105 protein-coding genes, 2 tRNA genes, 1 pseudogene and 1 riboswitch (2 of these 109 only partly in view) are annotated in these 112,644 nt (G+C 73.3%); of the genes and pseudogenes, 57 read left to right on the top strand and 51 right to left on the bottom strand.

What is annotated here, in order from left to right; translation table 11 throughout:
- The 4 genes from ACQP26_RS23340 to ACQP26_RS23325 form a co-directional block, all read left to right on the top strand.
- On the top strand, window positions 1-823 hold the 3' portion of the coding sequence (locus ACQP26_RS23340) for an ABC transporter permease (RefSeq protein ID WP_269704620.1). It extends 29 nt beyond the left edge of the window; 823 of the gene's 852 nt are visible here — the last part of the coding sequence; its start codon lies off the left edge, out of view; the stop codon is at window positions 821-823.
- Between the two features lie 10 nt (window positions 824-833).
- Window positions 834-1,079: a helix-turn-helix transcriptional regulator gene (locus ACQP26_RS23335; RefSeq protein WP_018787373.1), complete on the top strand. Its 246-nt coding sequence runs from the start codon at window positions 834-836 to the stop codon at window positions 1,077-1,079.
- 73 nt (window positions 1,080-1,152) lie between these two features.
- Window positions 1,153-3,048 carry a DNA primase gene (gene dnaG / locus ACQP26_RS23330; protein ID WP_269704621.1) on the top strand — a complete coding sequence of 632 codons (1,896 nt, stop codon included), beginning with the start codon at window positions 1,153-1,155 and terminating at the stop codon, window positions 3,046-3,048.
- Window positions 3,048-3,590: a hypothetical protein gene (locus ACQP26_RS23325; protein WP_269704622.1), complete on the top strand. Its 543-nt coding sequence runs from the start codon at window positions 3,048-3,050 to the stop codon at window positions 3,588-3,590. The genes dnaG and ACQP26_RS23325 overlap by 1 nt, the downstream gene beginning before the upstream one ends.
- A 29-nt stretch (window positions 3,591-3,619) precedes the next feature.
- On the opposite strand, the gene ACQP26_RS23320 is transcribed toward ACQP26_RS23325, so the two are convergent.
- Genes ACQP26_RS23320 through ACQP26_RS23310 form a run of 3 tightly spaced genes read right to left on the bottom strand, consistent with a single transcriptional unit; the run spans window position 3,620 to window position 5,925 of the window.
- A complete protein-coding gene (locus tag ACQP26_RS23320) occupies window positions 3,620-4,177 on the bottom strand; it encodes a TetR/AcrR family transcriptional regulator (RefSeq protein ID WP_269704623.1) in 558 nt (185 codons plus the stop codon).
- Entirely contained in the window at window positions 4,174-4,965 is a 792-nt protein-coding gene (locus tag ACQP26_RS23315) for an ABC transporter permease (RefSeq protein ID WP_269704624.1), read from the bottom strand. Before ACQP26_RS23315 ends, ACQP26_RS23320 begins: the two co-directional genes overlap by 4 nt.
- 36 nt (window positions 4,966-5,001) lie before the next feature.
- Window positions 5,002-5,925 (bottom strand): ATP-binding cassette domain-containing protein, encoded by a 924-nt coding sequence (locus ACQP26_RS23310; RefSeq protein WP_433494010.1) that lies wholly within the window; start codon window positions 5,923-5,925, stop codon window positions 5,002-5,004.
- 77 nt (window positions 5,926-6,002) lie between these two features.
- Here ACQP26_RS23310 and ACQP26_RS23305 point away from each other — a divergent pair, with 77 nt between their 5' ends.
- Window positions 6,003-6,542: a GNAT family N-acetyltransferase gene (locus tag ACQP26_RS23305; RefSeq protein WP_269704626.1), complete on the top strand. Its 540-nt coding sequence runs from the start codon at window positions 6,003-6,005 to the stop codon at window positions 6,540-6,542.
- A 48-nt stretch (window positions 6,543-6,590) separates the two neighbouring features.
- Here ACQP26_RS23305 and ACQP26_RS23300 read toward each other — a convergent pair whose 3' ends face one another.
- The 5 genes from ACQP26_RS23300 to ACQP26_RS23280 all read right to left on the bottom strand — a co-directional run bounded on the left by ACQP26_RS23300 (window position 6,591) and on the right by ACQP26_RS23280 (window position 13,602).
- Window positions 6,591-7,559: a TAXI family TRAP transporter solute-binding subunit gene (locus tag ACQP26_RS23300; protein WP_269704627.1), complete on the bottom strand. Its 969-nt coding sequence runs from the start codon at window positions 7,557-7,559 to the stop codon at window positions 6,591-6,593.
- Window positions 7,556-7,948, bottom strand: a complete 393-nt coding sequence (locus tag ACQP26_RS23295) for a roadblock/LC7 domain-containing protein (RefSeq protein ID WP_091421601.1) — start codon at window positions 7,946-7,948, stop codon at window positions 7,556-7,558. Before ACQP26_RS23295 ends, ACQP26_RS23300 begins: the two co-directional genes overlap by 4 nt.
- Complete coding sequence (locus ACQP26_RS23290) at window positions 7,945-10,296, bottom strand: nitrate- and nitrite sensing domain-containing protein (protein ID WP_433494009.1); 2,352 nt, start codon at window positions 10,294-10,296, stop codon at window positions 7,945-7,947. Before ACQP26_RS23290 ends, ACQP26_RS23295 begins: the two co-directional genes overlap by 4 nt.
- Window positions 10,297-10,360: 64 nt before the next feature.
- Window positions 10,361-11,380, bottom strand: a complete 1,020-nt coding sequence (locus ACQP26_RS23285; protein WP_433494008.1) for a TAXI family TRAP transporter solute-binding subunit — start codon at window positions 11,378-11,380, stop codon at window positions 10,361-10,363.
- Window positions 11,356-13,602, bottom strand: coding sequence for a TRAP transporter permease (locus ACQP26_RS23280; protein ID WP_433494007.1), 2,247 nt, complete (start codon window positions 13,600-13,602; stop codon window positions 11,356-11,358). The genes ACQP26_RS23285 and ACQP26_RS23280 overlap by 25 nt, the downstream gene beginning before the upstream one ends.
- Before the next feature lie 962 nt (window positions 13,603-14,564).
- Here ACQP26_RS23280 and ACQP26_RS23275 point away from each other — a divergent pair.
- From ACQP26_RS23275 to ACQP26_RS23195, 17 genes are all read left to right on the top strand, one after another.
- Window positions 14,565-15,653, top strand: coding sequence for a YihY/virulence factor BrkB family protein (locus ACQP26_RS23275; RefSeq protein WP_433494006.1), 1,089 nt, complete (start codon window positions 14,565-14,567; stop codon window positions 15,651-15,653).
- A gap of 184 nt (window positions 15,654-15,837) precedes the next feature.
- Entirely contained in the window at window positions 15,838-17,016 is a 1,179-nt protein-coding gene (locus ACQP26_RS23270; protein WP_281577042.1) for an ROK family protein, read from the top strand.
- Window positions 17,013-18,581, top strand: a complete 1,569-nt coding sequence (locus ACQP26_RS23265) for a sugar ABC transporter ATP-binding protein (RefSeq protein ID WP_269704633.1) — start codon at window positions 17,013-17,015, stop codon at window positions 18,579-18,581. The genes ACQP26_RS23270 and ACQP26_RS23265 overlap by 4 nt, the downstream gene beginning before the upstream one ends.
- The gene (locus ACQP26_RS23260) at window positions 18,578-19,666 is read left to right on the top strand and encodes an ABC transporter permease (RefSeq protein ID WP_269704634.1); all 1,089 of its coding nucleotides are present in this window, start codon (window positions 18,578-18,580) and stop codon (window positions 19,664-19,666) included. Before ACQP26_RS23265 ends, ACQP26_RS23260 begins: the two co-directional genes overlap by 4 nt.
- Before the next feature lie 92 nt (window positions 19,667-19,758).
- Window positions 19,759-20,811: a substrate-binding domain-containing protein gene (locus ACQP26_RS23255; protein WP_433494005.1), complete on the top strand. Its 1,053-nt coding sequence runs from the start codon at window positions 19,759-19,761 to the stop codon at window positions 20,809-20,811.
- Between the two features lie 53 nt (window positions 20,812-20,864).
- The gene (locus ACQP26_RS23250; RefSeq protein WP_433496187.1) at window positions 20,865-22,037 is read left to right on the top strand and encodes a Gfo/Idh/MocA family protein; all 1,173 of its coding nucleotides are present in this window, start codon (window positions 20,865-20,867) and stop codon (window positions 22,035-22,037) included.
- 207 nt (window positions 22,038-22,244) lie between these two features.
- The gene (locus ACQP26_RS23245; protein WP_433494004.1) at window positions 22,245-23,393 is read left to right on the top strand and encodes an inositol-3-phosphate synthase; all 1,149 of its coding nucleotides are present in this window, start codon (window positions 22,245-22,247) and stop codon (window positions 23,391-23,393) included.
- The gene (locus ACQP26_RS23240; protein ID WP_433494003.1) at window positions 23,390-24,289 is read left to right on the top strand and encodes an SCO3242 family prenyltransferase; all 900 of its coding nucleotides are present in this window, start codon (window positions 23,390-23,392) and stop codon (window positions 24,287-24,289) included. Before ACQP26_RS23245 ends, ACQP26_RS23240 begins: the two co-directional genes overlap by 4 nt.
- On the top strand, window positions 24,286-25,176 hold the full coding sequence (locus tag ACQP26_RS23235) for a sugar phosphate isomerase/epimerase family protein (protein WP_433494002.1): 891 nt from the start codon (window positions 24,286-24,288) through the stop codon (window positions 25,174-25,176). The genes ACQP26_RS23240 and ACQP26_RS23235 overlap by 4 nt, the downstream gene beginning before the upstream one ends.
- A 33-nt stretch (window positions 25,177-25,209) precedes the next feature.
- On the top strand, window positions 25,210-25,815 hold the full coding sequence (locus tag ACQP26_RS23230; protein ID WP_433494001.1) for an EboA domain-containing protein: 606 nt from the start codon (window positions 25,210-25,212) through the stop codon (window positions 25,813-25,815).
- Window position 25,816: 1 nt separating this feature from the next.
- Window positions 25,817-26,668 (top strand): TatD family hydrolase, encoded by an 852-nt coding sequence (locus tag ACQP26_RS23225; RefSeq protein WP_269704640.1) that lies wholly within the window; start codon window positions 25,817-25,819, stop codon window positions 26,666-26,668.
- Window positions 26,668-27,855, top strand: coding sequence for a metabolite traffic protein EboE (eboE, locus tag ACQP26_RS23220; RefSeq protein ID WP_433494000.1), 1,188 nt, complete (start codon window positions 26,668-26,670; stop codon window positions 27,853-27,855). The genes ACQP26_RS23225 and eboE overlap by 1 nt, the downstream gene beginning before the upstream one ends.
- The gene (locus ACQP26_RS23215; RefSeq protein WP_269704642.1) at window positions 27,852-29,246 is read left to right on the top strand and encodes an alkaline phosphatase family protein; all 1,395 of its coding nucleotides are present in this window, start codon (window positions 27,852-27,854) and stop codon (window positions 29,244-29,246) included. The genes eboE and ACQP26_RS23215 overlap by 4 nt, the downstream gene beginning before the upstream one ends.
- Complete coding sequence (locus tag ACQP26_RS23210) at window positions 29,243-30,310, top strand: polyprenyl synthetase family protein (protein ID WP_433493999.1); 1,068 nt, start codon at window positions 29,243-29,245, stop codon at window positions 30,308-30,310. The genes ACQP26_RS23215 and ACQP26_RS23210 overlap by 4 nt, the downstream gene beginning before the upstream one ends.
- Window positions 30,311-30,530: 220 nt before the next feature.
- Window positions 30,531-33,365 carry an RICIN domain-containing protein gene (locus tag ACQP26_RS23205; protein WP_433493998.1) on the top strand — a complete coding sequence of 945 codons (2,835 nt, stop codon included), beginning with the start codon at window positions 30,531-30,533 and terminating at the stop codon, window positions 33,363-33,365.
- Window positions 33,366-33,382: 17 nt separating this feature from the next.
- A complete protein-coding gene (locus tag ACQP26_RS23200; protein ID WP_433493997.1) occupies window positions 33,383-35,491 on the top strand; it encodes a ThuA domain-containing protein in 2,109 nt (702 codons plus the stop codon).
- Between the two features lie 174 nt (window positions 35,492-35,665).
- Window positions 35,666-36,673, top strand: coding sequence for a sugar phosphate isomerase/epimerase family protein (locus ACQP26_RS23195; RefSeq protein ID WP_043329109.1), 1,008 nt, complete (start codon window positions 35,666-35,668; stop codon window positions 36,671-36,673).
- Between the two features lie 146 nt (window positions 36,674-36,819).
- Here ACQP26_RS23195 and ACQP26_RS23190 read toward each other — a convergent pair whose 3' ends face one another.
- Window positions 36,820-38,004, bottom strand: a complete 1,185-nt coding sequence (locus ACQP26_RS23190; RefSeq protein WP_433493996.1) for an ROK family transcriptional regulator — start codon at window positions 38,002-38,004, stop codon at window positions 36,820-36,822.
- 95 nt (window positions 38,005-38,099) lie between these two features.
- Entirely contained in the window at window positions 38,100-38,486 is a 387-nt protein-coding gene (locus ACQP26_RS23185) for a hypothetical protein (protein ID WP_433493995.1), read from the bottom strand.
- A gap of 269 nt (window positions 38,487-38,755) precedes the next feature.
- On the opposite strand from ACQP26_RS23185, the gene ACQP26_RS23180 reads away from it, so the two are divergent.
- The 4 genes from ACQP26_RS23180 (at window position 38,756) to ACQP26_RS23165 (ending at window position 42,572) form a co-directional block, all read left to right on the top strand.
- Window positions 38,756-38,828, top strand: a tRNA-Asn gene (locus ACQP26_RS23180).
- A gap of 178 nt (window positions 38,829-39,006) precedes the next feature.
- Entirely contained in the window at window positions 39,007-41,142 is a 2,136-nt protein-coding gene (locus ACQP26_RS23175) for an MMPL family transporter (RefSeq protein ID WP_433493994.1), read from the top strand.
- Entirely contained in the window at window positions 41,135-42,370 is a 1,236-nt protein-coding gene (locus ACQP26_RS23170) for an NAD(P)/FAD-dependent oxidoreductase (RefSeq protein WP_433493993.1), read from the top strand. Before ACQP26_RS23175 ends, ACQP26_RS23170 begins: the two co-directional genes overlap by 8 nt.
- Window positions 42,371-42,495: 125 nt before the next feature.
- Window positions 42,496-42,572 (top strand) — tRNA-Ile (locus ACQP26_RS23165).
- Window positions 42,573-42,697: 125 nt separating this feature from the next.
- Here ACQP26_RS23165 and ACQP26_RS23160 read toward each other — a convergent pair.
- Complete coding sequence (locus ACQP26_RS23160) at window positions 42,698-43,237, bottom strand: ATP-binding protein (RefSeq protein WP_433493992.1); 540 nt, start codon at window positions 43,235-43,237, stop codon at window positions 42,698-42,700.
- A 593-nt stretch (window positions 43,238-43,830) separates the two neighbouring features.
- Here ACQP26_RS23160 and ACQP26_RS23155 point away from each other — a divergent pair.
- Window positions 43,831-44,172 carry a hypothetical protein gene (locus ACQP26_RS23155; RefSeq protein WP_433493991.1) on the top strand — a complete coding sequence of 114 codons (342 nt, stop codon included), beginning with the start codon at window positions 43,831-43,833 and terminating at the stop codon, window positions 44,170-44,172.
- A 117-nt stretch (window positions 44,173-44,289) separates the two neighbouring features.
- On the opposite strand, the gene ACQP26_RS23150 is transcribed toward ACQP26_RS23155, so the two are convergent.
- Window positions 44,290-45,105, bottom strand: a complete 816-nt coding sequence (locus tag ACQP26_RS23150) for a DUF899 family protein (protein WP_433493990.1) — start codon at window positions 45,103-45,105, stop codon at window positions 44,290-44,292.
- 136 nt (window positions 45,106-45,241) lie between these two features.
- On the opposite strand from ACQP26_RS23150, the gene ACQP26_RS23145 reads away from it, so the two are divergent.
- On the top strand, window positions 45,242-46,162 hold the full coding sequence (locus ACQP26_RS23145) for an RNA polymerase subunit sigma-70 (RefSeq protein WP_269704652.1): 921 nt from the start codon (window positions 45,242-45,244) through the stop codon (window positions 46,160-46,162).
- A 925-nt stretch (window positions 46,163-47,087) separates the two neighbouring features.
- Here the strand turns inward: ACQP26_RS23145 and ACQP26_RS23140 are convergent.
- Together ACQP26_RS23140 and ACQP26_RS23135 are read right to left on the bottom strand one after the other, a co-directional pair.
- Window positions 47,088-47,468, bottom strand: a complete 381-nt coding sequence (locus tag ACQP26_RS23140; RefSeq protein WP_269704653.1) for a hypothetical protein — start codon at window positions 47,466-47,468, stop codon at window positions 47,088-47,090.
- 555 nt (window positions 47,469-48,023) lie between these two features.
- Window positions 48,024-48,398: a DUF6896 domain-containing protein gene (locus tag ACQP26_RS23135; protein WP_433493989.1), complete on the bottom strand. Its 375-nt coding sequence runs from the start codon at window positions 48,396-48,398 to the stop codon at window positions 48,024-48,026.
- Between the two features lie 123 nt (window positions 48,399-48,521).
- On the opposite strand from ACQP26_RS23135, the gene ACQP26_RS23130 reads away from it, so the two are divergent.
- Both ACQP26_RS23130 and ACQP26_RS23125 read left to right on the top strand, forming a co-directional pair.
- Window positions 48,522-48,854 (top strand): hypothetical protein, encoded by a 333-nt coding sequence (locus ACQP26_RS23130; RefSeq protein ID WP_269704656.1) that lies wholly within the window; start codon window positions 48,522-48,524, stop codon window positions 48,852-48,854.
- Between the two features lie 9 nt (window positions 48,855-48,863).
- Window positions 48,864-49,538: an HAD family hydrolase gene (locus ACQP26_RS23125; RefSeq protein ID WP_281577058.1), complete on the top strand. Its 675-nt coding sequence runs from the start codon at window positions 48,864-48,866 to the stop codon at window positions 49,536-49,538.
- Between the two features lie 132 nt (window positions 49,539-49,670).
- Here ACQP26_RS23125 and ACQP26_RS23120 read toward each other — a convergent pair whose 3' ends face one another.
- Window positions 49,671-50,123, bottom strand: a complete 453-nt coding sequence (locus tag ACQP26_RS23120; RefSeq protein ID WP_269704658.1) for a hypothetical protein — start codon at window positions 50,121-50,123, stop codon at window positions 49,671-49,673.
- Window positions 50,124-50,197: 74 nt separating this feature from the next.
- On the opposite strand from ACQP26_RS23120, the gene ACQP26_RS23115 reads away from it, so the two are divergent.
- Complete coding sequence (locus ACQP26_RS23115; protein ID WP_269704659.1) at window positions 50,198-50,635, top strand: hypothetical protein; 438 nt, start codon at window positions 50,198-50,200, stop codon at window positions 50,633-50,635.
- A gap of 130 nt (window positions 50,636-50,765) precedes the next feature.
- Here the strand turns inward: ACQP26_RS23115 and ACQP26_RS23110 are convergent, their stop codons facing one another.
- Window positions 50,766-51,557, bottom strand: coding sequence for an aminoglycoside N(3)-acetyltransferase (locus ACQP26_RS23110; protein ID WP_433493988.1), 792 nt, complete (start codon window positions 51,555-51,557; stop codon window positions 50,766-50,768).
- A gap of 153 nt (window positions 51,558-51,710) precedes the next feature.
- Window positions 51,711-52,145, bottom strand: a complete 435-nt coding sequence (locus tag ACQP26_RS23105) for a hypothetical protein (protein WP_433493987.1) — start codon at window positions 52,143-52,145, stop codon at window positions 51,711-51,713.
- Window positions 52,146-52,245: 100 nt separating this feature from the next.
- On the opposite strand from ACQP26_RS23105, the gene ACQP26_RS23100 reads away from it, so the two are divergent.
- Window positions 52,246-52,830, top strand: a complete 585-nt coding sequence (locus ACQP26_RS23100; protein ID WP_433493986.1) for a GNAT family N-acetyltransferase — start codon at window positions 52,246-52,248, stop codon at window positions 52,828-52,830.
- Between the two features lie 6 nt (window positions 52,831-52,836).
- Here the strand turns inward: ACQP26_RS23100 and ACQP26_RS23095 are convergent, their stop codons facing one another.
- Entirely contained in the window at window positions 52,837-54,024 is a 1,188-nt protein-coding gene (locus ACQP26_RS23095) for an FUSC family protein (RefSeq protein ID WP_269704663.1), read from the bottom strand.
- Between the two features lie 50 nt (window positions 54,025-54,074).
- Complete coding sequence (locus ACQP26_RS23090) at window positions 54,075-54,542, bottom strand: SRPBCC family protein (RefSeq protein ID WP_433493985.1); 468 nt, start codon at window positions 54,540-54,542, stop codon at window positions 54,075-54,077.
- A gap of 160 nt (window positions 54,543-54,702) precedes the next feature.
- On the opposite strand from ACQP26_RS23090, the gene ACQP26_RS23085 reads away from it, so the two are divergent.
- Window positions 54,703-55,473, top strand: coding sequence for a GNAT family N-acetyltransferase (locus ACQP26_RS23085; RefSeq protein WP_433493984.1), 771 nt, complete (start codon window positions 54,703-54,705; stop codon window positions 55,471-55,473).
- A 32-nt stretch (window positions 55,474-55,505) separates the two neighbouring features.
- Here ACQP26_RS23085 and ACQP26_RS23080 read toward each other — a convergent pair whose 3' ends face one another.
- Complete coding sequence (locus ACQP26_RS23080; RefSeq protein ID WP_433493983.1) at window positions 55,506-56,198, bottom strand: hypothetical protein; 693 nt, start codon at window positions 56,196-56,198, stop codon at window positions 55,506-55,508.
- A 152-nt stretch (window positions 56,199-56,350) separates the two neighbouring features.
- Here ACQP26_RS23080 and ACQP26_RS23075 point away from each other — a divergent pair, with 152 nt between their 5' ends.
- Both ACQP26_RS23075 and ACQP26_RS23070 read left to right on the top strand, forming a co-directional pair.
- Window positions 56,351-56,734 carry a hypothetical protein gene (locus tag ACQP26_RS23075; RefSeq protein WP_269704666.1) on the top strand — a complete coding sequence of 128 codons (384 nt, stop codon included), beginning with the start codon at window positions 56,351-56,353 and terminating at the stop codon, window positions 56,732-56,734.
- A gap of 48 nt (window positions 56,735-56,782) precedes the next feature.
- Window positions 56,783-57,340, top strand: a complete 558-nt coding sequence (locus tag ACQP26_RS23070) for a Uma2 family endonuclease (RefSeq protein WP_433493982.1) — start codon at window positions 56,783-56,785, stop codon at window positions 57,338-57,340.
- 20 nt (window positions 57,341-57,360) lie between these two features.
- On the opposite strand, the gene ACQP26_RS23065 is transcribed toward ACQP26_RS23070, so the two are convergent.
- Window positions 57,361-57,882, bottom strand: a complete 522-nt coding sequence (locus ACQP26_RS23065; RefSeq protein ID WP_433493981.1) for an SRPBCC family protein — start codon at window positions 57,880-57,882, stop codon at window positions 57,361-57,363.
- A gap of 3 nt (window positions 57,883-57,885) precedes the next feature.
- Entirely contained in the window at window positions 57,886-58,194 is a 309-nt protein-coding gene (locus tag ACQP26_RS23060; RefSeq protein ID WP_433493980.1) for an ArsR/SmtB family transcription factor, read from the bottom strand.
- An 87-nt stretch (window positions 58,195-58,281) separates the two neighbouring features.
- Between ACQP26_RS23060 and ACQP26_RS23055 the strand changes: the two genes are divergently transcribed.
- Window positions 58,282-59,211, top strand: a complete 930-nt coding sequence (locus tag ACQP26_RS23055) for an LLM class F420-dependent oxidoreductase (RefSeq protein WP_433493979.1) — start codon at window positions 58,282-58,284, stop codon at window positions 59,209-59,211.
- A 293-nt stretch (window positions 59,212-59,504) separates the two neighbouring features.
- Here ACQP26_RS23055 and ACQP26_RS23050 read toward each other — a convergent pair whose 3' ends face one another.
- A complete protein-coding gene (locus ACQP26_RS23050; protein ID WP_433493978.1) occupies window positions 59,505-59,918 on the bottom strand; it encodes a hypothetical protein in 414 nt (137 codons plus the stop codon).
- Window positions 59,919-59,985: 67 nt separating this feature from the next.
- Between ACQP26_RS23050 and ACQP26_RS23045 the strand changes: the two genes are divergently transcribed.
- Window positions 59,986-61,212, top strand: a complete 1,227-nt coding sequence (locus ACQP26_RS23045; RefSeq protein ID WP_433493977.1) for an FAD-binding protein — start codon at window positions 59,986-59,988, stop codon at window positions 61,210-61,212.
- A 1-nt stretch (window position 61,213) separates the two neighbouring features.
- Here the strand turns inward: ACQP26_RS23045 and ACQP26_RS23040 are convergent, their stop codons facing one another.
- On the bottom strand, window positions 61,214-62,353 hold the full coding sequence (locus tag ACQP26_RS23040; RefSeq protein ID WP_433493976.1) for a site-2 protease family protein: 1,140 nt from the start codon (window positions 62,351-62,353) through the stop codon (window positions 61,214-61,216).
- 97 nt (window positions 62,354-62,450) lie between these two features.
- Between ACQP26_RS23040 and ACQP26_RS23035 the strand changes: the two genes are divergently transcribed.
- A complete protein-coding gene (locus tag ACQP26_RS23035; protein ID WP_433493975.1) occupies window positions 62,451-62,735 on the top strand; it encodes a hypothetical protein in 285 nt (94 codons plus the stop codon).
- Window positions 62,732-63,142, top strand: a complete 411-nt coding sequence (locus tag ACQP26_RS23030) for a PIN domain-containing protein (RefSeq protein ID WP_357388554.1) — start codon at window positions 62,732-62,734, stop codon at window positions 63,140-63,142. Before ACQP26_RS23035 ends, ACQP26_RS23030 begins: the two co-directional genes overlap by 4 nt.
- Window positions 63,143-63,149: 7 nt before the next feature.
- Here the strand turns inward: ACQP26_RS23030 and ACQP26_RS23025 are convergent, their stop codons facing one another.
- On the bottom strand, window positions 63,150-64,001 hold the full coding sequence (locus ACQP26_RS23025) for an alpha/beta hydrolase (protein ID WP_433493974.1): 852 nt from the start codon (window positions 63,999-64,001) through the stop codon (window positions 63,150-63,152).
- 137 nt (window positions 64,002-64,138) lie between these two features.
- Between ACQP26_RS23025 and ACQP26_RS23020 the strand changes: the two genes are divergently transcribed.
- A complete protein-coding gene (locus ACQP26_RS23020) occupies window positions 64,139-64,882 on the top strand; it encodes an SDR family NAD(P)-dependent oxidoreductase (RefSeq protein WP_433493973.1) in 744 nt (247 codons plus the stop codon).
- A 40-nt stretch (window positions 64,883-64,922) separates the two neighbouring features.
- Here ACQP26_RS23020 and ACQP26_RS23015 read toward each other — a convergent pair whose 3' ends face one another.
- The gene (locus ACQP26_RS23015; protein WP_433493972.1) at window positions 64,923-65,813 is read right to left on the bottom strand and encodes a L,D-transpeptidase; all 891 of its coding nucleotides are present in this window, start codon (window positions 65,811-65,813) and stop codon (window positions 64,923-64,925) included.
- A 98-nt stretch (window positions 65,814-65,911) separates the two neighbouring features.
- On the bottom strand, window positions 65,912-67,357 hold the full coding sequence (locus ACQP26_RS23010) for an alpha-amylase family glycosyl hydrolase (protein WP_433493971.1): 1,446 nt from the start codon (window positions 67,355-67,357) through the stop codon (window positions 65,912-65,914).
- A gap of 291 nt (window positions 67,358-67,648) precedes the next feature.
- Here ACQP26_RS23010 and ACQP26_RS23005 point away from each other — a divergent pair, with 291 nt between their 5' ends.
- Genes ACQP26_RS23005 through ACQP26_RS22990 form a run of 4 tightly spaced genes read left to right on the top strand, consistent with a single transcriptional unit; the run spans window position 67,649 to window position 72,287 of the window.
- Window positions 67,649-69,262 (top strand): ferric reductase-like transmembrane domain-containing protein, encoded by a 1,614-nt coding sequence (locus ACQP26_RS23005; RefSeq protein ID WP_433493970.1) that lies wholly within the window; start codon window positions 67,649-67,651, stop codon window positions 69,260-69,262.
- Complete coding sequence (locus tag ACQP26_RS23000) at window positions 69,259-70,725, top strand: NADH-quinone oxidoreductase subunit NuoF family protein (protein ID WP_269704683.1); 1,467 nt, start codon at window positions 69,259-69,261, stop codon at window positions 70,723-70,725. The genes ACQP26_RS23005 and ACQP26_RS23000 overlap by 4 nt, the downstream gene beginning before the upstream one ends.
- 15 nt (window positions 70,726-70,740) lie before the next feature.
- A complete protein-coding gene (locus ACQP26_RS22995; RefSeq protein WP_433493969.1) occupies window positions 70,741-71,322 on the top strand; it encodes a TlpA family protein disulfide reductase in 582 nt (193 codons plus the stop codon).
- Entirely contained in the window at window positions 71,319-72,287 is a 969-nt protein-coding gene (locus ACQP26_RS22990) for a cytochrome c biogenesis CcdA family protein (RefSeq protein WP_433493968.1), read from the top strand. Before ACQP26_RS22995 ends, ACQP26_RS22990 begins: the two co-directional genes overlap by 4 nt.
- Here the strand turns inward: ACQP26_RS22990 and serS are convergent.
- From serS to ACQP26_RS22965, 5 genes are all read right to left on the bottom strand, one after another.
- Window positions 72,274-73,557 carry a serine--tRNA ligase gene (serS, locus tag ACQP26_RS22985; RefSeq protein WP_120568601.1) on the bottom strand — a complete coding sequence of 428 codons (1,284 nt, stop codon included), beginning with the start codon at window positions 73,555-73,557 and terminating at the stop codon, window positions 72,274-72,276. The two genes, ACQP26_RS22990 and serS, sit on opposite strands and share 14 nt — an antisense overlap.
- 427 nt (window positions 73,558-73,984) lie before the next feature.
- Window positions 73,985-75,097, bottom strand: coding sequence for a MerR family transcriptional regulator (locus ACQP26_RS22980; protein WP_433493967.1), 1,113 nt, complete (start codon window positions 75,095-75,097; stop codon window positions 73,985-73,987).
- A gap of 31 nt (window positions 75,098-75,128) precedes the next feature.
- A complete protein-coding gene (locus ACQP26_RS22975) occupies window positions 75,129-76,304 on the bottom strand; it encodes a saccharopine dehydrogenase family protein (protein WP_433493966.1) in 1,176 nt (391 codons plus the stop codon).
- A gap of 31 nt (window positions 76,305-76,335) precedes the next feature.
- On the bottom strand, window positions 76,336-77,472 hold the full coding sequence (locus tag ACQP26_RS22970) for an alcohol dehydrogenase catalytic domain-containing protein (protein WP_433493965.1): 1,137 nt from the start codon (window positions 77,470-77,472) through the stop codon (window positions 76,336-76,338).
- The gene (locus ACQP26_RS22965) at window positions 77,469-77,912 is read right to left on the bottom strand and encodes a hypothetical protein (RefSeq protein ID WP_433493964.1); all 444 of its coding nucleotides are present in this window, start codon (window positions 77,910-77,912) and stop codon (window positions 77,469-77,471) included. Before ACQP26_RS22965 ends, ACQP26_RS22970 begins: the two co-directional genes overlap by 4 nt.
- Before the next feature lie 152 nt (window positions 77,913-78,064).
- Between ACQP26_RS22965 and ACQP26_RS22960 the strand changes: the two are divergent.
- Window positions 78,065-80,853: pseudogene (locus tag ACQP26_RS22960) on the top strand (LuxR C-terminal-related transcriptional regulator).
- Window positions 80,854-80,856: 3 nt separating this feature from the next.
- Here ACQP26_RS22960 and ACQP26_RS22955 read toward each other — a convergent pair.
- The 4 genes from ACQP26_RS22955 to ACQP26_RS22940 all read right to left on the bottom strand — a co-directional run bounded on the left by ACQP26_RS22955 (window position 80,857) and on the right by ACQP26_RS22940 (window position 83,201).
- The gene (locus tag ACQP26_RS22955) at window positions 80,857-81,411 is read right to left on the bottom strand and encodes a DsbA family protein (RefSeq protein ID WP_269704692.1); all 555 of its coding nucleotides are present in this window, start codon (window positions 81,409-81,411) and stop codon (window positions 80,857-80,859) included.
- On the bottom strand, window positions 81,408-81,905 hold the full coding sequence (locus tag ACQP26_RS22950; protein ID WP_269704693.1) for a redoxin domain-containing protein: 498 nt from the start codon (window positions 81,903-81,905) through the stop codon (window positions 81,408-81,410). The genes ACQP26_RS22955 and ACQP26_RS22950 overlap by 4 nt, the downstream gene beginning before the upstream one ends.
- Before the next feature lie 59 nt (window positions 81,906-81,964).
- Window positions 81,965-82,639 carry a BON domain-containing protein gene (locus ACQP26_RS22945; protein ID WP_269704694.1) on the bottom strand — a complete coding sequence of 225 codons (675 nt, stop codon included), beginning with the start codon at window positions 82,637-82,639 and terminating at the stop codon, window positions 81,965-81,967.
- Between the two features lie 157 nt (window positions 82,640-82,796).
- Window positions 82,797-83,201, bottom strand: a complete 405-nt coding sequence (locus ACQP26_RS22940) for a hypothetical protein (protein ID WP_269704695.1) — start codon at window positions 83,199-83,201, stop codon at window positions 82,797-82,799.
- A 420-nt stretch (window positions 83,202-83,621) separates the two neighbouring features.
- Here ACQP26_RS22940 and ACQP26_RS22935 point away from each other — a divergent pair, with 420 nt between their 5' ends.
- Both ACQP26_RS22935 and ACQP26_RS22930 read left to right on the top strand, forming a co-directional pair.
- On the top strand, window positions 83,622-83,981 hold the full coding sequence (locus tag ACQP26_RS22935; protein ID WP_013287849.1) for an STAS domain-containing protein: 360 nt from the start codon (window positions 83,622-83,624) through the stop codon (window positions 83,979-83,981).
- Between the two features lie 41 nt (window positions 83,982-84,022).
- Window positions 84,023-84,535, top strand: coding sequence for an SRPBCC family protein (locus tag ACQP26_RS22930; protein ID WP_433493963.1), 513 nt, complete (start codon window positions 84,023-84,025; stop codon window positions 84,533-84,535).
- A 24-nt stretch (window positions 84,536-84,559) separates the two neighbouring features.
- On the opposite strand, the gene ACQP26_RS22925 is transcribed toward ACQP26_RS22930, so the two are convergent.
- The 4 genes from ACQP26_RS22925 to ACQP26_RS22910 form a co-directional block, all read right to left on the bottom strand.
- Window positions 84,560-85,639: a coiled-coil domain-containing protein gene (locus ACQP26_RS22925; RefSeq protein WP_269704697.1), complete on the bottom strand. Its 1,080-nt coding sequence runs from the start codon at window positions 85,637-85,639 to the stop codon at window positions 84,560-84,562.
- 4 nt (window positions 85,640-85,643) lie between these two features.
- A riboswitch (cyclic di-AMP (ydaO/yuaA leader) is annotated at window positions 85,644-85,774 on the bottom strand.
- A gap of 143 nt (window positions 85,775-85,917) precedes the next feature.
- Window positions 85,918-86,832 carry a cation diffusion facilitator family transporter gene (locus ACQP26_RS22920; protein WP_269704698.1) on the bottom strand — a complete coding sequence of 305 codons (915 nt, stop codon included), beginning with the start codon at window positions 86,830-86,832 and terminating at the stop codon, window positions 85,918-85,920.
- Window positions 86,833-86,926: 94 nt separating this feature from the next.
- Window positions 86,927-89,044: a HelD family protein gene (locus tag ACQP26_RS22915; protein ID WP_433493962.1), complete on the bottom strand. Its 2,118-nt coding sequence runs from the start codon at window positions 89,042-89,044 to the stop codon at window positions 86,927-86,929.
- 124 nt (window positions 89,045-89,168) lie between these two features.
- The gene (locus ACQP26_RS22910) at window positions 89,169-90,083 is read right to left on the bottom strand and encodes an alpha/beta fold hydrolase (RefSeq protein ID WP_433493961.1); all 915 of its coding nucleotides are present in this window, start codon (window positions 90,081-90,083) and stop codon (window positions 89,169-89,171) included.
- A 148-nt stretch (window positions 90,084-90,231) separates the two neighbouring features.
- Between ACQP26_RS22910 and ACQP26_RS22905 the strand changes: the two genes are divergently transcribed.
- Window positions 90,232-90,855, top strand: coding sequence for a carbonic anhydrase (locus tag ACQP26_RS22905; protein ID WP_281577081.1), 624 nt, complete (start codon window positions 90,232-90,234; stop codon window positions 90,853-90,855).
- 37 nt (window positions 90,856-90,892) lie between these two features.
- Here ACQP26_RS22905 and ACQP26_RS22900 read toward each other — a convergent pair whose 3' ends face one another.
- On the bottom strand, window positions 90,893-91,222 hold the full coding sequence (locus ACQP26_RS22900; protein WP_013287842.1) for a hypothetical protein: 330 nt from the start codon (window positions 91,220-91,222) through the stop codon (window positions 90,893-90,895).
- Window positions 91,223-91,551: 329 nt separating this feature from the next.
- On the opposite strand from ACQP26_RS22900, the gene ACQP26_RS22895 reads away from it, so the two are divergent.
- From ACQP26_RS22895 to ACQP26_RS22885, 3 genes are read left to right on the top strand one after another with little or no spacing between them, the layout of a single operon-like run.
- The gene (locus ACQP26_RS22895) at window positions 91,552-92,043 is read left to right on the top strand and encodes a DUF3145 domain-containing protein (RefSeq protein WP_030503630.1); all 492 of its coding nucleotides are present in this window, start codon (window positions 91,552-91,554) and stop codon (window positions 92,041-92,043) included.
- Window positions 92,044-92,076: 33 nt separating this feature from the next.
- Window positions 92,077-93,801 carry a glycoside hydrolase family 3 protein gene (locus tag ACQP26_RS22890; protein WP_433493960.1) on the top strand — a complete coding sequence of 575 codons (1,725 nt, stop codon included), beginning with the start codon at window positions 92,077-92,079 and terminating at the stop codon, window positions 93,799-93,801.
- A 53-nt stretch (window positions 93,802-93,854) separates the two neighbouring features.
- Window positions 93,855-94,076 (top strand): hypothetical protein, encoded by a 222-nt coding sequence (locus ACQP26_RS22885; protein WP_269704703.1) that lies wholly within the window; start codon window positions 93,855-93,857, stop codon window positions 94,074-94,076.
- 88 nt (window positions 94,077-94,164) lie between these two features.
- Here ACQP26_RS22885 and fabF read toward each other — a convergent pair whose 3' ends face one another.
- The 5 genes from fabF to ACQP26_RS22860 all read right to left on the bottom strand — a co-directional run bounded on the left by fabF (window position 94,165) and on the right by ACQP26_RS22860 (window position 99,203).
- Window positions 94,165-95,391: a beta-ketoacyl-ACP synthase II gene (fabF, locus tag ACQP26_RS22880; RefSeq protein ID WP_269704704.1), complete on the bottom strand. Its 1,227-nt coding sequence runs from the start codon at window positions 95,389-95,391 to the stop codon at window positions 94,165-94,167.
- A 2-nt stretch (window positions 95,392-95,393) separates the two neighbouring features.
- Window positions 95,394-95,633 carry an acyl carrier protein gene (locus tag ACQP26_RS22875; protein WP_433493959.1) on the bottom strand — a complete coding sequence of 80 codons (240 nt, stop codon included), beginning with the start codon at window positions 95,631-95,633 and terminating at the stop codon, window positions 95,394-95,396.
- 83 nt (window positions 95,634-95,716) lie between these two features.
- Entirely contained in the window at window positions 95,717-96,661 is a 945-nt protein-coding gene (locus ACQP26_RS22870; protein WP_120568620.1) for a beta-ketoacyl-ACP synthase III, read from the bottom strand.
- Window positions 96,662-97,831 carry an acyltransferase domain-containing protein gene (locus ACQP26_RS22865; RefSeq protein WP_433493958.1) on the bottom strand — a complete coding sequence of 390 codons (1,170 nt, stop codon included), beginning with the start codon at window positions 97,829-97,831 and terminating at the stop codon, window positions 96,662-96,664. It abuts the gene before it with no gap.
- A 97-nt stretch (window positions 97,832-97,928) separates the two neighbouring features.
- Entirely contained in the window at window positions 97,929-99,203 is a 1,275-nt protein-coding gene (locus ACQP26_RS22860) for a PucR family transcriptional regulator (protein WP_433493957.1), read from the bottom strand.
- Between the two features lie 103 nt (window positions 99,204-99,306).
- On the opposite strand from ACQP26_RS22860, the gene ACQP26_RS22855 reads away from it, so the two are divergent.
- Window positions 99,307-99,636: a hypothetical protein gene (locus tag ACQP26_RS22855; protein WP_269704707.1), complete on the top strand. Its 330-nt coding sequence runs from the start codon at window positions 99,307-99,309 to the stop codon at window positions 99,634-99,636.
- A 59-nt stretch (window positions 99,637-99,695) separates the two neighbouring features.
- Here the strand turns inward: ACQP26_RS22855 and ACQP26_RS22850 are convergent, their stop codons facing one another.
- Window positions 99,696-100,361, bottom strand: a complete 666-nt coding sequence (locus ACQP26_RS22850; RefSeq protein ID WP_433493956.1) for a hypothetical protein — start codon at window positions 100,359-100,361, stop codon at window positions 99,696-99,698.
- 192 nt (window positions 100,362-100,553) lie between these two features.
- Between ACQP26_RS22850 and ACQP26_RS22845 the strand changes: the two genes are divergently transcribed.
- Window positions 100,554-101,156 carry a copper resistance CopC family protein gene (locus tag ACQP26_RS22845; RefSeq protein ID WP_433493955.1) on the top strand — a complete coding sequence of 201 codons (603 nt, stop codon included), beginning with the start codon at window positions 100,554-100,556 and terminating at the stop codon, window positions 101,154-101,156.
- Window positions 101,157-101,336: 180 nt separating this feature from the next.
- Here the strand turns inward: ACQP26_RS22845 and gltX are convergent, their stop codons facing one another.
- From gltX to ACQP26_RS22830, 3 genes are all read right to left on the bottom strand, one after another.
- On the bottom strand, window positions 101,337-102,707 hold the full coding sequence (gltX, locus tag ACQP26_RS22840; RefSeq protein WP_433496186.1) for a glutamate--tRNA ligase: 1,371 nt from the start codon (window positions 102,705-102,707) through the stop codon (window positions 101,337-101,339).
- An 88-nt stretch (window positions 102,708-102,795) separates the two neighbouring features.
- The gene (locus tag ACQP26_RS22835) at window positions 102,796-104,073 is read right to left on the bottom strand and encodes an MFS transporter (RefSeq protein WP_433493954.1); all 1,278 of its coding nucleotides are present in this window, start codon (window positions 104,071-104,073) and stop codon (window positions 102,796-102,798) included.
- Window positions 104,070-105,383 (bottom strand): GH1 family beta-glucosidase, encoded by a 1,314-nt coding sequence (locus ACQP26_RS22830; RefSeq protein ID WP_433496185.1) that lies wholly within the window; start codon window positions 105,381-105,383, stop codon window positions 104,070-104,072. Before ACQP26_RS22830 ends, ACQP26_RS22835 begins: the two co-directional genes overlap by 4 nt.
- 202 nt (window positions 105,384-105,585) lie before the next feature.
- On the opposite strand from ACQP26_RS22830, the gene ACQP26_RS22825 reads away from it, so the two are divergent.
- On the top strand, window positions 105,586-106,032 hold the full coding sequence (locus ACQP26_RS22825) for an SRPBCC family protein (RefSeq protein WP_269704712.1): 447 nt from the start codon (window positions 105,586-105,588) through the stop codon (window positions 106,030-106,032).
- 132 nt (window positions 106,033-106,164) lie between these two features.
- Here ACQP26_RS22825 and aceE read toward each other — a convergent pair whose 3' ends face one another.
- The gene (gene aceE / locus ACQP26_RS22820; RefSeq protein WP_332367313.1) at window positions 106,165-108,909 is read right to left on the bottom strand and encodes a pyruvate dehydrogenase (acetyl-transferring), homodimeric type; all 2,745 of its coding nucleotides are present in this window, start codon (window positions 108,907-108,909) and stop codon (window positions 106,165-106,167) included.
- A 189-nt stretch (window positions 108,910-109,098) separates the two neighbouring features.
- Between aceE and ACQP26_RS22815 the strand changes: the two genes are divergently transcribed.
- The 3 genes from ACQP26_RS22815 to ACQP26_RS22805 all read left to right on the top strand — a co-directional run.
- Entirely contained in the window at window positions 109,099-109,503 is a 405-nt protein-coding gene (locus ACQP26_RS22815) for a secondary thiamine-phosphate synthase enzyme YjbQ (protein WP_433493953.1), read from the top strand.
- Between the two features lie 117 nt (window positions 109,504-109,620).
- Window positions 109,621-110,091 carry a MarR family winged helix-turn-helix transcriptional regulator gene (locus ACQP26_RS22810; protein ID WP_433493952.1) on the top strand — a complete coding sequence of 157 codons (471 nt, stop codon included), beginning with the start codon at window positions 109,621-109,623 and terminating at the stop codon, window positions 110,089-110,091.
- Between the two features lie 63 nt (window positions 110,092-110,154).
- Window positions 110,155-112,644, top strand: partial view of a transketolase C-terminal domain-containing protein gene (locus ACQP26_RS22805; RefSeq protein ID WP_433493951.1) — the 5' portion only. Its footprint extends 459 nt past the window's final position; the window shows 2,490 of its 2,949 coding nt (coding positions 1-2,490); the start codon lies at window positions 110,155-110,157; its stop codon lies beyond the right edge, outside the window.

Here is a 112,644-nt window from a genome sequence, read left to right as displayed (position 1 = left end):
CGGGCTGCGGCGCGGCGCGATCGAGCTGCGCGCCACGTTCACCAACGGCCAGGATCTCTGGACCTACTTCTTCCCCACAGTGGTGCTGCTGGTCGCCGTGTTCTGGATGCGCGGCTCGACGGTGCCCGGCACCGACTTCTCGCTCGGCGCCCGTACGCTGCCCAGCGCGCTCGGCATGGGCCTGCTCTTCGGCGGCCTGCTCGGGCTGGCCAACCAGCTCGTCATCGACCGGGAGGACGGCACGCTGCTGCGCGCCAAGGCGATCCCGGACGGCATGCTCGGCTACCTGGTCGGCAAGATCGTGCTGGTCTCGGCGGTCGCGCTGATCGGCGTGGTCATCCAGCTCACGCCCGGCCTGTTCTTCCTGGACGGGCTGCGGCTCGGCGACCCGGGCGCCTGGCTCACGCTGGCCTGGGTGGTGCCGCTCGGGCTGGTGGCGACGCTGCCGCTGGGCGCGGTGATCGGCTCGCTGATCGAGAACCCGCGCAACATGGGCCTGGTGGTGATGCCGATCTTCGGTCTGATCGCGCTGTCCGGCATCTTCTATCCGATCAACGGCCTGCCCGGCTGGCTCCAGGGCGTCGCCCAGGTCTTCCCGCTCTACTGGCTAGGCTTGGGCATGCGCTCGGCGCTGCTCCCCGGCGACCTCGCGGCCGTCGAACTCGGCGGCTCCTGGCGGCACCTGGAGACGGTCGGCGTGCTCGGCGCCTGGGCGGTGCTCGGGCTCGTGCTGGCCCCGGTGGTGCTGCGCCGGATGGCCCGCCGGGAGTCCGGCTCGCGGGTCGCGGCCCGGCGGGAGCGGGCCATGCAGCGGGTCGGATGAGAGGGCGTCGATGAGCGAGACCGTGCACAACCGCATCGCGGTGCTGCGCGCCGAACGGGGCATCTCCCGCCGGCAACTGGCCGACGCGCTCGGTGTGCACTACCAGACCGTCGGTTACCTGGAGCGCGGCGAGTTCCGGCCCAGCCTGCACCTGGCGTTGCGCATCGCCGCGTACTTCGAGGTGCCGGTCGAAGTGGTCTTCTCCATCGAGCCGTTCCCGCGCATCGGCGACCCCGCGACGGCCCGCTCGGCCTGAGCCGGCGGGGGCGGGCGTGGCCGGCCACACGCCCGTCCCCCCGGCCGCCGCAACGTCGGTCCGGCAGGGCAGGATGTACGCCGAGGGGGTGGCGGTCATGGCGGGGCGGATCCGGGACGAGGACATCGCGCTGGTCCGCGAGCGCACCGCCATCGCGGACGTCATCTCCGAGGTGGTGACGCTCAAGTCGGCCGGGGGCGGCAACCTCAAGGGGCTGTGCCCGTTCCACGACGAGAAGAGCCCGTCGTTCAACGTCTCGCCCGCCCGCAACGTGTTCTACTGCTTCGGCTGCGGGGTCGGCGGCGACGCGATCAAGTTCCTGATGGACGCGGAGCACCTCAGCTTCGTCGAGTCGGTCGAGCGGCTGGCCGCCCGCGCCGGCATCCAGTTGCGCTACGTCGAGGACGACAGGTCCGCGCCGCGTGCCCGCCCGCAGCAGGGGCAGCGGCAGCGCCTGGTGGCCGCGCACGCCGCCGCCGTCGAGTTCTACCGCGCCCAGCTCAGCACCGCCGGCGCCCGCCCGGCCCGCGAGTTCCTCGCCGGGCGCGGCTTCGACCGGGCCGCCGCCGAGCGGTACGGCTGCGGCTTCGCCCCCGACGGGTGGGACCTGCTCACCAAGCACCTGCGCCAGCAGGGCTTCACCCACGACGAGCTGGTCACCGCCGGCCTGTCCCGCCCGGCCCGCTCCGGTTCGCTGATCGACCGGTTCCGCCGCCGCCTGATGTGGCCGATCCGGGACATCACCGGCGACGTGATCGGCTTCGGCGCCCGCAAGCTCTTCGACGACGACGACGGCCCCAAATACCTGAACACCCCCGAGACGCCGATCTACAAGAAGTCGCACGTGCTCTACGGCATCGACCAGGCCAAGCGGGAGATCGCCAAGCAGGGCAAGGTGGTGGTGGTCGAGGGCTACACCGACGTGATGGCCTGCCACCTGGCCGACGTGCCGACGGCGGTGGCGACCTGCGGCACGGCGTTCGGCGGCGACCACATCTCGGTGCTGCGCCGGGTGCTGTTCGACAGCGACGAACGGGCCGGCGAGATCATCTTCACCTTCGACGGCGACGCGGCCGGTCAGAAGGCCGCGCTGCGCGCGTTCGAGGACGACCAACGCTTCGTCGGGCGTACCTTCATCGCGGTCAGCCCCGACAACATGGACCCGTGCGAGCTGCGGCTGGCCAAGGGCGACCTGGCCGTACGCGACCTGGTGGCCCGCCGCGAGCCGCTGGTCGACTTCGCCCTCCGGCACGTGATCAGCCGGTTCGACCTGGACACCGTCGACGGCCGGGTCGAGGCCATGCGCCGCGCCGCGCCTCTCGTGGCGAAGATCAAGGACCGGGAGAAGCGCCCGGAGTACGTCCGCAAGCTCGCCGGTGACCTCGGCATGGAGATCGAGCCGGTGCAGCGCGCGGTGCTCGGCGCGGCGAACGGGCAACCCGCGCCCGGTGCTCCCGCCGCACCCGCGCGCCCCGGCCGGCCCGCGCCCAGCGTGGACAGCCCTCGGTCCATGGTGGAGCGGGAGGCGCTGAAGCTGGCGTTGCAGGAGCCGGTCCTGGCCGGCCCGATGTTCGACGCGGTCGAGGTGACCGACTACCAGCACCCGGTGCACGTCTCGGTACGCGCCGCGGTGGCCGCGGCCGGCGGCGCGTCCGCCGCCACCGGCGGCGCGGTCTGGATCGAGCGGGTCCGCGACGCGTGCGACGACCTGGCCGGGCAGGCGCTGATCGGTGAGCTGGCGGTGGAGCCGCTGCGCATCGACGGCGAGCCGGACCCGAGGTACGTCTCGATCACCATGGCGCGGCTGCAGTGGAGTTCGGTCACCGGCCGCATCCGTGACCTGAAGTCGAAGATCCAGCGGATCAACCCGGTGAGCAACAAGGACGAGTACTTCGCCCTGTTCGGGGAACTGCTCTCGCTGGAACAGCACGCACGGGCACTGCGCGAGCAGGCCGCCGGAGGTTTGTGATGGGTCTGTTCAACCGCCGGCCGAAACTCCCGTCGGCCGACCGGCCGCCGCTGGCCGCCGACGAGCGGGTGCTCGCCTGGGCCGCCGCCGGCACCGGCGAGGGCGGCAACGACGGCGTGCTGGTCGCCAGCAACCGCGGGCTCTGGCTGCCCGGCCGGGTGGACCGCCTCGGCTGGCACGACATCCTCAAGGCGGTCTGGTCCGGCCGGGAACTCACTGTCACGCCGGCCGAGCCGGTCGCCGAGCGCGACGGCTACCTGGTGGTCGCGGACGGCCTCCCCGGGACGTACCTGCTCGTCGACCCGGGTGACCTGCCGCACCAGGTCCGGGCCCGGGTCACCGGCTCGGTGGCGTACACCTCGCACCACGAGGTGCCCGGCGGCTCCGGCCGGATCGCGGCCCGGCGGGTGCCCGGGGTCGACGGTCTGACCTGGACGGTCCGCTACGACCCGGGGACGCCGGCCGACGACGAGGCGGTGACCGACGAGACCGCCCGGCTGGTCGCGGCGGCGCGGGCCGCCACCGCCCCCGCCGACGCCTGAGGCCGCGCCACGCCCGGAGTCACACGGGGTCAGGCACGTGGGCGGGCGCCGTCGAGGAAGAGCGCGACGACCCGGGCGGGTCCGGTCTCGTCGGTGAGGTCGGCCGCGCGGGCCAGGTGCAGGAACGCGTTCATCAGGAACTCCGGTTCGCCGGTGACGGCGCCCTCGGCCCGGGCGTCGGCGAAGAACCGGGTCACCGGCGCCAGCATCAGGGCGACGTAGAGGCCCGAGACGTGCTCGCTGGTCTCGGCGGAGACGAGCGGCAGGGTGTCGTAGATGCGCTGCTCGAACGTGACCGCGTCGCCGTGCTGACCGGCGGCGACGGTGGCGAGCGCGAGCAGCCGCTGCGGCACGTCGCCGGGGCCGGCCAGCGCCGCCGCGATCCGACCACCGACGTCCCGGATGTACCGTTCCGCCACCGCGATGTAGAGATCCTCCTTCCCGCCGGGGAAGTGGTGGTAGATGGACGGCTTCTGGATGCCGACGCTGCGGCCCACGCCGACCAGGGAGATGCCCTGGTAGCCGGTCGCGCGGAGCTGCTCGGCGAAGGCGTCCATGATCTGGGTGCGGGTGTCGGCTGGGCTCATCGGTTCTTCCTCGCGTGGTGGAGGGCGAGGGCGCAGGCCGCGGTCCCGGCGACGGCGAGGGTGACGATCGCCGCGACGCCGATCGGGGCCGCGGTGAGCGCCGCGTCGCCGCCGAGCTGGCGGGCGGTGTCGACGATATAGGTGAGCGGGTTGGCGACGGCGATCACCCGCATCCAGCCGGCGAGTTCGTCGACCGGCGCGAACACGCCGGTGAAGAACGACAGGCCGAACACGACGAGCGTGACCAGGTTGGTGGCCGACGCCGAGCCCGACCGGAGCGCGAGCGCCATGCTCAGCAGCGCGACGCCGAGGCCCAGGGCCAGCATCAGCAGCAGCATCCCGGCGACGCCGGACCAGCTCGCCGGCCGGTAGCCGATCGCGGTGGCCCCGGCCACTGTGACCGCCATCTGGAGGACGACGGCGATCAGCGCGGCGACGGCCGGGCCGACGAGGAACGGTGTCGTGGTGCCGTGGGCGAGCCGGAGGCGGTCGAGGTATCCGCTGGTGAGGTCGCCCAGCACCAGCGTGCCGGCGGCGCCCGCGCCGGTGGCGACGCCGGTGAGCAGGATCAGCGGCAGCAGGAACGCGATGAAGCTCGTCCCGTCCAGGTAGGTGCTGCCGACGGAGTCGAGCTGCCCGGCGTAGACGAGCAGGAAGAACAGGGACTGGGCGACCGGGGCGACCAGCAGCGCGGGCGTCCGGAGCACGGCGCGCGTGGAGCGTCTGATCGCCGCGAGGACGACGGGGGCCGGTGAGCGGCGGGGCGGGGTGACTGCGAGCGGGAGCACGGATCCGGGCCTTTCGGGGTGCGGTGGGGTCACGCCTCAGCGGGCGGCGAGGGCGACGAAGACGTCGTCGAGGGAGGGCTCGGCGAGGTGCAGCCGGGTGATGTCGGCGGCGGCGTCGCCGGCCTCGGTCAGGGCCTTCGCCAGGGCACGCGGGTCGTCGGGCACGCTGAGGCGTACCCGGTCCGGCCGGTCGGGATCGGCGCGGAATCCGGCCTCGGACGCGGCGGCGAACGCGGTGGCGGCGGCGGCGCCGGAGAGGTCGAGCGTGAGCGTACGGGCGCCGACGCGTTGCTTGAGCGCCGCCGGTGGGCCCTGGGCGACCACCCGGCCGTCCCGGAGCACCGCGATCTCGGTGGCGAGCACGTCCGCCTCGTGCAGGTCCTGGGTCGAGAGGAGCAGCGACGTGCCGGCCTGGTTGAGGCGGGTCAGCTCGGTCCAGAAGTCGATGCGCGCGAGCGGGTCCAGGCCGGTGGTCGGCTCGTCCAGGATCACCACGGCGGGCTCGGCGACGAGCGCCACGGCCAGGTCGAGCTTGCGGCGGGTGCCCCCGGAGAGCTTGGCCACCCGGGTCGAGCGGTGCTCGCCCAGGCCGAACAGGTCGACGAGTTCCCGGGTGCGGCGCGCCCGCTCACGGCGGCCGAGCCCGAGCGCCACGGCGTGGAAGTCGAGCACCTCCGTCGGGGAGGCCAGCGGGTCCAGGGCGTTCGACTGCGGCGCGAGGCCGATCAGGCGCCGGGCCTCCCGGGCCTGCGTGACGGTGTCGAACCCGCCGACGCGTACCGAGCCGGACGTCGGGGTGCGCAGCGTCGCGACGATCTCCAGCAGCGTGGACTTGCCGGCGCCGTTGTGGCCGAGCACGACGAACCGGCTGCCGGGCGCGACGGTGAGGTCGAGCGCGCGCAGGGCGTCCCGGGTCCCGTAGGTCTTGGTCAGGGCGGAGGCGAGCACGAGCGGGGTCATGCCGTCACCCTACCGACCGGTCGGTAGGGGAGCCAAATCCGATTGTCGACCCACCCGCCCGCCGCTAGCGTCACGGCATGTTCGCCACCGAGCGCGTCCGTCTGCGCCCGCCCACCCCCGACGACGCGCCGGACCTGTTCCGGCTGAACGCCGATCCGGAACTGCATCTGGTCACCGACGACGGGCCGTTCCTGCCGCACCACGTCGGCCACGTCCGGGCCCGGCTGGAGAAACGCGCCGCCGAGCAGCCGGCGCTCGACGCCGCGGTGTCGCTGCTGGCCGAGACCGTCGCCGACGGCACGTTCCTCGGCACCGGCGTGCTGTGGGGCATCAACACCTTCAACGGGTACGCCCACCTCGGCATCACCCTGCTGCCGGAGGCGCGCGGTCAGGGCTACGGCACCGAGGTGATCCGGCTGCTCTGCCGGTACGGCTTCCGCAACCGCAACCTGCGGCGCCTGGAGATCGAGACGCTCGCCGGCAACACGGCCATGCGGCGTACCGCCGAGAGATGCGGGTTCGTCCACGAGGGCACCCAGCGGGACCGCGAGTACGACGGCGACGGCTACACCGACCTGGTGCTCTACGGCCTGCTGCGGCGCGACTGGACGCCGTAGCCGCAGTGGTGCCGCCCCGGCGCTGGCCGAGGCGGCACGGTCCTGCGCTCAGCCGGTGCGGTAGAACCGTTGCGCGCCCGGGTGCAACGGGATCGGGCGGGTCGCCGCGGCGCTGGACCGGTTGAAGTTCGCCGCCTCCGGGTGCACCTGGATCAGCTCCCCCTGCCAGGTGAACAGCACCCGGGTCAGGTCGTACGCGAGTTGCTCCGGCATGTCCGCCGCCACCAGGATCACGTTCGCCACCGTGATGGTCGGCGTCGGCGCGGGGGTGCCGTAGACCTCCTTCGGCAGCGTCGCGGTCGTGTAGACCGCGCCGAAGCGGGCGCTCAGCGGCTCGATCAGTTCGTCGATCGGCAGCAGCCGGAACGTGCCGGGCGCGGAGGACAGCAGGTCCTTGACGCCAGGTGTGGGCAGACCGCCGGAGAAGAACATGGCGTCCAGGCCCTTGGCCCGCATCTGCTTCACCGTTTCCGGCAGCGACAGGTTGAGCCGTTGGATGTCCCGGTTCGGGTCGATGCCGGCGGCGGTGAGCAGGCGCCCCGCGATGATGTCGGTGCCGGACTTCGGCGAACCGGTGGAGATGCGCTTGCCGCGCAGGTCGGCGAAGCTGCGGATCTTGCCGTCGGCGCGGACGATCACGTGCGTGTAGTTGCTGTAGACCCGCGCCAGCGCGCGCACCGCCTGCGGCTGCTTGTCGAACGCCCCACGCCCGTCCACCGCGTCCGCCGCCGTGTCGGCCAGGCTGAACGCGATCTCCATGTCCCCGCTCGCCACCCGGGTGATGTTCTCCACCGAGGCGCCGGTCGGCTCCGCCCGCGCCTCGTACCCGGGCAGGTGACGGGTGATCAGGTCGGCGTATCCGCCACCGAGCTGGTAGTAGACGCCTGTGGTGTTGCCGGTGGCCAGGAAGATCCGCCCACCGTGCCACGCCTCCGGGGCCGGGTCCTCGGCCGCGCAGCCGGCCACCAGCACCGCCGTCATCAGCGCGGCGGTCAGCCGCACCGCACGGCCGGTCACCGGCGGACCGCCGGTTCCAGCGCCTCCGCCACCCGCTGCACCAGCGTCGCCGTCTCGTAACCGATCTGGCCCAGGTCGCAGCCGGGCGCGGCGAGCACGCCGAGCAGCGCCCGTTCACCCACCGCCATCACCAGCATCACCCCGCCGTCCATGTCGACGATCTGCTGGCGCACCCGGCCGGCGGACATCAACCGGGCCGCGCCCACGGTCAGGCTCGCCAGCCCGCTGATCACCGCCGAGAGCTGGTCGACCTGGTCCGGGGCGAGGTCCGGCGAAGACGCCAGCCGCAGCCCGTCCTCGGAGACCGCGAGCGCGTGCGAGACGTCCGGCACCTGCTCGGCGAAGTTCGCCAGCAGCCAGTCCAGGCCGGCGGAGGACGGTGAGGTCATGGTCTTCTCCCGGTGGGTGTGGTGTTCGGGGCACGGCGGGTCGCGCTGGCCACCCCCTCGGCGAGGGCGGACAGCCGGGCACGTACCACTTCGGGGTCGAGCAGGTCGACGGCCGGCGGCGGTGCGGTGGCGTCCGGCATCGGCTCGGGCAGGTGGCCGCCCACCTGCCGCCGGGGCAGCCCGGCGGCGGTGGTCGGGACGGGCGTCGGCGGCCCGCTCACCGGCCGGATCCGGGCCGTGCTCGGCGCCAGCAACGCGCCTCCCGGCGTGCGGACGGCGGCGACGCCGCGCACCGGGCCGACGGGCGTGGCGCTGGTGACGAGGCTGCGGCTGCCGGCCGCCGACCGCGCCGCGGGCCCGGACTTGAACCATGCCGCGGCGCGCGGTCGCCGCTCGACCATCGGCCGCGACGCCACCGACTCGACCCGGGTCAGCGCCGACTCCGGTACGTCGACCTGCGCCACCGTTCCGGTGCCGGGGTTGTGCAACTGCACCCGGATGCCGTGCCGGGCAGCCAGGTGGGCCACCACGTGCAGGCCCATGCTGCCCGCCGCGGCGCTGGAGAGCGTGGCCGGCGCGGCCAGCCGCTCGTTGATCTCGGCCAGCCGGCCCTCGCTGACACCGATGCCCTGGTCGTGGACGCGCAGCACCAGCCCGTCAACGGTGCGCCGGCCGTCGACGAGTACCCGGGCCGCGGGCGGCGAGTAGACGGTGGCGTTCTCCAGCAGCTCGGCCAGGAGGTGCACCAGGTTGCCGGCCGCCGCGCCGTGCACTGCGGCGGTCGGCACGTCGATCTCCACCCGCGGGTAGTCCTCGATCTCGGAGGCCGCCGCCCGTACCACGTCCTCCAGCAGCAACGCGCCCTCGTGCCCCCGGCCGGGCTCACCACCGGCGAGCACCAGCAGGTTCTCCCCGTTGCGACGCAACCGGGCGGCGAGGTGGTCCAGCGCGAACAGCCGGGCCAGCGCGTCCGGGTCGGTCTCCTCGCGCTCGAAGTCGTCGAGCAGCCGCAGCTGCCGGGTGATGAGCGTCCGGATGCGCCGGGCCAGCGCCTCCGCCATCCGGGTCACGTCCAGCCGCAACTCGGCCTGCTGGCCGGCCAGCCGCAACGCGGCCCGGTTCACCGTGTCGAACGCCTCGGCGACCTGCGCCACCTCGTCCCGGCCCCGCCTGATCCCGTCGGTCATCCGGGTCGCCGCACCCTCCGCCGGGGTGCCCTCGCCCGCCGCGATCGCGGTGATCCGTTCCGGCAGCTCCCGGTTCGCCATGGTGAGCGCGGCCACCCGCAGCCGGCGCAACCGGCGGCTGGTGCGGACCGCCAGCAACACGGCGGTGACCAGCGATCCGAGCGCGACGGTGCTCGTCGCACCGGCGGTCAGCACCGCGCGCAGCCGGGCCGCCGCGGCCAGGTCCGCCGCGTCCCGGTCCAGCCCGTCGGACAGGTCCCGGCCGAGCAGGTTGTACCGGCGGATCGCGCCGCTCTGCGCCACGTACCAGGCGTCGCCGTCGATCTCCACCGTGCCCGGCGCGCCGTCGAGGTCGAGGACGGCGTCCCGCATCCGGCGGGCCGTGGTCACGTCGGCGCCATCGACCAAGCGGTACCAGGCGGTTCTCGACGAGTCGGAGGCGATCCGCAGGAACTCGGCCTGCCGCTGCTCCCGGGCACCCCGCAGCCGGCCCAGCCGGGCCAGTTCGCCACTTTGCAGTCCACCGCGGACGAACACCGCCCGTAGCAGGTCGCGCTCCAGCGAGGACAGATGCTCCTGGGCGGCCACCGCTGCCACCTCACGGGCCTGGTTGGCCAGGTCGGCGTCGCGGAGCTGGCTCGGCAGCGCGTCCGCGACCGCGAGCAGGGACTCCACGAGCGACACGTACGCCGGGTCGGCGTCCTCGCCAGCCACCGCCTGCTCCCGGGTGGGGGCGAGCTTGTCCAGGCGCCGGCTGGCGTCGTTGAGCACGGGTGCCAGGTCGGGGGCGGCCCGGCGCGCGTCACCCTGCGCCGCGCGGTAGCGCTCCACAGCCGTGTCCACCCGGCGACGCTGCGCGTCCACGAGCGGGCGGCCCGACGTACCACCGCGCTGGCGCAACGCGGCCGTCTCGCCCAGTTCGCGTTCCAGCTCGTGCACCAGACGTACGGTCGCGGTGGCGGTGCCGGCGAGCACGCGGGCCCGGTCGGCGTCGGTGGACGCGTCGAGCGCGGCGTCGGTCTGCGCCGCGCCCAGCACGACCAGGCCGGCGGTGGCCACCAGGATCGGGGCCAGCAGTTGGACGCGGACCGAGCGGAGGCGTCCGGTGCGGTCCGCGGAGCGGTGATGCCGGCGTACGCGAGCCGGGTGGGGCAGCGGCACGGGGGTCTCCGGGTCGGGTCGGTGGGCCGGGCCCGGACGCGCGTCCGGGCCCGGCCCGTTCGGGTCAGCTCGCGCCGAGGTCGCTCAGCGCCCGCTCCGCGCCGCGGTGCAGCGGCACCGGGTCGGTCTTGCGGGCGTTGCCCAGCTCGATGCCCTTCGCCGCCGGGTTCGCCTGGGCCAGAGCGTCCTTCTTCTCGAAGACCGTCCGGGTGATCGCGCAGGCCACGTCGGCGTCCAGGTTGTCCCGCACCAGCAGCACGTTCGGCACCACGATGGTGGGCACGTCGGCCGGGGTCCGGTAGATGTCCTTGCCGATGGTGCCCGCCTGGTAGGCCGGGTTCAGCTCCGCCATCTTCGGCAGCAGCGGGCTGATGTCGACGAACTTCACCTTGTCGCCGGACGTGGTGAACAGGTCGGTCACCCCGCCGGTCGGCACGCCGCCGGACCAGAAGAAGCCGTCGATGCTGCCGTCCTTCATGCCGTCGACGGTCTTGGTGAGGTCCAGCCGCTGCGCCTGGATGTCCTTGGCCGGGTCCAGCCCGGCGGCGGTGAGCAGCCGGTTGGCGATGACCTCGGTGCCGGACTTGGGCGAGCCGGTGGAGATCTTCTTGCCCTTCATGTCGGCCACCGACGTGATCCCCGCGTCGGCGCGGACCACCACCTGCGTGTAGTTGTCGTAGATCCGGGCCAGTGCCTTGACCGGCTGCGGCGCGGTGAAGCTCCCCTTGCCCTGCACCGCGTTGACGGCGGTGTCGAACAGCGAGAACGCCACGTCGTACTGGCCGGCGACGAGCTGCTCGACGTTCTGCACCGAGGCGCCGGTCTCGGCGGCCGTCCCGGTGAGCTTGCCGTCGGTCGTCTTGCTCAGCTCACCGGCGAGCGCGTTGCCGACCACGTAGTAGACGCCGGTGGCGTTGCCGGTGGCGATACCGACCCGGGTGTCCTTGGTGACCTTGCAGCTGACCTCGCGGGCGGCGTCGTCCTTCTCCGCGCCGTCCTGACGGCCCCCGCAGCCGGCGGCACCGGCGGCGACCAGGACAAGTGCCCCGACGCCCGCCCCTATCCTCGCGTCGATCCGTCCCACTCTCTCTCCTCCCCAAGGTCCACGGATTCTTCGACCGCCGGGCGGCCGGGGTGTCCGGCGGCGCCACGTCGGACGTACACGCCCACGACCGCGAGCGCGGCGAGCGCCGCGCCGATCGCCATGGGCAGCGGTTCCAGCCAGAGCAGCACCAGTCCGGCGATCGCGCCGACGATCCGCTCCGGCACGCCGGCCGGGCCCACACCCGGGAGCCAGCCGCCGGCCGCGACCGCCAGCACGGCCACGCCCAACGCCGACACCAGGCCGGCCGTCACGATCCGCCCGGCGCCGCCGATGCCGAGCAGGCCGAGGCCGGTCGGCGTGATCACGAAGGCCAGCGGGATCAGGTACGCCGGCAGCGCGTACCGCAGGGTCTGCCACATGGTCGGCACCAACCGGCCGCCGGTGACCGCGGCGGCGGCGACAGCTGCGAGCGCGGTCGGCGGCGAGACCTCGGACAGCACCGCGAAGTAGAAGACGAACATGGCCGCGGCGGGCGCCTCGACGCCCAGGTTCAGCAGCGCCGGACCGATGATCACCCAGCCGATGACGAAGGAGGCGGTGACCGGCACCGCGAGGCCGAGCAGGCTGAGCGCGACCGCGGCGAGCACGGCGGTCAGCGCCAGCACCACCGCCGGCTCCGAGCTGACCGCCTGCGCGCCGTCGATCAGCAGCGCGGCGGCCTGCGGCCCGAGGCCGGTCTTCGTGGTGGTGGCGGTGATGATGCCGGCCGCGGCGCAGACGGCGGTCACCGCGAGCACCCCGCGTACGCCGTCGCGCAGCGCCTCCACCAGCCGGGCCGGGGTGAGCCGGTGCCGCCGGTCCAGGAAGGACAGGACCGCGGCGAGCGCGGTGGCGATGACCACCGCCCGCATCGCGGACGCGCCGAGCGCCAGCACCAGGATGATCACGAGAAGCGAGAGGAAGTGGTAGCCGAAGCGGCCCAGCAGGCGCCAGGCCGAGCCGGTGTCGATGACCACCGGCCGGACCCCGGAGCGCCGGGCGTCGATCTCGACGGAGAGCAGGATGCCCAGGTAGTAGAGGATCGTCGGCACCGTCGCCCAGCCGAGCACCTGGAGGTAGGACACGCCCAGGTACTCGGCGATGATGAACGCGGCGGCGCCGAGCGTCGGCGGGGACAGGATCGCTCCCACACCGGCGGCGGCGAGCATGCCGCCCGCGCGTTCGGCCGGGTAGCCGGCGCGCCGCAGGATCGGCCAGGTCACCGCGCCGATGCTGACGGTGGTGGCGGCGCCGGAGCCGGAGACCGTGCCGAGCAGGAAGCCCGAGGCGACGGCGGTGCGGCCGGCGGCCGTACCGGAACGGCGGAACGCGGCGGCGGACAGCTCCACGAAGAACCGGCCCGCCCCGGAGAGGTTGAGCACCGCGCCGTAGATGGTGAACAGGACGATGTAGGAGGCGGCCACGTCGAGCGGGGTGCCGTAGAAGCCACTGTCGGAGTTGTAGAACGCGTCTACGAGCTGCCCGAAGTCGAGCCCCGCGTGCGCCACCGGCCAGGCTTGCGGCAGCAGGCCGCCGTAGTAGCCGTACCCGAGGAACAGCACGCACACCGCGGGCAGGATCCATCCGGTGGTGCGCCGGCACGCCTCGAGCAGCAGGAACAGCAGCCCGGTGCCGAACGCCACGTCCAGCGGATCCAGCAGCCCCTGCCGGTCGAGGAAGGCGTCGTACCCGCCGCCGGCGGCGCCGATCGTGACCGGCAGTACCGGGTAGAGGCAGACGACGAGCGCCGTGACGGCCAGCAGCCAGTCCACCGGCGTCGGTCCGTGCCGGTCGTCAGTGTCGGCTGCGGTCCGCCGCAGCCGCACCCCCGAGGGGTACGCGAGGAACACCATCGGCAGGACGCCGGCCAGGAAGAAGATGAGGTAGTACTTGCTGCCCTGGGCCAGCGGGAAGAACACCTGCCAGGGCGTCAGCAGACCGACCGCGACGGTGACGCCGGTGAAGAGGAGGCCGACCGGTCCGGCGAGCACCCGGCCCGGCTTCTCGTCCTCGAACCGGGCGGCGAGTTCGCGGGTGTCCGGGTGCGATCCGTCCGGGGCGTGCTCCGGGCTCTCGTCCGCGGTGTCGCGGTCCGCGTCGCCGCGGGTGTGGTGGTGTCCGGCGTGGCTGTGGTGGTGCGTCTCGCCCGGCCCGTCGTCGGCCCATTCGGGGCCGCCGACGTTGCCCTCGTCCGGCGGCAGTGACACCACCTCGGCGTCCACGTCGGACCCCGATCGTCCGCCGGACGGCGGCCGGGGTTTCGGGGGAGTGGCGTCGGAGGGGCGAACGGGCGGCACGATCGGGCACGATACGCGAATAGCGCGCACGGTGGGAACATTGCCGATCATGATTGCAATGAGTGACGGAATGGAGCGTCGCTCACTCGTGGCACGTATTTCTTGAAACAGTTTCGCAATGCCGGGAGGGGGTCTCTCGCGGCCTACTTCCCGCAAGGTTTACAACGATGAAGAATGGGCGTGTCCCGGGATGCTTGCCGTCACGCAACGTGTCCACTGAGGTGGGTGTGTCGTCCGCGTTGACGCGCGCGGACAACGTCTGTCGCAGCGGGGCGCGCCGGTTCGCGCGCGCTCGCGCCCGGCGTACCCGCCCGGACGGGAAATGCGCGGAGTGCGTCTTCTCCGCTCCGCGTTTCCGCGAGCGCCGTCCTTTCTGCCGAGGTGGCGGCATCGGAAGACAGATCACGCGCCCCGTCGGTGCCCCCCGACCGCGCCGCCCCGTACGCCGCGCCCCATTGGCGCGCCGGCCGGCGGACGGACGGTGACCGACCCTTCGTGGGTGGAACGCCATGGGTGCTTCCGGCCCCGTTTCACACCCGTGACGTTCCACTCGTCGTGACCGTCGTCGAGATGGCGGCGACGGGTGGTCGCGGCGGAGCGACGGCTCGCCGAGATCTCGGGCGGGGTGCGGTGGGGCGCCGGTGAGAGGGTGCCTCCCGCCGCCTTTGCTCTGCATCCATCGGCGCACACGGTGACGGAGCGTGTCCGCCGCGCGGGTGGCTGCAGAGCAAAGGCGGCGAGGGAGTGAAAGCGCCGACGGGGAAGAGGGCGGCGGAGAGCGGGCAGGCGGCGGCCGGGTGGCCGGGTGGCCGGTTTGCGGGTGCGGTGGTTACCGCTGCCCTCGTCAGGGCATGTCGTGCGGGACGACATGACGACGAGGAGGTGCCATGGCCGCCCGCGACGACGCCCACGACGTCCACGACGACGCCCGCGACGCGCGCGACGTCCCCGCTGCGCGCGACGACGCCCGCGCCGGGCAGGACCGGTCCGGCGGGCGCGAGCACGTGGGGCCGGTGGGGCCGGACGACGGACCGGACAGCCCGGCCGACCTGTCGGCGACGGGCTGGATGGCGACCCTCAAGCGGACCGTCCGGGAGTTCCAGGACGACAGCCTCACCGACTGGGCCGCCGCGCTCACCTACTACGGCGTGCTCTCCATCTTCCCGGGCGTCCTGGTGCTGATCTCGCTGCTCGGCCTGCTCGGCGACCGGGCCACCGAGGGGGTACGGGACACCGTCGGGCAGGCGGTGCCGGAGGAGAACATCCGCCGCGTCATCGAGACCGCGATCGACCAGGCCGGCCAGTCCGGCGGCCTGGCGAGCATCGCGGCGATCGTCGGTCTGGCGGCGGCGTTCTGGTCGGCCTCCGGCTACATCGCCGCGTTCATGCGCGCCTCGAACAGCATCTACGACGTGCCGGAGGGACGGCCGATCTGGAAGACGCTGCCGGTACGCCTCGGCGTGACCGCGGTGATCGGCGTGATGCTGCTGATCAGCGCCGTGATCGTGGTGTTCACCGGCGGGCTGGCCGAGCAGGCCGGAAACGCGATCGGGCTCGGCGGGACCGCCGTGACGGTCTGGAACATCGCCAAGTGGCCGGTGCTGCTGGTGCTGGTGAGCCTGATGTTCGCGATCCTCTACTGGGCCTCGCCGAACGCCCGGCACGGCGGCTTCCGCTGGGTCAGCCCCGGTGGCGTGCTCGCGGTGGTGCTCTGGCTGGTGGTGTCCGGGCTGTTCGCGCTCTACGTCAGCAACTTCGGCTCGTACAACAAGACGTACGGCGCGGTGGCCGGCGTGATCATCTTCCTGGTGTGGCTCTGGCTGAGCAATGTGGCGATCCTGCTCGGCGCGGAGTTCGACGCCGAGTTGGAGCGCAGCCGCGCCATCGCGGCCGGGCACTCGGTCGACGAGGAGCCCTACGTCGAGCTGCGCGACGACCGCAAGCTGCGCAAGAAGGGCCGCGCGCCCTCCCGGTGACCCGACATCGCGCCGCCCCGCCCGGAAGTGACCCGGGCGGGGCGGCGCGTTTTCATGATCCGGATCTTGCTTTTGTTCGTATGGACAAAAGTTTGCATCGGACGTGCCGAAGCTATGGACATGCGGCCCGGAAGGCTCCTACTGTGTCGGACACAACACCCATCCGATGCGGAGGTGACTGCCGGTGCGGACGGCCGACCCCCTGCACGTACGGCTCCTGCGGCTGCTCCGGGACGAGGGCGCGGTGTCCCGCGCCGAACTCGGCGACCGGCTCCAGATGCCCCGCCCGCGCCTGCTCGCCGAGCTGGAACGCCTCGTCTCCCTCGGATACGTGGCGGAGGCCGGGCTGGCCGCCTCCCGGGGCGGGCGGCGCTCCACCCTCGTCGAGCTGAGCCCGCACCTGCGGTTCGCCGCCGTCGACCTGGGCGCCAGCTCGATCGACGTGGAGGTGGTGAACGGCCGGCTGGAGACGGTGGCCGCCTACACCGAGGCCGCCGACATCCGCTCCGGGCCGAAGGTGACCCTCCAGCGGGTGAACGAGCTGCTGCACAAGGCCAAGGTGGACGGCGCGTACGAGCGGCTCGACGCGGTCGGCATCGGCGTACCGGGCCCGGTGAGCTTCCGCGACGGCGTGCCGGTCTCCCCGCCGATCATGCCCGGGTGGGACCGGTTCCCGGTCCGCGAGCTGCTCACCCGCGAACACGGCTGCCCGGCGGTGGTCGACAACGATGTCAACATCATGGCGATCGGGGAACGGCACGGCGGCGTGGCCCACTCGGTCGACGACTTCCTGTTCATCAAGATCGGTACCGGCATCGGCTGCGGCATCTACCTGCACGGCGAGGTCTACCGGGGCACCGACGGCTGCGCCGGGGACATCGGCCACATCCAGGTCGACCCGAACGGTCCGATGTGTTCCTGCGGCAACCTCGGCTGCCTGGAAGCGGTGTTCAGCGGCGCCGCGCTGGCCCGCGAGGCGACTGTGGCGGCCCGCACCGAGGTGTCCCCGGCGCTGGCCGAGCGGCTGGCCGCCCGGGGCGTGGTGACCGCGCTGGACGTGGCGCAGGGGGCGATCGAGGGGGACGTCACCTGCATCCAGCTCATCCGCGACGGCGGCCGGCGGGTCGGCAGTGTCCTGGCCGGGCTGGTCAGCTTCACCAACCCGTCGATGATCGTCATCGGCGGCGGGCTCGCCCAGCTCGGCCACATCCTGCTCGCCGAGATCCGCAGCGTGGTCTACCGCCGCTCGCTGCCGCTGGCCACCGGCAACCTGCCCGTCGTCCTGTCCGAGCTGGGCCCGCGCGCCGGCGTCGCCGGCGCGGCGGTGCTGGCCAGCGACCTCGCGTTCGGAGAAGCAGCATGAGCGACACCGGCACGCCACTGGTCGAGGCGCCCGCCGACGCCGTCGCGGGCGAGGTGGTCCTGCGCCTCACCGACGTGGTCAAGACGTTCCCGGGGGTACGCGCGCTCGACGGCGTCCAGCTGGAGGTACGGGCCGGTGAGGTGCACTGCCTGCTGGGACAGAACGGCGCCGGCAAGTCCACCCTGATCAAGGTGCTGGCCGGGGTGCACCGCCCGGACTCCGGCGAGGTCCTGTGGCGGGGCGAGCCGGCGTCGTTCGCCAACCCGCAGGCCGCCATGCGCGCCGGCATCGCCACCATCTACCAGGAACTCGACCTGGTCGACGACCTGTCGGTGGCGGAGAACGCGTTCCTCGGCCACGAGCCGCGCCGGTTCGGCTTCGTCCGGCGGGGGCACATGGCCCGGCGTACCCGGCAGATCCTGGCCCGGCTCGGCCACCCGGAGATCCCGCCCGGCCGTCTGGTGCGGCACCTGCCCGCCGCGGGCAAGCAGATCGTCAGCATGGCCCGGGCGCTGTCCCACGAGGCCCGGCTGATCATCATGGACGAACCGAGCGCGGTGCTGGCCCACGACGAGGTGGCGAACCTGTTCCGGATCATCCGGGAACTCACCGCGCAGGGCATCGCGGTCATCTACATCTCGCACCGGCTGGAGGAGATCCGCGAGATCGGCGACCGGGTCACCGTACTCAAGGACGGCCGGACCACGGCGGCGAGCCTGCCGGCCCGCGAGACGCCGACCCGCGATCTGGTCGCCCGGATGACCGGGCGGACCATCGAGTACGTCTTCCCGCAGCGTCCGGCCGACCACGGGGGCGGTGCGGAACTGCTGCGGGTGGACGGGCTGACCCGGCACGGCGAGTTCGCCGACGTCTCGCTCGGGGTCCGGGCCGGCGAGATCGTCGGCATCGCCGGGCTGGTCGGTTCCGGCCGTTCGGAGCTGCTGGAGACCATCTTCGGCGCGCGCCGGGCGCAGGCCGGGACGGTCCGGGTCGACGGCCGCGTGTTGCGTCCGGGCAGCGTGGGCGCCGCGGTACGGGCCGGGATGGGCATGGCGCCGGAGGAGCGCAAGAGTCAGGCGCTGCTGCTCGGCGAACCGATCTACCGCAACGTCACGCTCGCCACGTTCAGCAGGTACGCCCGCCTCGGGTTCACCGACGCCGGACGGGAACGCGCCGAGGCCGACCGGATCGCGGCGTCGCTGGAGTTGCGGCCCCGGGACGTACGCCGGCCGGTGCGCACGCTCTCCGGCGGCAACCAGCAGAAGGTGGTGGTCGGGCGGTGGCTGCTCGGGGACACCCGGCTGCTGTTGCTCGACGAGCCGACCCGGGGCGTGGACGTGGGCGCTCGGGCCGAGCTGTACCAGGTGATCCGCGACCTGGCCGCCCGCGGCGTCGGGGTGCTGCTGGTCTCCAGCGAGGTGCCCGAGGTGCTGGGCCTGGCCGACCGGGTGCTGGTGATGCGGGAGGGCCGGGTGGTCCGCGAGGCCCCGGCCGGCGAACTGGACGAGAACACCGTGCTCGACCTCGTCATGGCGGGGTCTCTCATGGAAGGCGCACCGGCATGAGCGAAGCCACTGACACCTCGCTGCCCGCACAGTCGCCGCCGGTGGAACGGGCGGAGACCGCCAAGGTCGACGCGCCGGCGCGGCTCTCCTGGTGGCGTGGCGACGGCGGGGAAGGCGTCAAGCGCAACCTCGGCCTGCTCGCCACGCTCGTCGTCCTGGTGGTCATCGGCATCCTGACCCGCCCCGACCTCTACGGTGACGCGAACTGGGTGTGGGGCAACACGCTCACCATCCTCAAGCTCGCCTCGGTGGTCGGCGTGGTCACCGTCGGGATGACCTTCGTGATCATCGGCGGCGGCATCGACCTGTCGGTCGGCGCGATCGTGGCGCTGGCGGGGGTCTGGTGCACCACAGTGGCCACGCAGAGCTACGGCGCGGGCGGCATGATCTTCACCGCGCTCACCGTCGGGCTCGCCGTCGGCGTGGTGAACGGGCTGCTCGTCTCGTACGGACGGCTGGTGCCGTTCATCGCCACGCTCGCCATGCTCGTCGCCGCCCGGGGGCTGGCGGCGGAGATCTCCGACAAGCAGACCCAGGTGTCCGGCAACACGTTCATCAACGGCATCGCCAGCACGAACGTGCTCGGTATCCCGCTGCTCGTCTACATCCTGGTGGCGGTGGTGGCGGCCGGCTGGGTGCTGTTGAACCGCACCACGTTCGGCCGCCGTACGGTGGCGGTCGGCGGCAACCCCGAGGCGGCCCGGCTCGCCGGCATCAACGTACGCCGGCACACGGTGCTCCTCTACGCGCTCTCCGGCCTGTGCTGCGGCATCGCCGCGGTCATGCTGACCGCGCAGGCCACCTCCGCGCAGGCGGCGATGGCCAACCTCTACGAGCTGGACGCGATCGCCGCCGCGATCATCGGCGGCACGCTGCTCAGCGGCGGGCGGGGCACGATCATCGGTTCCCTGCTCGGGGTGATCATCTTCTCCACGATCACCAACCTGTTCGCCATCAACAACCTGTCCGCCGAGGCCCAGAACATGGTCAAGGGCGGCATCATCGTCGCCGCCGTCCTCGTCCAGCAGGTGCAGTTCGGCAGCCTGACCCAGTTCCTCGCCCGCAACCGGGCCACCACCACCTGATCCCATTCGCACACCCCCGGCCGCCGTCGCACCGACAGTGGTCCGGCCCGCCACACCCGAAACCACCCCACCACCTCATCCCAGGAGGCGTCATGAGAACACCGCGCCATGACCTGTCCCGCCGCCGGCTGCTCTTCGGCGGGGCCGCCGTCTCCGCCGGGGTGCTGCTCGCCGGCTGCACCAGCAACGAGCAGAGCCCGACCGAGGCGCAGACCAAGGCGGCCGGTTCCGGCGCCAACATTGAGCCGGGAAAGAAGGTGACCATCGGCTTCTCCGCCCCGGCTGCCGACCACGGCTGGATCGCCGCCATCACCAACAACGCCAAGGCGCAGGCCGGGGCGTACCAGGACGTGGAGCTGAAGTCGGTCGAGGCCGGCGCGGACGCGGCGGCCCAGCGGGCGGCGCTGTCCACGCTGATCTCGCAGAAGCCCGACGTGATCGTGCTGCTGCCGCACGACGGCAAGGAACTCAACGCGTTCGGCCTGGAGGCGATGAAGGCCGGCATCCCGGTGGTGAACCTGGACCGCGCCTTCCCGGACGCGCGCGCCTACCGGTGCCAGATCAAGGGCGACAACTACGGCATGGGGGTGGCCGCCGCCACCTACATCGCCGAGCAGCTCAAGGCCAAGGGCGTGAGCAACCCGGTGATCGGCGAGATCCCCGGCATCGAGTCGCTGGAGCTGACCCAGGAACGCTCGAAGGGGTTCGCCGACACGCTCGCCTCGTACGGGTTCAAGGTCGCCAACCGGCGGCCGGCGGAGTTCACCGTCGACTCCGGCCAGCAGGCCGCGACCGGCCTGTTCCAGGCGCTGCCGAAGATCGACGCGGTCTGGAACCACGACGACGACCAGGGCATCGGCGTGCTCGCGGCGGTCAACCAGGCCAACCGCAAGGAATTCATCATGGTCGGCGGCGCCGGCTCCAAGAAGGCCATGGAGGACATCGCCGCCGACAACACGGTCCTCAAGGCCACAGTCACCTACAGCCCGTCGATGGCCTCCTCGGCCATCTCCCTGGCCCGCCTGATCGGCCAGGGCAAGGGCATGTCCGACCTGGTCGAACTCCAGGTACCGAAGGAGATCGTCCTCGCCTCCGAGACGATCACCAAGGAGAACGCGAGCGACTACCTGAAGCTCGGGTTCTGACACACGGGGGGAGACCCACCTTGTCCAGTCACGACAGCATCCTGCGGGTCGGCATGGTCGGCTACGCGTTCATGGGCGCCGCGCACTCCCAGGCGTGGCGCACCGTGAACCGGGTGTTCGACCTGCCGGCGCGGGTGCGGATGACGCTCGTCTGCGGCCGCGACGAACCGAAGGTGGCCGAGGCCGCCGACCGGCTCGGCTGGGACGGCTACACCACCGACTGGCGGCGGCTCGTCGAGTCCGACGAGATCGACGTGGTCGACATCTGCACGCCGGGGGACAGCCACCGCGAGATAGCCCTCGCCGCGCTCGCCGCGGGCAAGCACGTGCTGTGCGAGAAGCCGCTGGCGAACAGCGTCGCCGAGGCCCGGGAGATGACCGAGGCCGCGGCCCGGGCCCGGGCGTCCGGGGTACGCGCGATGTGCGGCTTCAACTACCGGCGGGTGCCCGCTGTCGCCCTGATGCGTCAGCTGGTGGCCGAGGGGCGGATCGGCGAGATCCGGCACGTGCGGGCGACCTACCTCCAGGACTGGATCGTCGACCCGCAGTTCCCGCTGGTGTGGCGGTTGCAGAAGGACAGGGCGGGCTCCGGCGCGCTCGGTGACATCGGCGCGCACATCATCGACCTGACCCAGTACGTCGCCGGCCAGCTCATCACCGGGGTCAGCGCGCTGACGGAGACGTTCGTGCGCCAGCGGCCACTGGTTGCCGGGTCGAGCGGCCTGGCCGCGCAGGCCGACGGCAACGGCAGCGCCATGGGGGAGGTGACGGTGGACGACGCGGCGGTGTTCGTGGCCCGGCTCGACGGGGGAGCGCTGGCCACGTACGAGGCGACCCGCTTCGCCACCGGCCGCAAGAACGCCCTGCGGGTCGAGATCAACGGCTCGCGCGGCAGTGTCGTGTTCGACCTGGAACGCCTCAACGAGCTGGAGTTCCTGGACGCCACCCGGCCCGCCGCCGAACAGGGCTTCAGCCGGATCCTGGTGACCGAGCCGGACCACCCGTACCTGGGTGCGTGGTGGCCGCCCGGCCACATCATCGGCTACGAGCACTCCTTCACCCACCAGGCGCGCGACTTCGTGGAGGCGGTCGCCACCGGCGCCGACCCGGCCCCGTCGTTCGCCGACGCGTTGCAGGTCCAGCTCGTGCTCGACGCGGTGACCCGCTCGGCCGAGCGGGCCGCCTGGACGGAGGTGGAGCCAGCGCTGGCCGAAGCTTCCGCCTGACCCGAGGCGGGCCAGGCCCGCCCGACACTCACCGGCGCCGGCCGGCGAGGGCCCGCCCGCGGTTGCGCCCCGCGGCGGGGACGAGGCCGGCTCCGGGGAGCGTGCCGCCGGTGTCCGCCGGCACGACCAGCACGGCCCTCCGGTGCGGCCGGACCGGGATTCCCCGGCCGCACCGGTGGACCGGCCTTACCTGGGGAGGTAGCGCGAATGCGTACGGGTGTCTGGCTGGTGGGTGCGCGCGGCTCGGTCGCCACCACCGCCGTGGTCGGCGGGCTGGCCCTGCGGGCCGGGCTCACCGCGCCGACCGGCTGCGTGACCGAGCTGCCCGCCCTGCGCGGGCCCGCCCTGCCGGGCTTCGCCGATCTCGTCTGCGGCGGCCACGACGTGGTCGCCGCCCCGCTTACCAAACGCGCCGAGGCGCTCGCCGCCGCCGGGGTGCTGCCCGCCCGGCTGGCCGACGCCGTGGCGCCCGACCTGGCCGCCGTCGAGGCGTCGCTGCGGCCCGCACCCACCGACGGCGACCAGGGCGAGCGGATCGCCGCCGTGGTACGCGACCTGACTGAGTTCCGCACCCGGCACGGGCTGAACCGGGTGGTGATGGTCAACGTCGCCGCCACCGAACCGGCGACCGCCCCGCATCCGGCCCACAGCGACCCGGCCGCGCTGCGGGACGCGCTGACCGGCCCGGCCGACGTGCTGCCGCCCAGCTCCGCGTACGCGTACGCGGCGTTCACCGCGGGCTGCCCGTACGTGGACTTCACCCCGTCGACTGGTGCCCGGCTGCCGGCCCTGGCCGCGCTGGCCGCCGAACGCGGACTGCCGTACGCCGGGCACGACGGCAAGACCGGCGAGACACTGCTCAAGTCGGTGCTCGCGCCGATGTTCGCGATGCGCCACCTGGCCGTGCGCTCCTGGTCCGGCACGAACCTGCTCGGCGGCGGCGACGGCGCCACGCTCGCCGACCCGGCCGCCAACGCCGCGAAGGTGGGCAGCAAACAGCGGGTGCTCGCCGAGACGCTCGGCTACCTGCCGCAGGGCCACACCCGGATCGAGTACGTCGAGGAACTCGGCGACTTCAAGACCGCCTGGGACCTGGTCACGTTCGCCGGTTTTCTCGGCACCGGCATGCGGATGGAGTTCACCTGGCACGGCTGCGACTCCGCGCTGGCCGCGCCGCTCGTGCTGGACCTGGCCCGGCTCACCGCCGCCGCCCACGCGGCCGGGCGCGAGGGCCCGCTGACCGAGCTGGCGTTCTTCTTCAAGGATCCGCTCGGCACGACCGGCCACGCCCTCGGCGACCAGTGGACGGTGCTGCGGGACTTCGTCGCCGGCCTGCACGCCCGGGTGACGCCGTGACCCGCCTGGCCGACCTGGCCGAACTGGTCCGTGCGCCCGCCGCGCTCTCCGTACCGGGGGATGTGCTCTCCGGCGCGGCGGCCGCCGGTGCGCTCGGCCCGCGCACACCGGCCCTGGCCGGCGCGTCGGTGCTGCTCTACTGGGCCGGGATGGCCGCCAACGACTGGGCGGACCGGCGGCTGGACGCGGTCGAGCGGCCGGAGCGGCCGATCCCGTCCGGCCGGGTGCGCCCGTCCGTCGCGCTCGGCGTCGCGTCCGGCCTGACCGCCGCCGGGCTCGCCGTCGCCACCGCCGCCGGGGGCCGCCGGGCGGCCGCCGTCGCGCTCCCGCTCGCCGCCACGATCTGGGGGTACGACCTGCGCGCGAAGAACACCGCCGCCGGGCCCGCGGTGATGGCCGCCTGCCGAGGGCTGGACGTGCTGCTCGGCGCGTCCGGCGGCCGGGTGGTCCGGGCGCTGCCGGCCGCGCTCACCGTCGCGGCGCACACCTGGACCGTGACCGCGCTGTCCCGCCGCGAGGTGACCGGCGCGGACCGGCGGCTGCCCGGCCTCACGCTGGCCGGCACCGCGCTGATCGCGCTCGCCACCCCGGCCCGGCCCACCCCGTCCGCCACCGGCTCCGGCCGCAGCGGTGCCGGCCGCGCCGCCCGGCTCGGTGAGTTCGTGCCTGCCGTCCTCGCGGCCGGATACGTCGCCCGTTACGGCCGGGCCCAGGCGCGGGTGCTCGCCGACCCGTCACCGGGCCGGGTGCGCGCCGCCGTCGGCGCCGGGATCACCGGGCTGCCCGCGTTGCAGGGCGCGCTGACCGCCCGCGCCGGGGCGCGGCTGCTCGGCCTCGCTGTGGCCGGGGCCGCTCCGCTCGGCCGCCGACTGGCCCGACTGATCTCGCCGACATGACCGCTCTCCCCGACGTGACTGCCGAACCGCTGCCCGGGCCGCGCGCGCTGCGCTTCGGGTACGGCACCAACGGCTTCGCCAACCACCGGCTCGGTGACGCGTTGGCGGTCCTCGCCGACCTCGGGTACGTGGGCGTCGCGCTCACCCTCGACCACGACCACCTGGACCCGTTCGCCCTCGGGCTGATCCGCCGGGTCGCCGCCGTGCGCCGCCGGCTGGACGCGCTCGGGCTCGCTGTGGTGATCGAGACCGGCGCCCGCTACCTGCTGGACCCGTGGCACAAGCACGCGCCGACGCTGCTGCACGACGACCCCGCGCGCCGGGTGGAGTTCCTGCGCCGGGCCGTGCGGATCGGCGCCGACCTGGGCGCGGAGGCGGTCTCCTTCTGGGCCGGCGTACGCCCGCCCGGCGTACCACCAGACGTCGCCGCCGACCGCCTGGTCGCGGGCTGCGCGACCGTCTGCGACGAGGCGGCGGAGGTGGACGTGCCGCTGGGCTTCGAGCCGGAGCCGGGCATGCTCGTCGAGGACATCGCCGGGTGGCGGCGCCTGCGCGCGGCGCTCGGCGAACCGCCCGGCTTCGGCATCACGCTCGACATCGGACACTGCCGTTGCCTGGAGCCGCTGCCGGTGCCGCGGTGCGTGGCGGCAGTCGCCGAGCACCTGGTCAACGTGCAGATCGACGACATGCGCCGGGGCGTGCACGAGCACCTCGAGTTCGGCACCGGCGAGATCGACTTCCCGCCGGTGCTGCGCGCCCTGGCCGACGCCGGCTACCGCGGCCTGGTGGCGGTGGAGCTGCCCCGCCACTCGCACGCCGCGCCGGCCGTCGCCGCCCGCTCACTGGACTTCCTGCGCGCCGCCGCCTCGCGCGGCGAGGGGCGGTGACCCACCACCTTCCACCCGTAGAGGGGAGACGGCATGACACCCGATCGACTGCGCGCCGCGCTGCGGGGCGTACCCGATTCGCAGTGGCTGGACGCGGCGCTGCGCCGCGTCGCCACCGAGCCCACGGCCGTCGGGCGGTTCTTCGCCACCGCGGCCCGGCGGTGCGGTCGCGGGCCGCTGCCCGACCCACCGGGCTGGACGGCCGACGAGGCGGCCCGGGCGCTGCTGCTGACCGCGCTGCCGCACGGCCACGCCGCCGCCGCGGAGACGCTCTACCGGCAGGGCGACGCCGCCGAGAAGCGGGCGGTGCTGCGCGCGCTGCCGCTGCTGCCGATCGGCGCGGAGTGCGTGCCGCTGCTGCACGACGCGATCCGCACCAACGACACCCGGCTGGTAGCCGCCGCGCTCGGCCCGTACTCCCGCCACCTGGAACAGGCGACCTGGCGGCAGGCGGTGCTCAAGTGCGTGTTCACCGGCGTGCCGCTCGCCGTGGTCGACGGCCTGCCGGAGCGGGCCGACGGCGAGCTGGCCCGGATGCTCGCCGCGTACGCCGCCGAGCGCCAGGCCGCCGGCCGGACCATGCCCGCCGACGCGACCGACCTGCTGCGCCGGCTGACCATCCCCACCACGGAGGCGTGACATGCGCATCTTCGACCCGCACATCCACATGACGTCCCGCACCACCGACGACTACGAGCGGATGGCCGCCGCCGGGGTCCGCGCGGTGGTCGAGCCGGCGTTCTGGCTGGGCCAGCCGCGCACGAGCGTGGACAGCTTTGTGGACTACTTCGACTCGCTGATCGGGTGGGAGCCGTTCCGGGCTGGCCAGTTCGGGGTCCGGCACCACGCCACTGTGGCGCTGAACCCGAAGGAGGCGAACGACCCGCGCTGCCGGCCGGTGCTCGACCTGCTGCCCCGCTACCTGGACAAGGACGGCGTGGTGGCGGTCGGCGAGATCGGCTACGACGCGATGACGCCGGCCGAGGACGCCGCGCTGGCCGGTCAGCTCGCCCTGGCGGTCGCGCACGACCTGCCGGCGCTGGTGCACACACCGCACCGGGACAAGGCGCGCGGCGTGGAGCGCACCCTCGCCGTGGTCGCCGAGTCCGGCATCGCGCCCGGCCGGGTGCTGATCGACCACCTCAACGAGGTCACAGTCGAGCTGGTCCGGGACACCGGCTGCTGGCTGGGCTTCTCCATCTACCCGGAGACGAAGATGTCGCCGCCGCGCATGGTGGAGCTGCTGAAGCGGTACGGCACCGAGCGGATGCTGGTGAACTCGGCGGCCGACTGGGGCCGCTCGGATCCGCTGCTGACCCGGGCCACCGGGGAGGCGATGCTGCTGGCCGGGTTCGACGCCGACGACGTGGACCGGGTGCTGTGGCGCAACCCGGTCGAGTTCTACGGCCAGTCCGGCCGGCTCGACCTGACCGACCTGGAGGCCGCCGCGCCCACCTTCGCCGGCAACTCGATCGCGCGTGGGGGGCAGTGATGCGGCTGCGACACACCGACGGCACCACCGTCCACCTCGGCTACTGCACGAACGTGCACCCGGCCGAGGACCTCCCCGGCATCGTCGCGCAACTCGACACGTACGCGGTGGCGGTGCGCCGGGCACTCGACGCCGACCGGCTCGGGCTCGGCCTCTGGCTGGCCGCGCCGGTGGCCGCCGCGCTCGCCGCCGACCCGTCGGCCCGCCGCCGGCTGCGGCACGAGCTGACCGTACGCGGGCTGGAGGTGGTCACGCTCAACGGTTTCCCGTACGCCGCGTTCCAGGCCCCGGTGGTCAAGGGTGCGGTGTACCACCCGGACTGGACCACGCCGCAGCGGTCGGCGTACACGCTGGACCTGGCCCGGGTGCTGGCCGACCTGCTGCCCGACGACGCCGCCCGCGGTTCGGTCTCGACGCTGCCGCTGGCCTGGCGCACCCCGTGGGACGCCGGGCGGACGGCCACCGCCCGGCGCCGGCTGGACGCGCTGGCCGACGGACTGGCCGCAGTGCAGCGGGAGACCGGCCGGGTGATCCGGGTCGGCTTCGAGCCGGAACCCGGCTGCCTGGTCGAGTCGACGGGACAAGCATGTGAGGTATTCTCAGACATGGATACCGACCGGCTCGGGATCTGCCTGGACCTCGCACACCTGGCGTGCGCCTGGGAGCAGCCGGCCGATGCCCTGGCCGGGCTGCGTGCCGCCGGTCTCCCCGTGGTCAAGGTCCAGGTGTCCGCCGCCGTCGAGGCGCCGGACCCGGCGGGCGCGAGCGCGGCGCTGCGCCGGTTCGTCGAACCGAGGTTCCTGCACCAGACCCGGGCGGCCGGGTGCGCCGGCGCCACCGACCCGGCCGACCCGGCGTACGCGGCCGACGACCTCGACGCCGCGCTCGACGCGCGGCTACCAGGGGCGTGGCGGGTGCACTACCACGTGCCGTTGCACGCCCCGCCCGAGCCGCCACTGCGCTCCACGGTGCCGGTGCTGCGTGAGGCGCTCGCCGCGTTGTTCGCCGGCCCGGTCGCCGGCTGCGACCACCTCGACGTCGAGACGTACACCTGGGGGGTGCTGCCGGAGGCGCGGCGGCCGCGCGGCGACGCGGAGCTGGCCGCCGGCATCGCCGCCGAGCTGGCGTTCGCCCGCGACGAGCTGACCGCGCTCGGGCTGGCGCCGACAGCGGTGGTCTCCTCGTGAGCCGGCGGCTGGTGGTGCTCGACGTGGTCGGGCTGACGCCGCGGCTGCTGGCGCACATGCCCCGGCTGCGCGCGGTGGCCGACGCCGGGTTCGCCGCCGAACTGGGCACCGTGCTGCCAGCGGTGACCTGCTCGGCGCAGTCCACGTTCCTCACCGGCGAGCTGCCCTCCGGGCACGGCGTGGTGGGCAACGGCTGGTACTTCCGCGACCTGGGCGAGGTGCTGCTCTGGCGGCAGCACCACGCGCTCGTGGGCGGCGAGAAGGTGTGGCAGGCGGCCCGCCGCGTCGAGCCGGGCTACCGGGTCGCCAACGTCTGCTGGTGGTACGCGATGGGCGCGGACGTGGACTGGACGGTCACGCCACGGCCGGTCTACCACGCCGACGGCCGCAAGGAGCCGGACTGCTGGACCGACCCGCCCGAGCTGCGGGACACGCTCACCGACGCGCTCGGCACGTTCCCGCTGTTCAGCTACTGGGGGCCGGGCGCCGGGCTGCCGTCCTCGGCCTGGATCAGCCGGGCGGCGCAGCGCATCCTCGCCGACCACGCCCCCGACCTGACCCTGGTCTACCTGCCGCACCTCGACTACGACCTGCAACGCTTCGGCCCGTCCGACCCGCGGGCCGCCGCCGCGGCGGCCGAACTGGACACCGTGCTCGCTCCGCTGCTGGACGCCGCGGCCGAGCAGCGAGCTACGGTGGTGGCGTTGTCCGAGTACGGCATCACCGACGTGTCCCGCCCGGTGGACGTGAACCGGATGCTGCGCGCCGAAGGGCTGTTGCGGGTCTACACCCAGGCCGGGATGGAGTACCTCGACCCGTGGACGTCACGGGCGTTCGCGGTGGCCGACCACCAGGTGGCGCACGTCTACGTCAAGGATCCGGCGGACGTGCCGGCGGTGGCGAAGCTCTGCGCGTCGCTGCCGGGCGTGGCCGAGGTGCTCGACGCCGCCGGGCAGGCCGGGTACGGGCTGGATCACCCCCGCTCGGGCGAGCTGGTGCTGGTGGCCGAGCCGGACGCCTGGTTCACGTACTACTACTGGCTCGACGACGCGCGGGCGCCCGACTTCGCCCGGCTGGTGGAGATCCACCGCAAGCCCGGCTACGACCCGGCGGAGCTGTTCTTCGACCCGGCCGCGCCGGGTGCGGCGAAGCGCCGCGCGGCGGTGGCGCTGGCCCGCAAGAAGCTCGGGCTGCGCTACCTGATGTCCGTGGTGGGGCTGGACGCGGGCGCGCGGGCGGTACGTGGTTCCCACGGGCGCCTGCCCGCCGACCCGGCGGACGGCCCGGTGCTGATCTGCTCCGACCGGGCCGCGATCCGGCCCCGGGTGGAGGCCACCGATGTGAAGGCGTTGCTGCTCGAACTCGCCGGGCTGGCCAGGGAGGCACCATGACCGTAACCGTCGCACCGACCGATCCGGCCCTGCTGCGGGGCCGCTTCGACGCCGCGCTAGCCGCGTTCCTGGACGCGAGAGAGCCGGATCGGCCGGACGACGGTACGGGGGCCGTCCATACCGCTGTGCGCTGGTTCGTCCTGGCCGGCGGTAAGCGGATGCGGCCGTTGTTCTGTTACTGGGGCTGGCGGGGGTTCGGTGGCCCGGACGGCTCGCCGATCGTGACCGCCGCCGCCTCGCTGGAGCTGTTCCACGCGTTCGCGCTGATCCACGACGACATCGTGGACCGCAGCGACCGCCGCCGGGGCGCGCCGACGCTGCACCGGTTCTTCGCAGACCTGCACACCCGCTCCGGCCGGCCGGGCGACGCCACGGCGTACGGGCGGCAGGCGGCGCTGCTCTGCGGTGACCTCTGTGCCACCTGGTCGGCGCAGATGTTCCACGGGTGCGGGCTGCCGCCCGAGCGGCTGCACCGGGGGCACGTGCTGCTGGCCCGGATGCGTTCGGAGGTGATCGCGGGGGAGTACCTGGACGTGGTCGGGGCGGCCGGGGACGGCTCGGTGGCGGGCGCACTCACCGTGGTACGGCTGAAGACGGCCCGCTACACCGTGACCCGTCCGGTGCAGATCGGCGCCGCGCTCGCCGGCGCGGCGCCGGAGGAGGTGGCGGCGCTGGCCGGGTTCGGCGATCCGCTCGGGGACGCGTTCCAGCTCCGTGACGACCTGCTCGGCGTCTTCGGCGACCCGGCGGTGACCGGCAAGTCCAACCTGGACGACCTGCGGGAGGGCAAGCCGACGGTGCTGCTGGCGCTGGCCCGGGCGTCCGCCTCCCCGGCCGGCGCGGCCCGGCTGGAGAAGCTGGTCGGCGATCGTGAACTCGATCAGGCGGGTGCCGCCGAGGTGCGGGGCATCGTCGAGGAGTCCGGCGCCCGGGATGCGGTGGAGCGGATGATCCGTACCCGGGCCGAGGCGTCGGTGCTCGCGCTGGAGGCGCTGCCGCTGGCGGAGCCGGCGCGGCGGGTGCTGGCCGGGCTCGTGGAGCGGGCGGTCGACCGCCACGAGTGACACCTACTTTTGTCGCTGAGCGCCGAAAGTGAAAGCCGATCGATCAGAAGCTATGGACACGCTGATCGAAAGGTCTTAATGTCGTGCACAGCACAACGCTGTTTCGTCGAGGTGACCGCCCCCGCACCGCCCGCCTCGGCGAGGCGCAGCATCCCCCGCTCGGCATCCGGCGCGACGCGCGCCCGGTCCTGGCTGCGCGCGTCAGGAAGGACAGCACAGCATGTCCAGCCACCACCACCCCCGTGCCCGACGACCGTTCGCCGCTGCCGCAGCGCTGCTGCTCGCGGCCACCGCCAGCGCCGTCACCGCGGCCGCGGCGCCCGTCCCGGCGTCCGCCCACCCGATCCCGGCGAGCGACTTCCAGCAGGTCGAACTCGCCCGCGGTGTCGCCGAGACCGGCGAACCGATGTCGCTCGCGGTGCTGCCGGACCGGTCGGTCCTGCACACCGCCCGCAACGGCACGCTGCGCCGCACCGACGCGGCCGGCGCCACCACTGTCATCGGCACGCTGCCGGTCTACACCCACGACGAGGAAGGGCTCCAGGGCGTCGGCGTCGACCCCGGCTTCGCCTCGAACCGGCACATCTACCTCTACTACGCGCCGCCGCTGTCCACCCCGGCCGGGGACGCGCCCGCCACCGGCACCGACTTCTCCGCCTGGCAGGGCGTCAACCGGCTCTCCCGGTTCACGCTCAACGCCGACTTCACGCTCAACCAGGCCAGCAAGGTCGACGTGCTCGACGTACCGGCCGACCGGGGGCTGTGCTGCCACGTCGGCGGCGACATCGACTTCGACGCGGCCGGCAACCTCTACCTGTCCACCGGTGACGACACCAACCCGTTCGACTCCGCCGGTTACGCGCCGATCGACGAGCGCACCAACCGCAACCCCGGGTACGACGCGCAGCGCAGCGCCGGCAACACCAACGACCTGCGGGGCAAGATCCTGCGGATCAAGGTGAACGCCAACGGCACGTACTCCATCCCGGCCGGCAACCTCTTCGCGCCCGGCACCGCGCGGACCCGCCCGGAGATCTACGCGATGGGTTTCCGCAACCCGTTCCGGATCAGCGTCGACAAGGCCACCGGCGTCGTCTACGTGGGCGACTACGGGCCGGACGCCGGCACCACCACGGCCCGCGGCCCGTCCGGGCAGGTCGAGTTCAACCGGGTCACCGGGCCCGGCAACTACGGCTGGCCGTACTGCACCGGCACCAACACGGCGGCCGAGACGTACGCCGAATGGGACTTCGCCACCGGCACCGCCGGCGCGAAGTACAACTGCACCGGCGGTCCGACGAACAACTCCTTCCGCAACACCGGCCTGGCCACGCTGCCGGCGGCGAAGCCGTCCTGGATCCGCTACGCCGGTGACGCCGGCAGCCCGCCCGAGTTCGGCGGCGGCTCCGAGTCGCCGATGGGCGGCCCGGTCTACCGGTACGACGCGGCGAACCCGTCCACCACGAAGTTCCCGCAGTCCTTCGACGGGCAGTTCTTCGCCACCGAGTTCGGCCGGGGCTGGATCAAGCCGATCCACGTCAACGCCGACGGCTCACCCGGCACCATCGACACGTTCGGCTGGACGGGCAAGCAGGTGATGGACTCCGCGTTCGGCCCGGACGGCGCCTACTACGTGCTCGACTACGGCACCGGCTACTTCAACGGCGACGCCAACTCGGCGCTGTACCGCTTCGACTACCTCGGCGGCGCCAACCGCGCCCCGGTGGCCCGCGCCGCCGCCGACCGGACCTCCGGCGCCGCGCCGCTCGCTGTGGCGTTCTCCTCGGCCGGCTCGTCCGACCCCGAGGGCGGCGCGCTCACGTACGCCTGGACGTTCGGCGACGGCGGCACCTCCACCGCGGCGAACCCCTCGCACACCTACACCGCGAACGGCAGGTACACCGCCACGCTCACCGTCCGCGACCCGCAGGGCGCCACCGGCACCGCGAGCGTGACTGTCACCGTCGGCAACACCGCGCCGACAGTGGTCATCGAGACGCCCGGCAACGGCAAGCTGTTCTCCTTCGGCGACACCGTGCCGTTCCGGATCACCGTCACCGACCCGGAGGACGCCACGATCGACTGCACGAAGGTCAAGATGACCTACGTGCTCGGCCACGACCAGCACGGCCACCAGATCACCTCGGCGACCGGCTGCACCGGCTCGATCGCCGTACCCGTCGACGGTGAGCACGACGACGCGGCGAACATCTTCGCCGTCTTCGACGCCGAGTACACCGACTCCGGCGGCCTCACCACGCACACCCAGCACACGCTCCAGCCCCGGCACCGGCAGGCCGAGCACTTCAGGACCTCGTCCGGGATCAACACGTTCGACAAGGCCACCGCCGAGGGCGGCAAGACCGTCGGCGACATCCAGAACGGCGACTGGATCGCGTTCCAGCCGTACCTGCTCGCCGACGCCACCGGGTTCACCGCGCGGGTCTCGTCCGCCGGGGCCGGCGGCACGCTGCAGGTGCGGGCCGGTTCGGCCACCGGCACCGTGCTCGGCTCGGCCACCGTCCCGGTCACCGGCGCCTGGGACACGTTCACCACAGTCACCGGCACGATCGCCAATCCGCCGGCCGGCACCACCACGCTCTACCTGACGTTCGCCGGGGGCAGCGGGGCGCTCTACGACCTGGACGCGTTCACGCTCACCACCTCGGCCGTCCGGACCGGCCCGGTCAAGGGCCTGGCCGGCAAGTGCCTGGACGTGCGCAACGCGGCGACCGCGGACGGCACCCAGATCCAGCTCTACACCTGCAACGGCACGACGGCGCAGTCGTGGACCGTGACCCCGAACGCCATGGTGAAGGCGCTCGGCAAGTGCCTGGACGTCTCCGGCGGGGCCACCGCCGACGGCACGAAGATCCAGCTGTACGCCTGCAACGGCACGGGTGCGCAGAACTGGTCGGCGCAGGCCGACGGGACGCTGCGCAACCCTCAGTCCGGCAAGTGCCTGGACGTGTCCGGCAACAACTCGGCCGACGGCACGGCGGTGCACCTGTGGACCTGCACGGGTGCCGCGAACCAGCGCTGGACCCTGCCCTGAGGATGAAGGAGAACCAGATGAAACTCCTGCGTACCGCACTGGGGGCGGTGACCGCCGTCCTGGCCACCATCGCCTGCACGGCGCCCGCGGGTCCGGCCACCGCGGCCGACGCCCCCTACGACGTGCTCGTCTTCTCCAAGACCGCCGGTTTCCGCCACGACTCCATCGCCACCGGCGTGCAGGCGGTACGGGAACTGGGCGCGGCGAACAGCTTCACCGTCACCGCGACCGAGGACGCCGCCCAGTTCACCACCGCCAACCTGGCCCGTTTCGAGGCGGTGATCTTCCTCAACACCACGGGCGACGTCCTCAACGCCAGCCAGCAGTCGGCGTTCGAGGCGTACATCGGCGCCGGCGGCGGGTACGTCGGCGTGCACTCCGCCGCCGACACCGAGTACGACTGGCCGTTCTACGGCAACCTGGTCGGCGCCTGGTTCGCCTCCCACCCGGCCATCCAGCCGGCCACCGTCAAGGTGGAGGACCGGGCGCACGCCGCGACCGCGCACCTGCCCCAGCAGTGGAACCGCACCGACGAGTGGTACGACTACCGCACCAACGCCCGCTCCACCGCGCACGTGCTCGCCAGCCTCGACGAGTCCTCGTACTCCGGGGGTTCGATGGGCGGCGACCACCCGCACGCCTGGTGCAAGACGTACAGCGGCGGCCGGTCCTTCTACACCGGCGGCGGCCACACCCAGGCGTCGTACGCCGACGCGGCGTTCCGCAACCACCTGCTCGGCGGCATCCGCTACGCGGCCGGGCGCACGAAGGCCGACTGCCGGCCGGAGACCGGCTACACCGCGCTCTACAACGGCGGCACCACCGGCTGGTCCCAGGCCGGGCCGGGCAGCTTCACCAACGCCGACGCCACGCTCACCTCGGTCGGCGGCATGGGCCTGTACTGGTACAGCGCGAAGCAGTTCACCAACTACTCGCTGAAGCTGGACTGGCGGCTGGCCGGTGACGACAACTCGGGCGTGTTCGTCGGATTCCCGCCGTCGAGCGACCCGAACTCGGCGGTCGACAACGGCTACGAGGTGCAGATCGACCCCACCGACGCAGCCGACCGGACCACCGGCGCGATCTACGGCTTCAAGTCCGCCGACCTGGCGGCCCGGGACGCGGCGCTCAACCCGGCGGGGGAGTGGAACACCTACGAGATCCTGGTCGAGTCCGAACGGCTCCAGGTCTTCCTCAACGGCGTCCGGATCAACGACTTCACCAACACCGACCCGGCCCGGTCGCTCGCCGGGCACGTCGGCATCCAGAATCACGGCACCGGCGACGACGTGTCGTTCCGCAACATCCGGATCAAGGAACTCGGCGGCACGCCGCCGCCGACCGGCAACACCACCGTCCAGGCCGAGGCGTTCGGTTCGGCGAGCGGCGTCAGCGCGTACCCCAAGGCCGGCGCCAACGGCGGCCAGACCCTGGGGTACGTGGACCCGGGCGACTGGGCCGCGTACCCGGGGCTGGACCTGACCGGTGTGACGTCGCTGCGCGCCCGGGTGGTCTCCGGCGGCCCGGGCGGCACGCTCCAGGTGCGGACCGGCTCGCCGACCGGGCCGGTGCTCGGCCAGGTGGCGGTGCCGAACACCGGCAGCTGGACCACGTTCGCCGACGTGAGCACCGCGCTCACCGGCGTGCCGTCCGGTACGCAGACCGTGCACCTGACGTTCGCCGGCAGCGGCTCCGGGCTGTTCGACGTCGACGACTTCACACTGGTCCGCGGCACCGCGAGCGGCGGCACCGGCCCGATCCGGGGCCTGGCCGGCAAGTGCCTGGACGTGCGCAACGGATCGTCGGCCGACGGCACGCAGATCCAGCTCTACACCTGCAACGGCTCGACGGCGCAGGCGTGGACGGTGACGCCGAACGGGCCGGTGAAGGCACTGGGCAAGTGCCTTGACGTGTCGGGCGGCGGCAACGCCAACGGCACGAAGATCCAGCTGTACGCGTGCAACGGCACGGGTGCGCAGAACTGGTCGGCGCAGGCGGACGGGACGGTACGCAACCCGCAGTCCGGCAAGTGCCTGGACGTGTCCGGCAACAACTCGGCCGACGGCACGGCGGTGCACCTGTGGACCTGCACGGGTGCGGCGAACCAGCGCTGGACCCTGCCCTGACGGAGGCCATAGAGTGGAGGCGGCGACCGCGAGGTGGCCGGTGACCCGGCGGGAGGCGCAACCTGTCCGGGAGCAGACGCTCCGGCGTCCACCGGTGCCCACGCGACCGCCGCCTCCGGTCGTCCTCGCCCCGGTCCGTGACGGAATCCCCCATCACCACAGGGGAGAAGGACAATGGCGCGACCCATCACGCTCTTCACCGGCCAGTGGGCCGATCTGCCGTTCGACGAGGTCTGCCGGCTCGCCGCCGAGTGGGGCTACGACGGGCTGGAGATCGCCTGCTGGGGCGACCACTTCGAGGTGGACAAGGCGCTCGCCGACGACTCGTACGTGGAGCGCAAGCGGGCCACTCTGGCCAAGCACAACCTCCAGGTGTTCGCCATCTCCAACCACCTGGTCGGCCAGGCGGTCTGCGACCACCCCATCGACGAGCGCCACCAGGACATCCTGCCGGCCCGGATCTGGGGCGACGGCGAGCCGGAGGGGGTGCGGCAGCGGGCCGCCGAGGAGATCAAGGACACCGCACGGGCGGCGGCGAAGCTCGGCGTCCGTACCGTCGTCGGCTTCACCGGTTCGTCGATCTGGCACACGGTGGCCATGTTCCCGCCGGTGCCGCCGGCCATGATCGAGCGCGGCTACCAGGACTTCGCCGACAGGTGGAACCCGATCCTGGACGTCTTCGACGAGGTGGGCGTGCGGTTCGCGCACGAGGTGCACCCCAGCGAGATCGCGTACGACTACTGGACCACCAAGCGCACGCTGGAGGCGATCGGGCACCGGGAGGCGTTCGGGCTCAACTGGGACCCGTCGCACTTCGTCTGGCAGGAGCTGGACCCGGTGAACTTCATCTTCGACTTCGCCGACCGGATCTACCACGTGGACTGCAAGGACGCGAAGGTTCGTACCGGGGACGGGCGGCGCGGCCGGCTCTCCTCCCACCTGCCGTGGGCCGACCTGCGGCGCGGCTGGGACTTCGTCTCCACCGGCCACGGCGACGTGCCGTGGGAGGACTGCTTCCGGGCGCTGAACGCGATCGGCTACGACGGCCCGATCTCGGTCGAGTGGGAGGACGCCGGCATGGACCGCCTGGTCGGCGCGCCGGAGGCACTCCAGTTCGTCCGCCGCCTGGCCTTCGACGCCCCGTCAGCCGCCTTCGACGCCGCCTTCAGCAGCCGCGACTGACCCCTCACGTTCCCCGCCCCCGCCCTCCTCGCCCCCGCGATCTTGCAGTTGCGGCCCTGCCAAAACGGGTGTAACCCACATCCCGTGGGCCGCAAGTGCAAGATCGACGGCGTGGAGGGTGGGGTGGGGCGGCGCGGGGGTGGGGGCTAGCGGGCGGCGTAGGTCTGGGTGCTTACCAGGTGGGCCGCGCCTATCAGGCCTGCGGTGTCGCCCAGGTCGGACAGGACGATCGGCATGCTGCCGGTGGCCAGCGGCGTGGAGCGCCGGTAGACCACGCCCCGGATCTCCGCGAGCAGCACCGGCCCGATCCCGGCCGGCGCACCGCCGATGATCACGATGGCCGGGTTGACGAAGCTGACCAGCCCGACCAGCACCCGCCCGAGCCGGCGGGCGGCGTCGCGCACGAGCGTCTGCGCCGCCGGGTCGCCCTCGGTGGCCGCCGCCGCCACGTCGGCCACCGACAGCGGACCGGCCGCCGCCAGCCGGTCCGCCAGCGCCGTCGAACGCCCGGCCCGCGCGGCGGTCACCGCCTCCCGCACCAGTGCGACATCCCCGCAGTACGCCTCGACGCACCCGTTGTTGCCACAGCCGCAGAGCGGCCCGTCCTCGGTGAGCTGGAAATGGCCGATGTCGCCCGCCCCGCTGGCCGCGCCCCGGTACAGCGCGCCGGCGAGCACCAGCCCGCAGCCGATCGCCTCACCCAGCTTGACGTAGAGGAAGTCGTCGAACGGGCGGCCGGTGCCCGCGTGCCGCTCGCCGAGGGCCATCGCGTTGGCGTCGTTGTCCACCTGCACCGGGCAGCCCAGTTCGGCGGCGAGCGTGTCGCGTACCGGGTAGCGGTGCCAGCCGGGCAGGGCCGGCGCGGAGACCGGCGTGCCGTCGCGGACCTCGACCGGCGCGGGCAGCGCGACGCCGACGCCGGTGAGCGACGCCAGTCCCGCCTCGACGCGCAGCTTGCCGAGCAGTTCGACGACGCGGCCGACCACCACGTCCGGGCCGAGCCGGACGTCCACCGGCTCGTCGTGGCGGGCGAGCGGGTTCAGCTCGCCGTCGGTGAGCGCGACCCGCAGCACGCCGTCGCCGACGAGCACCGCGCCGAACCGGACCTGCGCGCCGATGCGCAGCAGCGACGAGCGGCGTCCGCCCCGCGACGCGGCCGGACCGGCGGTCTCCACCAGGCCGAGCGCGGTCAGCCGGTCCACCTCGGCGGCGAACCGGGCCCGGGGCAGGCCGAGGAGATCGGCCAGTTCGACCCGGGAGCGTGGGCCGTCGTCGCGCAGCAGGCGCAGCAGCCGCGCCTGATCCGCCGTCTCCGGTCCGACCATCGGCATGTGGTCACCTCCCACCGAGAATGTGCCACATCGCCGCCCGCGCACACGGGAGCGGGCCGGTCACCCGGAGGTGACCGGCCCGCTGTCCGCTTGCGTCAGAGCGTGTTGCCGGTGCTGGACGGCTTGGTGCTCGTGCCGGTGCTGGTCGAGCCGGACGCGCTGGTCGAGCCCGTGCCGTTGGCGCTGCGGCTGCCGACCGCGGCCGGCGTGCCGGCGAACGGCTTGTCGGCGTCGGTCATGCCCGGCTTGCCGCCGTTGGTGGCGAGCTTCTCACCGAGCTTGGTCTGCCCCAGCTTGTCCTTGCCCTCCGAGTAGAGCCGGTTCGCCTGGGCCTGCGCGACCCCGGCCGCCTCCTGGACGGTCGGGTGGTCGAGCACCTTGCGCCCGCGGACCACCAGCTCCTCGTACTTCTCCCGGCCGGCACGGGCGCCCAGGACGAATCCCGCAGCCAGCCCGCCAAGAAACATGATCTTTCCGCGCATGGCGGCTCCTTCCGTACCTGACGCTCTCGCCGGTTTCCCGCCAGCTTGGCGGAACGACCGTCTCGCGCCTGCGTTCTCTGTCGACGGCTAACTACCCATCCTGCTCTCCGCTCATGCCTCCCTGTGCCGAGATGACGATTTGTCCGGAATCCTGGCGCGTCCGCCGGTCGGGTCCGGTCCCGGCAACCCCCTGGCGCACCACCCCCCGATGTCCTGTACTCTTGTCCCCGTCGCACGGAGCGGAGAGATCCGAACCGAGCGGTGCACGGTCCCCTGTAGCTCAATTGGCAGAGCAGCCGGCTGTTAACCGGCAGGTTATTGGTTCGAGTCCAATCGGGGGAGCTTCGCTCCACGTCACGCCCGTCGGTAGATCCGGCGGGCGTTCGTCGTTCCTGCCTCCCTTCGCGCGTGCCCGGCTGCCCGGTTTCCGCCCGCGAGTCCCCGTTCGCCCGGCAGGATGGTCGGCGTCGACTTAGACTCCCGCTGCGTCGATTGATGCGTCGATTCGAGGACGGTGGAGATGGCCGCAGGACGCAGCCGCTGGACCGCGACGCTGATCGCGGTGGCGGTGGTGCTCGGCTGGCTGATCGTCGGCGGCATCGCCGGCCCGTACTCCGGCAAGCTCGGCGAGGTCTCCACCAACGACAACGCCTCCTTCCTGCCGGCCGACGCCGAGGCCACCCGGGCACAGGACCTCGCCGCCGGATTCGTCGACCGGGAGACCACCCCGGCCCTCGTGGTCTACGAACGCCCCGGCGGCCTCACCCCGGCCGACCAGCAGCGCATCCAGGCCGACGCGACCCGCTTCGCCGAGGTGCCGGGCGTGGTCGGCCCGCTGCCGCCGCCGATCGTCAGCCAGGACAAGCAGGCCGCCCAGGTGATCGTGCCGATCGACAGCGCCGAGGGCGAACAGATCCGGTCCGTTGTGGAACGCCTGCGCGACATCGCCGGCCCGGACCGCGACGGGCTCACCGTCGACGTGGCCGGACCCGCCGGGCTGCTCGGCGACCTGATCGAGGTGTTCAGCGCGATCGACGGGCCGCTGCTGCTGGTCACGCTCACAGTGCTGCTCGTCATCCTGCTCGTCGTCTACCGCAGCCCGGTGCTGTGGATCTTCCCGCTGCTGGCCGCCGGGATGTCGTACTCGCTCGCCGCCGTCTTCGTCTACCTGCTCGCCGACCACGACATCGTCAAGCTCAACGGGCAGGCGCAGGGCATCCTCACCGTGCTCGTCTTCGGCGCCGGCACCGACTACGCGCTGCTGCTCATCGCCCGCTACCGGGAGGAACTGCACCGGCACGAGCGGCCCTGGGACGCGATGCGGACCGCCTGGAAGGGCGCCGCCCCGGCCATCGTCGCCTCGGGCGCCACAGTCATCGTCAGCCTGCTCTGCCTGCTGCTGTCCAGCCTCAACTCCAACCGCGCGCTCGGCCCGGTCAGCGCCGTCGGCATCGCCGCCACGCTGCTGGTGATGCTCACGTTCCTGCCCGCGCTGCTGGTCCTCGGCGGCCGCTGGGCGTTCTGGCCCCGGCGACCCCGGTACGACCAGGCCGACCCGCGCGCCGAGCACGGCATCTGGGCGCGGATCGCCGGTTTCGTGGCGCGCCGCGCGCGTACCGTCTGGGTCGTCACCGCCGTCGCGCTCGCCGCCCTCGCGATCGGGGTGACCCAGCTCGGCGCCACCACCCTCGGTCAGTCCCAGCTGTTCACCCAGCGCACCGACTCGGTGGCCGGGCAGGAGGTCATCGACAGGCACTTCCCGGCCAGCACCGGCAGCCCCGCCACCGTCTTCACCACCCAGGACACCGCGCGGCAGGTCGCCCAGGTGGCGCAGGGCGTACCGGGAGTCGCCTCGGTGCTGCCGCTCGGCGAGCGGGGCGAGAACGCGCCGCCCGACCCGGACGCGCCCCCGAAGGTGGTCGACGGGCGGGTGCAGCTCAACGTCACGCTCGCCGACGCGCCGGACAGCAACGGCGCCGAACGCACCATCCGCGAACTGCGCGAGGCGGTGCACCGGGTACCCGGCGCCGACGCCGTGGTCGGCGGGTTCACCGCGATCAACGTCGACACCGCCGACGCCTCGGTACGCGACCGCGACGTCATCATCCCGGTGGTGCTGCTCGTCATCGCGGTCATCCTGGCCCTGCTGCTGCGCGCCCTCGTCGCCCCGGTGCTGCTGATCGCCACGGTGGTGCTGTCGTTCCTGGCCACGCTGGGCCTGTGCGCGCTGCTGTTCCGGTACGTCTTCGACTTCCCCGGCGTCGACCAGTCCTTCCCGCTGTTCGCGTTCGTCTTCCTGGTCGCGCTCGGCATCGACTACAACATCTTCCTGATGAGCCGGGTCCGCGAGGAGTCGGTACGCCGCGGCACCCGCGCCGGTGTGCTCGCCGGACTGGCCGTCACCGGCGGCGTGATCACCTCCGCCGGCATCGTGCTCGCCGCCACGTTCTCCGCGCTCGCCGTCCTGCCGCTCGTGGTGCTCGTCGAGCTGGGCGTGGCGGTAGCCGTCGGCGTCCTCCTCGACACCATCGTGGTCCGCTCGCTGCTGGTGCCCGCGCTCGCGTACGACATCGGGCCGAAGGTCTGGTGGCCGGGCCGCTTGTCGCGGTCGCACCGCGAGGGCGACCGAGCCGGGGCGGGGGTGGACCGTGCCTGACACGGACGTGGTGGTCGTCGGCGGCGGCCTGGCCGGTCTCGCCGCCGCCCGGCGGCTGCACCGCGCCGGCGTGCCCTGGCGGCTGCTGGAGGCGGGCGACCGGCTCGGCGGGCGGGTCGCCACCGACCGGGTCGACGGGTTCCTGCTGGACCGGGGCTTCCAGGTGCTCAACGCCGCGTACCCGCGACTCACCGGCCTGGTCGACGTCGGCGCGCTCGGGATGGGCTGGTTCACGCCCGGCGTGCTGGTACGCCGTGGCGACCGGCTGGAACGCCTGGTCAACCCGCTGCGCGAACCGACCGGCGCGCCCGGCACGCTCACCGCCGGCATCGGATCACTGACCGACCGGTTGCGGTTCGCCGCGCTCGCCGCCGGCTACGCGACAGTGCCGGTCGGGCGGCTGCTCGGCACACCCGAGACCACCGCCGAGACGGCGCTGCGAAGGGCCGGGCTCTCCGACGCGATCATCGAGGAACTGCTCCGGCCGTTCCTGTCCGGCGTGCTGCTCGACCGCGAGCTGGCCACCTCCAGCCACGTCCTCGCGGTCATCATGCGCTCCTTCGCCCGGGGCCGGATCGGCCTGCCGGCGGACGGCATGGCGGCGCTGCCCCGGGCGCTCGCCGCGCCGCTGCCCGCCGAGCTGATCGAGCTGAACAGCCCGGTCACCGAGGTCGCGCCCGGCCGGGTCCGCACCCCGTCCGGCGAGATCACCGCCCGCGCCGTCGTGGTCGCCGTCGACCCGCCGGCGGCGGCCACGCTGCTGCCAGGGCTGCCGCGGGTACGCATGCACGCGTACACCACCTACTACCACCGCTCCGGCACGGCGCCACTGGACGAGCCGATCCTGCTGCTCGACGGCGACCGGCGCGAACTCGTCGCCAACACGGTGGTGGTGAGCCGCGCCGCGCCCACGTACGCCCCCGACGGCCAGCACCTCGTCGCCACCTCGGTGGTCGGCCCGCAGGCACCGCCCGAACCGGTGATCCGGCGCGAGCTGGACCGCCTCTACGGCCGCTCCACCGCCGACTGGACCCACCTCACCACCGTCACCGTGCCGGAGGCGCTCCCGGCCGCACCGCCACCACAGGGCCGGCTGCGCAAACCGGTGGTGCTCGGCGACGGCCTGTACGTAGCAGGCGACCACCGGGACAGCCCGTCCATCCAGGGGGCGCTCGCCAGCGGGTGGCGTACGGCCGGCGCGGTCCTCGCGCAGTTGCGGCGCGCGTGAGCGATTGGTCGACGGGTTGCGCGTTGTTATCCTCGCGTAGCCCATCGTGCTGTCGCGGCCGTTGTTTCCGCCCGGTAGGTGGTGGTCCGCGCAGCGATCGGCGGGTTACGATCCGGCGCGGTCACGGGGCGGTAGCTCAGCCGGTTAGAGCAGGGGACTCATAATCCCTCGGTCGCGGGTTCGAACCCCGCCCGCCCCACCACATGTTTTCCCTGGTTAGCCACTTCGTCCTCGAACAGGTGCGCTTACACGTCCAACGTCATGGCCGCCGAAGCGTGCCCGAGCATCGGTATCTGCCGACGGGTGGCGGGCTTGGGAATCCTTGTGTCAGGGGACCGATGGAGGCCAGCGATGCCTGCGCCAGTCCTCCCAAGTCGCGAATCCTGCCGGCGGGCAATCGACAGGTTCACTGCCGTCGAGTTCCCCTTCGGTCGGGATGCTGATGACGGCAGCCCACCCGGCGAGTTCCTCGTCGGACATGTGCCACGTCGTGTGCGGCTCTTCGGCTTGGCGCCGGTCAAGTCGTCTCCGCTGCTCGGCCGGTGGGAGTTCGAAGTAGCGCATCTCCACCGCCGCGCCGAGGTCGGCAGCTGCCTGCCGTAGCGCGGAGCGCTCATCTCGACCCCAGAGGCCGAAGTCGATGACGACGTTGATGCCGAGCTCGAGAGCGCGCAGCCCGATCTCGATGAGCCGTCCTTCGATCACGTCCGAGGCCGACGGCGGGTTCGCGAGGCCGTACAGGGCCTTTACCCACTCGTCCTTCGTGAGGCGAAGAGCCTGCTCCTCGGCTTCTATGCGCCGCGCTTCTGTGGTCTTCCCGGTGCCTGGCAGTCCTACCGTCAGGAACAGAGTCGGTCGTGTCGTCATCGTTTCCCCATCTGAACGGCTGCGCCATCATCGCTGACGTTCGCTCATGCCGCGACCAGCGCGTAGGTGTCGCCGATCAGTTGGCGGACGGGTGTCGCGCATCAGCCGACGGAAGACAAGAGTTCTATACCGCGAACTGCCGAATTGGCCTCTTTAGGATCAAGGCGGCCTGCTGGCGGCGCAAGCGCCGGCATCGGCCGGGCCGGCCGGCCACGCTGACGGGGCCTACCAAGGGCTTGAAGGGCTGTGAGGCGGGACGATCGGCGTAGGCGTCGCTCCCAGTTGAGGTTGGGGCGATCGGCTGCCGCGCAGCGGAGCTGCTTGCCCCCGGCCTCTCGTAGGTCGCCGAATGCGGTTTGACGACGATGAGGACCAGGGCGTGAACCGTCCCCGGGTGCCCGATCCTCTACGGCACCCGCCCGGCGTCAAGGGCGCTGCGCGTCGGCATGCCGATGGCCTACAGCCATCCTTGACCCCAACCGGGCACGGCAGTTCTTGGCACCTATCCGGGGGACGGGGGCAGACTGGCGGCTATCCGTCGAGGATCTGGACGGTCTGCGACGGCATCTTGATCCAGAGGGGCAGCCTTGGATGTGAACCGCGACGAATCAACGGTGACCGTCCCACTTGACCGGGCGATCGAGGTAGCTCGCTTCCTTGAGTGCCTCACCCGCTCGATTGACCGGATCGGTTCAAGGATGGCAGGCGGCCTTGCAGACGCCGGGACCGTCGACCGCTTCATCGACGAGTGGCTGATCGGCCCTCAAGCGTCTCGGGCGCGAAGGGTCCTATGGGATGCCATCAGTCAGGTGATCGGTGAGGAGGCGGTGGAGGGAATCGCTGAAGCAGTGCCCAGATTCCCGGACGCCCCACCTGATGAGGTGGGACGGCTTCGACAGGAGCTGTCGGCGTGGCAGAAGGCGCTCGATGGGTAGCCGCCTCTTGCGGGACGAGAGGCTTGCGGGCAGTTCGCACCCAGTCCGCAAGAGGCCGACCGCCGCTGGGGGAGTGGTGAGAGATATCGAAAGGTGTTTCCGCTGGTGAGAGCCCATTCAGGCAGGTCGCTGGGTCGCCCATCTTGATCTCATGATTCCTCGGTGGCGGGGGCGAACCCCCGCCCGACCCACCAGCCGTTTTCCCAGCTCAACCACGATCAGGACGTCATCGCGGTGCGACGCGGGGCGCGACCACTGCGCGGTGGGGCGGCCGTCGAGACGCCACGGGTGCCCGTTGACCCGCGGCCAGCCTTCAGGCGAGTTCTCCCAGTTCTCCTGCCGGCCGTACACCGTGAGGTCCAGGGCGTGGTAGGTGGTCATCAACGCCTCAACGCCCCGCCCGGTGGTCCAGTAGGTCTCGTAGACGTTGTCGCCGTCGCGCAGGTAGCACGCGATGAACCCGAAGTGACGACCGTCGGCCAGAGCCGGGTCGGAGTCTTTCGCCGAATACCAGGGGAACCGGTAGCCCATGAACTCGGCGAACGGGGCACTTTCGTCGTAGGGGCCCTCGCAGAACACGGCATAGGTGACGTCCCGAGCGTGCAGGTAGTCCAGCGTCTGCATGTGACAGGTCGAGAAGGTGCACCCCTCACACTGATGCTCGTACGGATTGCCGTCGTGCCACATGTGGAAGTAGGCGATGAGCATCCGGCGGCCCTCGAACACTTCCACCAGCGGGATGTCCCCGCCAGGGCCCCGCACTGTCACCGCCGGCATCAAGGTCATCGGCAGCTGACGACGAGCGGCTGCGATCGCGTCTCCTTCGCGGGTATGGGCCTTCTCCCGTACGAGCAGTTCGTCGCGCTTGCGCAGCCAGGTCTCCCGGTCGACGACCGGGGGCGCGGCGGCGTCGGACGTGGGGGTTGTCGTCATGGCTGTCTCCTTCGTGGAGGGGGATCGGTCACAGGTACAGACGACCGAGTCGGCGATTGTCATCGGTGACCGATGACGGATGGGGTCCGCGGTCGTCAGTACGGTTGTGAGCACCACTCAGTCCCGGGGAAATCACATGTCCGACTCGCCTGACGAGCAGGCAGTCTGGCTGCAGCGCGCCTTCGACGAGCACCGGCGTGAACTGCACGTCCACTGCTACCGCCTCGCCGGGAACGTCACCGACGCGGACGACCTGGTGCAGGAGACCTTCCTGCGTGCCTGGCGGGCTCGCGACCGCTTCGAGGGTCGGGCGTCAGCGCGCACCTGGTTCTACCGGATCGCCACGAACATCTTCCTGGACAGCCGCAAGGCGGCCGGTCACCGGACGGTTCCCTACGGTGATGCGCTGGAGTGGTCCACCGAGCTCGGTCCCTATCCCGACGCCCTGCTGGCCGACGATCCACAGACCGGCCTCGCCGCCCGGGAGACCGTCGAGCTGGCCGTGATCGCCGCGCTCATGTACCTGCCGCCGCGGCAGCGGGCGGCCTTCGTGCTGCGCGACGTCTACGGCTGGACGCCGCAGGAGATCGCGACCTCGCTCGGCACCCCCGTAGCGGCCGTAAACAGCCTCCTCCAGCGGGCCCGCCACACCCTCCGGCGGCGCGCTCCGTCGGACCCGAAGGACTGGCGCCGCCCGCAGCTCACCAGGGAGGACGAAGCGATCCTGCGCCGCTACGCCAGCGCGAAGGACCCGGAGACGATCCGGGCACTGCTCGCCGAGGACGTACGGATCACGATGCCGCCCGAGCCGCCGGTCGTCGGGATCGACGCGGCCGCGGAGTTCCTCGGCCGACCGCTCGACTGGCGTACGTTTCCCACCTCGGCCAACGGGCGCCCGGCGCTGATCAACTATCTCCGCCGGCCCGGCAGCCCGCACTACGAGGCGTTGGTCGTCGACGTACTCCGGATCGAGAACGGAAAGATCGTCGAGAGCAACGCCTTCATCGGTGCCCGTCACGTCACCGCTTTCAGCATGCCCGCCACGCTCGAGCCCTAGGTGAGTAAGCCTCAAGCCATGTTGCCGAGGGAGGGATATCGAGCGGCGTTTCCTCTGGCGAGCGTTCCTAGGAACTCGGCGGGTCGGTTCCGTCGCAAGGGACACCGATGCCCAGCTGCACCTGCGCCGTCTGCCCCCGCGACCGAATGGTGAGCGGTAGGCAGGTTGGCCGCGCAACCCAGGTGCCGCCGACGAAGGCCAGCCACCGAGGTTGGTCATCGACAGGTGCGCAGGCGCGCACATGGGCGCTCACGGCCGGCACCACTGACGAGCCCCATCCGAGGCGCGCCCTGTCCTCCCAGCCGGAAGCCACCCGAAGGTCAACCACCGCGCCGCCGCGTACGACCAGCCCCCATTTGGCGAACAGCCGGGCTGCCGGATCCGACTGCCCCGATTCCTCTGCTTGAAGCACCGGCCGGGCGGGCACCGCAACGTCCTCTCCCACGAGCCGATAAGCCGCCGGCGGTTCCTTGATCACATCGACAGACACGGTACACGGCTCCTGCCTGGCGCTCACGTCAAGCGACGGGGACGCGCTGAGGTCAGTGCCCGGAGACGCAGTTGGCGCGGGTGGGCCGGCCTCGCCCCGGGAGGAGTCGCTTGAGGACGTGCAGGCTGCCGACGTCACCATCAGGCAGACGCTGAGCGGCCACCACACCATACGGCTGGTCCTGTGCACGCGCGTCACCTCCTGAACGGTGAGGCCATCGACGGTAAGGGCGCGACTCGTGAAGTGTCACCGTATCGAAAGGCGGGACGCCTTCGATGCCGTCATCGGTGATCTGTCTGCACTCATGGTCGGCAGCGGTCCGCGTCCGGTCCGCAGGAGGTCGGCGGGCGGGCGGGGAGTGGTGGGAGACGTCGAGAGGCGTTTCCACTGCCAGGAGCCCGCCGCCCACCACGCGAAACGCGCTACTCAGCCGAGCTACCAGTACCTGCCGCAGGTCGGCTCGAGCTTGTCGACCGCGCTCTCCAGGTCGCCGGTGTCGCTCGCGACCTTCACGAGCCCTTCCGCATTCGAGAGCTTGGGCTTGATCGAGCGGACCTGGACGTCCTTCAGGCCGGCGGCCACGGCGAGCGCCCTGAAGTTGCTCCGCAGGGTGCGATCCGCCTGTTCGCCGGCCACCCGGTTCGCCACCGCACCGAGGTTGATCAGCCGGGTGGACGCCTCCGCCCGGGCATTGACGAGCTCGGCCTCTACCGTCGAACTCGCGGCGACCCCGCCCAGGGTGATCAGACCGGCGATGGCCTTCTCCAACGAGCCCTTGACGGCGGTGCAGGCCGCCTTGTTGCTGGTGGCGGCCACTTGCGTGGTCTTCCTGGTCGTGGGCGCCGCCGCGGGGGCTCCCGAGGACCGGGGAGTTCCGGAGGGCCGCGCGGTCCCCGAGGGCCGGGCGGTCGGGGAGGACTCGGGTGTGCGGCTCGGCGTGGCCGTCGGCGCCGTGGGCGTTGCGATGGGTGGCTCCGTAGCGGTACTCGCCGCCACGGCAGTGGGCGTGCTCGGCATCTCGTCGGCGCGGCCACACGCCGAGGCGGTGAGCAGCGTCGCAGCAACCGCCACGCAGAGCCCGAACCGTCGTACCGTCACGTCGTATCCCATCTCGCGGATCTTGCGGAAGCGTGACGATACATGTCAGACGCACTGTCGACCATCGTCGACCGCCTCGGACTGCCGCTGATGGTGAAGCGGGCGGTGCGGGGGATGCCGAGACCCTCGATCGATTCACCACCGATCGGCTGATCGGACCTCGAGCGTCTCGGGCGCGAAGGGTCCTGTGGGATGCCTGTCAGCTCGGCAGAAGGTGCGCGGTGGGTCGAATCAGTGATCGGGCAGGGCGTACCAGCGGCCGGCCTGCACCTCTCACAGCTCGCCCAGCTCGACCAGGTTGACACATGCCGTACGCAACTCCTCGACCGAGGGGCGTGCTCCCGAACTCCGGTCCAGGAAGCGCGTGATCCGCCAGACGTCGAATGCCTCAACACCGCCGACCTGGTCGATGTCGACCTCCTGGTCGTGCTGATCGGTCATCCGGCAGCCGGCGCCATGAACCGAGTACTCGATACCAGTGCTCGCCATGCCCTCCCGAGGCATCCTTCGTGAATGCCTCACTGCCGCCATCAGATCCGAGACGCATCCGAGATCCGCGTAGGCGTCGAACAAACGCGACCGAATGTACGTCAGGGCGGCGGCGTAGCCTCGAACTGCTTCGATCGCTGACTCGGCGCGCTCGTCCACCTGATGAGTATCCCCGTCTGCGAGGTCGCAGCCAGCGAGCGGGCACGGGCGCGGGGGCTCTGGGCGCCACGCCCGGCGGGCGCGCATCTTCCTCACTCACGCTTGCTTCGGCATGCTTACCGGGTGGAAAATCCGCACGCCTCGACACCGCTTCCTCTGCACCTGTACTGCAGGCTCGACGTCCTGGTCACCGACATCGAGGCACTAACCGATCGCGCAGTCGCCGAGCTGCGAGATGCGGATGTGGACTGGCAGACGGAAGACGACGACCTCGAATCGGCGGTCGCAGAGCTGCACGGCAGCATCTCCGCGTCGCTCGGGGCTGTGGTGGACATCAGCCGCCTGATCGACGGCGTCCCCGGAGTCGAGTTCCGAGGCGGCTGGTGCCGGGCCGAACCTGGCTCGCCACGAGACATAGCCGCTCCAGAAAGCCCGGTAATCTTCGTGTTGATCTAGGGTGATGCGGTGACCGCCAAGCCCGTGACGACAGTGCTGTTCGACTTCGCCTGGACTCTGTTCGCCAGGAACTCGGAGCGCTGGGTGGGCAACGCGGCGGCATCGATCGACCGGGCATTGGCTGCCGGCGAGGCGCACCGTATTGCCGGCGACTTCGCGGAACTGTTGCGGGAGACGGCCACGGATCCGGCCCACATCGCCCGAGATCTGGATCCGCGAGTCTGGGATCGGGCGATCCTCGCCGTGCTGAAACAGATTCCCGGGGTGGACCAGGCGCTGGCATCGATGTTGCACGAAACACACGCCGAGGCGATCGAGCCGTACGCCGACACCGTCGCCACCCTGTCCGCATTGCGTGACAGCGGTGTTCGCATCGGTGTCGTCAGCAACGTCGGCTGGGACATCCGCACATGCTTCGCGCGGCACGGACTCGACGGCTGTGTCGATGCGTTCGTACTGTCCTACGAGGTCGGCTTCGTCAAACCGGACCCTCGGATCTGGGGTGCCGCCCTCGAAGCCCTCCATGCCGCACCGGGCCAGACCCTGATGGTCGGTGATCATCCTGCCGGTGACGGCGGATCGGTTTCTGCCGGTATACCAGCGCTGATCCTGCCGATGGTGGATTCGCCCGCGCGGAAACGCGGCTTCGAACACGTGCTCAGGCTTGCCCAGGTTCCGTCCTGACCGGTCGCCGGCAATCACGGGAAGCTCCTTCGATCACCGTCGTCGTCCATTGTCATCTCGGTAGGGGCTTTCGCTGCGCGTCGCTTCGCGCCAACCCGAGGGTGGGTGCAGTCGATGACGCTTTTTCGGCGCTCATTGCGTGGCCGCGACCTGGACGACGCTGCTGCCGCTGGACGTGGCGTTGCCCCCGTCGATCACTGAGGTGACCAGGTCGTAGAAGCCCGGCTCGGCGTCGGGGCCGATCACGATCGTGCTGACGGGGCGTTCGCCGGGAGCGCCCGCCGGCCGGACCGCCGCGGCCGTGAAGGTGACCAGCCCTGGGACTGCCGAGGCGGCCTTGAGGTCGTCCACGGTGCCGTACGGGCCCGTCAGATGTGCGGTCAACTCGACCTGCGACGAGGTGGAGCCCGGCTCGACCGTCCACCGCACGGTCAGGGTCTGGCCCGGGTGGTAGGGCTTGTCGACGTCCAGGTCCGCACAGCAGGTGTATGCCGGCGGCGGCACCGTCTCGGACGGTTCGGCGCCGCAGGCAGCCAGCAACGGCACGACGAGGCAGCTGAGGAGGCGCCGGCGTGGCGAGTTCATGCGCAGGATCGTAGGCGGGGTCCACCGCTGTCAGGGGGGCGGCGGACAGATGTACCGCGGCCTATGGTGGCCGCGTGAACAGACGCCTGTGGGTGGTGTCGGCGCTGGCCGGGACCGCGCTGCTCGCCGTACCGGTGACCGTTGTCGGCGTCCACGTGACCCACCCTCGGAACGAGGACGGCTACCTGGCGCACCTCAAGCAGTACGGCGACCGGCAGAACGACAGGCCGCTGGCGGTGTTGCCGCCGACTGCGGACCTGGTCGCCGAGGGCGACGCGGCGTGCGACTGGTTGCGCGAACAACCGTACGCGCTGTGGCGGCACGATCCGGAGTACCGCGAGCTTGTCGTCTACGAGCGCTACGTCCGGCAGGTCGAGAGCCACCTGCCGGCCTGGGGCGACGAGCTGCCCGACCGGCGATCGGTGACGGGAGCCGCGTGGACCCACCTGTGCCCGGCCGAGTGGGAACTGCGCCAGCCCCGCCGCAACCCCTTCGCCCCCAAGCCGGACTGAACGCGCGTCCCGTCGTACCCGGTGCCCTCGCAGCATCGATCTTGGAGTTGTGGCACCTTGCAAAAGCCGCGTGCGGGACATCCGAGGCGCCACAACTCCAAGATCGACGGAAAGCCCGCGAGGCGGGAGGTCAACGCCCGCGGTTAGCGGCCATCCAGGCGGTGGCGAAGTCGACCAGTGTGCGCTGGCGCATCAGCCGGGCCGTTGCGGTGCCGACCCGGCCGGTTGTCGTGGCGCCTGTCGCCTCGAAGTCGGCGCCCAACTGGTCGAAGTCGTCCTCGTCGGTGACGACGTCGGTCCACGTGGTCCACCGGCTCGTGCCGTCCGGCAGCCGTACCGCCGAGCCCGTCACCGCCCGTGGCGCCGCCGCCTGCCGCCATTCCGCCAGGTGCAGCGAGGTGTTGGAGCTGTGGCCGCAGCCGAGCAGCAGCACCTTGCCGTCGAGCCGGTACACCGCACCCAGCGGGGAGTGCTCGCCCAGCGCGTCGTCGAGGCGGTGTCCGTCCACGACGTCGGGGGCGTGCGCGCCGAGCGCGGCGAAGGACACCTGCGGATGATCGCTGCGGCGGCCGCCGGGCCAGGTGCGTACCGTCTCGGCGACGGCGCCCATCCACCGGCTCGGCGTGCGCGCCGGGTCGAAGCCGGGCGTCTGCTCGCGGATGACCGGCCACCACGCCTCGGGTACGGGCGGATCCCGCCACCCGGCCGGGTCCGTGTTGTCCGGGGTGTGCGTCGGCACGACGAGGGTGCCTTCCGGTCCGAGCGCCTCGAGCAGCGCCCACACCACCGCCTCGGTGCCGCCGGCGACGAATCCAAGACTTCGGTACGACGAGTGCAGCAGCAGGACGTCACCCGGGACGATGCCGAGCGCGCGCAGGTCGTACGCGAGCGAGTTGACGGTGTGCGGTGCGGCCTGGTCCACGCGGCGCAGTGTAGGCAGGGCTGAGCCTGGACCGGGGACGGTGCCGGGCCCGCCCCGACGGCGGCGGGCCCGGCCCGCCCCGCGCGTTCGTCGGCGGGCAGTTCACATGGGTACGCCCGACCGATCAGAGCCCGGCCCTACCGGAATCCGGCGTCACGTCCACGGCGGGGGATGCCGGCTCACGTAGTCGCGGGCGCGGGGGAGCGGATCGTCCCAGTACTCGTGCGGCATGCGGTGATGCTGGGCCCGGCAGAAGGTGGCGAGGTCGTCGACGATCGCGATCCGGTCCAGTGGACGCCGTTCGAACTCCCGGTTGGCCGCGAGCAGATCCGCCTCCGGGTTCCAGCCGGCGTGGTCGAACGCCCAGCCCGCCCAGGTCGCGTACACGTGGAAGACCTGGCGCCGGCCCGCGAGCCGCAACCCCGCGAGACCGATCGGCCGGTCGGGGTAGGTGTCCCGGCACGTCCAGGCCAGGATGTGGCAGGCCCCGGCGGCGAAGAACGGCTGGTCGGCGCGTTCCCAGGCGAGTCGCTGGTCGGCCCGTTCCTGCGGCGTACGCCGGAAGACGCCCGCTGCCGTCACTGCCACCGGCGCACGCTAGCCGAGCGGCCATGCGACGCGTGGACCCGCGCATGTGCCGATCCGAACCGGATTGACACGCGGGGTGGTCCGCGGGGGAGAGTCGGGCATGCGCTTCCCGGTGTCCACACCGCCCGCCGTTCCCGCCGGCACGCTCACCACCGGCCCGCAGCCGACGTTGCCCGCCGAGGGCGGCCTGGTCCTGCGCCCCTGGGCGGACGGGGACGCGCCCGCCGTCCTGGCCGCGTACCAGGATCCGGAGATCCGCCGCTGGCACACCCGCCGGCCGTCGTCGCCGGAGCAGGTCCTGCAGTGGATCGCCCACCTCCGTCGTTCGTGGCAGGAGGAGACGGGCGCGGGCTGGGCGGTGACCCGGGGCGACGAGGTGGTGGGCCGCATGGCGCTGGGCGGCTTCAACCTCGACGACGGCGAGGCCGGCTGCGCGTACTGGGTGGTTCCGGCCGCGCGTGGCGCGGGCGTGGCCTCCCGCGCGTTGCGGGCGGTGAGCGCGTGGGCGCTCGGCGAAGGGCGGCTGCACAGGCTCTGGCTCGACCACTCGACCGGCAACGTCGCGTCGTGCCGGGTGGCGGTCAAGGCCGGGTTCCGGCTGGAGGGCACCAAGCGCAGCGCGGCGGTGCACGACGACGGGCGGCACGACATGCACCTGCACGCCCGCGTCCGCGGGGACGCCTGACCGGCCTCACGACTGGGCGGCGGCCACCTCCCGGATGCGCCGCAGCGCCTCCTCCCGGTCCATTCCGGTCGCCTGGAGGATGTCGCTGGCCGCGGTCCGGACCTGCCCCACGATCACCGTGCCGGACAGCCCGGTCCCGGCCAGCTCCGCGCGCGTCGCCGCCGCCACCGCACGCAACGCGTGGCGGCGGGCGTCCTCCGGGCCCTGGTCCGCGAGAACCTCCTCCTGTACGGCGTGCACCGCCGCGCCGAGTGCCTCCACCGCGTCCGGCAGGCTCTCCGGTATCGGCTCCCCGTCCTCGATCAGCACGACGGCCCGGCGGGCCAGTACGCGGGTGTTCCAGACCGCCTGGTCCACGTCCGGCGCGCTGAGCTGGTAGTGCCGGACCGAGCGCCGCCTCGGCCAGCGCGCCGGGGCCAGGTCGACTGTTTCCTTCGCGCCGCCGAAGACGTCCCAGAACCGGCCCAGGTCCGCGCCGATCGCCTGCGACCGGCTCAGCGACCGGTCGGCCAGGTCGTGGTCGCGTCGCCGTAGCGCGGCGGCGGTCGCGGCGAGCTGGTCGGCGAGTTGCCGCAGCGTCGGCGCGGCCACCCGCCGCACGACCCGCAGCGGGTTGATCGGCACCAGCAGCAGCGTCACCACCAGTCCCACGCCGCCGCCGATCAGCGCGTCGACGAAGCGGGGGAACTCCAGTGTGTGCCGGGAGGAGGAGAGCGCGCCGAGCAGCACCGCCGTACCGCTGGCGTTGCCCACGATCCCGCCCCGCGTACTCAGTGCCAGCGCGACCAGGACGGACGCCGCGACGATCACGCCGGTCTGCCACACCCCGGCGCCGACGGCGCCGATCAGCAGGTCCGACACGACGATGCCGAGCGTCACCCCGGCGAGCAGTTCGACGGTGTTGGAGAGGCGCCGTCCGAAGGACGACGTGATCACCGCGACCGCGGCCGCCGGGGCGAAGATCGGGCTCGGCATGCCGGTGAGCCAGCGCGCGACGGCCCAGGCCAGCGCCGCCGCCAGTCCGGCCTGCACGGCGAGTACGGACTTGATCCGCAGCTGCTGCATCCGGTCCCGCCCGGCGGCCCGGCCGCGCTCGGTCACGCGCTCCCATGCCTCGTCGAACCGTTCCGCGTCCAGGCCGGCGCGCCGCGACGACCCCCGCCGGCCGCCGCGCCCCTCCCGCTGCCCGGTCACCGCCGGCGGCTACCCGCAAAAACCGCCGCCAATCCCGGCGTCCGCCGAGCTCAGCCGCCCGGTTCGAGGTACGCGGCCAGGTGCGCCAGCGAGGACGCGATGCCCTCCTCGTGCACCGCCTGGTCGATGCCCGGAGGTACGCCGGTGGCGGTGACTGTCACCTCGGTGCCGTCGCCGGCCGCCGCGAGGTGCCAGGTCATGGTCATGGTGCCCGCGTACGCCGGGTCGTCGGCCTGGAACACGGCGGTCTGCACCACCCGGTGCGCCGGTACGAGTTCGGCGAACCCGACGTCGACCACGTCGGTGGCGTCCGAGGTCTTGCCCGGGTTGTCGGTCGCGTCGAGGTAGGTGAGCACCATCCGGAACCCGCCGCCCGGACGCGGATCCCAGCGCTCGATTCGCCCGCGCATCCCGTCCGGCGGCAGCCACGCCTCCAGGGCCGCCCGGTCCACGAGCGCGTCGTAGACGGCCGCCGGCGCGGCGGCGATCGTCCTGCTGCCCCGATCGACCCTGCTCACCCCCCAACCCTAAGCGCCTCCCACCGCTCGCCGGTCCCGCCCGACGCCGATCTTGGAGTTGTGGCGGTTGACAAATGCCACTGAGTTGGGCGATTCAGGCACCACAACTCCAAGATCGGCGGGGGAGCGGGGCCGGGGCGTGGCCGGTACGCTGCCGCGAATGCCGGTACTGCCGCACCCCGACGCCCCTGCCGACTCGCTGCTGGTCGGTGACGACGACACTCCGCTGGCCCGGATGCGGCTGCGGGACGACGACGGCACGGCGGTCGCGGCCGACGTCCGGCCGCTGCCCGGGGCGCCGCTGACCCGGCTCGTCGGGCAGGTGCGGCGCGACCTGGCCGGGCACCGGCTGGAGACGCCGGACGAGGCGCTCGCGTCGGCACTGGTGGCCGACGGGCTGACGCTGGACCGGGCCGCCACGGACATGCGGCACGACCTGACCGACGTACCCGAAGCGGTGACCCTGCCGGACGGCTGGTCGCTCGGTGCCCCCGGCTGGGACGACGACCTCGCCGCGGGGCTGGACGCGGCGTACGGCCCGGACCATCCGGACGGCCGCTGGCAGCCCAGCGACACCGACGAGGTACGGGCGATGTTCGACACCGGCGAGCCGGTGCCGCCGCTGGTGCCCGCCTCGGCCCGGCTGATCGACCCGGACGGCCGCAGCGCCGGGCACGTGCTGTGCGCCGGACCGGTGCCGTGGACCGACGACGACTGCGTCTGGATCCTCAACCTGGGCGTCGCACCCCGCGCGCAGCGGCGCGGGTTCGGCCGGGCGCTGCTGGTGCACGCGTTGCGCGGCGCGCGCGAGGCAGGACTGCCGTCGGTCGGCCTGTCGGTGGTCGACGGCAACCCGGCCCGCCGGATGTACGACGCCGCCGGCTTCCGCGTCCGCACCCGGGTGCTCACGGTCCGGATCCCCGACGCTTAGAACCCTTGCCGGCGGCGGCGCGCGGCCGACCTTCAGGCGCCGGTGAGCAGGGGGCGGTGCTCGGACCAGAGCCAGCGCAGGTAGTCGCGCAGCCGTTCCGGGGTGGCGATCCACCCCTGGCCGGGATAGCGGAGCAGCCGGCTGACCTCGCCGGCCACCAGGTCGTACCCGGCCGCGCCGGTCTCCGGCACCGGGGCGTCCGGTGCGACAGCCACGGGCAGCGGAACCATCGGGATCCGCAGGCCGGCGTCGTCGCAGGCCCGCAGCACGGTGAGGTAGACCCGGACCAGGTGGTACGGCGAGACGACGAGCGCGACGCTGCCGATGCCCAGCGCCCGTACCTGCTCCACGACCCAGGTGGCCTGCCGGCCGGTGCCGGTGACCGGCTCGGCCTGGAGCACGACCCCCTCGGTCCGGCGCAGACCGAGCCCGCGCAACCGGTCCAGCGTGAGCGGGCGATACGTTCGCTCGGCCGAGTCGGTGTTCGCCACCAGCAGGTGCCGCAGCGCCGGGCCGGGCTCCCAGGCGCGGATCGCGTCGGTGAGGCGCCAGTCCTCGCCCTGGCCGGTGGGCACCACGAGCGCGTCCACCCGTTCGGCGGCGCGGTGGGGGAGCGTGAGGACCATCGTGACCGCCTCCAGCACCGCCAGGAGCCGCTCGGCCGGGACGTCCGCGAACGCCTCCGCCGCCACGAGCCGTGGCAGGGGGCGGGACACACTCGTCACGCCCGCGATCTTGCCACGGCGCGGCGGGCGGGGGATGGAGAGTGGCGCGGTGCGGACGGGGATTGTCAGGTCGCACACCGCCGTGTGCGCGGCGGCGAAATCGAGTACGCGTGCTCATTCGGCCGCCCCGCCGGCCGGGCAGGATCGAAGGCGTGACAACGAGACGTACGCTGCTCGGCGGCCTGATCCTGGCGCTGGCCACGGCCGGCGCCTGGGTGGCCTGGCTGAGCTGGGAGTCCGGCTGGACCGTGGACCCGCGGACCGGCGACATGAGCGGGCCGTACGCGGTCTGGCAGGTCGCCGCCGCGGTGCTGACCCTGGGCGCGCTGGCCGCCGTCGCCGGCTGGTGGCTGAACATCTGGCTGGTGGCAACGGTGATGACAGTGGCGTTCACCGTCCCGTGGGCGGTGCACGCCGCCTCGACCGACGACACCGGCCTGTGGGCGGTCGGTGCGGCGCTGGTGGCGATCGGCACCACCATCGGAACGACGCTGGTCGGCGGCGCCGCCGGCTGGCTCCGCCGCCGGACCGGGTGACGGGGTTGGATGCCGCGGCTACGCGGCCTGCTGCCATAGGATGGCGTCATGAGCGCTGAGGCAGTCGGCATGCACATGCCCGCCGTCGTGACGCTCGACGACGTGGCGGCGATGAATGCCGCGGACCCGAACGGTCACCGCTACGAGACCAGCCCCGAGGGGGTTCTGTCGGTCATGCCGCCGACCGACTCCGAGCACGCCATCATCGCGAGCCGGATCTTCGCCTGGCTGCTCATGGCGGGCTGGCCCGCTGAGCAGGTGCTTCAGGCCGTCGGTGTGCGGGTGCCGGGGCCCAGCGGCGACGGTGGCCGGATCCCCGACATCACGGTGTGGCGGAAGCCGCCCAGCCGTCGCGTCTGGTCCGCCGTCACGGACCTGGTGCTGGTGGTCGAGATCGTCTCGCCCGGTTCGGAGACCATGGACTCGGTGACGAAGGCCCGGGAGTACGCCTCGGCCGGCATCCCGCGTTACTGGGTCGTGGAGCGGGACGGCGCGCAGACCGTCACGCTGCACGAGCTCGCCGGCGACGGCCGGTACGCCGAGCACGCCCGGATGCCGCTCGCCTGGCTGCTGCAGACCGCGCCCGCCGACCATCTCGACGGGTAGGGCGGCCGTACCGGCAGTCGTCAGTCGCGGTTCAGGCGTTCGGCGTACGCGTCGCGCAGCTCCGCCCAGCCGAAGTCCTTCGCCTCCGCGCCCCGGATCGGGCCGACCGGGTCGCCGTCGAGCAGATGCGCGGCGACGTCGAGGCAGATGTGCCAGCCGGCGGCAGTCATCGCGGCGAGGTCGGGACCGCCGACCCGGTGCCGCAGCGTGAGCGTGGTGCCGTCGCCGTTCGTGGTCAGCTCCCAGCGGAGCAGGTCGTCGCCCCAGGTGTACTCCAGCAGGTGCGGCCGGTCGGCGCGCAGCACCCGGGCCGACGCCGGGTATCTCTGGTCGCCGTCGACGGTGCTGAGTACTGCGTCGCCAGGGCGGCCCAGGTCACGGTCGGCCAGGAACGGCGCCCACCCGGCGAGCTGATCCGGGTCGGTGAGCGCGGCCCACACCTTCTCCGGCGGGTGCCGCAGGCCGCGGACGAAGACCAGTTCGTTGTCGGGTGCCAGCTTGACCCGGGCGAGCGGGCCGGGACGGAACGTGTCGCGGTCCATTTGTCACTCCTGACTGTCGAGATGGCGTTCCAGGGCGTCGAGGTGCGCGGTCCACATCGACCGGTACGGCCCGAGCCAGTCGTCGACGCCTCGTAGCGGCGTGGTGTCGACCCGGTAGATGCGCCGCTGCGCGGCCGTACGGGAGGTGACCAGTCCGGCCTCGCGTAGCACCCGCAGGTGCTTGGAGACCGCCGGCTGGCTCATGCCCAGCGCGTCCACCAGTTCGCCGACGCTGCTCTCCGCCCGGCGCAGCCGGTCCAGGATGCGGCGCCGGGAGGGCTCGGCCAGGACGGTGAAGGCGTCGACGCTCACCGCTTCAATATGCCTCATCGGTTATATGCCTGGCAAGGAATGACAGGTCGCGCTGCCCCGGCCCGGGCGGCTCCATATGCTCGGGGGATGGAACTGCGGATCTTCACCGAGCCCCAGCAGGGCGCCACATACGACCAGCTCCTCGCCGTGGCCCGCCGCGCGGAGGAGACCGGCTTCGCCGCGTTCTTCCGCTCCGACCACTACCTGAAGATGGGTTCGGTGAGCGGCGATCCCGGCCCGACCGACGCCTGGACCACGCTCGCCGGGCTGGCCCGCGACACCACCCGGATCCGGCTCGGCACGCTGATGACCGCCGCCACGTTCCGGCTACCCGGCCCGCTGGCGATCACCGTGGCGCAGGTCGACCAGATGAGCGGCGGACGGGTCGAGCTGGGCATCGGCACCGGCTGGTACGCCGAGGAGCACTCCGCGTACGGCATCCCGTTCCCGCCGCTGGGGGAGCGGTTCGACCGGCTGGAGGAACAGCTCGCCGTCATCACCGGGCTCTGGTCCACCCCGGAGGGCGCCACGTTCGACTACCCCGGCACGTACTATCCGGTCAGCGACTCGCCCGCGCTGCCCAAGCCGGTGCAGCGCCCCCGCCCGCCGATCCTGCTCGGCGGCATGGGCCCGAAGCGCACGCCCCGCCTGGCCGCCCGGTACGCCGACGAGTTCAACCTGCCGTTCGTCTCGGTCGAGGACACCGTCACGCAGTTCGGGCGGGTACGCGACGCCTGCGCCGCGATCGACCGCGATCCGTCCACGATGACCTGGTCCAACGCGCTCGTGCTCTGCTGCGGCCGCAACGAGGCCGAGGTGACCCGGCGTGCCGAGGCGATCGGACGCGACCCGGACGAGCTGCGCGCCAACGGCGCCGCCGGCACGCCCGCCGAGGTGGTCGAGACGCTCGGCCGGTACGCCGAGGCGGGCAGCTCCCGGGCCTACCTCCAGGTGCTCGACCTGACCGACCTGGACCACCTGGAGCTGGTAGCCGCCGAGGTGATGCCCCAGCTCTGACCCGGCCCCTGCCCGCCGCCCGTCCCGCCTCCCGGCTCCCGTCGAGATCTTGGTACGAAACGGCCCCCATAGGGGCCCATTCCTACCAAGATCTCCACCGATCCCACCTTGCGGAACGGCAATCTGGCGTTACGGGAGACCCTCCCGCAGCACCCCACAAACCCGCGATCTTGCAGTTGCGGCCCTTTCGGTGCCGGATTTACGGCTCTTGTCGGGGCAGTAACTGCATGATCAACGGTGTGGGGCTCCAGAACCACAAGATCGTCGCCGAGTCGCGTGAGGCGGCGGACGGGTCAGCGTGGGGTTGCGCGGCGGACCGTGTCCAGGCGGCCGTCGCGGTCGCTGTCCAGGAGCGTCACGTCGGGCACGCCGTCGCCGTCCAGGTCGACCTGCACCACGTCGGCCACGCCGTCGCCGTCGAGGTCGGTCACCACCTCGACGGAACCGTCCAGGTGCCGGGTCACGATCGACCTGGCCGTCCCCTGGCGCGGCGGCGGCCCCGGGTGGGGCACCGGAGCCGGCTCGGGCTCGGGCGTGGGCCCCGGCACCGGCGCGGTCGCCACGGGCGCCACCCGCACAGCGGCGGGCGCCACCTCCACAGCGGCAGGCGGCATCTCCGCAGCGTCGGGGTCCACGCCGGTCGGGTCGATTTCCTCCTCCGACGGGTACACGTCGCCGCGGAGGCTCGGGTCGCGGTAGCTGCTCATCCCGCCAGGATTCCCGCCGAGTGGCCGGGGCAACCCTGCCGGCGCATGATGGCGGATGATGCAGCGCATGACGGACACCAACTGGGCCGGAAACGTCAGCTGGTCGGCGCGTACCCGATCGCGGCCGACCTCGACCGACGACCTGCGGCGGCTGGTCGCGGAGGCCGACCTGGTCCGGGCCATCGGCACCGGCCACTCGTTCAACCGGCTCGGCGACACCACTGGTACCCAGGTCGCGCTCGACGGCCTGCCGCCCGCCGTCGCGCTCGACCCGGACCGCGGCGCCGTCACCGTCGCGGCCGGCGTCCGCTACGGCGACCTGGCCACCGCGCTGCAGGCTCAGGGGTACGCGCTGGCGAACCTCGCGTCGCTGCCGCACATCTCGGTGGCCGGCTCGGTCGCCACCGCCACCCACGGATCCGGCGCGCGGAACCGCAACCTCGCTGCCGCCGTCGCCGGGCTGGAACTGGTCACGGCCGACGGCGACCTGATCACCGTCGACCGAAGCGACCCGCGCTTCGCCGGGCTGGTGGTCAACCTGGGCGCGCTGGGCGTGGTCACCCGGCTGACGCTCGACGTGGTGCCCACGTACGCGGTGCGCCAGCACGTGCGCCTCGGCCTGCCCCGCGCCGCGCTGGACGAGGCGCTCGACGCCGCGTACAGCGTCAGCGTCTTCACCTCGTGGCGCTCGGAGCGCTTCGACCAGGTGTGGGTGAAGCAGGACGCCGACCAAGCCCCGCCGCCCGCCGACTGGCTGGACACGGTGGCCGCCGACTCGCCCCGACACCCGGTGCCCGGCATGTCGCCGGAGCACTGCACCGCTCAGCTCGGTGAGCCGGGGCCGTGGCACGAGCGGCTGCCGCACTTCCGGCTCGGCTTCACCCCCAGTAGCGGCGACGAGCTGCAGTCGGAGTGGCACGTGGCCCGCAGCGACGCGTCGGCGGCGCTCGCCGCGCTCGATCCGGTCGCCGACCGGATCGCCGCCGTGCTCCAGATCTGCGAGCTGCGGACGATCGCCGCCGACGAGCTGTGGTTGAGCCCGAACTTCCGGCGCGACTCGCTGGCGCTGCACTTCACATGGATCGGTGACCCGGTGGCTGTCGCGCCGGTGCTGGCCGAGGTGGAGGAGCGGCTCGCCCCGTTCGCGCCGCGCCCGCACTGGGGCAAGCTGTTCGAGCGCGACCCCGCTGCCGCGTACCCCCGGCACGCCGACTTCGCCGCGCTGCTGCGCGAGTTCGACCCGAAGGGGAAGTTCCGCACCGCCGAGATGGACCGCTACTTCCCCCGGGATTGATTTACCGTCCGGCCGGCACCTGCTGGCGCAGGCTGCCGCGCTGCACCGCCCTACTGATGTCGCTGGGCGAGACGATGCCGACCAGCTGGTCGCCGACCACCACGAGCGCCCGGCCGTCGGTGCACTCGTTGAGCCGTGGGAGCAGGTCGGTGAGCTGCTCCTCGGGGCGGGCGAGCACCAGTTCGTCGGCCCGGCAGGACACCTCAGCCAGCGTGGTTGCCGCGCGGCGGTCCGCCGCGATGCCGCGTACCCGATCGAGCGTGACCAGACCGACCGGCCTGCCGTCGACGGTCAGTGGGAGCGCCGAGTGCCGGTACGCGAAGAGGTAGTGGTCGACGAAGTCGGCCACGGTGAGGTCGCCGGACGCGGTCTGCGGCTGGGGCGTCATCACGTCGCCGACCCGGACGCCGCGCAGCGCGTCGCCCATCCGGGCGGCGCGTTCCTCCTGGCCGGCGGCGCCGAGCAGGAACCAGCCGATCAGCGCCAGCCAGAGCCCGCCGAACCCGGCGCCGGTGAAGAACCGCCACAGCCCCAGCCCGATCAGCACCACGCCGAGCACCCAGCCCGCGCGGGCCGCCACCACCGACGCCTTGGTCCGGTCGCCGGTGAACTTCCAGACCGCCGCGCGCAGCAGCCGCCCGCCGTCCAGCGGGGCGGCCGGCAGCACGTTGAAGATCGCCAGCAGCACGTTGATGCCCGCGAGCCAGGCCAGCGCGCCGAGCAGCAGCCCGTGCCCGCCCGCGGTGGCGACGGCCACCGCGATCGCCGCGAACACCACGCCGATGATCAGGCTGACCAGCGGCCCGACCCCGGCGATCCGCAGTTCGGCGCCCGGGTCCTTCGCCTCGCCCTTCAGCTCGGCGACACCGCCGAACAGCCAGAGCGTGATGCCCTCGACCTCGATGCCGTTGCGTTTGGCGACCACCGCGTGCGCGACCTCGTGGGCGAGCAGGCCGAGGAAGAAGACCACGGCGGCGGCCAGGCCGGCCGCGACGTAGGCGACGGGCGAGTGACCGGGGTACGAGGCGGGGAACAGGCTCGCCGACAGCGCCCACGCGATCAGCACGAAGATGACCAGGACACTCCAGTTGACGCCGACCGGTACGCCCGCGATCCGGCCCAGACGGAAACTCGCCCTCATGTTTCCGTCATACCCGGCGGACCCACCCGCACACCAGGGCCGGACGACGCCCGTATGTCGTACCGGAAACGGAGTATGCACGAGCTATGGTGAGAGTATGACGCGGCGCATCACGATCAGCCTGCCCGACGACGTGGCCGAGTATGTCGAGCGGTCGCAGGGCACGACGTCCGGATTCATCGCCGATGTGCTCCGGCGGAAGATGCGGGCGGACGGCCTGCGGGCCCGTTGGGCCGAGCACGGCTACGTGGTGACCGACGAGGACGTCGAGCGGGCCCGCCGGAGGCTGGCACAACAGCCGCCGATCACCGACGAGCAGCACGACCGGAACATGGAGTGGCTGCGCCAGTTTGGGGACGGCGAGGGGGCGGCCGCCGCGTGAACGGGCTCGTCCTTGACACGTCCGCGCTGCTCGCGTACGCCGCTGGGGACAGTGTCGAGCCGGGTGCGCTGCTGACACTCGCGCAGGAGGATCCCGAGCAGGAGGTGTGGATCCCGGCGCTCTGCCTGGGGCAGGCGCAGCTTCAGGTCGCGGGCACTCCGGCCGCCGATCTGCTCGACCTGCTCCTCGACACCGATCGGGACATCCGGATCGCGGTCTACGACGGCCCGACCAGCCGTCGGGTGGCCCGGATCGCGGCGAGCCGCAAGGTGCCGCTCGACGTGGCCCACGCGGTCGCCACCGCCGTGCTCTACCGCTGCTACCTGGTGACGCGGGACGCCGAGACGGTGGCGGCTGCGGCCCCGCCCGACCTCGAGGTTCTCGACATCTCCGACTCGTGGGAGTAGGCCGGGGTCAGCGCCGTCGAGGGGCCTCGGCGACCACCGTCGGGGAGAACTCGTTCGCCGCCTCCACCGCCCACTCCAGCGCGTAGTCCGCCTCCTCCTCCCAGCCCGGTTCGCCGCCGACGAAGTGCGACCGGCCGGGGAACTCCCGGTAGCCGGTGAGCGCCGTCGAACTCCGGTAGAGGTTGGCGATCGAGCTGGCAAGCGACGCGGGCACCACGTGGTCCTCGCCGCCCGCGGTGATGAGCAGCGGAGCGCGGTCGCTGCGCTTCTTGTCGATCTCGGTGGCCGAGTTCGGATCCAGGTTGGCGAACGCCGCCTCGAACAGCACGTGCCCGGCGCCCGGTACGGCGTACCGCTCCCAGGCGGCGTCGGACTGCTCCTGGCTGATGGTGTTGCCGAAGGCGTACCGGAAGTCCTCCGGGGTGAACGGCACCGCGCGGTGCCGGTTGGCCGGGTTGTGCAGGATCGAGTACCCGGAACGCAGCGTGGCGGGCGGCAGCTTGAGCACGCCCCGTACCGGTGCGGGGTGCACGGCGACCACCGCGGCGCCGAGGCGGCGGTCCGCCAGCAGCTGGGCGATCAGGCCGCCGAACGAGTGGCCCATGATGATCGGCGGGCGCGGCAGGTCCCGGACGATCGCCTCGTAGTGGTCGGCGATGTCGGCGATGCGCTGCGCGGCGATCGGCGTCGGGTCGGCCCGCAGGTCCTCCACCTCGCGGTCCATGCCGGGCCAGGCGGGCGTGAGCACCTGGAAACCGCGCGCGGCGTACCGCTGCGCCCAGTGCTCCCAGCTCCGCGAGGTCATCCAGAGCCCGTGGATGAGCACTATCGTGTCGACCCGTCCCGTCGGTGCGCTCATGTCCGCCTCCCCGTTTCGCCGCTGGACGGCCCGCGCGTACCCGGACTGGGCGCCGGCAACCCTGTCTGATCGAACGGACAGGAAACGGACGGTGACCCGGATGATCGCTGTCCTGAGTCGACTGTCAGGATGACGACATGACCGTCAGACTTGCCGACAGGGTCGCCCTGGTGACGGGTGGGAGCCGGGGGATCGGCGCCGCCGTCGCGCGCCGGCTGGCCGAGGACGGCATCCACGTCGCGTTCACCTACCGCACCGCGGAGGACAGCGCAAAGTCCGTCGTGGCCCAGATCGAGGCGTACGGCCGGACCGGCCTGGCGATCAATGCGGACAGCACCGACGCGACGGCAGTGGTGGGTGCCGTGGAGCGGACCGTCGCCGAGTTGGGGCGGTTGGACATCCTGGTCAACAACGCCGGGGTGTTCGCGGGTGGGCCGATCGAGTCGGTCAGCCTGGACGCCCTGGACCGGGCGATCGCGGTGAACGTGCGCGGGGTCTACCTCGCCACCCAGGCGGCGGTACGCCACATGGGCGCGGGTGGGCGGATCGTCAACATCGGCAGCAGCTTCGCCAGCCGTGTCCCGGCTCCCGGGGTGAGCGCGTACGCGATGACCAAGAGCGCCGTGAACGGGCTGACCCGGGCGCTCGCCCGCGAACTCGGTCCGCGTGGGATCACCGTCAACCTGATCCTGCCCGGCTCGACCGACACCGACATGAACCCGGCGGACAGCGCGGGCGCGGACGGGCAGCGGTCGCACATCGCCCTCGGCCGGTACGCGACCCCGGACGACGTGGCGGCGACTGTCAGTCACCTGGTGGGCCCCGGCGGACGGCACATCACCGGCGCGTCGATCGCGGTCGACGGCGGCGCGACGGCCTGAGCGGATCGGGTCCGACGGCTGGCTGCTGGGCTGAGCCCGGTCAGGGCAGGCGGTCGACCACCACGAAGGCGGTGCCCGGCTCGACCTCGGTCAGCAGCTGGCGCTGGGCGCTGCGGGTCAGCCGGATGCAGCCGTTCGTGACGTTCTTGCCGAGCGTGTCGTCGTTGTACCAGCTGTGCAGTCCGATGTGGGCGCCGCGCAGCCCGGTCGGCACCGCGTCCGGGTCGTCGGGGATCGCGCCGAGGGCGAAGATGTCGACACCGCCGTAGACGGCCTGCGGGGGTGGGGTGCGGCCCAGCACGAACGTGCGGCCCAGCGGGGTGAGCTGCCCGGACATGCCGAGGCTGACCGGCCAGGTGCGCATCGCGCGCCCGTCCCGGCTCCAGGTGAGGCGGTGGGTGCGCCGTTCCACCACGATCTGGTCGCGCAGCACCACTGTGGTCCAGCCGCCGGACGGCAGCCAGGCGATGGTGCGGTTGGCAGACGGCAGCAGCACCGCCGTCCAGCCGGAGCGACGGTCGACGATCGGCACGGTGAGCCGTACGCCGCTGATGGTCGGCGCGAGGAACGCCAGCGGGCGGCCGCCCGGCGCGTCGTACGCGGCCACGTTCCGGTTCGGGCGCAGCCCTTCGCTCAGCGGGCGCGTGTCGGCCGGGTCCGGGTCGGGCGGGAAGCCACGCGGTGCCGGGTCGTAGGTGACCACGGGCAGGTCGTCCGGTGCCGGCGCGGCGGGCGGCACCGACTCCTGCGGCGACGGACTCGGCGCGGCGGTCGTAGCAGGGGGAGCGGCGGCGGGTGGCGCCGCCTGGCGCACGGGCGTGACGGTGAGCGCGCGGCCGACCAGCAGCGCGGTGACGAGCAGCAGCGGTACGGCGAGCGCGGCGATCAGCCAGCCGGGAGGCCGGCGCATGGCGAACCGGTCGAACAGCACGAAAACGACTGTAACCGACCGGAAGCCCTCGTACCCGGTACTACGGGTACGAGGGCTTCGCGGCCCGGGTGGCTCAGCTCAGCTTCGCGCCGGTTGGATCAGCTCAGCTTCGCGCCGATGTGGATGGCGATCGCGTCGTGCGCGGGAACGTTCGCGGCGAACCAGCCGGACGAGTCCACCGTGATCACCGGACCGCTGCACGAGCCGTTGCTGAACGTGCCGTGGACGACGTCGCAGTAGCGGCCCGCCGGCAGCCCGGTATAGTAGGACCGGCCGTTCACCGCGCTGCCCTCGTCGTTGATCGTCAGGTAGCCCTTGCCGGTACGGCTGAACGCGATGTGCTGGTAGCCGTTGTCGTACCAGTTGGAGACCCCGGCGCCCTCGGTGGCGTTGCGGAAGCCGACCATGTTGGCGATGACCGGCCAGCGGTGCTCGCACTCCCAGCCCGAGTAACAGGTCACGTTGGTGATCCGGTTGCTGCCGTCCGCGGGCGGACCCTGGTCCCGGCCGCTGTACGTGAAGCTCGACATCACCGCCGGCGTGCCGTACGGCCAGGCGAGCATGAACGCGTTGGCGAGCGCGTACGTGCCCCGGTCGCGGTAGGTGAGCACGCCGCCGTCGCGCTGCGTGTCGTGGTTGTCGGTGAAGACCACCGCCTTCGCGCTCGACAGGTAGCCCCAGGACTCGCCGAAGGTCTTCAGGTACGCCAGCCGCTCGTTGTTGAACATCCGGGCCAGGTCCTTGCCGTACCGGAACTCGTGCACGTCACCGTTGCCGGTGTACTCGGTCGGCTGGATCGGCTCACCGGCGCCGTAGATGACCTCCTGCACCAGGTACGCGCTGCGGTTCAGCTTGGCCTTGATCGCGGCGATGTCGGCGGCCGGCATGTGCTTGCTGCCGTCCAGGCGGAAGCCGTCGACGCCGAGTGAGAGCAGGTCGTTGAGGTACGCGGCCAGCCGGCCGCGCACGTACTCCGACTCGGTCTTGAGGTCGGCGAGGTTGACCAGCTCGCAGTTCTGCACCTCGTACCGGTCGTTGTAGTTGGCGATGTCGTTGTTGCCGTTGCGGCCGCAGTAGTGGAAGTCCGCCGAGGAGTAGGTGCCCGGGTAGTTGTAGTGGCCGTACGACGAGCCGGCCCAGCCGGTGCCGCCGTTCTCCTGGCCGGACATGTGGTTGACCACCGCGTCGACGATCACCTTGACGCCCGCGGCGTGACAGGTGTTCACCATGGACTGGAACTGCGCGCGGGTGCCCTTGCGGGACTCGATCCGATAGCTGACCGGCTGGTACGACACCCACCACGGACTGCTGTTGACGTGCTCCTGCGGCGGGGACACCTGCACGTAGCCGTAGCCCTTCGGGCCCAGCGTGCTGGTGCACTCGGCGGCCACCGAGGTCCAGTTCCACTCGAAGAGCTGGACGATGACCTTCTTGGTACCGGGGGTGGCGGCGGCGGCCGGGGGTGCCGCCGCGGTGAGGGGGACGAGCAGGCTCGCGGCCAGGCCCAGGGCGAGCGCGGCGGCGCGGCATCGGCGTCGATGCATCAGGACTCCTGCGGGGTGCGGGGGATGCGGGGGAGTGGAGCCTGTATCAGTGCCGGCTTCTTGCAACCAGACTGAAATTTTGCGGCAAGGTTACGAGCCTGTTGCAAAGTCTGTCAACGTATGGGCATCCGTCATTGCGTCAGGCGCTACACGCGCGTCCGCTCCGGACGGTTCGAGAATCCGGCCGAGAAATTCGCCACCGGAGGTGATCCGTCCGCGCCGTCCCTCCGTACCTGAGGTGGGAGCAGGGTCGGCCGGTGGGGGCGCCGCCGCGAGACGATCGAGGAGCAGATGGCCCGGGCACAGCAGAACGAGAAGGCGACGACCGTCCGGACCACCACCACCAGCCGTGGTGCCCGGACGATGTCGAAGTCCGCGATGGTGGCGCTGACCGCCTCCGCGCTCGGCCTCGCGTGGGCGGGTGTGGAGCTGGCCGGCGCCGGCGGCGTCATGTACTCGTACGGATTCTTCTTCACCGAGTTCTTCGCCGGGGTGGTCGCCCTGGTCTCGCTCAGCATCACAGTGATGCTGGGCCTGCTCGCCACCGACCGCCTGGTGCTGCTCATCCGGCACCGCGTGCTGCTCCAGTCGGCGCACCGCGCCACCGGCGTGCTCGGCGTGGCCGGGCTGGTCTTCCACGTCATCACCAAGGTCGCGATCGGCCGGGCCGGGCCGACCGACGCGGTGGTGCCGTTCCTCAGCGGCAGCGGCCTCTACGTCGGACTGGGCACCGTCGCCGCGCTGCTGATGGTGGGCGTGCTCTGGACCGGCATCATCCGGGTCCGGTTCGCCGGGGTCGGCCCGAAGTGGTTCTGGCGCGCGCTGCACTCGATGGCGTACGTGTCCTGGCCGTTCGCGCTGGTGCACGGCCTCAACGCCGGCCGTCCGGCGGCCGCCTGGGTGGTGCTGAGCTACGTCGCCTGCGTGGTGCTCGTGGTGATGGCGCTGCTGGTGCGCGTCTCGGTCCACCTCGGCAAGCGCAGCCGCGAGCAGCACCAGGCGGTCGCGCTCAACAAGGCGATGGCCGGCAAGGCCGAGGAGCGTACCGGCGTGTTCGCCGCGCTCACCCGGAAGAAGGCCGCTGACAAGGAGGACAGCGGCGCCGGCCGGGGCCGCTGGGCCGAGGCGAGCGCCACCTGGACCGCACCGGCAGGCACCGCCCGGCGGCGCGACCCGGAGCGGTTCGCCGTACCCGTGGTGCCGGAACCCGGGTCGCTGCGCGAGCCGGTCCGCGCCGCAGCCGCCCGGCGGCGCGAGGCCGAGCCGGAGGCACCCACCCGGCGCGCCCGCACCCAGGAGGCGCCCGCCCGCCGCCGTCGCCGCGACGACGAGGAGCGCGTGACCCGCCGGTCCCGGACCGAGGAGCGGGTGGCCCGGCGCTCCCGGGACGACGAGGACCTGGTCGCCCGGTACTCCGCCCCGCCCGAGAGCGGCGGCCGGCACTCGGCGCCGCCGGACACCGGTGGCCGTCACTCCGCACCCCCGGACAGCGGCCGCTACGCCACCGCGGCCGAGGTGGCCCGCTACTCCGCGCCGCCGCGCGCGGCCGACGAGGCGGAGGAGCCGTGGGACAGCCCGCGCCGCTGGGAGACCCGCCCGGTCTCCGGTGAGCCGATCTCGGCCGGCCCGATCTCCGGCACCCCGCTCTCGGCCGAGCCGCTCAGCGGATCCGGCCGCCGCTACCGGGACGAGGAGGACGTGCCGGAGGAGCCGGACTACTGGCGTCCGCCGGCCCGCTACGCCGCCGACGAGGCGTTCGTGGACGACACCCCGACGCTCGTCGACCTCGCCTCCCGTCGCGCGATGCGCGCGGGCAAGGAGAGCCGGTCCGGCCGCCGCAAGCGGGCCGACGCGGACGCGGTCGACGGTGCGTACTGGGCCGGGCTGCGGGGTGAGGCCCGGTGACGCGCGCGACGATCCCACCGGTCGCCTGTGTCGGCGAGCCCCGGCTGACCGCCGGCTTCGCCGAGTTCGGCCGGCTCGACCTGCTGGCCCACGAGGAGGTGCACGGCCCGATCGGCCCGATGGAGCCGGCCGCGCTGCTGCGGCTCGCCGAAGCCATCGACCTCAAGGGCAAGGGCGGCGCGGGCTTCCCGTTCGCCCGCAAGCTGCGCGCGGTGCTGGAGTCCTGCGAGCGGCAGGACCTCTCCGCCGTGGTCGTCGTCAACGCCACCGAGGGGGAGCCGGCGAGCTGGAAGGACAAGGTGCTGCTCACCCGCGCCCCGCACCTCATCCTGGACGGCGCCGCGCTGGCCGCGTTCGCGCTCGACGCCGAGGAGATCGTGATCGGGGTGGCCGACGACGACGTGGGCCGGCCCTCGCTGACCGAGGCGTTGCAGGAACGTCGGATGCCGGTGCCGACCACCATCGTCACGGTGCCGCACCGGTTCATCTCCGGCGAGGGCGGCGCGCTCGTCAACGGCATCAACGGCCTGCCGCACATCCCGCCCGGCACGAAGAAGCGCTCCAGCGACTCCGGTGTCGGCGGGCTGCCCACGCTGCTGTCGAACGCCGAGACGTACGCCCAGCTCGCCGTCGCCGCCCGGATCGGCCCGTACGAGTACGCCGCCCTCGGCACCGACGACGAGCCGGGCACCGTGCTGCTCACCGTCACCGGGTCGGCGAAGCGCCCCGCCGTGGTGGAGTGCGCCGCCGGCACCCCGCTGCGCGAGATCCTCGACCTGTGCGAGGTGCCGCCCGGCCCGGGCATCCTGATGGGCGGCTACCACGGCAAATGGATCACCGCGGCGGCCGCCGAGCGGGCCGAGGTGTCCCGCAAGGGGCTCACCGCCGTGGGCGGCACGCTCGGCGCCGGCATCATCGTGCCGCTCGGCGCCGACACCTGCCCGCTCGGCGAGGCCGCCCAGGTGGTGCGGTACCTCGCGGGCGAGTCCGCCGGGCAGTGCGGCCCGTGCAAGATGGGCCTGCCCGACCTGGCCCGCTCGGTCGACCTCGCGGTCTCCGGCAGCGCACCGGTCGAACTGGTCCGCGCCGCGGCCGGCGACGTCAAGGGACGCGGCGCGTGCAGCCACCCGGACGGCACCGCCCGGTTCGCGCTGTCCGCCATGGAGGTGTTCGCCGACGACCTGCGGCTGCACGCCACCGGCGAGGGCTGCGGCAAGCGGGTCAAGGGCATGATGGGCCTGCCCGGCGCACCGGACGCCAACCCGCAGAAGCTCACCCTGGACTGGTCCCGCTGCGACGGGCACGGGCTCTGCGCGCACGTCGTGCCGGACTTCATCCGCCTCGACGGCAACGGCTACCCGGCGTTCCCGCCCACCCCGGTGCCGACGTGGCTGCGCGAGGGCGCGCTCAAGGCGGTAAAGGTCTGTCCCGAACTCGCGCTCCGCCTCGTTCGGGCCGAGTAGAACCAGGAGCCGCCGATGCGTACCGCCGTGACCGCCGCCGCCGTCCTGGGCGTCGTGCTCGCCGCCGCGACCGGCTGCGCCGCCGGACCCGGGCCCGGTGCCCGGACCGAAGCGGTCGCCCCGGCGTCCCCGGCCGCCGCGTCCCCGTCCGGGTCGGCCGCCGGGCCGTCGTCCGCGCCACCGGCCCCGGTGCCGGCCGCGCTGTCGTTCACCGGCAAGACCCTCGACGGTACGGCGTTCGACGCCGCCACCCTGGCCGGGCGGCCGGTCGTGCTCTGGTTCTGGGCGCCCTGGTGCGCCACCTGCGCCAGCCAGGCGTGGACGGTGGCCGAGATCGCCCCCACCTACCGCGACACCGTCCCGATCGTCGGCGTCGCCGGGCTCGGTGAGCAGAAGGCCATGACGTCGTTCGTCACCGAGTTCGACCTGGGCGGCACGACGCAGATCGACGACCGGGCGGGCGCGCTGTGGCGCCGGTTCAAGGTGGTCGAGCAGAGCACGTTCGTCGTCCTGGACCGCACCGGCCGGGTCGTCCACCAGGGATTCCTGGACGGCGAGGCACTGACCCGGCAGGTCGAGACGCTGGCCCGGGGATGACCGGCGCGCTGCTGCTCGCCCTGACCGCGGGCATGCTCGGCGCGGTCAACCCGTGCGGCTTCGCGATGCTGCCCGCGTACCTGTCGTTGCTGGTGGCCGGCCCCGACGGCGGGCACGGCACGGTCGGCCGCGCGCTCACCGCGACGGCCGGGCTCACCCTCGGGTACGTGCTGGTGTTCGGCGCGTTCGGGCTGGCCCTGGCACCGGCGGCGGACTGGCTGCGGCCCCGGCTGCCGTGGCTCACCGTGACGCTCGGCGTGCTGCTGGCGCTGGCCGGATGCTGGCTGCTCGCCGGCCGGCGGCTGCCCGCGCCGCGCCCGTTGCGCGTCGCGCCCCGGCTCACCCGTACCTGGCCGTCCATGGTGCTGTTCGGTGCGGCGTACGCGCTCACGTCACTGACCTGCGCGATCGCGCCGTTCCTGGCGATCGTGGTGACCAGCCTGCGAGCCGGCTCACCAGTGCGCGGGCTGGCGCTGTTCGGGGCGTACGCGCTGGGGATGGCGCTCGTGGTCGGCGTGGCCGCGCTCGCCGTGGCGCTGCTGCGCGGCCGGGTCGTGGCGCGGCTGCGCGGCGCGGGCGCGTGGGTGCCCCGGCTGAGCGGCCTGGTGCTGCTGGTCGCGGGCGGGTACGTCGCCTGGTACGGCTGGTACGAGGTACGCCTCGCCCAGGGCCGCTACGACGCCTTCACCGACCCGGTCATCCGCACCGCCGCCCGAGCCCAGCAGAGCCTGGTCGGCGCCGTCGACACCGCAGGCCCCGCCGTCCTCGCGGCGCTCCTGGCGCTGCTGCTCCTGGCCCTCCTCACCCGCCCCCGCTCCCGCCCCCGCCCTCGCTCCCGCGATCTTGCAGTTGGTGCCCGGGCGGAAGGGGTGAAGCGGACTTCTCGCGGGCCGGAAGTGCAAGATCGCGGGGGAGAGGCGGGGACGGTGGGAGCGGCGGCGGGGGAGCGGGTCAGCGCGGGGTGAGGCGATCGGTGCCGAGCTTGTCGCGGAGGACCTCGGGGACCACCACCGAGCCGTCGGGCTGCTGGTGCTGCTCCAGGATGGCCGGGAACAGGCGGCTGGTGGCCAGCGCGGAACCGTTGAGCGTGTGCACGAAGCGGGTCTGCTTCGCGCCCGGCTCGCGGTAGCGGATGGCTGCCCGGCGGGCCTGGTAGTCGCCGGCCCAGGAGACCGACGACACCTCCTTGTACTTGCCGGTGCTCGGCATCCACACCTCGACGTCGAGCGTCTTCTTCATCGACGCGCTCGCGTCACCGGCGGCGAGCAGGCTGGTCTGGAAGTGCAGACCGAGCTTGCCGACCAGGCCCTCGACGTGCCCGACCATCGCCTCCAGCGCCTCGCCCGCCTGCTCCGGCAGCGTGAACTGGAAGATCTCCACCTTGTTGAACTGGTGGCCGCGTACGGTGCCGCGCTCGTCGGAGTGCGAACCGGCCGCCTCCCGCCGGTAGCACGGCGTGTACGCAAACGCCTTCAACGGCAGCTTCGGCGTCTCCAGGATCTCGTCCTGGTACGCGCCGAGGATCGCCGTCTCCGCCGTCGGCAGCAGGAACTGGCCGCGCGAGGACGACTGCTTGTCAATGTGGTAGACGTCGTCGTGGAACTTCGGGAACTGCCCGGCGGCGAAACCGGCGCTCTCCAGCAGCAGGTGCGGCGGGAGCAGGAACTCGTACCCGGCCTGGATGTTCTGCTCGATCAGCCAGTTCACCAGCGCCCACTCCAGCCGGGCGCCCAGACCGGTGTACATCCAGAAGCCCGAGCCGCCGAGCTTCACGCCCCGCTCGTGGTCGACCAGGCCGAGCGCGCGGCTCAGCTCCACGTGGTCGCGTACCTTCTCGATGGCCGGCGCCTCGCCGAACGTGCGCACCACCCGGTTGGCCTCCTTGCCTCCGGCGACCACGTCGTCGGCGGGCAGGTTCGGCAGCTCGCTCATCGCCGAGCGGAGCCGGGACTGCACCTCGTCGAGCTGGGACTCCAGCTCCGCGAGCTGCTTGCGCTCGGCCTCCGGGGCGACCGGCTGCGGCGTGCCGCCGGACCGTTTCGCCTCCGCGTACGCGCGCGCCTCGGCCTTGCGGCGCTGCCGCTCGGCATCGATCTCCGTGATCAGGGCGCGCCGTTCCTGGTCGAGCCGCTGGATGTCGTCCAGCGCCCGGGTGACCTCGGCGGGATCCAGACGCTTCGCCAGCGCGGTCGCCACCGCCTCGCGATCCTTCCGGATCAACTCCATGTCGAGCATGCTGCTCGTACGCCTCCGTCCAGGCAGTCAGGTGGGACCCACAGATGCTACCGTCGCGCCCCCGCCGCTCCGGCCCGGCCCGCGTAGCCCGCCGCCGGGATGCCCTTTCTGGTGACGGTGCGTGGTGGTGGTGTCGTCGGTCAGTCGCGCTCACGTTCCGTGATGGTCGTCCGGTGCCCGCACCGCCCCACTGTGGTTCGTCAACTCGCTGACCTGGTCAATCTCGCGAGACCGTTTCCCGGCCGACATGTCCCTCCGGCGACTTTGCTCTGCAGCCACCCACGCGGCGTTCGACGGAGCGTCAGCGGTGCGCGGATGGCTGCAGAGCAAAGTCCGCGAGGGGTGACGCACCGGGGAGGGCGGTGGTGTCACGTACGGTGACGAAAGTCCGTGGTGGCGGCGTGGCCGGGACCGGCCCGCGAAAAGGTCAGAGGCGTACCGGCATCAGGACCGAGAACGCGTGCGCGTCGTCGGGCCGCCGCACGGCCAGCGGGGCGATCGGGCCGTCCAGCTCCAGCACGAGCTGGCCGTCACCGGACCCCAGCGCGTCCAGCAGGTACTCCCGGTTCACCGCCACCCGAAGCGCACCCGTGCCGCCCGCGCCAACCACGGCGTCGACCACGGCGTTCGGGTCGACCAGGCGCAGCTCGCCCCGGCCGTCCAGGCCGAGCGCCACCACCTCGTGCGCGACACCCTCGTGCGTGCGGTGGCAGACCGCGACGCCGTCGGCGGTGAGCGCCGCCCGCAGCGCCGCGCCGTCGAACGGGATCCGGTACGCGGGTACGTCGCCGAGCTGCGCCCGCAGCAGCCGCCGGTAGTCAGGGAAGTCGTACGGCAGCGGCACCGCGGTGAGCGGCCGGCCCGCCACCGTGACAGTCACCCGGCCGGCGGCGACGACGACCTCGGCGTCACCCGCACCGTCGGCATCCAGCAGCGCCCGCAGCTCGTCGACAGCGGCGACCGGCAGCAGCGCGCTCACCGGCGGGCCGTCGACGGTGCCGGCGACCCGGGCCACGGCGAGCCGGTGCCGGTCGGTGGCGACCAGCCGGACACCGTCCGGCTCGACCTCCACGAGCACACCGGACAGGACCGGCAGGCCGGGGTCGGCGCCGACGGCGAAGCGTACGGCGTCCACGGCGGCGGCGAGGTCGGTGCGGGACAGGACGAGGCGGGTGGTCACGATGGTCTCCTCCGGGTCGATCAGGCTACGGATCCGGGAGAGTTCGCGACGCGCGTCGGCCAGGCCGTCCTCGAGGCGGCGCAGATGCGCGTCCAGCAGCCGGTGCACCTCGGCCGGCCGGTGCCGGTGCCGAAGCGCCTCGGCGATGCCGGCCAGCGGCATCCCCACCCGGCGCAGCCCGGCCACCAGGCGGGCCGGGCCCACCTGCTCCTCGGTGTACCAGCGGTAGCCGGTCACCGGGTCCACCCGGGCCGGGGCCAGTACGCCGGAACGGTCGTAGAACCGCAGGGCGCTGACCGTCAGCCCGCTGGCCCGGGCCAGCTCGCCGATGCTGCGAAGCTCGCTCTCCACGGCCGTCATCCTGTGACCTCAAGCGGGTCGAGGGTCAACCTCACTCCGGCAGCGTGCGGAACGTGATGCCGGCGCGTACCAGCCGGTCCAGCAGCGCGTCACCCATCGCCGCGACCGGCGTGACCTGACCGGCGGTCTCCGGCAGCTCGTCGAAGGCCAGGCAGAGCGCCGACTCGGCGAGCATCTTGGCCGTCTCGTCGTAACCCGGGTCGCCGCCGGCCACCTCGGTCACTACCCGCCGGCCACCGCCGGTGCCCACGAACCGCACCCGGAACCACGACTTGGCCCGCTGCTCGGCGGTCGGCCCCTGCCCGGAGGCGAGCCGCCCGAGCAGCCAGCGCCGCGTCGGCGCCACCTTCACCAGCCCCACCACACCGGCCAGCCCGACGCCCGCGACCAGCACCGTGGGCAGCCGCTTCATCGCCGCGAAGTGCCGGTAGCGGAAGTCCGGGCCGTACTCCGGGCGGGCCGCCGCGGACCGGCGGACCACCTGCGGGTCGATGGTGGGCAGCGGCACCGCCCACTGGCCGAACTCGCGTACCCGGCCGACCTTACCCGGCACCGCGCGGACCCGGCGTCCGTCGGGGCCGGGCTCCATCGCCCGGCGGGCCCGCGCCGCGCGGCTCATCTCACCGGTACGGGAGAACGCGGTGAGCGCCGAATGGTACGTCCCGGCGGAGAAGCGGCCACCGGCCCGCACGTAGCCGTCCACGGCGATCGGCCCGTCGGCCGGCAGTTGCTTGACCGTGTACCAGACGCCCAGGTCGTGCGGGATCGAGTCGAAGCCGCAGGCGTGCACCAGCCGCGCCCCGGTGCGTACCGCCTCGGCGTGGTGCCGCACGTACATCCGGTCCACGAACTCCGGCTCGCCGGTGATGTCGAGATAGTCGGTGCCGGCGGCGGCGCAGGCGGCCACCAGCGGCTCGCCGTGGTGCACGTACGGGCCGACTGTCGTGGCCACCACCCGGGCGCTCTCCGCCACCGCGCGCAGCGACGCCGTGTCGGTCACGTCGGCGGTGAGCAGCGGAAGCTCGGCCAGGGCCGGGTCGATCGCGGCCAGCCGGTCCCGCACCGCTGCGAGCTTGCCCGGGTTGCGGCCGGCGAGTGCCCAGCGCAGCCGGTCCGGCGCGTGCCGGGCCAGGTATTCGGCGGTCAGCCCGCCGGTGAAGCCGGTGGCGCCGAACAGGACGAGGTCGTACGGACGGTCTGCGCGCATCCGCCGAGTGTGCCACCGACGGCGCTCACCTTCACGGCGTGAAGACCACCCGGACGCAGCCGTCGGCCCGATCCCGGAACAACGCGTACCCCTCGGCGCCGCGCTCCAGCGGCATCCGATGGGTGGCCAGATGCTCGGTGACCAGCTCGTCGCGGGCCATCCGCTCGAGCAGCGCCGGGATCGCGTCCCCGCCCCGGCGCCGCGCGGCGCGGACGGCGAGTCCCTTGTCCGCGAGCGCGCCGAGCGGGAACCGGTCCACGAAGCCGGGCCGGGCGTCGAGCACCACCACCACGCCGCCCTTGCGGCAGGCGTGCACCGCCTCGCGCAGCGCCGACCCGGCGTCCGGTTCGGCCACCGGCCACCGGCCCGGCGCGGCCGGCACCCCGGAGGCGTCGACGCACACGTCCGGGCCCCGGCCGCCGCTGCGTTCGCGCAACTCGGCGAGCACGTCCACGTACCTGTGGTTGAGCGCCTCCACACCGTCGTGCCCGGTGACCATCCGCAGCCGGTCGTCCCGGTCGTCGACCACCACCACCCGGTCCGCGCCCCGGGCCACCGCCGCGTCGGCGGTGAGCTGACCGACAGCGCCCGCACCCCACACCGCCACCACGTCGCCGGGGGCGACCTCGCCCAGCTCGGCGCCGTACCAGCCGGCCGGCGCGGGGTCGGCGGCGAACACCGCCCGGTCGTCGCTCACCGACTCCGGCACGGCGAAGGCGCCCACGTCGGCGTACGGAACCCGCACGTACTCGGCGTGACCACCGGCGAACCCACCCAGCCGGGCCGGGCGGCCGTAACCGCCGGCGGTCGGCTGCCCCCACTCCGGCTCGGCAGTCACGCCGCTCGTGCCGTTGTCGCAGCAGGCCGGCAGCCCTTGCCGGCAGAACCAGCACGCCCCGCAGGCCACCGCCGCGCCCACCACCACCCGGTCGGCGACCCGATGCCGGCGTACGTCCGGGCCGACCTCGACCACGTCGCCGAGGAACTCGCGTCCGAGCACCTCCCCGGCGGACGCCTCGGGTACCCGCCCGCCCAGGAGCGGCAGGTCCGCGCCGCAGGTCGTGCTACGCCGGACCCGGACGATCATGTCCTGGGCGTTGCGCAGCTCCGGGTCCGGGACGCGGCGCACCTCCACGAGACCGGCGCCGGCCCAGCACAGCGCCCTCACGGCACGGCCCCCGGCCGGTCCAGCGGCGACGGGTCGGCCGCCAGCACCTCGCCGGTCTCCAGGAGCTGCTTGGTCTGCCGCAGCACGTGGCGCAGGAACCGGCCCGGGTCGTCGCCGACCAGGTGCGCGGCGAACCCCGGCAGCGTGCACTCCCCGCCCAGCGGGCGGGCCGCCAGTTCGGTGCCGCGCCCGCCGGGCGCCGGACGGGCCCACACCTCGACCGCGCCGTCGAGGCGGCGCAGCGGCTCGGGCCACCGTCCGGCCGGGAGCACCTGCTCGGGCGCCGCGGCCACCGTCACCACCTGCCACCGGCCCGGCCGCGGATCGGTGGCCGTGCGCCGTGCCCGGTGGCGCGCCAGCATCCGCGCGCCCGCCGGAGCGAGCACCCGCGCGCCGGCCAGCGCCAGCGCGCCGGCCGCGAGCCGTCTGCTCCGCACCACCTGACCTCCCGCCGTCCCCGGGCGCCGGCCCGTCCCGGCCTGCCCCGCGTGACTACAGGGTGCGCGGCGCCCGGGTGAGCGGGGTTCGCCCGGAAGGGGTGAACCGGCGCGGTGCGGGTAACCGCTGCCCGCACCGACGGGGGGAGGGACGCATGCCGGAGGAGGCAGACCAGGTCGTCACCGCACGCAGCGGCACCAGCGACATCACCGGTACGCCCGATCTGCTCGGCCTCGACTCACCCGATGTCGCCGGTGGTGCGCCGTCCGGTGGCCCGCCGCTGCTGGCGTCCCGGTTGACGCCGCCCGCGCCACCCGAGCCGGTCCTGCTGCGTCCCCGGCTGCTGGACCGGCTGGAACAGGGCGCGTCCGGGCCGGTGACGCTCGTCTGCGCGCCGGCCGGCTGGGGCAAGACGACGCTGCTGTCGACCTGGGCGCAGGGGGAGCGGGACGGGCCCGCAGCGTCCTGGGTGACGGTGGCCGAGGGCGAGACCGTCCGGCGGCTCTGGGGCTATCTCGCGGCGGCCCTGCGTACCGCTGCCGCCGGCGACCCGGACGACGGGCCGCCGCCGGTGCCGGACGGGCCGCCCCGGCCCGAGCAGCTCGAGACGCTCGCCGCCGCGCTCGCCGCCCGGGAACGGCACGTCCTGCTGGTCCTGGACGATTTGCACCGGGTCTCCGACCCGGCCGCTCTGACCGGGCTGGAGTTCCTGCTCCGGCACACCGACGGCCGGCTACGGCTGGTGGCGGGCGCGCGCAGCGAACCACCGCTGGCGCTGCACCGCTGGCGGCTGGCCGGCGAGCTGACCGTGATCGGCGCCGACGACCTGGCGTTCACCGCCGACGAGGTGGCCGACCTGCTCGTCGCACACGGCGTGTCGGTACCCGTCCCGGCCGTGGCCCGGCTGGCCGAGCGCACCACCGGCTGGCCGGCCGGGCTGCGTTTCGCCGCGCTGGCGCTCGGCGACGGCGCCGACCCGGCGCGCGCGGTGGAACGGTTCGCCGGTGACCAGCCGGACGTCGCCGCGTACCTGCGGGACGAGGTGCTCGCCCCGCTGGAACCGGCGACCCGCGACGTCCTGCGCCGGGTGGCGGTGGCCGTCGCGGTCCATGCCGATCTGGCCGCCGCGCTGACCGGGCGGCCCGACGCCGGGCACCTGCTCGCCGAGGCGGCCCGGGAGGGCGGTTTTCTCCACCGGGACGGCGGCAGCCCGCAGTGGTACCGGCCGCACCCGCTGCTGGCCGACGTGCTCCGGGACGAGCTGGACCGGCTGCCCGTCGACGAGGTGCGCGAGCTGCACCGGCGGGCGGCCGGGTGGTACGCCGCCCACGACCGTCCCGCCGACGCGCTGCGGCACGCGCTCCTCGCCGGTGAGTGGGCCGACGCCACCGAACTGCTCGTGACCCGCTGGCCCGAGCTGGCGCCGGACGAACCGGCCGCCGTACCGGCCCCACCCGAGCCGCCCGCCGAAGCGGTCCGCCGGGATCCGGAGCTGGCGCTGGCCGCGGCCGCCGAGCGGGCGTACGCCGGGGATCGGGCCGCCGCCGACGTGCAGCTGCGGCGGGCGCTGGCCGACGCCGGCGACCTGCCCGCGCCGCGTCGCGACCGGTTCGGCCGGCTGGCCGCCGCCGTGGAGCTGAGCCTGGCCCGGCTCGACGGCGACCACGAGGAGGTACGCCGGGCCGCCGACCGCCTGCTGGCCACCATCGCGGCGGGCGAGTCCCCGAGCGGCCCGGAGGCCGGCAGTGCCGTCGCCGGTGATGGCGGCGAGCCGCGTGCCGGGACGGCCGAGCGGGACGACGTGCGCGCGGTGGCCGGTGCCGCGCACGGGCTGGCCGCGCTGGCCGAGGGGAGCTGTCCACTGCCCGGGACCGGTTCGGCGCCGCGCGGGAGGCGGCGCGGCGGGCCGGGCGGCCGCGTACCGAACTGCTCTGCGTCAGCCGCTCGGCGCTGCTGGAGGCGGCCCGGGGCGCGTTGCGGGCCGCCGAGGAGCTGGCCCGGGAGGCGCTGGCGATGCCGCCGTGCCAGGGCTGGTCGTCCCGGTCCGACTGCGGCTACGCGTACCTGGCGCTGGCGTTCGTGGACTGGCAGCGGGACCGGCCGGCGGAGGCCACGGCCCACCTGGCGCTCGCCGGGCCGGCCGGCGCGGAACCGGGTGGCGCGGCGCTCACCGCGCTCTGCCGGGCCGGGCTGCTGGCCGACGGCGGCGACCCGGGCGGCGCGCTGCGCACGCTCGCCGAGGCGCGGACCGTCGCGCCCGGGCCGGATTTGGGCGAGTGGCTCACCGCCGAGGAGGCGCACCTACGCGCCGTCGTCGGTGACGTCGACGGCGCGCGGGCGCTGCTCGACGCGGCCGGCGACGGGCCGGCACCGGCGCTGGCCGCCGCGCGACTGCGGCTGCGCGCCGGTGACGCCCACGCGGCCGGGCGGACGCTGCCCGACTGGACCGCGCCCGGCGCGGCGGACTGGCCGCTGCCGGTGCGGTTGGGCGCCGGGCTGCTCGACGCGGCACTCGCCGATGCCTCCGGTGACGCCCGGCGGGCCGGCCGGCTGCTGGAGGAGGTGCTGGCGCTCGCCGAACCGGACGGCTTCCGGCGCGTCTTCACCCGGGCCGACCCGGGGGTACGGGACCTGCTCGCCGCGCGCCTGGACTCCGGCACCGCGTACTGGGCCACGGTGAGCGAGCTGGTCCGGGGCGTGGACGCGCAACCGGTGGCCACGGCCGGCGACGGTCCGGCCCGGGTGCTCGACGAGCCGCTCACCGAGCGGGAGCTGACCATCCTGCGCTACCTGCAGAGCATCCTGTCCAACGTGGAGATCGCGGCCGAGCTGTCGCTGTCGGTCAACACGGTGAAGACGCACGTGCGCAACATCTACCGCAAGCTCGACGCGACCCGCCGACGGGACGCCGTCCGGCGGGCGCGCGAGCTGCGATTGATCTGACCGTCAGCCCTCGTCGGCGGCGGCGTCGACCACGGCGAGCAGTTCGGCCAGGTCGTAGCCGCCGTCGTGGCGGACGTCGTTGACGAACAACGTCGGGGTGCCGTTGACGCCGCTGCGGATGCCGCCGACGAAGTCCTGCCGGACCCGGTCGGCGTACTCCTGCCGGCCGACCTCACCGGCGATCTCCTCCGGCGACAGGCCGATCTGCTCGACGCCCAGCGACAGGTGCACCGGGTCGAGCTGGTCCTGGTGCTGGTAGAGCCAGTCGTACATCTCCCAGAACCGGCCCCGCGCCGCGGCGGCCTCGGCGGTCTCCGCGGCGCTCTCCGCGTACGGGTGGACGTTGGTGATCGGGAAGTGCCGGTACGCCAGCCGCACCACCTCGGCCCGCTGGCGCAGCACCTCGGCCAGGTTCGGGTACGCGGCGCCGCAGAACCGGCACTGGAAGTCGCCGTACTCGACGATCGTGACCGGCGCGTCCACCGGCCCGCGGACGTGGTCGCGTTCGGTCACCGGGATCCGCAGCCGCGCGGTGGTGACCTGGAGTGGTGTGGTCATCGGGCACTCACCCGCCGATCCGCGTCCAGCTGTTCGAGCGCGTCGAGGATGCCGTCCACACCCGGGTTCACCTCGGGCGGGGACAGGTGACTCCAGGCCACCCGGCCGTCCGGGTCGACGACCACCAGTGCCCGGTCCGACTGCCCGCGCGGCGCGTACGCCCCGTACCGGCGCGACACCTCACCCTTGGGCTCGAAGTCGGCGAGCAGCGGGAACCGGATGCCCCGGCTCTCCGCGAACGCCCGGTGCGAGTCGACGCTGTCCACCGAGATGCCCAGCAGCACCGCGTCGTACCGCTCCAGCTCGGGCAGGGCGGCTTGGTACAGGGTCATCTGCTCGCCGCAGACCGGTGACCAGTCCGCCGGGTAGAACGCCAGCACCACGGGACGGCCCCGGAACTGCCCGGGGCCCGTCTCGCGCCCGTCCGGCGCCGCCGGCAGCGTGAACCGGGGCGCGTCCTGGCCCGGTGTGATCAGCCCGTTCGGATCACTCATGCCTCCCACCATGGCCCCGGCCCGGGTGAGGCGGGCTCACCCGGGCGGGGTGGTTCCGGTCAGCGCACGACGAGGTGGTTGTGCACCTCCCGGATGCCGGGGGCGTTCCACACCACCCGCTCGATCTCCTCGCGTTCGACGGCCGAGTGGACCTGCCCGTCCAGCAGCACCGTGTCGCCGTGCACCCGCACGTCGACCTCCTCGGCCTCGGTGGCGCGGTTGCGGGCCAGCGCGTCCACGATCCGCTCGGCCAGGTCACGGCCGTCGGGGTGCACCGCGGGGCGCACGGCGATGCCGTTGCTCACCCCGCACACGCCGGTGAGGCGCGCGACCGACCGTTCGGCGGCCCGCCGCTGGTACTCCCACTCGACCTCGCCGTGCAGCGTGACCCAGCCGTCGGCCACCGTCACCTGCAACGCCTCGATCGGCACGAAAGCGTCCCACTCCAGCGCCCGTACGGCCGCGACGGCGATCTCCGGATCCTCCCGCCCGGCCGCGGTGTCGATCCGGACGGCGAGGTCGTTGGCGACGGCGCGGACCCGGAAGACGCGGTGCGCGGCCCGCTCGGCGGCCCACTTCTTGGCGTAGCTGTCCACCCGGCCGGTGAGCGTCACCACGCCCTCGGTGACGGTCACCCCGATCTCGTCCGGGCCGACCCGCGGCTCCCAGGTCAGCTCGTCGAGCACGGCGGACTGGATGTCCCGGTCGGTACGGGTGATCGTGTCGGTGGCCATCCGGCTCTCCCTCCCGTCGATCGCGGCGCGGGCACGTGTCCCGCACCCGCGATCCTGCGCGCGTCCCGGGTGAGCGGCCCTCACCCGGCCGGGGTGAGGCAGCACGACGGCCGCCCCCGGGAGTCCCGGGAGCGGCCGTCGTCGGGTCGTACGTGGGTCAGCCGTCCAGGCCGGCCGGGGAGTTCGGCCGGTCCACGTCCACGAACTCGATCTCGTCCGCGGCGCGGTCCCGGCTGCCGGCGGCGCGTGCCGCGGTGCCGGCGGCCCAGCCGATCGCCGCGCCCGCCAGCGCCGCCGCGATCAGCAGCGTCCACGGCAGCGCGGGCCGGCGGCCGGCGAGCGCGTCGAAGGCGAGGGAGGCCCGGCGGCGTGCCTCCTCGGCGGCGGAGCCGACCAGGTCGGTGGCGTCGTCGGCCAGGCCGGAGGAGCTGCGGCGGGCGGTCCGGGTGGCGTCGCGCACGCTGTCACCGGCGGAACCGACGGCGGAGAGCAGGTTCTGCCACGCCTGGTCGGCGACCCGCTCGGCCTTGCCCCGGCGGTCCAGCAGGTTGGATCCGAACATCGTTCTACCTCCTCGGGTGCCGAAGGCCGGCGGCCACTTCGGACTCCGGTGTCCATCCGGCGGGTTCACTGTCTCGGGCAGTGCCCCACGGGCGGGCGCGGCAAACCAGGCGGGCGTCACGGGCAGGCCGGACAGCGAACGGGACGAACCACTCGAACGCGCCGGGACCGGTGCCGACGGGACGTGCGTGCGCCCGCTACCCTGGTCGGCGGATCGGCGGGCCCGCCCGGTCGCACGGTTGGCCGCGACCCGCCAAACAGGGGAAACTGGAACCCGGAGGTCCGGATTGGGTACGCCCAGGTGTGCCCAGTTCGCGAATTGCTCATCCCGGGGGGTGGCGACCGGGCCGTTGGAGGAATACTCTCGGTCGCGGCCCGCGTACTGATGAGGCGCCCGTCATGGGCGAGTGGAGGTGCTCGCGTGAGCCTGTCGATCGTGAAGTCGGTGCGGCCGGGTGGTGTCGTCCAGATCGCGCCCCGTGGGGAGATCGACGTCGACACCGCGTACGAGGTGCGGGAAGCGATCGCCGAGGTGCTCGCGAAGGGCCGTCCCTCGCGAATCGAGCTGAACATGCGGCTCGTCACGTTCATCGACTCGGTCGGCATCAGCGCCATGGTCGCGGGCTTCCAGACCTGCGAGGTCAGCGGCGTCAAGCTCGTGGTCACCGAGCCGAGCCGGTTCGTGCACCGGCAGCTCTGGGTGACCGGCCTGCTCGGCCTGTTCGGCGCGCCCGAGCCGTGGTTCGCCGACGACACCCCCGAGGTGCTGCCCGGCGCCTGAGCGCCGTCCACACCCCCTGCTGCCAGGGGACCTTCTACCCGTTGCCAGTCCGGCGTCGGTACGGGACGATCGTCGCGACGCACGACGGCGAGGGGGCCCGCTTGCAGAGCAGCGACAGCTTCAGCTACACCGTGCAGGCCCGGTGCACCCGGGCCGAAGCGGTGGCGCTACTGGGTGACCTGAGTCGCCAGGGCGAGCTGCATCCGCTGATCGTCCGGGTCCGGAAGCTGCCGGCCCGGCCGGGCGCGCTGGCCAGCTACGCGATCACCGACCGGCTGCAACTCGGCCCGATGCACTTCCCGGTCACGTACCAGGCGGACGTGCTGATCGCCGGCGAGGACGAGGTCGTCACCGTGGCGCGTCAGCAACCCGCGACGACGGTCCGCAACCACACCCGCCTGCGCGACGAGCCGGACGGCACGGTACGCATCGACGTGGAGATCACGCTCACCGCACCGGCACCGCTGTTCGGGTACGCGTTCCGCCAGGCCCGGGCGGCTCACCTGGGCCTGGCGGCGCGTCTCGGGGCGACCCTGGAGGGGCGGCCGGCCTGATCCGGCCGCCCCTTCCGGGCGCGCTCAGTACACCGACAGGTGCACGTGGTTGGTGTGGTCGCTGGACGGGTCGCCGTTGCCGCCGCTGTACGACTTCCACCCGCTGCTGGGCAGCCAGATCTGCTTGAACCAGATCACGTAGAGCACGGCGAGCGGGTCGGCGTTGCGCACGAAGTACGCGGCCAGGTTGTTGCCGTACGTCCGGTCACCGCCGCTGGCCACGCCGCCGAAGCCGTTCTTCTGCGCGGCGAAGTCGCAGGCCCGCCCCTTCGGGTGCTCACCCGAGCCGCTGGGTCGATGGCACGAGACGTACCGGGTGAAGCCCGCCGCCTTTGCCTGTTGCAGCGCGTGCAACGTGCGCGGGGTGATGCAGCCGTTCGCCGGGGTCGGGTCGTTGACGCTGCACGACTCCGACGGCCAGGAGCCGTCCGAGTTGCGTGGCGCCGGCTTCGCGTTCTTGTTGGAGGTGCCCTGGACGCTGCCACCGCCGCTGGTGCTGCTGCGCGAGGCGCGGTCGTTGGCGACCTCCAGGGCGCGCTCGGCCTGCTCCTTGCGCTTGCCCATCACCGCGACCTGCTTGCGCTGCTCGCGGATCTCCCCGTCGAGCTGGGCACGGGTGCGGGTGGCCTCGTCCCGGGTGGTGATCAGGTCGCGCAGCGTACGGTCCTCGTGCGCGGCGACCTGCTCCAGCGCGGCGGCCCGGTCCATGAAGCCCTCCGGGCTGCTGCTGCCGAGCAGCGCCCCGGCGGTGCCCAGGCGGCCGTTGCGGTACGCCACCGCGGCGATCTCGCCGACCTTGGCGTCGCGTACGGCCAGCTCGGCGCCGACGGTCTTGAGCTGGTCGTTCAGTTGCTTCTGGCGGGTCACCGACCGGTTCAGCGCGGCTTTCGCCTCCAGCCAGCCCTTGCTGGCCGCGTCGAGCTGGGCGCGCAGTTCCGGCGTGCCGCCCTCGTCGTCGCCGCCGGGTGCGGCGGCGAGCAGGCCGGTCGCCGGCGCCGCGGAGGCGGGGGAGACCGGAACGGTCGCGACGCCGAGGGCCAGCGTCGCGACGAGCAGGGCCGCCAACCGGGCGGCCGTCCGTCGTACAGGTGCCACTGGGGGCATTCACACGTCCTTCCGTCAACGCCGACCGGGTTAGCTGACGGGTTCGGGACGGAAGATCCCTACCGCTGACGCGGATGCACCCCACGTACGTGGTTCCCCGGCTCGCCCCTGCGGACGATTAGGCGACGGCCGCCCCACCGGGGCCGGTGGCGCCCGCGGGTGCGGCCGCGACCGAGACTACCGGCGCTGCCCGGGCACGGCTCCGTCGAGCAATGCCACTAGGCGGGGCAAAACCGGCATAAGACTACAACAGTCACAGTGATTTAAGTCTGTCCTAATCACCACTCGGTCTTTCCGCACACTCCGGCTGACGCTCCGGGCTCGACCTGCAACGTGGCGTGATCGATGGAGAAGTCCTCGTGCAGGGCGGCCCGCGCGGCGGCCAGCACCCCGGCCGGGTCCACGCCCGGGTCGGTGGTCAGGTGCGCCGAGGCCACCTCCATGCCCGAGGTGAGCGTCCAGACGTGCAGGTCGTGCACCTCGGCCACACCCGGCACGGCGGCCAGCCGGTCGTGCACGGCGGTGACCTGGAGGTGTTCCGGCGCGGCCTGCACCAGGATGCGGACCGCGGCCCGGCCGAGCCGCCAGGTGCGCGGCAGGATGAACACGCCGATGCCGACGGCGACGAGCGGGTCGGCCCACCACCAGTCGGTGACCGTGATGATCAACGCGGCGGCGATCACGCCGAGCGAGCCGAGCAGGTCGCCGAGCACCTCCAGGTACGCCCCGCGCAGGTTGATGCTCTCCTTCGACCCGGCGCGCAGCAGCGCGAACGCGACGATGTTGGCGAGCAGGCCGAGCACCGCCACCACGAGCATCGGGCCGGCCAGCACCTCCGGCGGCTCGCCGAACCGGCGTACCGCCTCGATGAGGACGTAGACCGCGACGGCGCCGAGCAGTACGGCGTTGGCGAGGGCGGCGAGCACCTCCAGCCGGTAGAGCCCGAACGTGCGCTGCGGGTCGGTGCCGGCGCGGCGGGTGGCGGAGATCGCGGCGAGCGCCATGCCGATGCCGAGGACGTCGGTGAACATGTGCCCGGCGTCGGAGAGCAGCGCGAGCGATCCGGTCGTGAAGGCGGCCACCGCCTCGACCACCATGAGGGCGGCGAGCAGCGCGAAGGCGGCCCAGAGGCGGCCCCGGTGGCGGTGTGCCGCGTTGGCCACCGCGCCGCTGTGGTCATGACCTGCGCCCACGCCAACACCTTCCCTGCCCCGTACCGGCCAGGCTCAATGTATGTTCACATCGCTATGTATGCAAGTGAACTGTGGGTGGCGCCGACGCGGCCACTCACCCCACCGGATCGAGCGTGGTGAGGCGCTGGGTGGCGCGGGACAGCGCGACGTAGAGCGTGCGTACGCCCGAGCCCGGGTCGGCCCGGATCTCGCTCGGCGCCACCAGCACCACGCCGTCGTACTCCATGCCCTTGGCCTGGAGGCTGGTCACCACCTGGAGGCGGCCCGTGCCGAGCGCGCCCAGCCAGCCGGCCACCTCGTCCCGGCGCGGCACCGGCGTGATCACACCGACGGTGCCCTCCACCTGCGCGAGCAGCGCCTCGGCCGCCTCGACCGTGGCCGCCGGCAGGTCGGCGGCGGGCACCGTACGCTCCACCGGCGGCACGCCCGTGGACCGCACCGCGTCGGGCAGCGGCAGATCCGGGTACAGGCGGCGGATCTCCGCCGCCGCCACCGCGAAGATCTCCGCCGAGTTGCGGTAGTTGGTGGTCAACTCGTAGCGGTGCCGCTTGCGCCGCCCCAGCGCCTGGTCGCGGGCACGGTCCAGCTCCTGCGGATCGCCCGTCCAGGCCGTCTGCGCCGGGTCACCGACCACCGTCCAGGACGCCAGCCGGCCGCGCCGGCCGATCATCCGCCACTGCATCGGCGAGACGTCCTGCGACTCGTCGACCACCACGTGCGCGTAGTCGCGGTAGTCGGCCGGACGCTCCCGCGCCGCCGCGCGGGCGGCACGCTGCCGGTCGGCGTACGTGCTCAGCTCGCGCACGCCACCGGCGAGCTGGTACGGATCGCGCTTGGGCCGGGCCCGCTGCACCGGCTTGCCGAGCAGCGCGTCCAGCTCGTCCAGCAGCGCGATGTCGGCCACCGTCAGCCCCTCGGTGCCGAGGCTCCGGTACGCGTCGGCGAGCAGCCGGATCTCCGCCGAGGAGAGGACGCCCCCGGCGTAGCGGCGCAGCCGGTCCGGGCGTGCCAGCCAGTCCAGCACGTGCCGTGGGTGCAGCCGGGGCCACCACGCCTTGAGGAACTCCCGGAACTCCGGCCGCTCGATGATCTCGTCCTCGAACGCGGGCTGCTCCGGCAGCCGGCCCAACCGCAGCGTGCGGGCCTGGGCGTAGAGCGCGGCCAGGACGGCGTCGAACGCCGCCCGGCGTACCTCGTTGCGGCGCGCCCCACGGGCGAGCGTCCGGTCCCGGATCGCGTCCAGCGCGGGGCGTTCCAGGCGCAGCAGCTCACCCCGGTACAGCAGGCGCAACTCGGCCGGGGAGTCCGGCACCGCGTCGCGGACCGCGCGTTCCAGCACCCGGCGCATCCGCAGCGATCCCTTCACCGCCGCCACGTCCGGCGGGTCGGTGCGGGACGCGGACAGGCCGGGGAACAGCGAGCCGAGCGAGCGCAGCGTGGCGGTCTCCTCGCCGAGCGAGGGCAGCACCGAGGCGATGTACTCGACGAACACGCCGGACGGGCCGACCACCAGGATGCCGCCGCCGGCGTACCGGGCCCGGTCGGAGTAGAGCAGGTACGCGGCCCGGTGCAGCGCCACCGCCGTCTTGCCGGTGCCCGGGCCGCCGGAGACGATCGTGACGCCGTTGCCGGGGGAGCGGATCGCCTCGTCCTGCTCGCGCTGGATGGTGGCGACGATGTCCCGCATGCCACGGCCGGTGGCCCGGGACAGCGTGGCCAGCAGCGCCCCGTCACCGACCACCGCCATGTCCGGCGGCGCGGCCTCCGGGTCCAGCAGGTCGTCCTCGATCCGGGTGACCTTCTCCGAGGCGGACTGGATCGTGCGCCGGCGCACCACGCCGCGCGGCTCGGCGGGCGTCGCCTGGTAGAACGCGGCGGCGGCGGGCGCCCGCCAGTCCACCACCAGCGTCTCCGCGTCCACGCCCCGCACACCGAGGCGGCCGACGTGCAGCACCTGACCGGTCCGCAGGTCCAGCCGGCCGAACACCAGGCCCTCGTGCTCGGCGTCCAGCACGTGCCGGCGCTGGGCGGCGTGGAAGACCATCGCGTCCCGCTCGACCAGCGCGCCGAAGTTCCCGACCCGGGCCAGCCGGTAGCCCTCCCGCTCGGCGTCGGCCGCGGACCGGCGCAGTTCGGCCAGCCGGGCGTACACCCGGTCGAGGTGACGCTGCTCGGCGGCGATCTCCCGGTCCAGCGTGGTCTGGTCGGTCAACGCGGATGCTCCTGTGTTCGGAGGGCACGGCGGGCTGAATGAGGGTACGGGCCGCCGGCAACCGGCACATCGGGGCATGCCGCGCACGTGGCGTACGTCTGCCCCGCTCGCGGGCGGGAGACGCTCAGAGGCGGGTCGCCGGGCGGTCGGCCAGCACCCGGTCCAGCACGCCGGCGAGGGCCGCGTTCACCTCGTCGGGGCGCTCCATCATCAGCATGTGCCCGGCACCCGGGCAGACGGTCAGCTCCGTGGTGGGCAGCGCCGCCGCGATGGACTCGGCGCACGGCGGCGGGGTGAGCCGGTCCCGGTCCCCGACCAGCGCGGCGGCCGGCAGCACGCCGAGCGCGGCCAGCGTCTCCAGCCGGTGCTGGGCGCCGATCGAGGCGCGGAAACCACCGATCGAGCGCAGCGTGGCCCGGGCCACCGCCGAGGTGACCAGCCGGATGTCCGCCGGGTCGCAGCGGTCGCCGAACAGCATCCAGCGGATGCTCGGGCGCAGGGCGCGCAGCAGCGCGTGCGGGGGCCGCCAGCCGCCGCAGCGGGCCAGCACCCCGGCGCCGGTGGTCTCGGCCAGGCGGATCAGCCGGGTGATCCGAGGGGAGAGGCCGTACGCGGTGTGGGTGTGCCCCTCGGCGGTGGTGGAGACGAAGACCAGCCCGGCGGTCCGGGCGGCGAACCGGTCGGGGTGGCGGTGGGCGTACTCCATCACGGTCATGCCGCCCATCGAGTGCCCGACCAGGACGACCGGCCCGGACGGGACGATCTCGTCGACCACCGCCGCCAGGTCGTCACCGAGCTGGGCGAGGGTGGCGTCGCGCAGCGCCAGGCAGCTCGACCGGCCGTGGCCGCGCGCGTCGTAGGTGACCACCCGGATCCGGCCGCCGAAGCGTTCCCGCAGCTCGGCGACCTGGCGGTGCCAGCTGCGCCCGTCCAGCGTCCAGCCGTGCAGCAGGACCGCGGTGACCTCGGCGTCGACCGGCCCGGTGACGGTTACGTGCAGGCGTACGTCGTCGGGGAGCCGCAGTTCCAGGTCCGGCATCGTCCACCTCCCGGGCCCACCGGTGTGTGTCCACCGGATGACCCGGCGGTGACACCGGCGTTACCCGCCATGAGACCACGGCAACCGGCCCGGAGAGAAGATTCCCGTCCGGGCCCACGGCGTCGGATCGGTGACCAGGCTGGGAGGCATGCCGTCCACCAGTCCGCGCGCCGCGCTGGCCGAGCTGCTCGCCGGGAACCGCCGCTTCGTCAGCGGCCAGCCGGTGCACGGGCACGACGTCACCGCCGCCGCGGCGGTGGCCTCCGGCGACCAGCAGCCGTACGCGGTGGTGCTGGGCTGCATCGACTCCCGCGTGCCGTTGGAGGCGATCTTCGACCAGACGTTCGGTTCGATCTGCGTGATCCGCACCGGCGGGCACGTGCTGGATCGGGCCGTGCGGGGCTCGATCGAGTACGTGGTGGAGCAGCTCGGCGTACGCCTGGTGATGGTGCTGGGCCACGAGCGCTGCGGCGCGGTCGGCTCCACCGTCGAGGCGCTGCGCACCGGGCGGCGGCCCGGCGGGGACCTGGCGTACGTGGTGGACCGGATCGCCCCGGCGGTCACCGACGTCGGGGTGGACGACCCGGACGCGCACCCGCTGGCGATCCGCCGCCACGTCCGGCGCACGGTGGCCGCGTTGCGCGCCGACGACCGGCTGGCCGGGGCGGTGGCGGCCGGCGAACTGGCGGTGGAGGGCGCGCTCTACGACCTGGCCACGGGCGAGGTCACGCTGCTGCCGCGGGAGGAGACGCGAAACCGCCCGCCGGGGTGATCCCGGCGGGCGGTCGCGGTGGTGCGGGTGAGGGCGCTCAGCCCTCGAAGACGCCGGCCTCGACCAGGCGCTTCTCGGTGGCGTCCCAGCCGTGGTCCGGGTAGGACGCGGCCAGGCCGTTGATCTCGGCGCGGATCTTGGCGGCGTGGCCGGCGGCGGCCAGCACCCGGATCTCCTCGACGAAGGCGTCGGAGTCGGTGCGCAGGTGCGCGGTCTTGCCGTTGGTCAGGTTGCGCACGTAGGCGTGCTTGCCGCCGTTGAGCGGGATCAGGTACTTGAACTCGCCCAGCACGCTGAGGGCGCCACCCTGGCCAGCCTGGCCGGCCCGGACGGACGCGCGCGCGGTCTTAGAGGTGTTGCTCGCCACGGAGGTACTCCTTGCAGACGTACGGTGGGGACGGAAGGCCGTCCGGGGGCTGTGCGGATGACGCCCGGGTGGGCGCCGGCCCGCGAAGATGTACGGCGGCACAGAGAACCGCCCAGAGAACTGTACACGACCACGACACCTGGCTGGTCGTCGCGGCGTCAGAGGGCATAACCGGGTCCACCACCCGGGTATTTCCCGCCTCCGGGGTCCGGCGAATTTTCCGATTCGCTGGCGCACCACCAGTCACACGGGTCATCATGTGTGCCAGGTACCACTCGGTAGGACGAGGTCGTAGGGGAAGACGCACCTCGGCTCACCGGGAGGTCACCGTGCCAACGCGTGGCGTCGTATACGTCCACTCGACCCCGCTCGCCGTGTGCTCGCACGTCGAGTGGGCGATCGCGCGCGTCCTCGCCGCGCCGGTCAACCTGCACTGGACGGCGCAGCCCGCCGATCCGGGCGCCCGTCGCGCCGAGTGCGGCTGGACCGGCAGCCCGGGGACCGGCGCGGAGCTGGCCGCTGCCCTCCGGCAGTGGCCCATGATCCGCTTCGAGGTCACCGAGGAACCCAGTCCCGGCGTCGACGGCGAGCGCTTCATGTACGTACCGGGCCGGGGCCTGTTCCGCGCCGCGGTCGGCGCGGCCGGCGACATCCAGCTCGGCGAGGACCGGCTCCGCAGCCTGATGGCCGCCGCGCGCGGCCCGGAGGCGCTCGCGCACGCCCTGGACAAGGCGCTCGGCACCGCCTGGGACGCCGAACTGGAGCCCTACCGGTACGCCGGCGACGGTGCGCCGGTGACGCTGCTCACCCGGGTCGGGTGACGGGGGCCGAGTTGCCCCGATACGGTGGGCCGCGTGTCGATTTCCCCGCGCCGCTCCGCCGTCGCGCTCGCCGCACTGACCGCGCTGCTCGTCTCCGGGTGCTCGGACGGGCCGGACCGGCCCCGGCCCGCCCCGACGAGCCCGGCGCCGTCGTCGGCCGCGCCCGCGCCGAGTGACCAGCCGGCCGCCGACCCGGCCGTCCGCGCGGCCGCGCTCGTCGGCACGTTGAGCGACGAGGACCTGGTCGGGCAGGTGCTGATGCCCTACGCGTACGGCAGTTCGGCGACCAAGGTGTCGGCCGGCTCGGCGGCCGGGAACCGGGCGCTCGCCGGGGTCGACACCCCCGCCGAGATGGTCGCGAAGTACCGGCTCGGCGGCCTGATCCTGGTCGGCTTCAGCGCCGACGACCCGACCTCGGGCAACCAGGCCACCACGAACGTCGACAACCCGAAGCAGGTCCGCGCGCTCACCGACGGGCTGCGCGCCGCCGCCGGCAAGCTGCCCGCCGGCGCCGCGCCGTTCCTGATCGGCACCGACCAGGAGTACGGCGTGGTCACCCGGATCACCGACGGGGTGACGCTGCTGCCCAGCCCGCTCGCCGCCGGCGCCGCCGGGAACCCGGCACTCACCGAGGCCGCCTGGCGGGCCGCCGGGGCCGAACTGGCCGCGATGGGCATCAACCTCGACTTCGCGCCGGTCGCCGACGTGCTCGCCACCCGCAGCACGGTGATCGGCTCCCGGTCCTTCGGCGCCGACCCGGCGACCGCGTCCCCGCAGGTGGCCGGCGCGGTTCGCGGCCTGCAGGCCGAGGGCGTCGGCGCCGCCGTCAAGCACTTCCCCGGGCACGGCCTGAGCGCCGAGGACTCGCACACCGAGCTGCCCGTGATCAAGCAGTCCCGCGCCGACCTGGACCGGATCGCGTTCCCGCCGTTCCGCGCCGGCATCGGCGCCGGGGCGATGGCGGTGATGTCGGCCCACCTGGACGTCAAGGCCGTCGACCCGGGCACCGCCGCCACCTTCTCCCGCAAGCTGCTCACCGACGTGCTCCGTGGCCAGCTCGGCTTCCAGGGCGTGGTGATCACCGACGGGATGAACATGGCCCCGGCGAAGAAGTGGTCACCGGGCGAGGCCGCCGTACGCGCGCTCAACGCCGGCAACGACCTCATCCTGATGACGCCGAACGTCACCCAGGCGTACGACGGGCTGCGCGCCGCGCTCAAGGACGGCTCACTGCCCCGCGCCCGCCTGGTCGAGGCGGTCACCCGCGTGCTGACCATGAAGTTCCGGCTGGCCGGGCGGGACACCCCGGCGCTGTCCACGCTCGACGGCGCCGCGCACCGCAAGGCCGCCGACGACCTGGCGACCGCCGCCGTGACGGTGCTGCGCGGCAAGTGCGGCGGCGCGGTGACCGGCCCGGTGAGCGTGACCTCCTCCGGCGGCCGGGAGCGCACCCGCAAACTGCTGACCGAGGCGCTCACTGCGGCCGGGGTCAAGGTCGTGCCCTCCGGCGGCACCGTGGTGCACCTGGTCGGGTACGGCGACGGCGCGAAGGACCTGCGCGCCGACGCCGCCGTGACGGTGGCGATGGACACGCCGTACGTGCTGTCCGGGGCGAAGTCCCCGACGCTGATGGCGACCTACTCGTCCACCCGCGCCTCGATGACCGGGCTGGCGGCTGTGCTCGCCGGCAAGGCCCGCCCGGCCGGTCGCTCCCCGGTGCCGGTCTCCGGTCTGCCGGCCACCACCTGCCGGACCTGACCGCCGCCGTAACTCGGGTGCGGCCCGGGCGGCCGGCTGGCAGGGTGGCGCCCATGGGAGAGGCGGCGCAGGGATTCCGGTACGTCGAGCGCGGCGACGGCACGGTGGTGATCACGCATCACGGCCGGGTCGCCGGCACGCTGCGCGGCGGCCGGGCGGCGCAGTTCCTGGCCGAGGTCGGCGACGACCCGCAGCTGGCCATGGCCCGGTGGACCGGCAACTACCGGCGGGGCAACGAGCGGACCGCCCGGCTACACCCCCGCAACCGCGGCTGAGGTGTAAGGAAGGGCCCCTTTTTAACGCCTGCGGTAGAGGAAGGGCCCCTTCTTAACAGCGGCTGTTAAGAAGGGGCCCTTCCTTACATCAGGGGCGGGTGAAGACCAGCGCCACGTTGTGCCCGCCGAAGCCGAACGCGTTGTTCAGCGCCGCCGGGATCTCCATGTGACGCGCCTTGTGCGCGGCCACGTCCAGGGTGAGGCCCTCGTCCGGGTCGTCCAGGTTGATCGTCGGCGGGATCACGCCGTCCCGGATGGCCAGGATGGTGGCGATCGACTCCAGCGCGCCGGCCGCGCCGAGCAGGTGCCCGGTCATCGACTTGGTGGCGGTGAGCACCGGGTGGTCGCCGACCGCCTGCCGCAGCGCGCCGATCTCCAGCATGTCCCCGACCGGGGTGGAGGTGGCGTGCGCGTTGACGTGCACGATGTCGGTACGGGCCACGTCCGCGTCGGCGACCGCCCGGGCGATGGCGCGGATGGCGCCCTCACCCTCGGCGTGCGGCTGCACGATGTCGTACGCGTCCGAGGTGATCCCCGCGCCGGCCAGGCGCGCGTACACCCGGGCGCCCCGGGCGGCGGCGTGGTCGGCGCGCTCCAGGATCACCACGCCCGCGCCCTCACCGAGCACGAAGCCGTCGCGACCGGAGTCCCACGGCCGGGAGGCCCGCTCCGGCTCGTCGTTGCGGGTCGACATGGCCCGCATCGAGCTGAAGCCGGCGATCGGCAGCGGGTGGATGACCGCCTCGGTGCCACCGGCCACCACCACGTCGGCCCGGCCGGCGCGGATGATGTCCAGCCCCAGCGCGATCGCCTCCGCGCCGGTCGCGCAGGCGCTGGCGACGGTGTGCACGCCGGCCTTGGCGCCCAGCTCCAGCCCGACCCAGGCGGCCGGGCCGTTCGGCATGAGCATCGGGATGGTGTGCGGGGAGACGCGCCGGGGTCCGGACGCCTCCAGGATGTCGTCCTGGGCGAGCAGGGTGGTGGCGCCGCCGATGCCCGAGCCGACGCTCACCGCCAGCCGCTCCGGGTCCGGTCCGGCGTCGGTCAGACCGGCGTCGGCCCAGGCCTGCCTGGCGGCGATGATGGCGATCGCCTCCGAGCGGTCCAGCCGCCGCAGCTTCACCCGGTCCAGCACCTCGGCCGGGTCCACCGCCAGCTGGGCGGCGATCCGGACGGGCAGTTCCGCGGCCCACTCCTGGGTGAGCGCACTCACCCCGGAGCGGCCGGCGAGCATGGCGTCCCAGGTCGACGCGACGTCCCCGCCGAGCGGGGTCGTCGCGCCGAGCCCGGTGACGACGACGTCGGGGCGACTCATGATCAGGACTGCGCCTCGATGTAGCTGACGGCGTCTCCGACGGTCTTGAGGTTCTGCACCTCGTTGTCCGGGATCTTGACGCCGAACTTTTCCTCGGCCGCCACCACGACCTCGACCATGGAGAGCGAGTCGACATCGAGGTCGTCGGTGAAGGACTTCCCCTCGGCCACGTCGTCCGGGTTCACCCCGGCAACCTCTTCGAGGATCTCGGCGAGGCCGACGGTGATCTCGTCACGGGTCATTGCGGTTGGTTCCTCTCATCGGGGGTTACCGGTGACCGGCGTCGCCGGTCACGCACCTCGGCGCGTTCGCGCCCGAGGGGGTTTCAGGGGCAGCGCACGACCTGGCCGGCGTAGGTCAGGCCGCCGCCGAAGCCGAACAGCAGCACCGGGGCGCCCGAGGGCACCTCGCGCCGCTCGACAAGCTTCGACAGGGCCAGCGGGATGCTCGCCGCCGACGTGTTGCCGGACTCGACGATGTCCTTGGCGATGATCGCGTCCGGGATGTTCAGCCGCTTGGCGATGCCGTCGATGATCCGGGCGTTGGCCTGGTGCGGCACGAACGCGGCCAGCTCCGACGGATCCACCCCGGCGCGCTCGCAGGCCTGCAGCGCGAGCGGGGCGATCGCGGTGGTGGCCCAGCGGAACACCGACTGCCCCTCCTGGGTGATGTACGGCTGCCAGCCCTCGATCCGGACCGCGTCGCTCTTCTCCGGCGCGGAACCCCAGACCACCGGCCCGATTCCGGCCGGCTCGTCGTCGGCGGTCGCGGTGACCACCGCCGCCCCGGCGCCGTCGGCGAAGATGATGCAGGTCGAGCGGTCGGTCCAGTCGGTGAAGTCGGAGAGCTTCTCCGCGCCGACGACGATCGCGTTGCGCGCCGCGCCGGCCCGGATCGCGTGGTCCACCGTGCCCAGCGCGTACGCGAAACCGGAGCAGGCGGTGTTGAGGTCGAAGGCCCCGGGCGCGTTGATGCCCAGCTTGGCCGCGACCCGGCAGGCCACGTTGGGGCTGCGGTCCACCGACGAGCAGGTGGCCACCACGACCAGATCGATGTCGGCGGCGGTGAGGCCGGAGTTGGCGAGCGCCTTGCCGGCGGCGGCGGTGGCCATGTCGGCCACCGTCTCGTCGCCGGCGATCCGCCGGGTGACGATGCCGACCCGGTCCCGGATCCACTCGTCGTTGGTGTCGACCATCTGGGCGATCTCGTCGTTCGTGACGACGCGGGAGGGCTGGTAGTGCCCCATCGCGACGATCCGGCTGCCGGCCATTTAGTGCGTTCCTCCGATGCGGACGAGGGGCTGGCCCGGTGCGACCGGGTCGTCGTGGTGTGCGAGCCACTCGACGAGCGACCCGTTGTCGTGCGCCGTCACCTCGACCGGCCCCCGGCCGGTGGCGACGTGGCCGAGGACCTGTCCGGCGCGTACCTCGGTGCCCTCGGCCGGTGCGGCCGACCGGTCGAGGCGCCCGGCGGCGAGCGAGACGACCACCCGGTACGACGGTGCGGTGGGGCGGGCGGCGGGGCCGGCGTGCCGCGCGATCAGGCGGCGCGCGGCGGGCAGGTCGGCCGGGGTGTTCAGGGTGACGATCTCGGGTGCGCCCTCGCCCTTGAGTTCCCGCTTGACCAGCCCGGCCAGGGTGCCGGCCGGCGGCAGCTCGATCACGCCGGTGACGCCCAGGTCGGCCAGCGTGCGCATGCACAGGTCCCAGCGGACCGGGGCGGTCACCTGCCGGACCAGCCGCCGGACCGTCTCCGGGCCGTGCCCGACCGGCGCGCCGTCGAGGTTGGACAGCAGGATCCGGGCCGGGGCGGCGGCGGGGACGCCGGCGGCCACCGCGGCCAGGGCGGTCTCGGCCGGAGCCATGTACGGCGTGTGGAACGCGCCCGCCACCTGGAGCCGGATGACCCGGGTCCGGGCCGGCGGCTCGGCGGCCAGCTTGTCCAGCCCGTCGATCGCCCCGGCGGCCACGATCTGACCGGCGCCGTTGCGGTTGGCCGGGTGCAGCCCGTGGGCGGTCAGCGCGGCGATCACCTCGTCCGGGTCACCGCCGAGCACGGCGGCCATCCCGGTCGGCTCGAGCGCGCAGGCGGCGGCCATCTCCCGCCCGCGTACGCCGGCGAGCGTCACGGCGGACTCGGCCGGCAGCACGCCGGCCAGCGCGGCGGCGCCCAGCTCGCCGACGCTGTGCCCGGCGACCAGCCCGACCTCGTGCATCGGCAGGTGCTCGGCGGCGAGCAGCGCGGCGGCGACCAGCAGCGGCTGGGTGCGGGCGGTGTCCTTGATCTCGTCCGCGTCCGCCCGGGTGCCCAGGTGGATCAGGTCCACCCCGGCGAGGGCAGACCACCAGCGCAGACGCGCCTCGGTGCCGGGGAGGTCGAGCCATGGCGCGAGGAAGCCGGGCTTCTGCGAACCCTGTCCGGGGGAGAGTACGGCGAGCACGTGTACGACTCTGACGGATCCGGGCGTGCCGCGCTGTAACGTACGGCACCAAACCGCACTAGAACCTTTAGAGGAAACCTACAAAGATCGCTGGCGATCATCGCCGGTCGGAGACCGTCGGCACCACCGGGTCGAGCCGTCCCACTGTCAGCGCGACCTGCAACGCGAACGCGTCGCGCGGAGCGAGGGGCGAGAAACCGGTCACCTCGGCGATCCGCTTCAGCCGGTAGCGCACGGTGTTCGGGTGCACGAACAGCGCCCGGGCCGCGCTCTCCAGCGTGCCGCCGGCGGCGAAGAACGCGTCGAGCGTCTCCAGCAGCTCGCCGCCGGAGCGGGCCAGCGCCGCGTACACGTCGTGGCGCAGCCGGCGGCGGGCCTCGGTGTCACCGGCCAGCGCGCGTTCCGGGAGCAGTTCGTCGGCGGCGACCGGGCACGGCGCGGTCGGCCAGGCCGGCGCGGCCCGGAACCCGGCGAGAGCCCCGCGCGCCGACTCGGTGGCCTCGTCCAGGCTGGGCACCGCCGGGCCGACCACCACCGGGCCCTCACCGAAGGCGGTACGGAGCTTCTCCGTGGCCGCCACCGGATCGGCCGCACCGCCCAGCACGATGACCAGCCGGTCGCCGTGCACGCCGCCGATCACCTCGACGCCGATCCGCCGGGCCTGCCGGTAGACGGTGTGCAGCACGGCCGCGACCTCGCCGCCGGGGGAGCGGCCCACCGCCACCGCGACCGGCGGCGCGTCCGTCCAGCCCAGCGCGGCGGCCCGGCTGGCCAGCACGTCCGGGGAGTCGCCGCGCAGCAGCGCGTCGACAAGCAGCGCCTGCAACCGGGCGTCCCAGGAGCCGCGGCTCTCGGCGGCCCGGGCGTACACCCGCGCGGCGGCGAACGCGATCTCCCGGGAGAAGCGCAGCACCGCCTCCCGCAGCGACTGCTCCTCGCCCGGCACGGCCAGGTCCGACACCTGCTCCTCGACCACGTCGATGGTCACCTTGATCAGCGCCACGGTCTGCTGGAGGCTGATCGAGCGGGCCAGCGCCTGCGGCGCGGCGGCGAAGACCTCGTCGGAGACCTCCTGGGTACGGTCGGTGGCGCCCCCGCCCTGGCGCAGCCACTGCACCAGGGAGCGCACGCCGGCCTGGGCGACGAGCATGACCCAGGAACGCTGGTCGGCGGGCAGCTCACGGAACCACGGCAGCGTCTCGTCCATCCGGGCCACGCTGGCGGTCGCCAGGCCGCCCGCGGCCCGTTCGATGCGCCGCAGCGTCGCCGACGTCTCCGTTCCGCCCGGTTCGCTCACCGCACCAGCGTGACACGGCGTGACCAGCGGATCCACCTCGAGGCGACGGGCCCGCGGCGGCGTGACGATCTCCACCGGTACGCGCTGACGATCTCGTCCGGCCGGGCCAGTACGGTGTCAGGGCACGCCGGGCCAGACTCCGGCCGGGCGGGCGAGGGCGACGCGTGAGGGGGCCGGGATGGCGCAGGGGGAGGCCGAGCACGGTTGCGCCCAGGGTGAGGCCTGCCGGCGGGGTCACGAGCAGCCGGCGACTGCCACGCACCCGCGCCGGCCGTGCCTGCACCATCAGGGGGAGCCGCCGGCCGGGCGGCCGCCGGAACGCGCCGAGGACGAGCCGGGCGTGCCCCGGCAGCGGTCGGCGGAGCCGGCGCACCTGGCCGACGAGCCGTCGCCGGACCAGGGCTGCCGCAGCGATCTGGCGGGCTGGGCGGGTGCCCATCGTCACGGCGCGGTACGCCCGCGCAACCGCACCACCCGCCGGGAGCGCCCGCCGCGCCGCTGGTGCTGACGCGGCGCCGGCCGGGCTGATCCGACACCGGCCGGGATCGGGCGGGGTGCGGGCCGGGCTCAGCGGGTGCGGCGGCGGACCAGCAGCGCGATGCCGGCCAGCCCGGCGGTGATCACCAGTACGACGCCCACGTTGAGCAGCAGCAGCCGCTGGAGTTCGCCGAGCGCGGTGTCGATGTTCTGCACCGGGTCGAGCGCCTCCTCCGGAAGCACCCGCTCGCCGCCGCCGATGCCGCCGGCGAGCGTGTCGAACTGCGCCGGCATCGGCACGCCGACCGAGCGCAGCGTCTCGGGCATGTTGAGCCGCCCGAAGAACCAGCCGGCCCGGCTGCTGCTCAGGTCCGGCTGCTTGCCCGGCCGGTAGATGCGCGGACCGCCCTTGGCCAGGGGGAACAGGTCATAGGTGCGCTGCGGGCCGGCGGCGGTGAGCACCACCACCGTGTACTTCGGACCGAGGTCCTTGGCGGCCGGGCCGCGCAGCTGGCCGGTCGCGCCGAGCCACTTGACCTGGTCGACCACCAGGTTGACCTCGTTCGGCCTGGTGTCGGACCGCAGCTTCAGCGGGCCGTCGAGCCGCTCGCCGCTGATGTCCACGCCGGTGGGAACGGCCGGCTTGGGCTTGGGCGCGGCCTGCGCCGCCGTCGTGCCGGCCAGGGCCAGCGCGCACGCCAGCGCCGCCACGCTCCCGGTCACGGTGACCAGCAGCCGTCTCACCCTACGGATCATCGCCGCCTCCTCGCCCCGTTCGATGGCTGGCTTCCGCTGCAGGTCACACTGGACCGGTGCCCACCACAAAGACTCCGCAAAACGGCGTCCGGTTGCAGCTGGTGGAAGAGTATTTGGAACTATCTGCGAGCTGAGACCGACCAACGAACGGTCGATGATCATCGGCCGGATCCTACCCGGACGGAGGAAACCATGGGGGGCAGGGTCGCCCGTGTGGCGCGTACCTGGGTGGTGGTGCTCGGGATGGTAGCGGCGTTCGCGCTGCTCCCGGCCGCGCCGGCCGCCGCGCACAATTCGCTGACCGGCAGTGACCCGCGCGACGGGGCCCGGCTGGCCGCCGCCCCGGAGCGGATCGAGCTGCGGTTCCTCGCCACGCCGAAGGAGGCCACCACCGAGGTCACCGTCACCGGCCCGGACAACGTGGCCGCGACCGGCGGCGCGCCTGCCTTCTCCGGCAAGCGCGTCACCGTGCCGTTCCGGCCGGGCGCGGCCGGGCTCTACATCGTCACCTACCGGCTGGCGTCCGACGACGGTCATCCGGTCAAGGGGGAGATCCGGTTCACACTGACCACCGGCACCCCGGCCGAATCGCCGTCGGCGAGCACGCCGCCCACCAGCGCCGCCCCGACCGCCGCGCCGACCAGCGCCGCGCCGTCGCCGGTGAGCCCGACCCCGGCTGCCGCCGAGGCGGACGACGACGGGGGTACGGGCTGGCTGTGGGCGGCCGGCGCGGTGGTGGTGCTGGCCGCGCTGGGCGGCGGGCTGCTGCTGCGCCGCCGGGCCGCCCGCCGCTGACTCCCCGCCCGCTGACGCCGGCCGGTCGGCCTGGGTCGGCTCGCGGGCGACACTCCCCGTGACGCGGCCGGCGCAACGATTGCCGAAAACGCATATGCCTCTGAGTCATAATCATGACCCAGAGGCATATCGCCTTGAAGGGATGCCGCTTCCCGGCCGCGACGCGCCCGGGCGGGTGACTCAGACCAGGCGTACGCGGGCGGCGCGCAGCCGGGTCAGCGTACGGTCGCGTCCGAGCACCTCCAGCGACTCGAACAGCGGCAGGCCGACGGTGCGTCCTGTGACCGCGACGCGTACCGGCGCCTGCGCCTTGCCCAGCTTCAGCCCGCGCTCGGCGCCGACCGCCTCCAGCGTGGCCTTCAGCGACTCGGCGTCCCAGGACTCCAGCGCCTCGAACGCGACGATCGCCGCGTCCAGCAGCTCGGCGGCGCCCTCCTTCATCGCCTTGGCCCAGGCCGCCTCGTCGATCAGCGGGTCGGCCAGGAACAGGAAGTCGACGTTCGGCACGATCTCGCTGAGCACCGCGATCCGGGTCTGGGCGAGCGCTGCAACCGCGGCGAACGCGGCCGGGTCGAACTCGTCGGGCTGCCACGGCGGCGGGGCGATGGTGTCGGTGCCGATGAGCCACGGCCGGCACGCCTCGACGAAGTCCGCCACCGGCAGCGCCCGGATGTAGTCGCCGTTGAACGCGCGCAGCTTCTTCTCGTCGAAGAACGCCGGGGACGGGTTGACCTCGTCCAGCCGGAACTCCTCCTCGATGACCGACCAGGGCACGATCTCCCGGTCGCCCGAGGGCGCCCAGCCCAGCAGCATCAGGTAGTTGCGCATCGCGTCGGCGAGGTAGCCCTCGTCCCGGTACGCCTCGAGCGCGACCTTGTCCCGCCGCTTGGACAGCTTCTGCCGCTTCTCGTTCACCACCACCGGCACGTGCGCCCAGATCGGCGGCTTGACGCCGAGCGCATCCCACAGCAGCTGCTGCTTCGGGGTGTTCGGCAGGTGCTCCTCGGCCCGGATCACGTGGGTGATCCCCATCGACATGTCGTCGACCACGTTCGCCAGCAGGAACACCGGCGAGCCGTCGCCCCGGGCGATGACGAAGTCCTCGATCAGCTTGTTCTCGAACGTCGGCTCGCCGCGGACCAGATCGACCACCACGGTCTCGCCCTCGTCCGGCGTACGGAAGCGCAGTGCCCGGCCCTCGCCCGGTCCCAGGCCGCGGTCGCGGCAGAAGCCGTCGTAGCCGCGCTGCTGCGGGCCGGTACGCGCCTGCACGTCCTCGCGGGTGCAGTCGCAGTAGTAGGCCCGGCCGCCCTCGTACAGCCGCTGCGCGGCGGCCCGGTGCTCGCCCGCGTACGAGGACTGGAAGTACGGGCCCTCGTAGCTGCCCCGGGCGATGCCGATCCAGTCGAGCGCGGACAGGATGCCCTCGGTCCACTCGGGCCGGTTACGTGCCGCGTCGGTGTCCTCGATGCGCAGCACGAACACCCCGCCCTGCTGCTTGGCGAAGATCCAGTTCTGCAGCGCCGAACGGGCGCCGCCGACGTGGAACATACCGGTCGGGGAAGGGGCGAAGCGTACACGTACCGTCACGCCCCCCAGCCTACGGCGGACCGCGAGAGGTTTCCGGCAGGGGGCCGGGTCAGGGCACCGACTTGATCTTCACCACCAGGGCGCTGCCGAGCACGGTGATCGCCGCGGTCACCGCGTACAGCGTCGGGTAGCCGCCGAGGTGCACGACGATCGGCGCGGACAGCGCCGGGCCGAGCACCTGCGGCGCCGAGTTGGCAATGTTGATCACGCCGAGGTCCTTGGCCCGGTCGGTGGCGGCGGGCAGCACCTGCGTGATCAGCGCGGCGTCCACCGACAGGTAGACGCCGTACCCGGCGCCGAGCAGCAGCGCCGCGACGATCGCCATCGGCCAGATGGGCGCCACCGCCAGCAGCGTCGCCGCCACCGCCATGATCAGCCCGGAGGCGATCACGAAGACCTTGCGCCGGCCGGAGCGGTCGGACATGCGCCCGGCGGTCACGGCGGTCAGCATCATGCCGACCGTGTAGAGCAGGATCAGGATCAGCAGCGAGCCCTCGGGGTCGGCCACCCGTACCCCGTCGGTGAGGAAGTAGAGCAGGTAGAGCGTGCCCAGCGCGTTGCCGGTCTGCACCAGGAACCGGGTGAACCAGGCCCAGGCGAAGTCGGGGTGACGGCGCGGGCTGATCCACATGGAGGTGAACAGCGAGCGCAGCCGCAGCGGCGACCGGTGCTCCCGGGGCAGGTGGTCGTCCTGGGTCAGCAGCGCGAACGGCAGCGACAGCAGCAGCACGGCGAGCGCGATCGCCGCGTACCCGGCGGCGTTGCCGGTGACCACGGCGGTCACCAGCACCGCGCCGAGCACCAGGCCCAGCGCCTGCGGGATGCCCACCCAGCCGGACACGCCGCCGCGCTGCGCCACCGGCACCCGGTCCGGGATCGCGGCGGTGAGGCTCGCCAGCATCGCGTTGAAGCAGACCTGCGCGGCGACCCAGGCCACCGCCACCCCGGCGATCGTGTTCTGCCGGGCCAGCAGCACCAGGGCGAGCGCGCCGATCACCGCGCCGAGCGCGGTCCAGACGTGCCGGCGGCCGAAGTGGCGGTTGGCCAGCCGCAGCGAGGTGCGGTCGGACAGCGCCCCGGCCAGCGGGTTCGCCAGCACCGCGGCGAGCGCGCCGATGCCGGTGACCACCGCCAGCATGGCCTCCTTGTCGGCCGGGGCGATCCGTTCCACCTGCTGCGGCAGCAGCACCTGGATCGGGGTGAAGAACGCCATCCAGACGCCCAGGTTGGCCGCGAAGATCAGCGCGATCCAGCCGCGCCGCACCGGCACGGTCGGCTCCGCGAGCGCCGCCGGCAGCGACGCCGGCGTCGGGTTCATCGTGGTCATCGCCGGACCAGATTCCGAAACCAGGTGTACGACGACTTCGGCGTCCGCCGCTGCGTGGCGAAGTCGACGTGCACCAGGCCGAACCGCTTGGTGAAGCCCTCGGCCCACTCCCAGTTGTCCAGCAGCGACCAGACGAAGTACCCGGTCACCGGCACGCCCTCGGCCACCGCCCGGTGCACCGCGCGCACGTGTCCGTCCAGGTACGCGATCCGCTCCGGGTCGTGCACCCGGCCGTCGGCGTCCGGCGCGTCGTCGTACGCGCAGCCGCTCTCGGTGACCTGGATGGGCGGCAGCGCGTCGCCGTACCGCTGGCGCAGCTGGAGCAGCAGTTCCCGCAGCCCGTCCGGGGCCACCGGCCAGTCGAACGCGGTACGCGGGTAGCCGTCGAGCGGCACGATCTCGAACGGCAGCGGCGAGTCCGCCTCCGGCGCCCGGATGCCGGTCGGGTTGTAGTAGTTGACGCCCAGCACGTCGATCGGGGCGGCGATGACGTCCAGGTCGCCGTCGCGTACCACGCCCGGGTCGGGGCCGAGCGCGTCCGGATTGCCGCGTCCGAGCAGCGGATCGGTGAACAGGAGGTTGTGCAGCGCGTCGTACGCCGCGGCGGCGGCCCGGTCCGCGTCGGTGTCGCCGGCCAGGCGTACGGGGGAGTAGTTGTTGGCGATCGCCACCGGGGACGTGCTGCGGGCGCGCAGCGCGGCGACCGCGAGACCGTGCCCGAGGAGCTGGTGGTGGGCCACCGGGAAGGCGTCGAACAGCAGCGTCCGGCCGGGTGCGTGCTCGCCCACGCCGTGGCCGAGGCTCATGTGGATGAACGGTTCGTTGAGCGTGATCCAGAGCTTCACCCGGTCCCCGAGGCGGGCCGCGGTCAGGTCGGCGTACTCGGCGAAGCGGGCAGCCGTGTCCCGGTTCAGCCAGCCGCCCGCGTCCTCCAGCGCCTGCGGCAGGTCCCAGTGGAACAGCGTGGCGACCGGGTCCACGCCGGCGGCGAGCAGGCCGTCCACCAGCCGGTCGTAGAAGTCCAGCCCGGCGGCGTTGGCCGGGCCGGTGCCGGCCGGCTGGATCCGGGGCCAGGCGATGGAGAACCGGTACGCGGACACCCCCAGCCCGGCCAGTAGCGCGGTGTCCTCGGCGTACCGGTGGTAGTGGTCGCACGCCTCGTCGCCGGTGCTGCCGTCGGCGATCCGGCCCGGGGTGTGGGCGAAGGTGTCCCAGATGGACGGACCGCGCCCGTCCACCGAGGTCGCTCCCTCGATCTGGTACGCGGAGGTGGAGACCCCCCAGCGGAAGCCGGCGGGGAACTCGGGCATCGGCGCGGTCGTCAAGTCACCCTCCAGGAACGTGAAGCGTGCTCGCGACTCTAGGGCCCTGCGGACCGCCGCGCCATAGGCCGAGATGACTGGATGGCGCAAGGGGGTTCGGCGTGTCTTGGCCGAACCCGTCCGCTTAAGTCCGATTTACACATAGAGTGCCGAATATCGCGGATGTGATTTAAGTGGGGGAAAGATACTCATGATCCTCGTGGAACGAAGCGCACACGTGGCGGCGCCGGTGGATGTGGTCTGGGACGTCGTGCAGCGCGCCGAGCAGCTGCCGGCCTGGCTGGCGGGAGTCCGCGCGGCCGAGGTCCTGTCCGGGGAGGGATTCGGGCGGCGGCAGCTGGTCCAGGCCGGACGCGGCGCCGCGCACGAGGCCGAGGTGATCGCCTTCCAGGAGCCGACCCTGATCGGCTGGCGCGAACGCGCGAAGGGTGCCGGCGCCCGTGCCGAGGCGCGCACCGAGATCTACGTCCAGCTGACCCCGGACGAGGAGGAGGGCGGCACCGTCGTACGCCTGATCGTCGTGCGGTGGCCCGCCGGACCCGTCAAGGCGGCCCTGCTCCGGCTCGGCCTGCGCCGGGTCGGCGCCGACCTGGAGGACTCGCTGGCCCGGCTGACCGACCTGGCCGCCGTCGGCTGACCGAGCCCGTCCCGGCGTCGCCCGCGATGGTGACGGCCCGGCGTTCCCGCCAGGGACGCCGGGCCGTCGTCGCATCGGGGGACGAGAAGGGCCCGGCGCGCCTGGCGTCGGGCCCTTCTCGCGTGACGGGTACTAGCTGTCGCCGCCGGTCTCGCCGACCGGGGCGGCGTTGACGTCGTCCAGCGCGTACTTGCGGGCGGCGTCGGCCGGCACGTGGGCCGGCACCACGCCGCGCAGCGCGAGCTGGCGCAGCGTGGCCACCGCCACCGACTCGGCGTCCACGTGGAAGTGACGGCGCAGCGCGTGCCGGGTGTCCGACATGCCGAAGCCGTCGGTGCCGAGCGAGGTGTAGTCGCCGGGTACCCAGCGGGCGATCAGGTCCGGTACCGCGCGCATCCAGTCGCTCACAGCGACCTTCGGCCCGTCGGCGTCGGCCAGCTTCCGCGCGATGTACGGCACCCGCGGCTCCTCGCCCGGGTTGAGCAGGTTGTGCTCCTCGCACTCCACCGCGTCACGGCGCAGCTCGGTCCAGGACGTCACCGACCACACGTCGGCGGCCACGCCCCAGTCCTCGGCGAGCAGCTGCTGGGCCTTGAGCGCCCACTGCATGCCGGTGCCGGAGGCCAGGATGTTCGCCTTCGGCGCGTCGTCGCCGACCTGCGGCGCGGGGGAGTAGCGGTGGATGCCCTTGACGATGCCCTCGACGTCCACCCCCTCCGGCTCGGCCGGCTGGAAGATCGGCTCGTTGTAGACGGTGAGGTAGTAGAAGATGTTCTCCTGCGCCTCGCCGTACATCCGGTGCAGGCCGTTCTCCACGATGTGCGCCAGCTCGAAGGCGAACGCCGCGTCGTAGGAGACCACCGCCGGGTTGGTGGCGGCGAGCAGCAGCGAGTGGCCGTCCTCGTGCTGGAGGCCCTCACCGTTGAGCGTGGTCCGGCCGGCGGTCGCGCCGAGCACGAAGCCCCGCGCCATCTGGTCCGCCGCCGCCCAGAACCCGTCGCCGGTGCGCTGGAAGCCGAACATCGAGTAGAAGATGTACAGCGGGATCATCGGCTCGCCGTGGGTGGCGTACGCCGTACCGGCGGCGGTGAACGAGGCGACCGACCCGGCCTCGTTGATGCCCTCGTGCAGGATCTGGCCGGTGGTCGACTCCTTGTAGGACAGGAACAGGTCCCGGTCCACGGCGGTGTAGCGCTGACCGTGCGGCGAATAGATCTTCTGCGTCGGGAACAGCGAGTCCATACCGAAGGTACGGGCCTCGTCCGGGATGATCGGCACCCAGCGCTTGCCGAACTCCTTGTCCTTCATGATGTCCTTGAGCAGGCGGACGAACGCCATCGTGGTGGCGACCTTCTGCTTGCCCGAGCCGCGCTTGACGTCGGAGAACCGCTCGGTGCCCGGGATGGCCAGCGTCTTGCGCGCGGTACTGCGCGTGGGCAGGTAGCCGCCGAGCTGCTGACGCCGGTCCTTCAGGTACGTGATCTCGTCCGACTTCTCGCCCGGGGTGTAGTACGGCGGGAGGTACGGGTTCTCCTCCAGCTGCTTGTCCGGGATGTCCAGGTAGAGGCGGTCGCGGAAGAGCTTCAGGTCCTCCAGCGTCAGCTTCTTCATCTGGTGCGTGGCGTTACGGCCCTCGAAGTGCGAGCCGAGCGTCCAGCCCTTGATCGTCTTGGCGAGGATCACCGTCGGCTGGCCGGTGTGCTCCATCGCCGCCTTGTAGGCCGCGTAGAGCTTGCGGTAGTCGTGGCCACCCCGCTTGAGGTTCCAGATCTCGTCGTCGGACAGGTGCTCGACCATCTTGCGGGTCCGCGGGTCGCGGCCGAAGAAGTGCTCCCGCACGTACGCCCCGGACTCCGCCTTGTAGGTCTGGTAGTCACCGTCGGGCGTGGTGTTCATGAGGTTGACCAGCGCGCCGTCGGTGTCCGCGGCGAGCAGCGGGTCCCACTCCCGGCCCCAGACGACCTTGATGACGTTCCAGCCGGCACCCCGGAAGAACGCCTCCAGCTCCTGCATGACCTTGCCGTTGCCGCGGACCGGTCCGTCCAGGCGCTGGAGGTTGCAGTTGATCACGAAGGTGAGGTTGTCCAGCTCCTCGCGGGCGGCCACGCCGATCGCGCCGAGCGACTCGACCTCGTCCATCTCACCGTCGCCGAGGAACGCCCAGACGTGCTGCTGGGAGGTGTCCTTGATGCCGCGGTGCTGCAGGTAGCGGTTGAACCGCGCCTGGTAGATGGCGTTCAGCGGCCCGAGGCCCATGGAGACGGTGGGGAACTCCCAGAAGTCCGGCATCAGCCGCGGGTGCGGGTACGACGGCAGCCCGCCACCGGGGTGCGACAGCTCCTGCCGGAACCCGTCGAGCTGGTTCTCGCTGAGCCGGCCCTCCAGGAACGCCCGCGCGTACATGCCGGGGGAGGCGTGACCCTGGTAGAAGATCTGGTCCCCGCCGCCGGGGTGGTTCTTGCCCCGGAAGAAGTGGTTGAAGCCCACCTCGTAGAGGGACGCCGAGCTGGCGAACGTGGAGATGTGGCCACCGACGCCGATCTCCGGGCGCTGTGCCCGGTGCACCAGCATCGCGGCGTTCCACCTGATGTACGCCCGCAGCCGCCGCTCGACGTGCTCGTCACCCGGGAACCACGGTTCGCGCTCCGGCGGGATCGTGTTGATGTAGTCGGTGGTGGTCAGGGACGGCACCCCGACCTGCCGCTCGCGGGCCCGCTCCAGCAGGCGCAGCATGACGTACCGGGCTCGCTTTGTCCCGCGCTCGTCGATGACACCGTCGAGTGACTCGACCCATTCGCTGGTTTCTTCAGGGTCGATGTCCGGAAGCTGGCTCGGCAGACCAGCGGTGATCACCGGGCGCTTGCGTTCCGTAGCCACAGGCGTTCCCTCGGTTTCGTGTGGGATAGGTCTCTAGCGCCATCCTGCCCCCTGGTGGCGCGTGTCGTCACCTCTCCCGCCCCCAGACGCGACGCTGAACACAGGTACCCATCAGTAACTTTGCGCGATCACCGGATGCGCTATCGGCGGGCGCGGCAAGGAACCGGGCGCTGCGGCAGAATGCGCCGTATGCGCAGTGAGGTGATCACCGTCCGGACCGGCTCCCGCCCGACCGTCCGGGACATCACGAGCGAGGCCGAGCGGTTCGTCTCCGGGGTCGGCGACGGGCTGCTGCACGTCTTCGTCCCGCACGCCACCGCCGGGCTGGCGATCATCGAGACCGGTGCCGGGTCCGACGACGACCTGCTGCGGGCGCTCGACGACCTGCTCCCCACCGACGACAGGTGGCGGCACCGGCACGGCTCACCCGGGCACGGCCGCGACCACGTGCTGCCGGCGTTCGTGCCGCCGTACGCGACGCTGCCGGTGCTCGGCGGGCGGCTCCAGCTCGGCACCTGGCAGTCGATCTGCCTGGTCGACACCAACGGCGACAACCCCGACCGCCAGGTCCGCTTCTCGTTCCTGGCCGGCTGACGCGCGGACGACCGGGCGGGGCTTTCCGCCGAACAGCGCTCCATGATCGGCAATCGGTTGCAGGAGGTGCCCGACCGTTCGGCTGATCGAAGATCGACTTCGCCCTAACATGAAGGGGTGGCGCATTCCACCGCTCCCACCGCCGGCGACCGGGCCGGCCTCGCCGGGGAGACCGTGCGCCGGATCCTGCGCATCGCCGCCGCGATGCGGCACCACCAGGACGAGGGGATCGCCGCGCTGGGGCTCACCCCGGCGGCAGCCCGCGCGCTGCACGAGCTGGACCCGGACCGCCCCCTTCCCGCACGCGACCTCGCCGAGCAGCTCGGCTGCGACAGGTCCAACGTCACCGGCCTGGCCGACCGGCTCGAGCAGGCCGGACTGGTGGAACGACGGACCGACCCGGCCGACCGGCGGCAGAAGACGCTGGTGGTCACCGGACGCGGCCGGGAGGTCCGCGACCGGGTCGGGCAGGTCATGTCGGACTCCCGACTCCTCGACGGCCTGAGCACCGCCGAGCTGGCCGCGCTGCGTGAGCTGGTCTTCAAGGTCTCCGACGGCGGCTGCCCGGAGGACTGCGGCGACGTCTGAGCCACGCCGGGCGGAACGTGTCCGACTGGGCGCGGCGGGCCCGAGTCGGTAATGCTGTCCGACGTGACCACCCCGCACGATCTCGACGACCGGCTCCGAGCCGAACTGGCCGCGCTCGGTGCGCCCGACCAGCGGCGCGACCTGGGCGAACCGCTGCCCGACGGCGGGCCGTTGACCGGTGCGCAGGCGCTCGCCCTGTTCGACGCGCAACTCACCAGCCGGCTGCTCGACCTGGCCGGGCTCTGGCTGCACGGGTTCGGTGAGGGGTACCACACGATCGAGTCGGCGGGCCACGAGGGCAACGCCGCGGTGGCCGCCGCGCTGCGGCCGACCGACCCGGCGCTGCTGCACGCCCGCTCCGGTGCGTTCTACTGCCTGCGCGCCGCCCAGGCCGCCGGCGCCTTCCCGCCCGCCCCGTCGTCGCCCTCCGGCACCCTGTCCGACGCCGCGTCGCCCCCCGCCGCCACACCCGACACCGCCCGCACCGGCGCGTCCGGCGCGCCCTCCGACGCCCGGCCCGACGAGGCGAACCCCGCATCCGCCGAGCAGGCCCGCGCCTCCACCGCGCCGCACACTGCCCCGGCCTCCGACACCTCACCCGTCGAGCCGATCCGCGCATTCAGCGCACCGCACACCGCCCCAGCTTTCGACGCCGCACCCGCCGACCCGGCCCACGCCTCCAGCGCGCCGCACACCGCCCCGGCTTCCGACGCCGGACCCGCCGAGCAGGCCCGCGCCTCCACCGCGCCGCACACTGCCCCGGCCTCCGGCGCCTCGTCCGCCGAGCCTGCGTCACGCACCGCCCCGGCCGTCGACGCCTCATCCGACGAGGCTGCCCCGCGCACCGCCCTGGCCCAGCCGGACACCGCTCCCGGCGCGCCGGCCCAGCCCGACGCGGATAGCAACCCGTCAGCCACTCCCACCCTCCGGGACCGGGGGAGATCTTGGAGCGAAAGTGCCCCTATGGGGGCCGTTTCGTACCAAGATCTCGAGCGGGCGGGCGTGCGGGACGATGGCGGGGGCGGCGGGGAGGCGGGCAGGCTTCCGTCGGGAGCGGCGATCGCCGTGGACGCGGACGGGGACGCGACTGTCGTCGTACCCGATCTGCCGCAGCCCGCGCCCGACGACGCGTTCGCGGCGGCGGCGCGCGACGTGCTGCGCGGCATCGTCGCGTCCGCGGAGGAACCGGCCGCCGGCGGCCGGGCGAAGGTCTTCGGTCGCGCCGACCTGGCGGTGGTGCCGACCGCGGCGACCGCCGGTGCGCACCTGCCGCGCGCGGTCGGCCTGGGGCTGGCCCTGGAGCGGCTGCGCCGGGGCGCGCGGTCCGCGGACGGCGACGCCGAGGCGGCCGCCTGGCCCGCCGACGCCGTGGTGCTCTGCTCCTTCGACGACGGCGCTGTCGACCACGCCGCGGTCACCGCCGCGCTCAACACGACCGGCTGGTACGACCACACCGGCCTGCGCCTCCCGGTGCTGTTCGTGTGCGAGGACAGCGGTCGCGCCGCCGAGGGGTGGGTGGCCGCCACGCTGCGGTCCCGGCCCGGCATCCGGTACTTCGCGGCCGACGGCACGGACGTGGTCGCCGGCTACCGCGTCGCGGCGGAGGCGGCGGCCTGGGTACGCCGGCACCGCCGGCCGGCCGTGCTGCACCTGGGCGCGGTCCGGCTGATGGGGCCGGGTGACGGCGACGCGGCCCGCGACCCCCTGCTGGCCACCGCGCGGCTGCTGGTGACCTCCGGGTACGCCAGTGGCGAGGAACTGCTGGCCCGGTACGACGAGCGGGGCTGGCAGCTGCGCCGCGTCGCCGAGGAGGTGCTGGACGAGCCGAAGCTCGCGTCCCCGGTCGAGATCGTGCGGGAACTGGCGCCGCGCCGGCCGGTCCGGGTGTCCCGCGCGGTGGCCGAGGCGGCGGCGCGGGCGGCCGGGCCGGGCGCCGGGGCGCGGGCGGAGGCGTTCGGTGGCAAGCCGCCGGAGCTGACCGGCCCGCTGACGCTGGCACAGAGCATCACCGCCGCGCTCGCCGACGGCATGCTCGACCACCCCGGGACGGTGGTGTTCGGGCACGAGGTGGCCGCCCGGGGCGGGGCGCACGGGGTGACCGACGGGCTGCGGGACCGGTTCGGGGCGGCGCGCGTGTTCGACACGCTGCCGGACGAGACCTCGATCCTCGGACTCGGGCTGGGCGCCGGACTGGCCGGGCTGCTGCCGGTGCCCGAGATCCGCCACCTCACGTCGCTGCACGGCGCCGAGGACCAGCTCCGCGGCGAGGCGGCCACCATGCGCTTCCTCTCCCAGGGCGCGTTCCGCAATCCGATGGTGGTGCGGGTGGCCGGCCTGGCGATCCCGGACGGCCTCGGCGGATACGACCGCAACGACAACTCGCTCGGGGCGCTGCGGGACGTACCGGGGCTGGTGGTGGCCGTGCCGGCCCGGCCGGACGACGCCGCGCCGATGCTGCGGACCTGTCTCGCGGCGGCCCGGGTGGACGGCAGCGTCTGCGTCTTCGTGGAGCCGGTTGCGCTCTACCACGTCCGCGACCTGTACACCGAGGGT

The sequence above is a fragment of the Micromonospora sp. CA-248089 genome (assembly GCF_050948515.1).
GTDB lineage: Bacteria > Actinomycetota > Actinomycetes > Mycobacteriales > Micromonosporaceae > Micromonospora.
This window is presented reverse-complemented; position numbering and strand designations above follow the sequence as displayed.

What these genes read in the sequence shown, in the direction of transcription:
- ACQP26_RS23335 (WP_018787373.1), top strand. Translation starts at nt 834, where the DNA reads ATGAGCGAGACCGTGCACAACCGCATCGCGGTGCTGCGCGCCGAACGG.
- dnaG (WP_269704621.1), top strand. Translation starts at nt 1,153, where the DNA reads ATGTACGCCGAGGGGGTGGCGGTCATGGCGGGGCGGATCCGGGACGAG.
- ACQP26_RS23325 (WP_269704622.1), top strand. Translation starts at nt 3,048, where the DNA reads ATGGGTCTGTTCAACCGCCGGCCGAAACTCCCGTCGGCCGACCGGCCG.
- ACQP26_RS23320 (WP_269704623.1), bottom strand. Translation starts at nt 4,177, where the DNA reads ATGAGCCCAGCCGACACCCGCACCCAGATCATGGACGCCTTCGCCGAG.
- ACQP26_RS23310 (WP_433494010.1), bottom strand. Translation starts at nt 5,925, where the DNA reads ATGACCCCGCTCGTGCTCGCCTCCGCCCTGACCAAGACCTACGGGACC.
- ACQP26_RS23305 (WP_269704626.1), top strand. Translation starts at nt 6,003, where the DNA reads ATGTTCGCCACCGAGCGCGTCCGTCTGCGCCCGCCCACCCCCGACGAC.
- ACQP26_RS23295 (WP_091421601.1), bottom strand. Translation starts at nt 7,948, where the DNA reads ATGACCTCACCGTCCTCCGCCGGCCTGGACTGGCTGCTGGCGAACTTC.
- ACQP26_RS23275 (WP_433494006.1), top strand. Translation starts at nt 14,565, where the DNA reads ATGGCCGCCCGCGACGACGCCCACGACGTCCACGACGACGCCCGCGAC.
- ACQP26_RS23265 (WP_269704633.1), top strand. Translation starts at nt 17,013, where the DNA reads ATGAGCGACACCGGCACGCCACTGGTCGAGGCGCCCGCCGACGCCGTC.
- ACQP26_RS23260 (WP_269704634.1), top strand. Translation starts at nt 18,578, where the DNA reads ATGAGCGAAGCCACTGACACCTCGCTGCCCGCACAGTCGCCGCCGGTG.
- ACQP26_RS23255 (WP_433494005.1), top strand. Translation starts at nt 19,759, where the DNA reads ATGAGAACACCGCGCCATGACCTGTCCCGCCGCCGGCTGCTCTTCGGC.
- ACQP26_RS23250 (WP_433496187.1), top strand. Translation starts at nt 20,865, where the DNA reads ATGGTCGGCTACGCGTTCATGGGCGCCGCGCACTCCCAGGCGTGGCGC.
- ACQP26_RS23245 (WP_433494004.1), top strand. Translation starts at nt 22,245, where the DNA reads ATGCGTACGGGTGTCTGGCTGGTGGGTGCGCGCGGCTCGGTCGCCACC.
- ACQP26_RS23235 (WP_433494002.1), top strand. Translation starts at nt 24,286, where the DNA reads ATGACCGCTCTCCCCGACGTGACTGCCGAACCGCTGCCCGGGCCGCGC.
- ACQP26_RS23230 (WP_433494001.1), top strand. Translation starts at nt 25,210, where the DNA reads ATGACACCCGATCGACTGCGCGCCGCGCTGCGGGGCGTACCCGATTCG.
- ACQP26_RS23225 (WP_269704640.1), top strand. Translation starts at nt 25,817, where the DNA reads ATGCGCATCTTCGACCCGCACATCCACATGACGTCCCGCACCACCGAC.
- eboE (WP_433494000.1), top strand. Translation starts at nt 26,668, where the DNA reads ATGCGGCTGCGACACACCGACGGCACCACCGTCCACCTCGGCTACTGC.
- ACQP26_RS23210 (WP_433493999.1), top strand. Translation starts at nt 29,243, where the DNA reads ATGACCGTAACCGTCGCACCGACCGATCCGGCCCTGCTGCGGGGCCGC.
- ACQP26_RS23205 (WP_433493998.1), top strand. Translation starts at nt 30,531, where the DNA reads ATGTCCAGCCACCACCACCCCCGTGCCCGACGACCGTTCGCCGCTGCC.
- ACQP26_RS23200 (WP_433493997.1), top strand. Translation starts at nt 33,383, where the DNA reads ATGAAACTCCTGCGTACCGCACTGGGGGCGGTGACCGCCGTCCTGGCC.
- ACQP26_RS23195 (WP_043329109.1), top strand. Translation starts at nt 35,666, where the DNA reads ATGGCGCGACCCATCACGCTCTTCACCGGCCAGTGGGCCGATCTGCCG.
- ACQP26_RS23190 (WP_433493996.1), bottom strand. Translation starts at nt 38,004, where the DNA reads ATGCCGATGGTCGGACCGGAGACGGCGGATCAGGCGCGGCTGCTGCGC.
- ACQP26_RS23185 (WP_433493995.1), bottom strand. Translation starts at nt 38,486, where the DNA reads ATGCGCGGAAAGATCATGTTTCTTGGCGGGCTGGCTGCGGGATTCGTC.
- ACQP26_RS23175 (WP_433493994.1), top strand. Translation starts at nt 39,007, where the DNA reads ATGGCCGCAGGACGCAGCCGCTGGACCGCGACGCTGATCGCGGTGGCG.
- ACQP26_RS23160 (WP_433493992.1), bottom strand. Translation starts at nt 43,237, where the DNA reads ATGACGACACGACCGACTCTGTTCCTGACGGTAGGACTGCCAGGCACC.
- ACQP26_RS23150 (WP_433493990.1), bottom strand. Translation starts at nt 45,105, where the DNA reads ATGACGACAACCCCCACGTCCGACGCCGCCGCGCCCCCGGTCGTCGAC.
- ACQP26_RS23145 (WP_269704652.1), top strand. Translation starts at nt 45,242, where the DNA reads ATGTCCGACTCGCCTGACGAGCAGGCAGTCTGGCTGCAGCGCGCCTTC.
- ACQP26_RS23120 (WP_269704658.1), bottom strand. Translation starts at nt 50,123, where the DNA reads ATGAACTCGCCACGCCGGCGCCTCCTCAGCTGCCTCGTCGTGCCGTTG.
- ACQP26_RS23100 (WP_433493986.1), top strand. Translation starts at nt 52,246, where the DNA reads ATGCGCTTCCCGGTGTCCACACCGCCCGCCGTTCCCGCCGGCACGCTC.
- ACQP26_RS23085 (WP_433493984.1), top strand. Translation starts at nt 54,703, where the DNA reads ATGCCGGTACTGCCGCACCCCGACGCCCCTGCCGACTCGCTGCTGGTC.
- ACQP26_RS23070 (WP_433493982.1), top strand. Translation starts at nt 56,783, where the DNA reads ATGAGCGCTGAGGCAGTCGGCATGCACATGCCCGCCGTCGTGACGCTC.
- ACQP26_RS23065 (WP_433493981.1), bottom strand. Translation starts at nt 57,882, where the DNA reads ATGGACCGCGACACGTTCCGTCCCGGCCCGCTCGCCCGGGTCAAGCTG.
- ACQP26_RS23055 (WP_433493979.1), top strand. Translation starts at nt 58,282, where the DNA reads ATGGAACTGCGGATCTTCACCGAGCCCCAGCAGGGCGCCACATACGAC.
- ACQP26_RS23050 (WP_433493978.1), bottom strand. Translation starts at nt 59,918, where the DNA reads ATGAGCAGCTACCGCGACCCGAGCCTCCGCGGCGACGTGTACCCGTCG.
- ACQP26_RS23045 (WP_433493977.1), top strand. Translation starts at nt 59,986, where the DNA reads ATGACGGACACCAACTGGGCCGGAAACGTCAGCTGGTCGGCGCGTACC.
- ACQP26_RS23040 (WP_433493976.1), bottom strand. Translation starts at nt 62,353, where the DNA reads ATGAGGGCGAGTTTCCGTCTGGGCCGGATCGCGGGCGTACCGGTCGGC.
- ACQP26_RS23035 (WP_433493975.1), top strand. Translation starts at nt 62,451, where the DNA reads ATGACGCGGCGCATCACGATCAGCCTGCCCGACGACGTGGCCGAGTAT.
- ACQP26_RS23025 (WP_433493974.1), bottom strand. Translation starts at nt 64,001, where the DNA reads ATGAGCGCACCGACGGGACGGGTCGACACGATAGTGCTCATCCACGGG.
- ACQP26_RS23020 (WP_433493973.1), top strand. Translation starts at nt 64,139, where the DNA reads ATGACCGTCAGACTTGCCGACAGGGTCGCCCTGGTGACGGGTGGGAGC.
- ACQP26_RS23010 (WP_433493971.1), bottom strand. Translation starts at nt 67,357, where the DNA reads ATGCATCGACGCCGATGCCGCGCCGCCGCGCTCGCCCTGGGCCTGGCC.
- ACQP26_RS23005 (WP_433493970.1), top strand. Translation starts at nt 67,649, where the DNA reads ATGGCCCGGGCACAGCAGAACGAGAAGGCGACGACCGTCCGGACCACC.
- ACQP26_RS22995 (WP_433493969.1), top strand. Translation starts at nt 70,741, where the DNA reads ATGCGTACCGCCGTGACCGCCGCCGCCGTCCTGGGCGTCGTGCTCGCC.
- ACQP26_RS22990 (WP_433493968.1), top strand. Translation starts at nt 71,319, where the DNA reads ATGACCGGCGCGCTGCTGCTCGCCCTGACCGCGGGCATGCTCGGCGCG.
- serS (WP_120568601.1), bottom strand. Translation starts at nt 73,557, where the DNA reads ATGCTCGACATGGAGTTGATCCGGAAGGATCGCGAGGCGGTGGCGACC.
- ACQP26_RS22980 (WP_433493967.1), bottom strand. Translation starts at nt 75,097, where the DNA reads ATGACGGCCGTGGAGAGCGAGCTTCGCAGCATCGGCGAGCTGGCCCGG.
- ACQP26_RS22975 (WP_433493966.1), bottom strand. Translation starts at nt 76,304, where the DNA reads ATGCGCGCAGACCGTCCGTACGACCTCGTCCTGTTCGGCGCCACCGGC.
- ACQP26_RS22955 (WP_269704692.1), bottom strand. Translation starts at nt 81,411, where the DNA reads ATGACCACACCACTCCAGGTCACCACCGCGCGGCTGCGGATCCCGGTG.
- ACQP26_RS22950 (WP_269704693.1), bottom strand. Translation starts at nt 81,905, where the DNA reads ATGAGTGATCCGAACGGGCTGATCACACCGGGCCAGGACGCGCCCCGG.
- ACQP26_RS22945 (WP_269704694.1), bottom strand. Translation starts at nt 82,639, where the DNA reads ATGGCCACCGACACGATCACCCGTACCGACCGGGACATCCAGTCCGCC.
- ACQP26_RS22940 (WP_269704695.1), bottom strand. Translation starts at nt 83,201, where the DNA reads ATGTTCGGATCCAACCTGCTGGACCGCCGGGGCAAGGCCGAGCGGGTC.
- ACQP26_RS22925 (WP_269704697.1), bottom strand. Translation starts at nt 85,639, where the DNA reads ATGCCCCCAGTGGCACCTGTACGACGGACGGCCGCCCGGTTGGCGGCC.
- ACQP26_RS22910 (WP_433493961.1), bottom strand. Translation starts at nt 90,083, where the DNA reads ATGCCGGACCTGGAACTGCGGCTCCCCGACGACGTACGCCTGCACGTA.
- ACQP26_RS22905 (WP_281577081.1), top strand. Translation starts at nt 90,232, where the DNA reads ATGCCGTCCACCAGTCCGCGCGCCGCGCTGGCCGAGCTGCTCGCCGGG.
- ACQP26_RS22885 (WP_269704703.1), top strand. Translation starts at nt 93,855, where the DNA reads ATGGGAGAGGCGGCGCAGGGATTCCGGTACGTCGAGCGCGGCGACGGC.
- fabF (WP_269704704.1), bottom strand. Translation starts at nt 95,391, where the DNA reads ATGAGTCGCCCCGACGTCGTCGTCACCGGGCTCGGCGCGACGACCCCG.
- ACQP26_RS22875 (WP_433493959.1), bottom strand. Translation starts at nt 95,633, where the DNA reads ATGACCCGTGACGAGATCACCGTCGGCCTCGCCGAGATCCTCGAAGAG.
- ACQP26_RS22870 (WP_120568620.1), bottom strand. Translation starts at nt 96,661, where the DNA reads ATGGCCGGCAGCCGGATCGTCGCGATGGGGCACTACCAGCCCTCCCGC.
- ACQP26_RS22855 (WP_269704707.1), top strand. Translation starts at nt 99,307, where the DNA reads ATGGCGCAGGGGGAGGCCGAGCACGGTTGCGCCCAGGGTGAGGCCTGC.
- ACQP26_RS22850 (WP_433493956.1), bottom strand. Translation starts at nt 100,361, where the DNA reads ATGATCCGTAGGGTGAGACGGCTGCTGGTCACCGTGACCGGGAGCGTG.
- ACQP26_RS22845 (WP_433493955.1), top strand. Translation starts at nt 100,554, where the DNA reads ATGGGGGGCAGGGTCGCCCGTGTGGCGCGTACCTGGGTGGTGGTGCTC.
- gltX (WP_433496186.1), bottom strand. Translation starts at nt 102,707, where the DNA reads ATGTTCCACGTCGGCGGCGCCCGTTCGGCGCTGCAGAACTGGATCTTC.
- ACQP26_RS22835 (WP_433493954.1), bottom strand. Translation starts at nt 104,073, where the DNA reads ATGACCACGATGAACCCGACGCCGGCGTCGCTGCCGGCGGCGCTCGCG.
- ACQP26_RS22830 (WP_433496185.1), bottom strand. Translation starts at nt 105,383, where the DNA reads ATGCCCGAGTTCCCCGCCGGCTTCCGCTGGGGGGTCTCCACCTCCGCG.
- ACQP26_RS22825 (WP_269704712.1), top strand. Translation starts at nt 105,586, where the DNA reads ATGATCCTCGTGGAACGAAGCGCACACGTGGCGGCGCCGGTGGATGTG.
- ACQP26_RS22815 (WP_433493953.1), top strand. Translation starts at nt 109,099, where the DNA reads ATGCGCAGTGAGGTGATCACCGTCCGGACCGGCTCCCGCCCGACCGTC.